The sequence below is a fragment of the Nocardia sp. FDAARGOS_372 genome (assembly GCF_002554515.1).
GTDB lineage: Bacteria > Actinomycetota > Actinomycetes > Mycobacteriales > Mycobacteriaceae > Nocardia > Nocardia farcinica.
Map to the genome: position 1 here is coordinate 4866335 of NZ_PDDW01000001.1, position 115343 is coordinate 4981677.

96 protein-coding genes, 5 tRNA genes and 1 other RNA gene (2 of these 102 running past the window's edge) are annotated in these 115343 nt (G+C 70.2%); 54 read left to right on the plus strand and 48 right to left on the minus strand.

Annotation, left to right across the window (positions count from 1 at the left end; all coding sequences use genetic code 11):
• The 11 genes from zomB to CRM89_RS22910 all read left to right on the plus strand — a co-directional run.
• Positions 1–483: the final stretch of a flagellar motor control protein ZomB gene (gene zomB, locus CRM89_RS22860; RefSeq protein WP_098086168.1), read on the plus strand. Its footprint begins 1461 nt before the window's first position; the window shows 483 of its 1944 coding nt (coding positions 1462–1944); its start codon lies beyond the left edge, outside the window; it ends in the stop codon at positions 481–483.
• Between the two features lie 231 nt (positions 484–714).
• Positions 715–1758 carry an alpha/beta hydrolase family protein gene (locus CRM89_RS22865; protein ID WP_011206710.1) on the plus strand — a complete coding sequence of 348 codons (1044 nt, stop codon included), beginning with the start codon at positions 715–717 and terminating at the stop codon, positions 1756–1758.
• A gap of 365 nt (positions 1759–2123) precedes the next feature.
• Positions 2124–3185 carry an alpha/beta hydrolase family protein gene (locus CRM89_RS22870; protein WP_011206711.1) on the plus strand — a complete coding sequence of 354 codons (1062 nt, stop codon included), beginning with the start codon at positions 2124–2126 and terminating at the stop codon, positions 3183–3185.
• Positions 3186–3586: 401 nt separating this feature from the next.
• Entirely contained in the window at positions 3587–4624 is a 1038-nt protein-coding gene (locus CRM89_RS22875) for an alpha/beta hydrolase family protein (RefSeq protein WP_011206712.1), read from the plus strand.
• A 231-nt stretch (positions 4625–4855) separates the two neighbouring features.
• Positions 4856–6640, plus strand: a complete 1785-nt coding sequence (locus CRM89_RS22880; protein ID WP_228821809.1) for an alpha/beta hydrolase-fold protein — start codon at positions 4856–4858, stop codon at positions 6638–6640.
• Between the two features lie 101 nt (positions 6641–6741).
• Positions 6742–7272, plus strand: a complete 531-nt coding sequence (locus CRM89_RS22885) for a DUF732 domain-containing protein (RefSeq protein ID WP_011206714.1) — start codon at positions 6742–6744, stop codon at positions 7270–7272.
• Positions 7269–8246, plus strand: coding sequence for a cutinase family protein (locus CRM89_RS22890; protein WP_086838558.1), 978 nt, complete (start codon positions 7269–7271; stop codon positions 8244–8246). The genes CRM89_RS22885 and CRM89_RS22890 overlap by 4 nt, the downstream gene beginning before the upstream one ends.
• 165 nt (positions 8247–8411) lie before the next feature.
• The gene (locus tag CRM89_RS22895; protein WP_011206716.1) at positions 8412–9431 is read left to right on the plus strand and encodes an LLM class F420-dependent oxidoreductase; all 1020 of its coding nucleotides are present in this window, start codon (positions 8412–8414) and stop codon (positions 9429–9431) included.
• Positions 9432–9622: 191 nt separating this feature from the next.
• On the plus strand, positions 9623–11539 hold the full coding sequence (fadD32, locus tag CRM89_RS22900; RefSeq protein ID WP_060593844.1) for a long-chain-fatty-acid--AMP ligase FadD32: 1917 nt from the start codon (positions 9623–9625) through the stop codon (positions 11537–11539).
• 112 nt (positions 11540–11651) lie between these two features.
• Entirely contained in the window at positions 11652–16886 is a 5235-nt protein-coding gene (gene pks13, locus CRM89_RS22905) for a polyketide synthase Pks13 (RefSeq protein WP_305778353.1), read from the plus strand.
• Positions 16883–18427 carry an acyl-CoA carboxylase subunit beta gene (locus CRM89_RS22910; protein WP_011206719.1) on the plus strand — a complete coding sequence of 515 codons (1545 nt, stop codon included), beginning with the start codon at positions 16883–16885 and terminating at the stop codon, positions 18425–18427. Before pks13 ends, CRM89_RS22910 begins: the two co-directional genes overlap by 4 nt.
• Positions 18428–18668: 241 nt before the next feature.
• On the opposite strand, the gene CRM89_RS22915 is transcribed toward CRM89_RS22910, so the two are convergent.
• Positions 18669–19166, minus strand: coding sequence for a peptidylprolyl isomerase (locus CRM89_RS22915; protein ID WP_011206720.1), 498 nt, complete (start codon positions 19164–19166; stop codon positions 18669–18671).
• Between the two features lie 78 nt (positions 19167–19244).
• Between CRM89_RS22915 and CRM89_RS22920 the strand changes: the two genes are divergently transcribed.
• The gene (locus tag CRM89_RS22920; protein WP_041559745.1) at positions 19245–22580 is read left to right on the plus strand and encodes an arabinosyltransferase domain-containing protein; all 3336 of its coding nucleotides are present in this window, start codon (positions 19245–19247) and stop codon (positions 22578–22580) included.
• Between the two features lie 74 nt (positions 22581–22654).
• Here CRM89_RS22920 and CRM89_RS31090 read toward each other — a convergent pair whose 3' ends face one another.
• The 6 genes from CRM89_RS31090 to CRM89_RS22945 all read right to left on the minus strand — a co-directional run bounded on the left by CRM89_RS31090 (position 22655) and on the right by CRM89_RS22945 (position 32871).
• Complete coding sequence (locus CRM89_RS31090) at positions 22655–22816, minus strand: hypothetical protein (protein ID WP_167547538.1); 162 nt, start codon at positions 22814–22816, stop codon at positions 22655–22657.
• 172 nt (positions 22817–22988) lie between these two features.
• Positions 22989–26234 carry an arabinosyltransferase domain-containing protein gene (locus CRM89_RS22925; RefSeq protein ID WP_098086173.1) on the minus strand — a complete coding sequence of 1082 codons (3246 nt, stop codon included), beginning with the start codon at positions 26232–26234 and terminating at the stop codon, positions 22989–22991.
• Between the two features lie 71 nt (positions 26235–26305).
• Entirely contained in the window at positions 26306–28138 is a 1833-nt protein-coding gene (locus CRM89_RS22930) for a glycosyl transferase (protein ID WP_098086176.1), read from the minus strand.
• Between the two features lie 193 nt (positions 28139–28331).
• On the minus strand, positions 28332–30389 hold the full coding sequence (locus CRM89_RS22935; protein WP_050767927.1) for an arabinofuranosyltransferase: 2058 nt from the start codon (positions 30387–30389) through the stop codon (positions 28332–28334).
• 204 nt (positions 30390–30593) lie between these two features.
• Positions 30594–31373, minus strand: a complete 780-nt coding sequence (locus CRM89_RS22940) for a decaprenylphospho-beta-D-erythro-pentofuranosid-2-ulose 2-reductase (RefSeq protein ID WP_011206725.1) — start codon at positions 31371–31373, stop codon at positions 30594–30596.
• A 16-nt stretch (positions 31374–31389) separates the two neighbouring features.
• Complete coding sequence (locus CRM89_RS22945) at positions 31390–32871, minus strand: FAD-binding oxidoreductase (RefSeq protein WP_011206726.1); 1482 nt, start codon at positions 32869–32871, stop codon at positions 31390–31392.
• 101 nt (positions 32872–32972) lie between these two features.
• On the opposite strand from CRM89_RS22945, the gene CRM89_RS22950 reads away from it, so the two are divergent.
• Positions 32973–33437 carry a GtrA family protein gene (locus tag CRM89_RS22950; RefSeq protein ID WP_011206727.1) on the plus strand — a complete coding sequence of 155 codons (465 nt, stop codon included), beginning with the start codon at positions 32973–32975 and terminating at the stop codon, positions 33435–33437.
• Positions 33438–33460: 23 nt separating this feature from the next.
• Here CRM89_RS22950 and CRM89_RS22955 read toward each other — a convergent pair whose 3' ends face one another.
• The 3 genes from CRM89_RS22955 to CRM89_RS22965 form a co-directional block, all read right to left on the minus strand.
• Positions 33461–34108, minus strand: a complete 648-nt coding sequence (locus tag CRM89_RS22955) for a pyridoxamine 5'-phosphate oxidase family protein (protein WP_098086179.1) — start codon at positions 34106–34108, stop codon at positions 33461–33463.
• A gap of 196 nt (positions 34109–34304) precedes the next feature.
• Positions 34305–36503, minus strand: a complete 2199-nt coding sequence (locus CRM89_RS22960; protein ID WP_098086182.1) for a molybdopterin oxidoreductase family protein — start codon at positions 36501–36503, stop codon at positions 34305–34307.
• A gap of 165 nt (positions 36504–36668) precedes the next feature.
• Positions 36669–37178, minus strand: a complete 510-nt coding sequence (locus CRM89_RS22965; RefSeq protein ID WP_170916141.1) for a hypothetical protein — start codon at positions 37176–37178, stop codon at positions 36669–36671.
• 284 nt (positions 37179–37462) lie between these two features.
• On the opposite strand from CRM89_RS22965, the gene CRM89_RS22970 reads away from it, so the two are divergent.
• Together CRM89_RS22970 and CRM89_RS22975 are read left to right on the plus strand one after the other, a co-directional pair.
• Complete coding sequence (locus CRM89_RS22970; protein ID WP_098086184.1) at positions 37463–38095, plus strand: DUF4282 domain-containing protein; 633 nt, start codon at positions 37463–37465, stop codon at positions 38093–38095.
• 137 nt (positions 38096–38232) lie between these two features.
• Complete coding sequence (locus tag CRM89_RS22975) at positions 38233–39117, plus strand: helix-turn-helix transcriptional regulator (RefSeq protein ID WP_011206732.1); 885 nt, start codon at positions 38233–38235, stop codon at positions 39115–39117.
• A 33-nt stretch (positions 39118–39150) separates the two neighbouring features.
• On the opposite strand, the gene CRM89_RS22980 is transcribed toward CRM89_RS22975, so the two are convergent.
• On the minus strand, positions 39151–39555 hold the full coding sequence (locus CRM89_RS22980; protein WP_011206733.1) for a MarR family winged helix-turn-helix transcriptional regulator: 405 nt from the start codon (positions 39553–39555) through the stop codon (positions 39151–39153).
• Between the two features lie 85 nt (positions 39556–39640).
• Between CRM89_RS22980 and CRM89_RS22985 the strand changes: the two genes are divergently transcribed.
• Positions 39641–41104 (plus strand): MFS transporter, encoded by a 1464-nt coding sequence (locus CRM89_RS22985; protein ID WP_011206734.1) that lies wholly within the window; start codon positions 39641–39643, stop codon positions 41102–41104.
• Between the two features lie 63 nt (positions 41105–41167).
• Here the strand turns inward: CRM89_RS22985 and CRM89_RS22990 are convergent, their stop codons facing one another.
• Both CRM89_RS22990 and rfbA read right to left on the minus strand, forming a co-directional pair.
• Positions 41168–41716, minus strand: coding sequence for a dTDP-4-dehydrorhamnose 3,5-epimerase family protein (locus CRM89_RS22990; protein ID WP_011206735.1), 549 nt, complete (start codon positions 41714–41716; stop codon positions 41168–41170).
• A 1-nt stretch (position 41717) separates the two neighbouring features.
• Positions 41718–42590 (minus strand): glucose-1-phosphate thymidylyltransferase RfbA, encoded by an 873-nt coding sequence (gene rfbA, locus CRM89_RS22995; RefSeq protein WP_011206736.1) that lies wholly within the window; start codon positions 42588–42590, stop codon positions 41718–41720.
• Between the two features lie 235 nt (positions 42591–42825).
• Here rfbA and CRM89_RS23000 point away from each other — a divergent pair, with 235 nt between their 5' ends.
• Positions 42826–43791 carry an alpha/beta hydrolase gene (locus tag CRM89_RS23000; protein WP_041560559.1) on the plus strand — a complete coding sequence of 322 codons (966 nt, stop codon included), beginning with the start codon at positions 42826–42828 and terminating at the stop codon, positions 43789–43791.
• Positions 43792–44035: 244 nt separating this feature from the next.
• On the opposite strand, the gene CRM89_RS23005 is transcribed toward CRM89_RS23000, so the two are convergent.
• Positions 44036–44749 (minus strand): hypothetical protein, encoded by a 714-nt coding sequence (locus CRM89_RS23005; RefSeq protein WP_011206738.1) that lies wholly within the window; start codon positions 44747–44749, stop codon positions 44036–44038.
• Positions 44750–45025: 276 nt separating this feature from the next.
• On the opposite strand from CRM89_RS23005, the gene rfbB reads away from it, so the two are divergent.
• Entirely contained in the window at positions 45026–46048 is a 1023-nt protein-coding gene (gene rfbB / locus CRM89_RS23010; protein ID WP_060593837.1) for a dTDP-glucose 4,6-dehydratase, read from the plus strand.
• A 13-nt stretch (positions 46049–46061) separates the two neighbouring features.
• Here the strand turns inward: rfbB and CRM89_RS23015 are convergent, their stop codons facing one another.
• Together CRM89_RS23015 and CRM89_RS23020 are read right to left on the minus strand one after the other, a co-directional pair.
• On the minus strand, positions 46062–47825 hold the full coding sequence (locus CRM89_RS23015; RefSeq protein ID WP_098086187.1) for a DUF2142 domain-containing protein: 1764 nt from the start codon (positions 47823–47825) through the stop codon (positions 46062–46064).
• Positions 47822–48817, minus strand: coding sequence for a glycosyltransferase (locus CRM89_RS23020; protein ID WP_041559747.1), 996 nt, complete (start codon positions 48815–48817; stop codon positions 47822–47824). The genes CRM89_RS23015 and CRM89_RS23020 overlap by 4 nt, the downstream gene beginning before the upstream one ends.
• A 71-nt stretch (positions 48818–48888) precedes the next feature.
• On the opposite strand from CRM89_RS23020, the gene CRM89_RS23025 reads away from it, so the two are divergent.
• Together CRM89_RS23025 and CRM89_RS23030 are read left to right on the plus strand one after the other, a co-directional pair.
• Positions 48889–49449, plus strand: coding sequence for a GtrA family protein (locus tag CRM89_RS23025; protein ID WP_167547537.1), 561 nt, complete (start codon positions 48889–48891; stop codon positions 49447–49449).
• A 101-nt stretch (positions 49450–49550) separates the two neighbouring features.
• On the plus strand, positions 49551–51461 hold the full coding sequence (locus CRM89_RS23030) for a glycosyltransferase (RefSeq protein WP_011206743.1): 1911 nt from the start codon (positions 49551–49553) through the stop codon (positions 51459–51461).
• 3 nt (positions 51462–51464) lie between these two features.
• Here the strand turns inward: CRM89_RS23030 and CRM89_RS23035 are convergent, their stop codons facing one another.
• From CRM89_RS23035 to CRM89_RS23060, 6 genes are all read right to left on the minus strand, one after another.
• Entirely contained in the window at positions 51465–52310 is an 846-nt protein-coding gene (locus tag CRM89_RS23035) for an NAD(P)-dependent oxidoreductase (RefSeq protein WP_060593835.1), read from the minus strand.
• Between the two features lie 167 nt (positions 52311–52477).
• The gene (rsgA, locus tag CRM89_RS23040; RefSeq protein WP_098087094.1) at positions 52478–53524 is read right to left on the minus strand and encodes a ribosome small subunit-dependent GTPase A; all 1047 of its coding nucleotides are present in this window, start codon (positions 53522–53524) and stop codon (positions 52478–52480) included.
• Between the two features lie 235 nt (positions 53525–53759).
• Positions 53760–54707: a glycosyltransferase gene (locus CRM89_RS23045; protein ID WP_228786801.1), complete on the minus strand. Its 948-nt coding sequence runs from the start codon at positions 54705–54707 to the stop codon at positions 53760–53762.
• Positions 54704–55555: an ABC transporter ATP-binding protein gene (locus CRM89_RS23050; RefSeq protein ID WP_011206747.1), complete on the minus strand. Its 852-nt coding sequence runs from the start codon at positions 55553–55555 to the stop codon at positions 54704–54706. The genes CRM89_RS23045 and CRM89_RS23050 overlap by 4 nt, the downstream gene beginning before the upstream one ends.
• A 9-nt stretch (positions 55556–55564) precedes the next feature.
• Positions 55565–56446 (minus strand): ABC transporter permease, encoded by an 882-nt coding sequence (locus CRM89_RS23055; protein ID WP_098087095.1) that lies wholly within the window; start codon positions 56444–56446, stop codon positions 55565–55567.
• A gap of 203 nt (positions 56447–56649) precedes the next feature.
• Positions 56650–57252 (minus strand): bacterial proteasome activator family protein, encoded by a 603-nt coding sequence (locus CRM89_RS23060; protein WP_041559749.1) that lies wholly within the window; start codon positions 57250–57252, stop codon positions 56650–56652.
• A gap of 295 nt (positions 57253–57547) precedes the next feature.
• Here CRM89_RS23060 and CRM89_RS23065 point away from each other — a divergent pair, with 295 nt between their 5' ends.
• On the plus strand, positions 57548–58750 hold the full coding sequence (locus tag CRM89_RS23065; protein ID WP_060593833.1) for a cysteine desulfurase-like protein: 1203 nt from the start codon (positions 57548–57550) through the stop codon (positions 58748–58750).
• Positions 58751–58759: 9 nt separating this feature from the next.
• Here CRM89_RS23065 and CRM89_RS23070 read toward each other — a convergent pair whose 3' ends face one another.
• Complete coding sequence (locus CRM89_RS23070; protein ID WP_098086190.1) at positions 58760–59764, minus strand: NAD(P)H-quinone oxidoreductase; 1005 nt, start codon at positions 59762–59764, stop codon at positions 58760–58762.
• Between the two features lie 117 nt (positions 59765–59881).
• Between CRM89_RS23070 and CRM89_RS23075 the strand changes: the two genes are divergently transcribed.
• From CRM89_RS23075 to CRM89_RS23095, 5 genes are all read left to right on the plus strand, one after another.
• The gene (locus tag CRM89_RS23075; protein WP_060593831.1) at positions 59882–61057 is read left to right on the plus strand and encodes a lactate 2-monooxygenase; all 1176 of its coding nucleotides are present in this window, start codon (positions 59882–59884) and stop codon (positions 61055–61057) included.
• Positions 61058–61105: 48 nt separating this feature from the next.
• Complete coding sequence (locus CRM89_RS23080; protein ID WP_011206753.1) at positions 61106–61600, plus strand: MarR family winged helix-turn-helix transcriptional regulator; 495 nt, start codon at positions 61106–61108, stop codon at positions 61598–61600.
• Positions 61601–61620: 20 nt separating this feature from the next.
• Positions 61621–61705 (plus strand) — tRNA-Ser (locus tag CRM89_RS23085).
• Positions 61706–61795: 90 nt separating this feature from the next.
• Positions 61796–62842, plus strand: a complete 1047-nt coding sequence (locus tag CRM89_RS23090; RefSeq protein WP_216641983.1) for a HoxN/HupN/NixA family nickel/cobalt transporter — start codon at positions 61796–61798, stop codon at positions 62840–62842.
• 17 nt (positions 62843–62859) lie between these two features.
• A complete protein-coding gene (locus tag CRM89_RS23095) occupies positions 62860–63651 on the plus strand; it encodes a protein phosphatase 2C domain-containing protein (RefSeq protein ID WP_127516283.1) in 792 nt (263 codons plus the stop codon).
• A gap of 94 nt (positions 63652–63745) precedes the next feature.
• Here the strand turns inward: CRM89_RS23095 and CRM89_RS23100 are convergent, their stop codons facing one another.
• The 4 genes from CRM89_RS23100 to CRM89_RS23115 all read right to left on the minus strand — a co-directional run bounded on the left by CRM89_RS23100 (position 63746) and on the right by CRM89_RS23115 (position 65721).
• Positions 63746–64534: a GNAT family N-acetyltransferase gene (locus CRM89_RS23100; protein ID WP_098086195.1), complete on the minus strand. Its 789-nt coding sequence runs from the start codon at positions 64532–64534 to the stop codon at positions 63746–63748.
• Between the two features lie 191 nt (positions 64535–64725).
• Positions 64726–64798, minus strand: a tRNA-Arg gene (locus CRM89_RS23105).
• 34 nt (positions 64799–64832) lie between these two features.
• Positions 64833–64922, minus strand: a tRNA-Ser gene (locus CRM89_RS23110).
• 91 nt (positions 64923–65013) lie between these two features.
• Positions 65014–65721 carry a dienelactone hydrolase family protein gene (locus CRM89_RS23115; protein ID WP_041559750.1) on the minus strand — a complete coding sequence of 236 codons (708 nt, stop codon included), beginning with the start codon at positions 65719–65721 and terminating at the stop codon, positions 65014–65016.
• Between the two features lie 128 nt (positions 65722–65849).
• Here CRM89_RS23115 and hisC point away from each other — a divergent pair, with 128 nt between their 5' ends.
• Positions 65850–66926 carry a histidinol-phosphate transaminase gene (hisC, locus tag CRM89_RS23120; protein WP_098087097.1) on the plus strand — a complete coding sequence of 359 codons (1077 nt, stop codon included), beginning with the start codon at positions 65850–65852 and terminating at the stop codon, positions 66924–66926.
• 104 nt (positions 66927–67030) lie between these two features.
• On the opposite strand, the gene CRM89_RS23125 is transcribed toward hisC, so the two are convergent.
• The 5 genes from CRM89_RS23125 to CRM89_RS23145 all read right to left on the minus strand — a co-directional run bounded on the left by CRM89_RS23125 (position 67031) and on the right by CRM89_RS23145 (position 70614).
• Positions 67031–67759, minus strand: a complete 729-nt coding sequence (locus tag CRM89_RS23125; RefSeq protein WP_098086196.1) for a maleylpyruvate isomerase family mycothiol-dependent enzyme — start codon at positions 67757–67759, stop codon at positions 67031–67033.
• Positions 67760–67786: 27 nt separating this feature from the next.
• On the minus strand, positions 67787–68179 hold the full coding sequence (locus tag CRM89_RS23130) for a RidA family protein (RefSeq protein ID WP_098086197.1): 393 nt from the start codon (positions 68177–68179) through the stop codon (positions 67787–67789).
• A gap of 41 nt (positions 68180–68220) precedes the next feature.
• Complete coding sequence (locus CRM89_RS23135) at positions 68221–68877, minus strand: DUF998 domain-containing protein (protein WP_098086198.1); 657 nt, start codon at positions 68875–68877, stop codon at positions 68221–68223.
• 136 nt (positions 68878–69013) lie between these two features.
• Entirely contained in the window at positions 69014–69484 is a 471-nt protein-coding gene (locus CRM89_RS23140; protein ID WP_098086199.1) for a very short patch repair endonuclease, read from the minus strand.
• Entirely contained in the window at positions 69481–70614 is a 1134-nt protein-coding gene (locus CRM89_RS23145) for a DNA (cytosine-5-)-methyltransferase (protein ID WP_172964636.1), read from the minus strand. Before CRM89_RS23145 ends, CRM89_RS23140 begins: the two co-directional genes overlap by 4 nt.
• Before the next feature lie 178 nt (positions 70615–70792).
• Between CRM89_RS23145 and CRM89_RS23150 the strand changes: the two genes are divergently transcribed.
• On the plus strand, positions 70793–71398 hold the full coding sequence (locus CRM89_RS23150; RefSeq protein ID WP_255266206.1) for a putative glycolipid-binding domain-containing protein: 606 nt from the start codon (positions 70793–70795) through the stop codon (positions 71396–71398).
• Between the two features lie 18 nt (positions 71399–71416).
• Here the strand turns inward: CRM89_RS23150 and CRM89_RS23155 are convergent, their stop codons facing one another.
• Positions 71417–72367 carry a prephenate dehydrogenase gene (locus CRM89_RS23155; protein ID WP_098086202.1) on the minus strand — a complete coding sequence of 317 codons (951 nt, stop codon included), beginning with the start codon at positions 72365–72367 and terminating at the stop codon, positions 71417–71419.
• Positions 72368–72425: 58 nt separating this feature from the next.
• Between CRM89_RS23155 and CRM89_RS23160 the strand changes: the two genes are divergently transcribed.
• The 3 genes from CRM89_RS23160 to CRM89_RS23170 all read left to right on the plus strand — a co-directional run bounded on the left by CRM89_RS23160 (position 72426) and on the right by CRM89_RS23170 (position 73589).
• A complete protein-coding gene (locus CRM89_RS23160) occupies positions 72426–72965 on the plus strand; it encodes a tRNA adenosine deaminase-associated protein (protein WP_011206766.1) in 540 nt (179 codons plus the stop codon).
• Positions 72966–72975: 10 nt separating this feature from the next.
• Positions 72976–73455: a nucleoside deaminase gene (locus CRM89_RS23165; protein ID WP_011206767.1), complete on the plus strand. Its 480-nt coding sequence runs from the start codon at positions 72976–72978 to the stop codon at positions 73453–73455.
• A gap of 46 nt (positions 73456–73501) precedes the next feature.
• A tRNA-Ser gene (locus CRM89_RS23170) sits at positions 73502–73589 on the plus strand.
• 162 nt (positions 73590–73751) lie between these two features.
• On the opposite strand, the gene CRM89_RS23175 is transcribed toward CRM89_RS23170, so the two are convergent.
• The gene (locus tag CRM89_RS23175; RefSeq protein ID WP_076573709.1) at positions 73752–74045 is read right to left on the minus strand and encodes a hypothetical protein; all 294 of its coding nucleotides are present in this window, start codon (positions 74043–74045) and stop codon (positions 73752–73754) included.
• 275 nt (positions 74046–74320) lie between these two features.
• On the opposite strand from CRM89_RS23175, the gene CRM89_RS23180 reads away from it, so the two are divergent.
• Positions 74321–75544, plus strand: coding sequence for a helix-turn-helix transcriptional regulator (locus tag CRM89_RS23180; protein WP_060593824.1), 1224 nt, complete (start codon positions 74321–74323; stop codon positions 75542–75544).
• 5 nt (positions 75545–75549) lie between these two features.
• Here the strand turns inward: CRM89_RS23180 and CRM89_RS31095 are convergent, their stop codons facing one another.
• Together CRM89_RS31095 and CRM89_RS23190 are read right to left on the minus strand one after the other, a co-directional pair.
• Complete coding sequence (locus CRM89_RS31095; RefSeq protein ID WP_159005378.1) at positions 75550–75723, minus strand: hypothetical protein; 174 nt, start codon at positions 75721–75723, stop codon at positions 75550–75552.
• Positions 75724–75858: 135 nt separating this feature from the next.
• On the minus strand, positions 75859–77034 hold the full coding sequence (locus tag CRM89_RS23190; protein ID WP_172964563.1) for a helix-turn-helix domain-containing protein: 1176 nt from the start codon (positions 77032–77034) through the stop codon (positions 75859–75861).
• 213 nt (positions 77035–77247) lie between these two features.
• Here CRM89_RS23190 and CRM89_RS23195 point away from each other — a divergent pair, with 213 nt between their 5' ends.
• Both CRM89_RS23195 and CRM89_RS23200 read left to right on the plus strand, forming a co-directional pair.
• Complete coding sequence (locus CRM89_RS23195; RefSeq protein WP_127516285.1) at positions 77248–77490, plus strand: hypothetical protein; 243 nt, start codon at positions 77248–77250, stop codon at positions 77488–77490.
• 219 nt (positions 77491–77709) lie between these two features.
• Positions 77710–77910, plus strand: a complete 201-nt coding sequence (locus tag CRM89_RS23200; protein WP_041559755.1) for a hypothetical protein — start codon at positions 77710–77712, stop codon at positions 77908–77910.
• An 83-nt stretch (positions 77911–77993) separates the two neighbouring features.
• Here the strand turns inward: CRM89_RS23200 and CRM89_RS23205 are convergent, their stop codons facing one another.
• Together CRM89_RS23205 and CRM89_RS23210 are read right to left on the minus strand one after the other, a co-directional pair.
• Positions 77994–80285: an MMPL family transporter gene (locus tag CRM89_RS23205; RefSeq protein ID WP_086844591.1), complete on the minus strand. Its 2292-nt coding sequence runs from the start codon at positions 80283–80285 to the stop codon at positions 77994–77996.
• Positions 80286–80497: 212 nt separating this feature from the next.
• Entirely contained in the window at positions 80498–82792 is a 2295-nt protein-coding gene (locus CRM89_RS23210; protein WP_060593820.1) for an MMPL family transporter, read from the minus strand.
• A gap of 255 nt (positions 82793–83047) precedes the next feature.
• Here CRM89_RS23210 and CRM89_RS23215 point away from each other — a divergent pair, with 255 nt between their 5' ends.
• From CRM89_RS23215 to tgt, 5 genes are all read left to right on the plus strand, one after another.
• Positions 83048–83590, plus strand: a complete 543-nt coding sequence (locus tag CRM89_RS23215) for a TetR/AcrR family transcriptional regulator (protein WP_228792258.1) — start codon at positions 83048–83050, stop codon at positions 83588–83590.
• 96 nt (positions 83591–83686) lie between these two features.
• Positions 83687–84214: an Rrf2 family transcriptional regulator gene (locus CRM89_RS23220; protein ID WP_172964564.1), complete on the plus strand. Its 528-nt coding sequence runs from the start codon at positions 83687–83689 to the stop codon at positions 84212–84214.
• Positions 84215–84289: 75 nt separating this feature from the next.
• Complete coding sequence (locus CRM89_RS23225) at positions 84290–86026, plus strand: ABC transporter ATP-binding protein (RefSeq protein ID WP_011206792.1); 1737 nt, start codon at positions 84290–84292, stop codon at positions 86024–86026.
• Positions 86023–87942, plus strand: coding sequence for an ABC transporter ATP-binding protein (locus tag CRM89_RS23230; RefSeq protein WP_098086216.1), 1920 nt, complete (start codon positions 86023–86025; stop codon positions 87940–87942). The genes CRM89_RS23225 and CRM89_RS23230 overlap by 4 nt, the downstream gene beginning before the upstream one ends.
• Before the next feature lie 51 nt (positions 87943–87993).
• Complete coding sequence (tgt, locus tag CRM89_RS23235) at positions 87994–89253, plus strand: tRNA guanosine(34) transglycosylase Tgt (protein WP_011206794.1); 1260 nt, start codon at positions 87994–87996, stop codon at positions 89251–89253.
• Between the two features lie 18 nt (positions 89254–89271).
• Here tgt and CRM89_RS23240 read toward each other — a convergent pair whose 3' ends face one another.
• Positions 89272–90054, minus strand: a complete 783-nt coding sequence (locus CRM89_RS23240; RefSeq protein ID WP_011206795.1) for a queuosine precursor transporter — start codon at positions 90052–90054, stop codon at positions 89272–89274.
• 29 nt (positions 90055–90083) lie between these two features.
• Between CRM89_RS23240 and CRM89_RS23245 the strand changes: the two genes are divergently transcribed.
• Positions 90084–90620 carry a DUF4190 domain-containing protein gene (locus tag CRM89_RS23245; protein WP_011206796.1) on the plus strand — a complete coding sequence of 179 codons (537 nt, stop codon included), beginning with the start codon at positions 90084–90086 and terminating at the stop codon, positions 90618–90620.
• Positions 90621–90683: 63 nt separating this feature from the next.
• On the opposite strand, the gene CRM89_RS23250 is transcribed toward CRM89_RS23245, so the two are convergent.
• The 3 genes from CRM89_RS23250 to CRM89_RS23260 are packed head-to-tail and all read right to left on the minus strand — an operon-like array spanning position 90684 to position 92893.
• Entirely contained in the window at positions 90684–91403 is a 720-nt protein-coding gene (locus tag CRM89_RS23250) for an RDD family protein (protein ID WP_011206797.1), read from the minus strand.
• A 52-nt stretch (positions 91404–91455) separates the two neighbouring features.
• Positions 91456–92391, minus strand: coding sequence for a tRNA glutamyl-Q(34) synthetase GluQRS (gene gluQRS, locus CRM89_RS23255; RefSeq protein ID WP_098086219.1), 936 nt, complete (start codon positions 92389–92391; stop codon positions 91456–91458).
• Positions 92384–92893, minus strand: coding sequence for a DUF309 domain-containing protein (locus CRM89_RS23260; RefSeq protein WP_098087098.1), 510 nt, complete (start codon positions 92891–92893; stop codon positions 92384–92386). Before CRM89_RS23260 ends, gluQRS begins: the two co-directional genes overlap by 8 nt.
• Positions 92894–93316: 423 nt before the next feature.
• On the opposite strand from CRM89_RS23260, the gene CRM89_RS31430 reads away from it, so the two are divergent.
• Entirely contained in the window at positions 93317–93526 is a 210-nt protein-coding gene (locus tag CRM89_RS31430; protein WP_041559757.1) for a DUF397 domain-containing protein, read from the plus strand.
• Positions 93527–93619: 93 nt separating this feature from the next.
• Entirely contained in the window at positions 93620–95062 is a 1443-nt protein-coding gene (locus CRM89_RS23270) for a wax ester/triacylglycerol synthase domain-containing protein (protein WP_098086222.1), read from the plus strand.
• 50 nt (positions 95063–95112) lie between these two features.
• Here the strand turns inward: CRM89_RS23270 and CRM89_RS23275 are convergent, their stop codons facing one another.
• Positions 95113–95760, minus strand: coding sequence for a hypothetical protein (locus CRM89_RS23275; protein WP_011206801.1), 648 nt, complete (start codon positions 95758–95760; stop codon positions 95113–95115).
• A 158-nt stretch (positions 95761–95918) separates the two neighbouring features.
• Between CRM89_RS23275 and CRM89_RS23280 the strand changes: the two genes are divergently transcribed.
• The gene (locus tag CRM89_RS23280; RefSeq protein ID WP_098086225.1) at positions 95919–96851 is read left to right on the plus strand and encodes a phosphatidylinositol mannoside acyltransferase; all 933 of its coding nucleotides are present in this window, start codon (positions 95919–95921) and stop codon (positions 96849–96851) included.
• A gap of 57 nt (positions 96852–96908) precedes the next feature.
• Here the strand turns inward: CRM89_RS23280 and CRM89_RS23285 are convergent.
• Positions 96909–96996: transfer RNA gene (locus CRM89_RS23285), tRNA-Ser, on the minus strand.
• A 106-nt stretch (positions 96997–97102) separates the two neighbouring features.
• Between CRM89_RS23285 and ffs the strand changes: the two genes are divergently transcribed.
• Both ffs and CRM89_RS23295 read left to right on the plus strand, forming a co-directional pair.
• Positions 97103–97197, plus strand: an RNA gene (gene ffs, locus CRM89_RS23290) — signal recognition particle sRNA small type.
• 220 nt (positions 97198–97417) lie between these two features.
• A complete protein-coding gene (locus CRM89_RS23295; RefSeq protein ID WP_060593809.1) occupies positions 97418–98707 on the plus strand; it encodes an aminotransferase class I/II-fold pyridoxal phosphate-dependent enzyme in 1290 nt (429 codons plus the stop codon).
• Positions 98708–98712: 5 nt separating this feature from the next.
• Here CRM89_RS23295 and CRM89_RS23300 read toward each other — a convergent pair whose 3' ends face one another.
• Both CRM89_RS23300 and CRM89_RS23305 read right to left on the minus strand, forming a co-directional pair.
• A complete protein-coding gene (locus CRM89_RS23300; RefSeq protein ID WP_060593808.1) occupies positions 98713–99150 on the minus strand; it encodes an SRPBCC family protein in 438 nt (145 codons plus the stop codon).
• 13 nt (positions 99151–99163) lie between these two features.
• Entirely contained in the window at positions 99164–100012 is an 849-nt protein-coding gene (locus CRM89_RS23305) for a class I SAM-dependent methyltransferase (RefSeq protein ID WP_011206805.1), read from the minus strand.
• Positions 100013–100171: 159 nt separating this feature from the next.
• Here CRM89_RS23305 and CRM89_RS23310 point away from each other — a divergent pair, with 159 nt between their 5' ends.
• A complete protein-coding gene (locus tag CRM89_RS23310; protein ID WP_229434834.1) occupies positions 100172–101089 on the plus strand; it encodes a tyrosine-protein phosphatase in 918 nt (305 codons plus the stop codon).
• Between the two features lie 129 nt (positions 101090–101218).
• On the opposite strand, the gene CRM89_RS23315 is transcribed toward CRM89_RS23310, so the two are convergent.
• Entirely contained in the window at positions 101219–101671 is a 453-nt protein-coding gene (locus CRM89_RS23315) for a VOC family protein (protein WP_011206807.1), read from the minus strand.
• Between the two features lie 80 nt (positions 101672–101751).
• Here CRM89_RS23315 and CRM89_RS23320 point away from each other — a divergent pair, with 80 nt between their 5' ends.
• The 3 genes from CRM89_RS23320 (at position 101752) to CRM89_RS23330 (ending at position 104803) form a co-directional block, all read left to right on the plus strand.
• Entirely contained in the window at positions 101752–102333 is a 582-nt protein-coding gene (locus tag CRM89_RS23320; protein ID WP_098086228.1) for an HhH-GPD-type base excision DNA repair protein, read from the plus strand.
• Between the two features lie 110 nt (positions 102334–102443).
• Positions 102444–103160, plus strand: coding sequence for a hypothetical protein (locus CRM89_RS23325; protein WP_060593806.1), 717 nt, complete (start codon positions 102444–102446; stop codon positions 103158–103160).
• A 377-nt stretch (positions 103161–103537) separates the two neighbouring features.
• Complete coding sequence (locus CRM89_RS23330; protein ID WP_060593805.1) at positions 103538–104803, plus strand: ROK family transcriptional regulator; 1266 nt, start codon at positions 103538–103540, stop codon at positions 104801–104803.
• A 22-nt stretch (positions 104804–104825) separates the two neighbouring features.
• Here CRM89_RS23330 and CRM89_RS23335 read toward each other — a convergent pair whose 3' ends face one another.
• Complete coding sequence (locus CRM89_RS23335) at positions 104826–106442, minus strand: DUF2207 domain-containing protein (RefSeq protein WP_060593804.1); 1617 nt, start codon at positions 106440–106442, stop codon at positions 104826–104828.
• Positions 106443–106843: 401 nt separating this feature from the next.
• On the opposite strand from CRM89_RS23335, the gene CRM89_RS23340 reads away from it, so the two are divergent.
• From CRM89_RS23340 to CRM89_RS23360, 5 genes are all read left to right on the plus strand, one after another.
• Positions 106844–107695, plus strand: a complete 852-nt coding sequence (locus tag CRM89_RS23340; RefSeq protein WP_253805099.1) for a neutral zinc metallopeptidase — start codon at positions 106844–106846, stop codon at positions 107693–107695.
• Between the two features lie 50 nt (positions 107696–107745).
• On the plus strand, positions 107746–110160 hold the full coding sequence (locus CRM89_RS23345; RefSeq protein ID WP_098086233.1) for a DNA polymerase III subunit gamma and tau: 2415 nt from the start codon (positions 107746–107748) through the stop codon (positions 110158–110160).
• A gap of 257 nt (positions 110161–110417) precedes the next feature.
• A complete protein-coding gene (locus CRM89_RS23350; RefSeq protein ID WP_011206814.1) occupies positions 110418–111632 on the plus strand; it encodes an acetyl-CoA C-acetyltransferase in 1215 nt (404 codons plus the stop codon).
• Positions 111633–111671: 39 nt separating this feature from the next.
• Positions 111672–113822 carry a 3-hydroxyacyl-CoA dehydrogenase NAD-binding domain-containing protein gene (locus tag CRM89_RS23355; protein WP_011206815.1) on the plus strand — a complete coding sequence of 717 codons (2151 nt, stop codon included), beginning with the start codon at positions 111672–111674 and terminating at the stop codon, positions 113820–113822.
• 193 nt (positions 113823–114015) lie between these two features.
• On the plus strand, positions 114016–115343 hold the 5' end (the start) of the coding sequence (locus CRM89_RS23360; protein WP_195013564.1) for a serine/threonine-protein kinase. 2293 nt of this gene lie beyond the right edge of the window; the window shows 1328 of its 3621 coding nt (coding positions 1–1328); the start codon lies at positions 114016–114018; its stop codon lies beyond the right edge, outside the window.

Here is a 115343-nt window from a genome sequence, read left to right on the forward strand (position 1 = left end):
TTCATGTTCTGGTACGTGGCGCCGCCGCCGCAGCCGATCCCGCCGGGCGGGGCCGGGCACACGGTGTTCTTCCTCAACCTGGGCATGACGAGCATGAACGTGCCGCTGGAGGTGCGCGTCATCGACCAGATGGGGCTGGCGTATCCGCTGGCCGCGCACACCGACCGCCTGGAGAACGGGCGCATCGGCCACGACAAGAACCTCTACCCGGACTGGGTGATCGTGGACGCGGGCATGGTGGACCGCAAACCGTGGATGCCGTGGTATCTCGACGAGAAGTGGGTGACCCAGGCCAGGGTCGCGATGTCGTGCCCGCAGACCCAGGCGCTGCTCATCTCCTCGCGTGACCCGCTCACCTTCGAGCGGTTCCGGCACAACCTGCGCAACGCCCTGGACTTCGCGAAGTACCGGATCGATCGGGTGCCGAAGTACGAGATCCAGCGATGCGGATTGGTCGATCCGTTCCCACCGCCGCCGCGATGAAACCTCTTCGAGTTGTCACACCGGCCACAGGCGTGCACGCTTGGCTCAGTGGTCGCATCGCGGTAGTGGCCTGCGCCGCTTTATCTCGATTCGGTAACGTCGGCGCGTCGGGGAGAGGTTAGGCTCATCCGGTACGCCCGCGGGCGTCTACTGGACTTTGTACATTCCGGCGGCCATCCGGCGTCGGACGCGGTCGAGTCCGGCCGCTCGAAGGAAAGGCCGAAAATAACGATGCGAGGTCGAAGAGCCCGCGGCTGGTTCCAGCGCGCGCTGCTGTTGTCGATGGCCGTGCTGATGCCGTTGGGCGTGACGGTGGCGGGCGGCGGTGCCACCGCCTCGGCGGCGTTCAACCCCGACGGTTTCGATTTCTGGGTCGATTCGGACATGGGTCCGATCAAGTCCAGGATCTTCCGCGCCGCCGACGGCAACACCAACCGTGTGGTCTACGCGCTCGACGGTATGCGCGCGCGCAACGATCTGAGCGGGTGGGAGATCGACACCGAGGTCGCGCGCGAGCTGACCAAGTGGAACATCAACGTCGTCATGCCGGTCGGCGGCATGTCGAGCTTCTACGCCGACTGGAACGCCCCGAGCACCATCCTGGGTATCGGCGGCGGGTCGAGCGGCTCGGCGTCGGGCTCGTCCTCGGGCTCGGGCGCGCTGCAGATGTTCGCGGGTGGTCCGGGCAAGAGCACCCGCTACACCTGGGAGACGTTCCTGACCAACAACCTGCGCTGGGCGTTGCGCGACCGGCTCGGGTTCAATCCGAATCGCAACGGCGTGTTCGGTCTGTCGATGGGCGGTTCGGCCGCGCTGACGCTGGCCGCCTACCACCCCGACCAGTTCAGCTACGCCGGTTCCTACTCCGGCTACCTGAACGTCTCGGCGCCGGGTATGCGTGAGGCGCTGCGCGTGGCGATGATCGACGCGGGCGGCTACAACATCGACGCGATGGCGCCGCCGTGGGGCCCGCAGTGGCTGCGGATGGACCCGTTCGTGTTCGCGCCGCGGCTCAAGGCCAACAACACCCGCCTGTGGATTTCCGCGGGCAGCGGCCTGCCCGGCCCGGCCGACGGCTTCAACTTCGGCACCGTGAACGCGATGGGCCTCGAGGTGCTCGCCCTGGCCAACACCCGCGCCTTCCAGGTGCGCATGGCCACGCTGGGCGCCAACAACGTCACCTACGACTTCCCCGCCGTGGGTGTGCACAACTGGCGCTACTGGGAGACCGAGGTCTACCGGATGATCCCGGACCTCTCGGCGAACATCGGCTGAGCCGGCTCGGGCGCATCGGGCGCGTCGGATACCGCCCGAGCCCCATCAGCGGCCGCCTGGCTAACACCAGGCACGAGTCGAGGAGAACCGCCCGCGGCACGTCGCCGCGGGCGGTTTTTTCCTGCCCGTGACCGGAGGGTGTCCCCGGTGCTTTCGGCAACGAATCAATAGCGGAGGCGGCGTCTTCTTGTGGGCTGGATCACTTTCCAGCAACATGTAGGCATTCGTTCCCGATTGATACACCGTGAGCATGCACTGAGGTCGAAACGTCCGATTCTCGCCGGACGGCAGGTCTTCGTGCCCCGATGAGGAGACCGGTCGGATAGCTCCGTAGTAGCCGGTCGTCCAGAGGAAAGGTCGATTGAATGCGAAGTCTCCGCTGGAAACGCAGGCCGACGAGAGCGTCCGGGGCCAAGTCCTGGACCCGCAGGGCGGCACTGGCCGTCGCGACCGCGGTACTCGTGCCCCTGGGCGTCACGGTCGCGGGCACCGGTGCGACGGCGTCGGCAGCGTTCGACCCCGCGGCCTTCGACTTCTGGGTCGATTCGGGAATGGGCCCCATCAAATCCCGTATTCTGCGCGCGGCCGACGGCAACACCAATCGTGTGGTCTATGTGCTCGACGGCATGCGCGCACCCGAGACGCTCAACGGCTGGGAAATCGAGACCGACGTTCCGGCCCTGCTGGCGAGCTGGAACATCAACGTGGTCATGCCGGTCGGCGGTATGTCGAGTTTCTACGCCGACTGGAACGCGCCCAGCGAATTCTTCGGCATCCCCGCCGGTTCGGGTTCGAGTTCGGGTTCCGGCGCGCTGAACGCCTTCACCGGTGGTCCCGGCAAGAGCTACCGCTACCAGTGGGAAACCTTCCTGACCAATGAGCTGCGCTGGGCGTTGCGCGATCGGCTCGGGTTCAATCCGAATCGCAACGGCGTGTTCGGTCTGTCGATGGGCGGTTCGGCCGCGCTGACGCTGGCCGCCTACCACCCGGACCAGTTCAGTTTCGCCGGATCGTTCTCCGGTTATCTGAACATCTCCGCTCCCGGTATGCGCGAGGCGATTCGCGTCGCCATGCTCGACGCCGGTGGTTACAACGTGGACGCGATGGCGCCGCCGTGGGGCCCGCAGTGGCTGCGGATGGACCCGTTCGTGTTCGCCCCCAACCTGATCCGCAACGGCACCCGGTTGTGGATCGCCGCCGCGAGCGGCCTGCCCACCTCGACCGATCCGCCGAGCTTCAACACCCTCAACGGCATGGGGCTCGAGGCGCTGGCGCTGGCCAACACCCGCGCGTTCCAGGTGCGTATGGCGACTTTGGGCGGCGGTAACGCGGTGTATTCCTTCCCGCCATTCGGGATCCACGCCTGGAACAACTGGCGTGACGAGGCGGTCCGGATGATGCCGGACTTGTCGGCGAATATCGGATAGCGCACGCTGCCGTCGACGAACCGCCGGGCGCCCTCGGGCACCCGGCGGTTCGTCGTGTTCGCGGAGTGCCGCGGGACGCCGATGCCGGTGTGCGCGTTGGGATATGCCCAGAACTCGGGCTCCGGGACGACATCGCCGCGTGGACAAGGTATGGTCACCGCACGATCACACTTCGCGCGCGTAGGGATTTCCCGATCACGGAAATGTCTCGGCCTTGCCCGGGAATCCGCGGTGGAATATTCTTCCGCGAGCACAAGTGTGACCAGATCGTTGTAGCGCCGTCATTGTGCGCCGGAGTGTCGGGATCCGGCGCATTGTGACGTGCGTCTCGTTGGCAGCACGGGTGGTGCCGCGCCGGCTCGGCGTGGTGTCACCACAACAGCAGAAAGAGAGCGACATTCATGCGATTCGGCAGGGCCGCCGCGCCGAAGAGAGTCAAGTCGGGTCGGCGAGGCGAACCTCGCGGTTGGCGTCATCGGATTCTGGCTGTCGGTGCCGCTGCGCTAGCGCTACCGATCGCCGCCGGGGTAGCGGCCCCGACCGCCGCTACGGCCGCTCCCGTGCACGCCCCGGTGCTGCGCGCGCCGGCAGGCGGGTACGAAGAACTGATGGTGCCCTCGGTCATGGGTCCGATCAAGGTCCAGGTGCAGTGGGCATCGCGCGGTGGTGACGCGGCGCTGTACCTGCTGGACGGCCTGCGGGCGCGTGACGACCGCAACGCCTGGTCCTTCGAGACCAACGCGATGGAGCAGTTCAAGAACGACAACATCACCCTGGTGATGCCGGTCGGCGGTCAGTCGAGCTTCTACACCGACTGGTACGCGCCCAGCAACACCAACGGTCAGAAGACCACCTACAAGTGGGAGACCTTCCTGACCCAGGAGCTGCCGAACTTCCTGGCGGGCTACGGCGTCTCGAAGACCAACAACGCCGTCGCCGGCCTGTCCATGGGTGGCAGCGCCGCGCTGGCCCTGGCCGCCTACCACCGCGACCAGTTCAAGTACGCCGCCTCCTACTCGGGCTACCTGAACATCTCGGCGCCGGGCATGCGCGAGGCCATCCGCATCGCGATGCTGGACGCCGGTCGCTTCAACGTCGACTCGATGGCGGCCCCGTGGAGCCCGCAGTGGCTGCGCATGGACCCGTTCGTTTTCGCGCCGCAGCTGCGTGGCCTGCCGATGTACATCTCGGCCGCGAGCGGCCTGCCCGGTCAGCACGACCGGCCGAACTCGCCGGTCGGCGTGTTCAACACCGGCAACGCGATGGCGCTGGAGGCCCTGTCGCTGGTGAACACCCGCGCCTTCCAGGTGCGGCTGAAGTCGCTGGGCATTCCGGCCCAGTTCGACTTCCCGGCCACCGGCACCCACTCCTGGAAGTACTGGGAGGGCCAGCTGTGGAACTCGCGCCAGGGCATCCTGGACGCGCTCGGCGCCTGGTGATCCCGACACCCGCCGCGTAACACCCTCGAGGCCGTCGCTTCCGCCCGGAAGCGACGGCCTCGCTCGTTTTCCCGGTCGTCGTTGTTTGCTGCGCGGCGCGCCTTACCCGGAATCCGCCCTGGAGCGGGGTAGAAACCTCTTGTGGCTGGAGTTGCTTGTGGTAAACCAGGTCTGCCTTCCAGACGGGGCGGCCGGGCGGCGGTCGGCCGATTCGCGCTGATAGCGGCGGCGATGTTGGTGCCGATCGGCGCCACAGTGACACCGGCCGTGCCGACCGCGGTGGCACAGCCCGCGACGACACCCGCCTCCGCAACCGTCCAGCAGGCGATCTGGCTGACCGACCGCCGTGTTGCGCTGTGGGTTAACTCGCCCTCGATGGGTGCGCCGGTCCAGGTGCAGCTGCTGCTCGCGCGGGACTGGAATGCCAAGCCGGAGGCCAGGTTTCCGCTGCTGATCATGCTCGACGGACTGCGCGCGACCGACGACGAGAGCGGCTGGACGAAGGACGCGGGCGCCGAGGAGTTCTTCGCCGACAAGAACGTCACCGTGGTCCTGCCGGTGGGCGGCCAGTCCAGCTTCTACGCCGACTGGATGCAGCCGAACAACGGCCGCAACTACAAGTGGGAGACCTTCCTCACCAAGGAACTGCCGCCGCTGCTGGAGAGCCAGTGGCGCGCCACCGACGTGCGCGGCATGCAGGGCCTGTCGATGGGCGGCACCGCCGCGATGTTCCTGGCCGGGCGCAACCCGGGTTTCGTCCGCTACGCCGCGTCCTACTCCGGCTTCCTCACCACGACCACCCTCGGCATGCCGCAGGCCATCCAGTTCGCCATGCGGGACGCAGGCGGATTCGACTCCGCGGCCATGTGGGGGCCGCCGACCAGCCCCGAGTGGGAGGCGCACGACCCGTATCTGCTCGCCGACAAGCTGCGCGGGGTCAGTCTCTACATCTCCAGCGGCAGCGGCACCACCGGGCCGTTCGACCAGGCCTCCGGCATCCCCGGGGTGAGCACCAACTACGCCGGTACCGGGCTCGAGATCCTGTCAAGGCTCACCTCGCAGAATTTCGTGACCAAGCTGGGCGAACTCCAGATCCCGGCGACGGTGAACTATCGCGCGTCCGGCACCCACTCCTGGCCCTATTGGGATTTCGAGATGCGTCAGTCGTGGCCGCAGGCCGCGGCCGCGCTCGGCGTCGAACCGGACAAGCCGGCCTGCGCGGCGGGCGGCGCGATCGGTGCGCTGGCCGCCGCGAACGGCTGGCTCGGTGACTGCCTGACCGGTGAGTACGCGGTGCCCGGCGGCCTGGCCCAGGACTTCCACGGCGGCCGGGTGTTCTACTCCGCCGAGACCGGCGCGCACGCCGTCGGCGGCATGATCAGCGGTGGTTACCAGGCCGCCGGTGGGCCGGGCGGCGCCCTCGGGCTGCCGACCGGCGGCGAGCGTGACCTCGGCGACGGCCGTGGGCGCATGCAGCCCTTCCAGCACGGCGCGCTGTACTGGACGCCGCAGACCGGCGCCCAGGTGGTGCGTGGCGCGATCTTCGACGAGTGGGGCAGGCAGGGCTTCGAGCGCGGACCGGCGGGCTATCCGACCGCGCCCGAGGTCAGGACGCCGAACAAGGACGGCGCGGTCCAGGCGTTCGAGGGCGGGCCGTTCTACTACAGTCCGGCCACCGGGGTGTTCCGGGTGCAGGGCCTGATCCTGGGCAAGTACGCGCAGCTCGGCTACGAGAACAGCTGGCTGGGGTTCCCGGCCGCGGAAGAGGCGCCGCTGAAGGACCTCGGCCGGTTCAGCCGGTTCGAGGGCGGCAACATCTACTGGAGTCCGCTCTCGGGCGCCTGGGCGGTGCGCAACGGCCCGATCATGGACGCCTGGCAGTCGGCCGGCTTCGAGAACGGCAGGCTGGGCTACCCGATCAGCGACGAGTTCCCCGTCGACGGCGGCGTGCAGCAGAACTTCCAGACCGGCTTCATCGTCGTGCGCGACGGCAAGGCGGAGATCCACGGCATCTAGCCGGGAGGCCGCGGGCCCGAGGTGTGACCGGCCGCAGCGCGGTTGCCGTTACCCTGGGGGCCGACCGATCCCCCTTGCGAACAGATCGAGGACAGACATTCATGCATCGGATCCGTGGAAAGGTGGCCGGCCTCGCCCTGGCCATCGCGGCCACCGGCCTGCTCGCCGCCTGTGGTGACGACGACTCGACCGCGTCGAGCACGCCGACGCTGACGACGGGTGCCACCGCGACCTCGGCGGCCGCCGCGTCGAGCAGCCCGGCCGAGGGCGCACCGCAGAGCCAGGCGCCCGCCCCCGAGGCGCCGCCGAGCGAGACCGTCGCGCCCGAGCGCCCCCAGCCGGTGCCCACCGAGGCGGTGCCGCCCGCCGACACCTCCGGTCTGAGCGAGAAGGACAAGGCCTTCATCGCGGCCCTCGAGGAGAAGGGCGTCACGCCGTCCTCGCCGGACATCGCGCTCAGCATCGGCAGCTACGTGTGCCAGAGCGTGCAGGCGGGCGCGTCCGAGCAGGACCTGACCACCTTCGTCAACGCCATGGCCGGCGCCGACGCCTCCTTCGACCCGGCCAAGATGCCGGTCGAGCAGGCCGGGCGGATCTACATCGACACGGCCAAGCAGACCTACTGCCAGTGAACGCGCGTCGCGGCTCGAGACCCCGCCGGTCACGACCGGTGGGGTGCCTGCTGTTCCTGGTGATCGCCGCGCTGCTGGTCGCGGTGATCATCCTGCTGTGGTTCCTGCTGGCCGGACGGCTGCGGTTGCCCGGCCCCGGCCCGGAACCGACCAGGCCGCCCGCCTCCCAGCCCGCCAGTTGCCCTGACGTGCAACTGATCTCGGTGCCCGGCACGTGGGAGTCGAACAGCAACGACGATCCGCGCAATCCGACGGCCAACCCGCTGTCGCTGATGCTCAACGTCACCGGCCCGCTGCGCGAGCAGTTCCCCGCCGAGCGCCTGGACGTCTACACGGTGCCCTACGTCGCCCAGTTCTCCAACCCGGTGGCGATTCCGCCGGACGGCCAGCAGTCCTACAACAACAGCCGCTCCGAGGGCACCCAGCGCACCATCGACGCGCTGGCCGACCGGCACCGTGAATGCCCCTTGACCACCTACGTGCTCGCGGGGTTCTCGCAGGGTGCGGTGATCGTGGGCGACGTGGCCGCCCAGATCGGGGAGGGCAAGGGCCCCGTCCCGGCGGACCTGGTCCTCGGCGTGACGCTCATCGCCGACGGCAGGCGCGAGGCCGGGCCAGGGCAGGCGATCGAGGTCGGCGCCACACCGCCGGGCGTGGGTGCCGAAGTCGCGCTGAACGGGCTGAAGGTGCCCGGTATCACGATGACCGGGCCGCGCCCCGGCTTCGGCGCGCTGGCCGATCGCACCTACACCATCTGCGCGCCGGGCGACATGATCTGCGATTCGCCGCGGCAGGCTCTCAGCCCGGTGAACTGGATCCCCAGCGTGCTGAGCCTGGTCCGGGCGGCCGGAAACCCGGTGCACGCCTTGTACAACACCTACGTGGTGGACGGCAACGGCACCACCGCGACCCAGTGGACCGCGGGCTGGGCAGCCGGTCTGATCGAGTCCGCGCCGCACCCGCCGCATTCGTGAGTGCGCACAACCGCGTCCCCGGGGTGCTGTGCCCGGCCATCCGGTGCGGTGACAACCGCACGGGAGTTCCGCGGGACGCTGTAAAGTGCGCTGGTGATTCGCGACCGGCCCGTCGCACGCCGGGGCCGTCGCGCCGCATTTCCGCACAGCCAGGAGCAGGATTCCATGACACAAGCCGCCGCACCGGCCGGTGAGCTGACCGACCTGGGTACGCCGCTGCGCCCGTTCCGCTTCGCGGCCGCGGGCGAGGGCAACAAGCAGGAGGGCGGTGCCCGCAAGTTCGTCCAGCTGGCGCAGCAGGCCGAGGAATACGGCTACGACACCTTCGTCGTGCCCGACCACCTCGGCGACCAGATCGGCCCGATCGCCGCGCTCGGCGCCCTGACCCAGGCCACCGAGAAGATCCGGCTCGGCACCTCCGTGCTGGCCAACGGTTTCCGTCATCCCGTGGTGCTGGCCAAGGATCTGGCCACCATCGACGTGCTGTCCAAGGGCCGTCTCGAGGTCGGCATCGGCGCGGGCTGGAAGCAGGACGAGTTCCTCGCCGCCGGGCTGCCCTACGATTCCCCGGGCGTGCGCCTGGCCAAGCTGGACGAGACGTTGACCATTCTCGACGTGCTGCTGCGCGGCCAGGAATGCACCTTCCACGGCAAGTACTACCAGGTGGAGGGCGTCAAGGGCACGCCGCGCCCGCGGCAGGGCCCACGTCCGCCGCTGTGCACCGGCGGCGGCGGCCCGAAGATGCTGCGGCTGGCCGCCAAGCACGCCGACATCGTCTCGGTGGTGCCGATGACCACCAAGAACGGCAAGGGTCTGCTCTCGGGCATCACCCTGGAGAAGACCATCGAGAAGGTGAACCTGGTCAAGGAAGCGGCCGGGGATCGATTCTCGGAGATCGAACTGAACTGGGCCATTTCCGCGATCGTCATCACCGACGACCGGGAGAAGACCGCCGAGATGGCGTTGTCGGCCCTCGACCGCGGGCTGCATCCCGACCTCGAGGTCGATACGCAGCTGACGGTGGAGGATCTGCTGAACTCGCCCTACGTGGCGATCGGCACGTTCGAGGAGATCGCCGAGCAGATCAAACGCGTGCGCAAACTCACGTCGATGTCCTATGTCGGCATCTATCCCACGCAGATGGACGCGTTCGCACCGGTTATCCCCCTGCTGAGGGACGAGTGAGCCGGTCTTCTCTGTAACATGACTCTGGTTTGAGGACATCTAGCCGATAAAGCGGTCACCGCGCAGACCGCAGGAAATCTGCAGGTTGACTCTGCGACATAGAGCACCCGCGGGCGAAAGCGAGTCGGGGCCCCACGGATACCACGGCGGTGTCGCCGTCATGCTGCGTGTGCCTCGGAGGAGAAGAAGGAATGGAAGAGACTTTCGACGACTACCTGGACGAAACCGGGAACATCCGTATTCCCGAGGATCACACCCTGGTTGATCACGTCGAGAAGCACACCCGCAATGACGCGAACACGCTCGCGTACCGATACATCGACTATTCGCGGGAACGCGATGGCGAGGTACACGAGCTGACGTGGCAACAGTTCGGCGTTCGGCTGCGCGCGGTGGCCGCCCGACTCCAGCAGGTGACCAAGCGGGGTGATCGGGTCGCCATCCTCGCCCCCCAGGGCCTGGACTACGTGGTTTCCTTCTTCGCCGCGATCTACGCGGGCACCATCTCGGTGCCGCTGTTCGACCCGGACGAGCCGGGGCACACCGACCGCCTGCACGCCGTGCTCGGCGACTGCGAGCCCTCCGCCATCCTGACCGCCAGCTCCTCCGCGGCCGGGGTGCGCCAGTTCTTCCGTTCGCTGCCCGCCGCCCAGCGCCCGCGCATCATCGCCGTGGACGCCATTCCCGACAGCGTCGGGGAGAGCTGGGTGCGCCCGGACATCAAGATCGACGACATCGCCTACCTGCAGTACACCTCGGGCTCCACCCGGGTGCCCGCGGGCGTGGAGATCACCCACCGGGCCGTCGGCACCAACCTGCTGCAGATGGTCGACGCGATCAAGCTGGACTGGAACTCGCGCGGGGTCACCTGGCTGCCGCTGTTCCACGACATGGGCCTGCTCACGGTGATCCTGCCCGCAGTCGGCGGCAAGTACATCACCATCATGTCGCCGAGCGCGTTCGTGCGCCGTCCCTACCGCTGGATCAAGGAGCTGGCCGCGGTCTCCGACGGCGCGGGCACCTTCGCCGCGGCGCCGAACTTCGCCTTCGAGCACGCCGCCGCGCGCGGCCTGCCCAAGAACGGCGAATCGCTGGACCTGTCCAACGTGATCGGCCTGATCAACGGCAGCGAGCCGGTCACCACGTCCTCGATGAAGAAGTTCAACGAGGCGTTCGCGCCCTACGGCCTGCCCAAGACGGCCATCAAGCCCTGCTACGGCATGGCCGAGGCCACCCTGTTCGTCTCGGCCACCAAGGCCGAGGACGAGGCCAAGGTCACCTACGTCGACCGCAACGAGCTCAACGCGGGCCGCATGGTGAAGGTCGACCCGAGCGCCGAGAACGCCATCGCGCAGGTCTCCTGCGGGTACGTCGCGCTCTCGCAGTGGGCGGTCATCGTCGACCCGGCCACCGTGGAGAGCGACGGGGGCGGCCGCGAGCTGCCCGACGGGCACGTCGGTGAGATCTGGCTGCACGGCAACAACATGGGCATCGGGTACTGGAACCGGCCCGACGAGACCCAGAAGACCTTCCGCAACAAGGTCACCCAGCGGCTGGCCGAGGGCAGCCACGCCGAGGGCACCGCCGAGGACGCGGACTGGATGCGCACCGGCGACTACGGCGTGTACTTCGAGGGTGAGCTCTACATCACCGGCCGGGTGAAGGACCTGGTCATCGTCGACGGCCGCAACCACTACCCGCAGGACCTCGAGTACTCCGCGCAGGAGGCCAGCAAGGCGCTGCGGCCCGGCTTCATCGCCGCGTTCTCGGTGCCGGCCAACCAGCTGCCCGCCGAGGTGTTCGAGCAGGGCAGCCACTCGGGCCTGAAGTTCGATCCCGACGACGCCTCCGAGCAGCTGGTCATCGTGGCCGAACGCGGTCCGGGCGCCGGCAAGGCCGATCCTGGCCCGATCGCCGACGCGGTGCGCGCGGCCATCTCGCAGCGGCACGGTGTGACCGTGCGCGACGTGCTGCTGGTGCCCGCGGGCTCGATCCCGCGCACCTCCAGCGGCAAGATCGCGCGCCGCGCCTGCAAGACTGCATATCTGGAGGGAACGCTGCGCGGTGGTTACACCCAGCAGGCTTTCCCCGATGCACCGGAAGAGTAAATCGCCAAGGGTGAGCTGAACGGCCGGTCGACGGCGCCCGGCGCGGATATCGTCCACGCCGGGTGTCGTTTCGCGGCGCGCCCGGTACGCAGACAGGTAGCTTGAGGAATTGATGGCTGACAACGAGGGCACGCCCGACCAGACGACCGAGGACGCCACCACCGACGCCGCCGCGACCCCGGCGCCCGACGGTGCCGTGGGCGAGGGCGCCGTGGGCGAGGGCGCCGTGGGCGACGGTCCGCGCACCGACATGTCGGTGGCCGAGGTGCGGGAGTGGTTGCGCCGCTGGGTCGCCGACGCGACCGGGCAGCCGCTGGAGAACATCACCGTCGACCGGCCGATGGAGGAATTCGGCCTGGCCTCGCGTGACGCACTGGCGCTCGGCGGCGACATCGAGGAGCTCACCGGCGTGGTGCTGACCGCGACCGTGGTCTACCAGCACCCGACCATCGCCTCGCTGGCCGAGGTCATCGTGCACGGCGAACCCGAGGTTCCCGAGACCGCGGGTGACGAGGCGTTCTACACCGCGGGCTACACGCCGGGCGAGGCGCACGACATCGCCATCGTCGGCCTGTCCACCCGGCTGCCGGGCGCGGGCGACACCCCGGAATCGACCTGGGAATTCCTCATCAACGGCGGCGACGCGATCCGCGAACTGCCGGAGGGCCGCTGGGCGGAGTTCATGTCCGACCCGAACGTGGCGAAGATGATCGAGGAGAGCAACACCCTCGGCGGCTACCTCGACCAGGACGTGGTGAAGGGCTTCGACGCGGAGTTCTTCGCGATGTCGCCGATCGAGGTCGAGCGGGTCGATCCGCAGCAGCGCCTGATGATGGAGCTCACCTGGGAGGCGCTCGAACACGCCCGCATCCCGGCCAGCGAACTGCGCGGCGAGTCGGTCGGCATGTTCGTCGGCTCCTCCACCCAGGATTTCCAGCTCATCGCCGCGCTCGGGCTCGGCGACCGCGACCCGAATCTGCCGATCTCGGCCGAGGCCTACGCGCTGCTGGGTGCCTCCACCGGCATCATCGCCAACCGGGTCTCCTACTTCTTCGACTTCCGCGGTCCGTCGGTGACCGTCGACACCGCGTGCTCGTCCACGCTGGTGGCCGTGCACCAGGCCGTGCGCGCGCTGCGGGACGGCGAGGCCGACCTCGCGTTGGCGGGCGGCGTGAACATGATCCTGGCCCCGGTGGCCACCCTCGGCTTCGAGAAGAACGGCGCGGTGGCCAAGAACGGCCGCATCAAGGCGTTCTCGTCCGACGCCGACGGCATGGTGCGCTCCGAGGGCGCCGGCCTGGTCGTGCTCAAGCGGCTCGCCGACGCCGAACGCGACGGCGACCGCATCCTCGCCGTCATCAAGGGCACCGCGGTCAACAACGACGGCCGCTCCAACGGCCTGTTCGCCCCGAACCCCGACGCGCAGGCCGACGTGCTGCGCCGCGCCTACCGCGACGCGGGCATCAACCCGGCGACGGTGGACTACATCGAGGCGCACGGCACCGGCACGCTGATCGGCGATCCCATCGAGGCCGACGCGCTCGGCAGGGTGGTCGGCCGCGGCCGCGACGCCGACAAGCCCGCCCTGCTCGGCTCGGCCAAGACCAACTTCGGTCACCTCGAGTCCGGCGCGGGCGTGCCCAGTCTGGCCAAGGTCGTGATGGCCTTCCAGCACAACGTGATTCCGCCGAACATCAACTTCGCGGGCCCGAACCCCTACATTCCGTTCGAGCAGGCCCGGCTGAAGGTGGTCGACGAACCCACCCAGTTCCCGCGCTACAGCGGCGTGGCCACCGTCGGCATCTCCGGCTTCGGCTTCGGTGGCGCCAACGCCCACGTCGTGCTGCAGGAATACACCCCGCCGACGAAGGCCGCGGTCGCCGCGCCCGGTACCGACACCGACACCGAGACCGAGACCACCGATGTGATCGCGGCGGCGACCGCGATCACCGCGGAAGCGGGCGACGTCGTCGCCGAGGCCACCGAGATCACCGCCGAGGCCGCCGCCGACGCCGCGGAATGGTCGGCCGAGCGCACCGAGCCGCTGCCGGTGATCCTGTGCGTGTCGGGCTACCTGCCCTCGCGCCGCCGCCGGGCCGCCACCGAACTGGCCGACTGGCTGGAGTCCGAGGCGGGCCGCGACGTGCCGCTGGCCGATGTGGCGCGGTCGCTGGCCAAGCGCAGCCACTGGCGCTCGCGCGGTGTGGTGCTGGCCAAGACGCACGAGGAGGCGGTGGCCGGGCTGCGCGCGATCGCCGCGGGCAAGCCGGGCACCGGCGTGTTCACCGCGGACGCTCCCGCCGCCCAGGGCCCGATCTGGGTGCTCTCCGGGTTCGGCGCCCAGCACCGCAAGATGGGCAAGCAGCTCTACCTGGAGAACGCGATCTTCCGCCGCACCGTCGACGAGGTCGACGAGCTCGTCCAGGACGAGGCCGGCTATTCGGTGCGCGAGATGATCCTCGACGACGCCCAGGACTACAACGTCGGCACCTCGCAGGTCGGCATCTTCACCATCCAGATCGGCCTGGCCGCGCTGCTGCGCGCGCACGGCGCGGAACCCGAAGCGGTGGTCGGCCATTCGATGGGCGAGGTCGCGGGCGCCTACATCGCCGGTGGTCTCACCCTCGAGGACGCGGTCCGGGTGATCTGCGCCCGGTCCCGCCTGATGGGCGAGGGCGAGCAGATGATCAGCGACGACGACGTGCGCAACATGGCGCTGGTCGAGCTGAGCGCCGCCGAGGTCGAGGCCATGCTCACCGACTACCCCGACGTCGAGGTCGCCGTCTACGCCGCGCCGACCAACACCGTCATCGGCGGACCGTACGAGCAGGTGCAGGCGATCGTCGCCAAGGTCGAGGAGGCGGGCAAGTTCGCCCGCGTGCTGCAGACCCGCGGCGCAGGCCACACCTCGCAGATGGACCCGCTGCTCGGCGAGCTGGCCGCCGAGCTGGCCGGCATCGAGCCGACCCGGCTGCGCGCGGGCCTGTACTCGACGGTGCACAAGGAGAAGTACTACCGTCCCGGCCACGACCCGGTGCACGACGAGGACTACTGGGTCACCAACATGCGCCACAGCGTGTACTTCACCAACGCGGTGAAGCTCGCGGTGGACAGCGGCCACACCACCTTCCTCGAGCTCGCGCCCAACTCGGTCGCGCTGATGCAGGTGCTCGGCACCACCTTCGCCGCCGGCCTGCACGACGCCCAGCTCATCCCCACGCTCAAGCGCAAGGAAGACGAGTCGGCCGGTGTGATCTCCGCCCTCGCCCAGCTCTACGTGCACGGTCACGCCGTCGACCTGCCCTCGCTGCTGCCCGCGGGCGACTACGCCGACATCCCGCGCACCACCTTCGTGCGCAAGGAGTTCTGGCCCGCCGCGCGGATGGCCACCGGCAGCGGCACCGGCCGCGTGCCCGGCGCGCACGTCGCGCTGCCCGACGGCAGGCACGTGTGGGAGGTCCAGGCGAGCGCGGTGACCGACCCGGCCGAGCTGGTCCGCGCCGCCGCCGCGCAGGTGCTCGCCGACGTGACCGTCGGCGCCTCCCTCGCGCACGGCGCCGTCCCGGCCGCGGGCACCCTGACCACCACGCTCACCCCGCATCCGGGCGGTGCCTCGGTGCAGGTGCACGCCAAGGAGGACGCGCAGTTCCGGCTGATCTTCGACGCCGTGGTCACCTCCGGCGCGCCGCTGCCCACCCCGGCGGTCGCCGCGCCGAGCACCGCCACCGCCGCGGCGCCCGCCGCCGAGCCCGAGGTGCTCGAGCAGGCCGGTGACCGGTGGGACCCCAACGGCAGCCAGACCATCGAGGAACGGCTGGCGCTGATCGTCGCCGAGTCGATGGGCTACGCGGTCGAGGACCTGCCGATGGAGATCCCGCTCATGGAGCTTGGTCTGGACTCGCTGATGGCGATGCGGATCAAGAACCGCGTCGAGTACGAGTTCGACATTCCGCAGCTGCAGATCCAGGCCGTGCGCGATGCCAACCTCACCGAGGTCGGCAAGGTGCTGCGCTACGCGATCGAGCACCGTGACCAGGTCGCCGCCATCGCCGAGAAGCAGGCCGCGGGCGAGGAGATCACCGTCGACGCCGACTTCGTCACCGCCGCGCGTGCCGCGATGGAGGCGGGCGAGGATCCGGTCGCGGCACTGGAAACCGCGGTGGGCAGCCAGGATTCGGGCACGGCCGACGCTCCGGCCGACCCCGCTCCGGTCGATCAGGAGGCCGCCGCCTTCGGTGAGGCGCTGGCCGCCGTCGACGAGGACGACGTGCCCCCGCGCGACGCGGCCGAACGGCTCACCTACGCGACCTGGGCGATCGTCACCGGCAAGTCGGCGGGCGGCATCTTCAACACCCTGCCGATCCTCGAAGAGGAGGTCGCCGAGAAGCTGGCGGCGCGCCTGTCCGAGCGGATCAAGGCCGAGGTGACCGTCGACGACGTACTCGACTGCGAGACCATCGAGCAGCTCGCCGACATCGTGCGCGAACGCCAGGACAGCGGCGCCGAGATCGACGGCTTCGTGCGCCCGCTGCGCCCGCGCCCCGAAGGCTCCGACGCTGTGCCGGTGTTCGTGTTCCATCCCTCCGGCGGCAACACCCTCGTCTACGAGCCGTTGCTCAAGCGGCTGCCCGCGCACACCCCGATGTACGGGTTCGAGCGGGTGGACGGCGACATCGAGCAGCGGGCCAAGCAGTACATCCCCGAGCTGCGCCGCATCCAGGGGGACGGGCCGTTCGTGCTGTACGGCTGGTCGCTGGGCGCGGTGTTCGCGTTGCAGGTCGCGCAGTTGCTGCGCGCCGAGGGCGCCGACGTGCGGGTGGTCGGACTGATCGACCTGGCCATCCCGACCCGGGACGAGGACAACAGCCCCGAGGAACGGGTGCGCCGGATCGAGCGCTACCAGGCCTTCGCGCGCAAGACCTACGGCATCGACGCCGAGCTCGACCGCGCCCAGCTCGAGGAGCTGGCGGCGGCCTCGGACGAAGAGCAGTTCAAGATGATCAGCGATCTGATCAAGATCAGCGGTGCCAAGATCCCCGGCGGCGTGCTCGAACATCAGCGCACCTCCTGGATCGAGAGCAGGCACCTGGCCCGCACCACGCCCTCGCGCTACGACGGCGACGTGGTGCTGTACCTGGCGGATCGCTACCACGACGGCATGATCGAGCTGGAGCCCAGGTTCGCCGAGCGCAAGCCCAACGGCGGCTGGGACGAGTACCTCCCGCATCTCCAGGTCGTCCACATTCCCGGCGATCATCTGCAGATCGTCGACGAACCGCGGATCGCGAAGATCGGTGCCGACCTGACCGCGAAGCTTGTTGCGATGGAGGCGAAAGGGGACAAGTGAGCACTACTGCCGAGAAACTCGCAGACCTGCGTAAGCGCCTCGAGCTTGCGCAGGAGCCCGCGGGTGAAGCGGGGGTCGCGAAGCGGGCGAAGAAGGGCATTCCCAGCGCCCGCGACCGGATCAACATGCTGCTCGATCCGGGAACCTTCGTGGAAATCGGTGCGCTGGTGCGCAAACCCGGCGACCCGGCGGCCCTCTACGGCGACGGCGTGGTCACCGGCCACGGCCTGGTGGACGGGCGGCCGGTGGCGGTGTTCTCGCACGACCAGACCGTCTACGGCGGCTCGGTCGGTGAGATGTTCGGCCGCAAGGTCGCCTACATCATGGAGTACGCGGCCAAGGTCGGCTGCCCGGTCGTCGGCATCAACGACTCCGGCGGCGCGCGCGTGCAGGAGGCGGTGACCTCGCTGGCCTGGTACGCCGAACTGGGCCGCAGGCAGGAACCGCTGTCCGGGCTGGTGCCGCAGGTGTCGATGATCCTCGGCAAGTGCGCGGGCGGCGCGGTGTACGCCCCGATCAACACCGACGTGGTGGTGGCGACCGAAGAGGCGTACATGTTCGTCACCGGGCCCAAGGTGATCCGCGAGGTCACCGGTGAGGACGTGAGCCTCGAGGAACTCGGCGGCGCGCAGAGCCAGGCCGAATACGGCAACATCCATCACGTCGCCAAGGACGAGAAGGCCGCGTTCCAGTGGGTGCGCGACTACCTCAGCTTCCTGCCGACCAGCTGCCAGGAGCTGCCGCCGGTGGTCAACCCCGGTCTGGAGCCGGAGATCACCGACAGCGACCGCGAACTCGACTCGATCGTGCCCGACTCCGACAACGCCGGCTACGACATGCACGAGATCCTGCTGCGGATCTTCGACGACGGCGACTTCCACGAGATCGGCGCGACCGCGGGCCGCAACATCATCACCGGTTTCGCCCGAGTCGACGGCCGCAGCGTCGGGGTGGTGGCCAACCAGCCGCTGGTGTACGCCGGTGCGCTGGACGCCCGCGCCTCCGACAAGGCCGCGCACTTCGTGCGACTGTGCGACGCCTTCGAGATCCCGCTGGTGTTCGTGGTGGACACCCCCGGCTTCCTGCCCGGCGTGGAGCAGGAGAAGATCGGCGTCATCAAACGCGGCGGCCGGTTCCTGTTCTCCTTCGTGGAGGCGACCGTGCCGAAGGTGACGGTGGTGATCCGCAAGTCCTACGGCGGCGGCTACGCGGTGATGGGGTCCAAGCAGCTCGGCGCGGACGTCAACCTGGCCTGGCCGACCGCCCGCATCGCGGTGATGGGCGCCGAGAGCGCCGTCAGCCTGATCGGCGGCAAGCAGCTGGCCGCGGCGCCGGAGGACCAGCGCGCCGCCATGCGCCAGCAGATGATCGACTTCTACAACGCGACCGTGGCCACGCCGTGGGTGGCGGCCGAGCGCGGCTACATCGACGCCGTCATCGAGCCCTCGGCCACCCGGCTGGAGCTGCGCCGCGCCCTGCATCTGCTACGGGACAAGAAGCTGGCCCGCAACCCGCGCAAACACCACCTGCTACCGCTCTGACGCTCGCGGACAGACGTCGGGCCGCCCACCCGTGCAGGTGGGCGGCCCGATCGGTCTGACCCCGCTCAGGCTGTGCTGTTCGTGCCTGAGCGGGGGCGGCCTGCGTGGTGACGCTGCGCTGCCGCCTACGGCCGCTGACCCCGCTCAGGCTGTGTTGGATCTGCCCGAGCGGGGGCGGCCTGCGTGGTGACGCTGCGCTGCCGCCTTCGGCCGCTGACCCCGCTCAGGCTGCTCAGGCTGCTCAGGCGAGGCTGGCGGAGGTGATGATCACGTCGTCGACCGGGACGTCCTGGTGCATGCCCGCCGAACCGGTGGACACACCGGCGATCTTGTCGACCACGTCGGTGCCGTCGACGACCTGGCCGAAGACCGCGTAGCCCCAGCCGGACGGGCTCGGGGCGGTGTGGTTGAGGAAGGCGTTGTCGGCGACGTTGATGAAGAACTGCGCGGTGGCCGAATGCGGGTCGTTGGTCCGCGCCATCGCGACGGTGTACTTGTCGTTCTTGAGGCCGTTGGCGGCCTCGTTCTGAATGGGGGCCTTGGTGCCCTTCTGCCGCATTCCCGGCTCGAATCCGCCGCCCTGGATCATGAAGCCGGGAATCACCCGGTGGAAGATCGTGCCGTTGTAGTGGCCCGAGTTCACGTAATCCACGAAGTTGCGCACCGTCTCCGGCGCCTTGGCGTCGTCCAGCTCCAGGACGATCGGTCCGAAATTCGTCTCCAGATTCACCTTGGTCATACCCCCACCTTTCCATCCCCGCCGCCGGGGGTCAGCAAGTCGGGTCGAGTTTTCGGCTTACGGCTAGCATTGCCATTCGTGCCCGACGCCGCTACTGCTGTCTTGACGAAGCCACCCGCCGCTCCCGAGGTTCGTCCGCGGGATTTCCGAACCGCGCGAATAATCGCCCTCGTGGTCGGCGCGCTGGGCGCTCTGCTGGCGTTGGCGACCCCGTTCCTGCCGGTCAAGCAGACCGTGGCGGTGTTGAACTGGCCGCAGGGCGGCACGCTGCAGAACGTGCAGGCGCCGCTGATGGCGCAGGTGCCGATCGATCTCGCCGCGAGCATCCCGTGTTCGGCCGTGGACGCGCTGCCCGCGCAGGGCGGCATGCTGCTGGCCACCGCGCCGCCGCAGGGCGACCGCGCGGCGCTGGAGGCGATGTTCGTCCGGGTCTCGGAGAACTCGGTGGACGTGGTGAACCGCAACGCCGTGGTCGCCTCGGCCGAGCGGGCGCGGATGGGCGAGTGCTCGGCCATCCGCATCGCCTCCGACAACGCCCGCACCACCGCGGTGTTCGAGGGCATGCAGCGCGAGATCGAGCGGCCGGTCCAGGGTGGCGCGCCGGGGCAGACCGAACTGGTGCGCGTGCCGGTCGAGGGCACCATGCCCGGTGACTTCCGGCCGCAGGTGGTGGGGGTGTTCTCCGATCTCGAGGGTGCGGTGCCCGCCGGGCTGAGCTTCGACATGACCGTCGACACCCGGTTCAGCTCCAGCCCCACCTGGATCAAGCTGACCGCGATGCTGGCCGCGGTGCTGTGCACGATCATCGCCCTGGCCGCGCTGGCCCGCCTGGACGGCAGCGACGGCCGCGGCCACCGCCGGTTCCTGCCCGCCAACTGGTTCAAGCCGACCTGGGCCGACGGCGCGGTGCTCGGCACGCTGGTGCTGTGGCACTTCATCGGCGCCAACACCTCCGACGACGGCTACATCCTCAACATGGTCCGGGTGGCGCCGGAGGCCGGTTACATGGCCAACTACTTCCGCTGGTACGGCGTGCCGGAGGCGCCGTTCGGCTGGTACTACTACGTCATCCAGGTCTTCGCCGAGGTGTCCACGGCCAGTCCGTGGGTGCGCCTGCCCGCGCTGTTCTGCGCGATCCTGTGCTGGATGGTGATCAGCCGCGAGGTGGTGCCGCGGCTCGGGCGCGGGGTGCGCACCAGCAAGGTGGCGCTGTGGACCGGCGGGCTGGTGTTCCTGGCGTTCTGGCTGCCGTTCGACAACGGCCTGCGCTCGGAGCCGATCGTGGCGCTCGGCGCGCTGCTGACCTGGGTCTCCATCGAACGCGCGATCGCGACCGGGCGCCTGCTGCCCGCCGCGGTGGCGGTGCTGATCGCGGCGTTCACCCTGGCCGCGGCCCCGACCGGGTTGATGTGCGTGGCCGCGCTGCTGGCCGGTACCCGGCCGCTGGTGCGGATCGTGGTGCGCCGCCACCGCGAGCACGGCACGCTGCCGTTGCTCGCGCCGATCGCGGCGGCGGGCCTACTGGTGTTGACGGTGGTCTACAGCGACCAGACGTTCGCGGGCATCCAGGAGGCCAACCGGGTGCGCCAGGCGACCGGCCCGAACCTGGCCTGGTACGAGGACTACCTGCGCTACTACTACCTGTTCGTCGAGACGGTGGACGGGTCGCTCTCGCGCCGGTTCGCCTTCCTGGTGATGCTGCTGTGCCTGTTCACCACCATGCTGGTGCTGCTGCGGCGCAGGCGCGTGCCCGGCATCGCCAGCGCACCGACCTGGCGGTTGATGGGCATCGTGTTCGGCACGATCTTCTTCATGATGTTCAACCCGACGAAGTGGACCCACCACTTCGGCGCGTACGCGGGCATCGCGGGCTCGCTGGCCGCGGTGACGGCGGTCGCGGTGTCGGCCAGTGCGCTGCGGGCACGCAAGAACCGGGCGATCTTCCTGGCCGGTCTGTTGTTCGTGCTGGCCATCGCGTTCTCGGGTATCAACGGCTACTGGTATGTCTCCAGCTTCGGCGTGCCGTGGTTCGACAAGCAGATCTCGCTGCGCGGCTACCAGTCGAACACGCTGATGCTGGTGTTGTTCGGTGTCGCGCTGGCGCTGGTGGCCTGGTTCACCCTGCGCGAGGACTACACCGCGCCGCAGCCCTCGGCCAAGACCGTGCGCGGCAGGCGCATCCGCAAGTTCGCGGCGATCCCGCTGACCGTGGTCGCCGCCCTGATGGTGGCGCTCGAGGTGCTGTCGCTGGCCAAGGGCGCGGTCTCGCAGTACCCGGCCTACTCGCTGGCGCGCTCGAACGTCGACGCCTTGCGCGGCAACATGTGCGGCCTGGCCAACGACGTGCTCGTCGAACCCGACCCCAACGACGGACAGCTCACCCCGATCATCGATCCGAATGAACCGCCGGCGAACGGCGACCCGCTGGCCGGCGCGAACCCGGTCGGCTTCGATCCCAACGGGGTGCCGGACGACCTGTCCGCCGACAGCGTCGAGGTGAAGCCGGGCACCGGCAACACCTCCACCCAGTCGGTCGGCGCGGCCTTCGCCGAGGGCGAGAACGCGGGCACCGGCGGCGGCCAGGGCGCCCGCGGCGTGAACGGCAGCACCGTGGCGCTGCCGTTCGGCCTGGATCCGGCGACCACTCCGGTGATGGGCAGCTACCAGGCCGGGGTGCAGCAGCCCGCGCACCTGGTGTCGAGCTGGTACGCGCTGCCGCAGCGGTCGGCGGATCGCCCGCTGATCGTGATCTCGGCGGCCGGCCGGGTGCTGTCCTTCGACGACACCGGTGCGATGAAGTACGGCCAGGAACTCAAGGTCGAGTACGGCAAGCGCGGGCCCGACGGCACCGTGACCAAGCAGGGCGAGTACCTGCCGCGTGACATCGGCCCGTTCCCGTCCTGGCGCAACCTGCGGGTGCCGCTGGACGAGCTCGCCCCCGACGCCGACGCGGTGCGGATCGTGGCCAACGACCCGATCCTGATCGGCGACCAGTGGCTGGCGTTCACGCCGCCGCGGATGCCGACCCTGCAGTCGCTCGACGACTACCTCGGCTCGCGACAGCCGATCCTGCTGGACTGGGCCGTCGGTCTGCAGTTCCCGTGCCAGCGGCCGTTCTTCCACGAGAACGGCGTGGCCGAGGTGCCGCGCTACCGGGTGCTGCCGGACCGGCCGCTCGCGGTGAGCTCCACCAACACCTGGCAGGCCCAGGAGTTCGGCGGCCCGCTCGGCTTCGCGCAGATGCTGGCCAGGTCGACCACCATCCCGACCTATCTGAAGGACGACTGGGCCAGGGACTGGGGCTCGCTCGAGCGCTACGACCAGTACGACCAGAGCGCGGTGCCCGCCGAGCTGAGCACCACGACCACCACCCGGCACGGGCTGTGGTCGCCGGGTGCGATGCGGGTGTCCTGACCCGCACATGAGGAAGGGCCGTGGTCGCGGAGTGTTCCGCGACCACGGCCCTTGTTCGTACGTCCGCTGACCTGTCACACCTCGAGCAACCGGCGGGATAAATCGCGGCGGAGCACCTCCTGGTCGGGAAGCCGGTGGAGGACCCGCAGCACCGCCGGGCGTAGTTCACGCTTCTCCTCGTCGGTGAGCAGATCGACGAGATCGCGCAGATCCATGTCATCGAAGGCTGCAGTCATACCCACCACCATACGTTCTGAAACATCTGCGTGCCCACATTTCGAAGCAACGGTTACGAAGGTGTCATTTCGACGAAACTCACCGTAGCGCAACGGGATTCGGTCACGTTTGCGTGACAACCGTACGGTTGGGGACGCGGCTCCCGGTGCCGGTCACCGGGAGCCGCACCGGTCAGCGGGCGCGGATCGGCGGGTCGTCGGCCGTGCCCGGCCTGGTCACCACATGCACCCCGATGGTGGCCGGCTCCGCGGCCGGATCGTAGGGCGTGAAGCGTTCCAGCGAGCCCCAGTCCCGGCCCCAGTCGTGGTCGAGATAGCTGGGCACGGTCTCGGCCTTCAGCAGCAGTTCGGTCCAGCCGAGCGGGCCGCCGCCGATGTCGTCCTGCCAGGCGTTGGAGGCGTCCGAGCCGACCCGATCGGGCAGGATGCGCCAGCGCGGGGCCTCGGCCACGCCGTCGTGGTGATCGAAGGGCCGCTGGCAGGGGAAGGCCAGGCCGACGTGCCAGTCCAGCAGCACCGGATCGGTGGAGCCGACCACCGAGTTCAGCGTCGCCAGCCGCGGCAGCCGCGGCGGGGTGACCGCCAGCCACTGGCGCTGGGTGATGTCGTTGTCGACGGCCACCAGGCGCACGGCGTTCACCTCGCCGGGCAGCCGGTCCAACGGGACGCGCAGCGTGCGCCAGGACGGTGCCGGGCCGATGTCCAGCGGCAGCACCGAACCGAGGACCCGGACGCTGCCGTCGGCCTCGCGCACGCCGTACTCCACCCGCAGCTCCTGGCCGTAGGTCTCCACGCCGTCGGCGTCGACCGACTTGATGCGGCCCGCCGCCGTGATCGCCAGCACCCGGTACGCCGGATCGGCGCGCAGGTCGTCGGCGTTCTGGTCCAGCCGGTACCAGTGCGTGGTGAGCGCGGCTTGCCGCTGCTCGTCCTCCTGGTAGGAGCCGAGCACCGGGGTCCGCGCCGGGTCGAGGCCGAACGGCAGCGCCACACTGCTGCCGTTGATGCCCGCCTCGGCGGTGGTGCCGCCGCCGGTGCCCGCGCCGGTGGTGTTGGTGGTCTTGTTCTCCCCACCGGTGTCGACGGTGTTGGCGCCGCCGCTGGCGGTCTCCTCCGCGTCGGCGGTGAGATCGCGCGCCACCCCGTCGGGGGTGAAGGCCGTCACCTCGCCGGCCAGCCCGTCGGCCGGGGCGGCGTCGTAGGGTTGCAGCAGCGAGTCGGCGGTGTTCGTCTCCACCAGCACCTCGTCGGCCAGCGCGCACGGATTCCCGCGCAGCGACTCGATGTTGGACTTGGCGATCGAGTAGGCCGGATACTGGCCGACCGCGCCCTTGGCCAGCGAGGCGATCTCGAAGAGCACCAGCAGGGCCGCGGCGATGGTCAGCGGCGCGGAGGCGACCCGGTCGAAGCCGTTGCCCGGGCGCGGGCGCCGGTAGGGCTCGCGGTAGTGGAACCACACCGCCACCAGCAGCGCCACCCCGGTGAGCCCGAGGAACAGCGTGGACAGCCCTTTGCCCGCGATCAGCGGCGCCTTGTCCCACCAGGGCACGCCGTAGCTCGAGACGTACCACCAGCCGTTGGAGCCGGTGAAGGTGATGGCCAGCAGGAACAGCACCGCCGCCGCGAACAGCGCGCGGTTGCGCGGCGAGCGGATCGCCGCGGTACCCACCGCCACCGCCGCCAGCGCGGCCAGCGAGCCGGCGAGCCCCGCGTAGACGCCGAAGTGGTGCGTCCACTTGGTCGGGGTGAACATCATCAGCAGCAGCGAGGCGAACACGATGCCGAGGATGCGCACCGAGGGCCCGCGCGAGGTGCCCGGGATGCGGCCCTTGCGCAGCACCTGCAACACCGAGACCAGCAGGCACAACAGCATGAGCAGCACGCCGAAGCGGCGGGCCAGCGAACCGTCCGGTGCCAGCATCAGCAGCGAGTCCCAGCGGGTCCGCTCGTCGAACCAGGCCACGTTGGGGCCGACCAGGGTGCGCACCCGGGTGGCCTCGAGCACCGTGGACAGGGTCTGGTCGGCGAACACCACGATCAGCACCAGCGTGCCCGCCGCGAGCCCCGGCGCGAGCAACGACAGATAGCGGAACACCCCCGCGCCGCGCCCGCCACCGCCGCGCGCCCGCTTGACGATGATCTGCAACACCGGCCGCGAGCCGGCGATGAGCGCGGCCACGCAGATCAGGCCGGTCGGGCCGGCGGCCAGCGAGAAGCCCGCGATCAGCACCGCGATCGCGGCGGGCAGCAGCCGCCCGGTGGCGATCGCGCGTTCGATCGAGCACCAGGTGAGCAGCGCGCCCGCGGCGATCAGCGGTTCCGGGCGCAGGCCGTTGTCGTAGGGCAGCCAGAACGCCAGGAACACCAGGCCCGCGGTCCACAGCGCGACCTTGTTGCGGCGCACCCGCGCCCCGAGCCGGGGCAGCACCTCGCGGCTGATCACCAGCCAGCACAGGATGCCCGCGAGCAGCGTGGGCAGCCGCATCCACGGGCTGGCCGCCGACACCTTCGCCATCCAGGCCAGCACCTCGTAGGACCAGCCGAACGGTGCCTCGGGCACGGCGAACCAGCGGTAGTAGTTGGCCATGTAGCCCGAGCGCTCCGAGGCGCGCGCCATGTTGAGGATGTAGCCGTCGTCGGAGGTGTTGGCGCCGATGATGTGCCACAGCACCAGCGTGCCGAGCACCGCGCCGTCGGCCGGGCCGAAGCGCCACCAGTGCGCGGGCAGGAAGCGGCGGGCGCGGCGGCCGTCGGAGGTGTCCAGCAGGTGCAGTGCCACCAGCGCGATCACCGTGAACACCGCGGCGGCGATCATCACCGCCAGTTTCAGCGGACTCGGCGTGGAGGAGAAGCGGGAGTCGATGTCGGCGTGCACGCGCGCACCGCCGAGCTGCCCGGCGTCGAGATCGGTGAACACGCCGACCATCTGGGGCCTGATGTCGCGAGTCACGCTGTTGCGGAACGGGGTTCCGTCCGCCCGCGACACCCCGACGAACTCCGCGGTGGTGGCCGCGTCGGTGGCCTCGACCCTGATCTCGGCGCACGAGGCGATCTCGGCGACCGGGGCCGAGAGCAGCGGCACGTCGCGTTGCAGGAGCGTGAGGGTGCCGTCGGCGACCGAGACGACCAGGCCCTTGCTGGTGGCCTGGCCGGACGCGACCGGGATGGTGGACAGCAGGGTCGGCGCGCCGGAGTCGAGCACCGAGCAGGGCAGCGAGGCATCCAGGCGCAGCGGCACATACGACACCAGGGGCGCGGTCACGCTCGCGGCATCGGGCTGCGGCCAGTCCAGCGTCGCCCGGTCCTGCCGTACCGGCAGCAGCGGTGACAGCAGCGCCAGCACGAATCCGAGAAGCCCGGAGACGAGGGCGATCAGGCGGTAGCGGGTGAACGCTCGAGTTGTTCGGTCCGGTCGCACGATCAGTCATGCTAGCCACCGCACGGGTGCGGCCCGCGCCACCGAACCGCCCGGCGCGGTCGCCGCCGGTATCAGCGCAGGCCGCGCACGTCCCACACCCGCACATCGGCCACCGGGACCGGCCCGGCGCCCAGCAGCCGGGTCACGGTTTCGGCGAGCACGTCGGCGTTCTTCGTCGCGGGCAGGACGAGCACGTCGGCGCGCCAGTAGCGCAGATCCGCGCGGGCCGCGGCCTGTTCGGCCGCTCCGATCGGCGGCACCGAGCCGGTGTCCTGCGCGCGCACCAGCAGGTCCGTGGTCGGGCGCCGGGGCGGGCCGTAGACCCCCTTCTTGTCGGCGCCGGTCGGGCCGACGAAATAGCCACCGGCCAGCGGGAATACGAAGTCCGCGTCGGACTGCCAGCGCAGCGCCCGCGCGTCGGCGGGCCGGGGCGGTGGCACCAGGACGACCGAGCCGTCGCCGGTGAACGCCCGCACGGTCTGCTCGGTGAAGAACCGCGGTGTCGGTTCCCGTTCGGTGACCGGCAGGACGGTGGGTGTCAACGGCACCAGCGCGGCCGCGACGGCGGCGAACCAGGCCAGCGGCTTCCAGTCGGTCAGCGAGGTCCGCCAGGAGGCCACCGCGCGCTCGGCCACCAACGCCAGCAGTATCGCGATGGCGGGCACCGCCGCCAGTGCCAGCCTGCTCTCCAGCACGGTGTTCAGCAGCGGCACGTGCTCGGCCCAGCGCCAGGGCAGCGCGATGCCGGTGTCGCGCTTGCCCAGCGTCGCGCTCGCGCCCAGCGAGAGCAGCCCGAACACGGCGATCACCGCGGCGGCGGCGCGCACCACCCGGTCCCGCCACAGCAGCGCGACGATCACGCCGACGAGCAGCAGTAGCGGCCAGCCGAAGTAGGCGTTCTGTTCGGTGGGGTTGATCGCCACCGGCTGCCCCGGCGCGAGCAGGCCGCCCAGCGACTCCGACGGGAACTGCACCATCGCCTTGAGATCGTTGCCCATCGGCCCGTGATCGATCGAGCGGTAACTCTGCGGTCCGAAGAACTGCCACCACAGCGGCACCGCCGTGAGCACCAGCGTGATGCCCGCGGCCACCGCGACGGTGGGTGCGATCGCCCGCGCGGCGCGCAGCCCCGCGCGGGGGGCACGCGCGTGGTAGACGACCGCGAACACCGCGAAGGCCAGCGCGAAGATCAACAGCGGTTCCTCGCCCAACGCGATCTGCCCGGCCACCAGCAGGCCGAGCGCGACCGCGGACCGCCAGCGCACGCCGCCGCCCTCGGCCACCGTGACCCGTGCCAGCCGGATCACCAGCCCGGCGATCACCGGCAGCAGCGCGAGCACCACGAAGTTCGGGTGCGCGTTGGCGTGCGAGATCATCCCGGGCGCGAATCCGCAGAACAGCCCGCCCAGCGCGGCCGCGGCCCGGGAACGCACGAGTTCGGCGGCGAAGAGCCGATACCAGGCGTAGGCGGTGGTGGCCAGGCCGAGCGTCAGCACGAGCACGAAGGTCACCGTGGGCCCGAACAGCAGGGTGATCGGCGCCAGCGGCACGCCGACGCCGAACATGGCCGTGTTGGCCATCATGTTCACCCCGGCGGGGAAGTTCTGCAAGGTCGTGCCGAGCGGGTTCTCCAGGTGCGCGAGCGAATGCGCGGTCACCGCGAAGAACCACTCCCACATGGTCTGGTCCTGACCGCTCTTGATCAGGTATCCGCCCGAGGTGTCGCGCCATTGCCCGGACAGCACCGCGGCCGCCAGTGCGAGGTAGATGAGGCCGACCAGCAGATCGCCGCGCTCGGGAACGAGCGCACGCGCGGCGGTCGCGGGTCGCCACGCGTTCCGGATGCGCGGTGGCCGTCCTCGGACGATGGTGGTCGGCTCGGCAGTCTCTCGGGTAGGCGCCACCCCTCGGTGCTCCTTCGTCGGATGTGCCCGGCGGCCGCGGGCGCGCGGTCGGCGCAACGCGGTGTACGGCCTCGCCCGGATCGCGAGGCGGCCTGCCGGGGTTCTCCGGGCAGGCGGAACCGCCGCTTCGGACCAGACTGCCCAGCACCGGCGCGCCGAAACCGGGAAACCGGTGTGATCTGGCTCTCGCTCGTCAGTCCCGGACGGTGACCAGCGTGAACGGGCCGATGTCGGTGCTGGTGAAGGCGGGGTCGTCGAACAGCGCCGCCGGGAAGCTCACCGTGTAGCGGCGGACGTTGGGGTCGTTGGGATAGACGTCCTCGGCCAGTCGCAGCGTGTAGGTCTCGCCGCTGCGCCGGAACAGGAACGCGTCGGGGGCGCGCCAGGGGCTTTCGGCCAGCGCGGCCCGCAGGGCGGCGGGGGAGTCCAGCTCGCTCCACTGCCGGATCAGGGCGGCGCGGCCCGCGAAGTCGGCGAGCGGGTTGGCGTAGTGCGAGGTCAGCGCCTGGAACCCGAAGTAGGGGTAGAAGGCAAGAAAGGTCGTGTCGGCGGTGAGCACGACCGTCTCGTCGCGCGGCCTGCCGGTCTGCTCGCGCAGCGCGGCGTCGATCTCGCGGTAGTAGGAGGCGGCGCCGGGTGGGCGTTTGTCGGCGCGTTCGCCGTCGCCGTCGGTGTCGGTGTAGGCGGTGGTGATCTCCGGTGCGAGCACGTGCGGAATGTCCTGGGCGAAGGCGAGCGCGCCGAGCACCGCGACCACCGCGACCGCGACCCGGAATCGCTCGGGCTCGTTGAACGCCTGGTAGGCCGCCCGCGCCCCCTCGACGAAACCGAACGCGCCCGCGGTCGCCAGCAGTGCCAGCAGCGGTGCTTCCAACCGGAACGACAGCAGCGTCGTCCCCGCCGCCGTCACCAGCATCGACAGCAGCGTCCAGAGGTAGATCGCCAGCACGCCGACGCCGAGCGCCTGGGCGCGCCGCGACGACGAGGCCCGCACCACCAGCCAGATCGTGCCGATCAGGCACAGCGCGCCCAGCAGCGAGAACTCCAGCATCGGCAGCGGCAACTCGGCGCCCGCCCGGGGCAGGTAGTGCAGAGCGGTGCCCGAGCGCGGCGTGGTCGAGCGCAGCATCTCCACGAGCACGGGTGTCCACACCACCGCCGCGATGAGCGCCGCGATCACCGCGATCACGAGCAGCCGAACCAGCGGCGGTAGCGCCGCGCGCCAGACCGGCCCGGTCGCCACGACTGCCGTGCCCCGCCGCGGCCGTCGTGTCTGCTTGGCCGCCCGGACGGCGAGGAAGGCCGCGAGCAGCCCCATCAGCGTCACCGCGAACGCCGCGACGCCCAGGTAGAGGGTGTAGAAGGTGGCCGCCAGACCGAGGAACAGCCCGGTGCCGACCACCGCGCCCCAGCCGCCCGCGCTCGCGGGAACGGCCGAACCGGCCTGCTCGGGCACCGCGGCTCGCTCCGCGGTGGTGGCGGGCGGCTCTGCGACGGCGCTGTCATCGGCGACCAGTCCGTCCGAGACCGGCCGGTGCAGCGCCCCCCAGGCCAGCACCAGCGCGGGCGGCAGCAGCAGCACGATGACGGCGCTGTAGGCCTCGGGCGAGGCGAAGGCGAGCGCGACGGCCGTGCTCGCCGCCGTGACCGCGATGGCCCAGTCGGTCCGGATCAGCCGCGTCCACAGCACCAGCGCCAGCACCGCAGCCACCGCCAGCGAGCCGATCGCGTAGGGCTTGAACGCCTCCCAGCCCGACATCCCCAGCACGTCGGCCACCCGGCCGCCGACCCAGAACCAGCCGGCCGGATAGAACGGCGGGATGTCGGCGTAGGTCATGTCGCGCAGCGCGGGGCTGTCGGTGAGTCGGGTCAGGTACTCGGTACGGAACTCCTGATCGACCGAGACACCGAACAGGTACAGCTTCGTGGCGGCCAGCGGCATGCCGAGCGTCACGGTCACGAAGGCGGCGATACCCGCCCACGACAGCAGTGCCGCGAGGCGCGGGGCGCGGCGCCTGCGCACCAGCACGATCGCCGCGACGAGCAGCGCCGCCGCGACCACCTGGCCGACCGTGGTGAGCGCGCGGGTCACGTGGGAGGAGTTGAACGCGGGCCACTCGACCAGCGAGAAGGCGACCAGGCCCACCGCGGCCACGACAACCGCCACCAGGGCCGCCGCGATCGCCTCGCCGACGCCGCCGCCCACCTGACGCACCAGCGGCCGCAGCCGCCCCCTGTCGCTCGTCGTCATCGGTGCGCCAACCTCCGGCTCCTGATCCGCGTTCCCCTCAGGCATTGCCTCTGCGCAGTGCCTCTGCCCGAGCGGGTTCCGTGGGCGGTCTCGCTCAGGCGAATCGAGCACAGCCTAGTGGAGTACACGGGGTGCCTCGCAGACCCGGGAACGCCGGAGGGCCGCGCACGCCCGTGCACGGCCCTCCGGCGAAAGTCCGGTCGGCTAGATCGGCAGCCTGCGGAAGATCGGCCGCGGGATGTGACGCAGAACCATCATCACGTACCGGAACACGCCCGGCGCCCAGATGAGCTCCTTGCCCTTGTCGGAAGCCGAAACCGCCAGCGCGGCAACCTCTTCCTTGTCCACGGTGAACGGCGCCTCCTTCGCGCCGGTCGCCTTCCAGTGCTCGATGGTGGTGCGGGTGCGCACCTGGCCCGGCCGCACCACCAGCACGCGCGGGCCGAACGGTCGCAGCGCCTCGCCCAGGCCGAGGTAGAACCCGTCCAGCCCGGCCTTGGTCGAGCCGTAGACGAAGTTGGAGCGCCGCACGCGCTCACCGGCCGCCGAGGACATCGCGATGATGCGCCCGTACCCCTGGGCCTGCATCTTCTCGCCGACCAGCACACCCACCGACACCGCGGCGGTGTAGTTGATCTCGGCGATCTGCACGGCCTTGCGCTGGTTCCGCCACAACTCCTCGGCCTCGCCGAGCAGGCCGAACGCCACGATCGCCACGTCGACATCACCGCGCGCCCAGGCCGCGTCGATCACCTTCGGATGGCTGTCGGTGTCGAGCGCGTCGAAATCGATCACCTCGACCTCGCTCGCCCCCGCGGCTTCCATCTGCGCCACCGCGTCCGCGCGCAGCGGGTCGCCGGGCAGCGTCGCCAGGATAACGCGCGCGGGAGCCTTCTTCAGGTACTCCGCGCAGATCGCGAGGCCGATCTCCGAGGTGCCGCCGAGCAGCAGGATGGCCTGCGGGTTGCCTACGGCATTGATCATCGTGCGAACCTCACCGTCACTGGAGTTCCAGCCTCCTCGCCATGTCGGACATGAAAACGCCTGTGGGATCGACCGATCGGCGGACCTTGATCCACTCGTCGATCCGCGGATACATCTTGTGGAAGGTCTCGGCGGTGGTGCGCGAGTCCTTGCCGGTGTAGAGCCTGCCCCCGAATTCCAGCACCCGGCTGTCCAATTCGGTGACGAACTCGTTGAGCCCCGGCTTGATCGGGAAGTCCAGGCAGACGTTCCAGCCCGGCATCGGGAAGCTCAGCGGTGCCTGGTTGCCCTGGCCGAAGTACTTGAACACGTTGAGGAACGAGTAGTGCCCGCTGCGCTGGACGTCGATGAGGATCTGCTTGAACTCCTCGACCGCCTCCGGCGGCACCACGAACTGGTACTGGAGGAAGCCGCGCGAGCCGTAGGCGCGATTCCACTCGCCGAGCATGTCCAGCGGGTGGTAGAACGCGGTCAGGTTCTGCGGCTTGCGCCGGTAGGTGGTGCCCTTGCGGTACCAGACCTCGGTGGCCAGCGCGAAGGTCTGCTTGTTGAGCAGCCCGTTCGGGAACAGGTCGGGGAAGGTCAGGAAGGTCTTGCCGGTGAAGTCGAGCGGGTTCTTGCGCAGCTTCTTGGGCAGCTCGTCGAGCTTGGCCAGCGAGCCGCGCGAGATCACCGCCCGGCCCAGCTTCGGCATCGGGCTCATCGCGTCGAACCAGGCCGAGCTGTAGGTGTAGTTGTCCTCGGAGCCGTCGCTGTGGAAGGCGATGGTCTCGTCCAGCCCGGCCGTCACGTCGCCGTCGGCGATGAAGTACGCCGTCTCGGTCGGCGTCATCTCGATGGTCGCGCGCAGGATGATGCCGGTGAGGCCGCACCCGCCGACCGTGGCCCAGAACAGCTTGGCGTTGCGCTTGGGCGTGATGTGGTGCACGGTGCCGTCGGCGGTGAGCAGCTCCATCGAGCGCACGTGGTTGCCGAAGCTGCCCGCGCTGTGATGGTTCTTGCCGTGGATGTCGGAGCCGATCGCGCCACCCACGGTCACCTGCCTGGTGCCGGGGAGCACGGGCACCCACAGCCCGAACGGCAGCGCCGCCTTCATCAGCTGGTCGAGCGTGACGCCGGCGTCCACGTCGACCAGCCGGGAGTCGGCGTCGATGCGGTGGATGCGGTTGAGCGCGGTCATGTCGACGACCAGGCCGCCCGCGTTCTGGGCGTTGTCGCCGTAGGAGCGGCCGAGGCCCCGCGCGATCACGCCGCGGCGCAGGTGGGCGGGCTTGCCGTCGTTGTCCTCGGCGACCATCGCGACGGCCTTCGCGATCACTTCCGGATCGCTGGTCGAGAGCACTTCGGCGGAGGTGGGTGCGGTGCGACCCCACCCGGTGAGCGACCGGGTCCGCGTGGGCAGCTGGTAGGCCTCGGTACGCCCGGTGGCGCCGTCGGTGCTGCCTGCGGTCTCGTCGACACCGGTCGTCGTGGTGGTGGTCGGAGCTTTCGTGGACATCGGGATAGAGGCTACATGCCCCCGCGCGCGAGGGTTCGCCGTCGGCGTACTCGCCGGTACGCGGTGGGGCACGGCGGCCGCCCGGCGTTAGGCTCGTGGCCGTGCACGCCGAACCCCCACTGCCGCCCACGGCCGAGTTGCCCCTGGTCGACGAACGACTCGCCGACGCGGACGGCGCCGTCGACCTGAAGACGCAGATCATCCGGTTCACCGTGACCGGCGGGTTCTCCGCGATCGTCGACTTCGGGCTGTACGTGTTCCTGCTGAAGGTGGTCGGGCTGCCGGTGCCGGTCGCCAAGTCGATCGGTTTCGTGGCGGGCACCACCACCGCGTACCTGATCAACCGCCGCTGGACCTTCCAGGCGCCGCCGAGCCGCGCCCGGTTCCTGGCGGTGGTGGCGCTCTACGCCACCACCTTCGCGGTCCAGGTGGGCATCAACCAGCTGATGGTGCATCTGCTCGGGGAGGACCCCGTGCCGGTCGCCGTCGCCTTCGTGGTTGCCCAGGGCACGGCGACGGTGATCAACTTCGTCGTGCAGCGGCTGGTCATCTTCAAGATCGACTAGCCACGCGGGGCGAGCTGGCCGATTCAGCGACTGAGCACGGCGGCTGGTTCGACGCCGGACGAGACGACACCGGACGCAGCCTTGACGCCGAAGTAGTCCCCGCCCTTGGCGCGGACGTTGTCGGTACCCCAGTCGCGCTGCTCGCGGTCGGCGGGCACCAGGTGCGGGATGTGCTTGCGGCAGTGGATGTAGGCCTCCTCGACCTCCACCACCACCCAGCGTTCGGCCTGCCTGCCGCGCACCCGCGCCGCGGGCAGGTCGGGCACCGAGCAGCGCAGCGCGTGGTCCTCCACGATGCGCGCCGAGCCGTTGATGTGCAGTCCGATCAGGTCGTGCACGAAATCGATGAGCAGAATCCCGATGTGCGGGTTCTCCGAGATGTTGCCCAGACTCGCCATCACCCCGTTGCCGCGATATTCCGGATAGGCGATCGTGCGGTCGTCGACGACGTGCAGGAAGCCGGGCGGCCCGGCGCGGAAGCTGTTGTCGCACTCCCCGTTCTTGTCGGCGGTGGCGATGAACGCCATGTCCATCCGCCGGACGAATTCGACCATCGCCGGATTGAGCCGGTCGAGCACCTGGTCGCCGTAGAATCGCTCGGCCCGGTCGACGGTGCCGTAGCGCTCCTGGAGTACGTGTTCACCGTCGCTGCCGATCTGGTTGCCGGTCATGTGCGCCCCCTACTGGTCGCCGATATCCGGGCCGCGTGGTGCCGCCTCGAACCACGCGCGAACCCGGCCACGAAGAAAAGCCGAACCGTGATGAAACCGAAATCCGCGTCGATTCTAGTGACGAACAGCGCACACCATCGGCGAATTCGGCCGGTCGATGTCGAATCCGGCCGTCGCGCAGCGACTTCTGATCTGGTCAGGCGGGCAGCAGGGTCACCGGCACGCCGTTGAACACCGCGTTGCCCGATGGGGTGTCGACGATCGAATCATCGGTCAGCACATTGGCGTTCACCCCGGCGTTCGCCCTGGCCACCGACTGGGTGCCCGCGCCGTGGCCCCAGCCGTGCGGCAGGCTGACCACGCCGGGCATGATCGTGTCGGTGGGTTCCAGCGGCACCGTCAGCGTGCCCGCGGCCGATTTCACCACCGCCTGATCGCCGAGCCCGAGCCGGTCCACGTCGGCGGGATTGATCTGCAGTGTGCAGCGGTTGGTGCCGCCGACCAGGGCGGGCACGTTGTGCAGCCAGCTGTTGTTGGAGCGCAGGTGCCTGCGGCCGATCAGCACGAACTCCGGCGCCTGGTCGGCCATCCTGGCGCGCAGCCGGGCGAGATCGTCCAGCAGCGGTTCCGGCGCCAGCTCCACCGCGCCGGACGCGGTGCGCAGCGCGCCGGGCAGCCGCGGGGTGAGCGGGCCGAGGTCGATGCCGTGCGGGTTGTCCAGCAGCACTTGCAGGTTCAGCGTGCCGCCGTTCCATTCGCCGTACGGGCCGAGCCGCAGCATCAGATCGATGCGCTGTTCGGTGCTGTTCGCGCCGATCAACTCGTCGCGGCGCTCGGGGATACCGGCCTTGTGCAACATGCCCGCGATCACCAGCTCGTCGACCGCGGCCACCGGGTCCTGGTCGCCGGTGCCGTGGTGCGGCCGCCCCGTGAGCGCGGCGCCGAGCCGGGCCAGCACGGCCGCTTCGGAGGGCCGGTCGCCCAGCGGAACCAGCGGCCGGGAGTACCGCGCGTAGTTGCGGACCGCGAACTGCAGCAGCGCGAAGTCGTAGTGCGGGGATTGTACGGTGCGCGGCGGCGGCAGGATGACATCGGCGTGCCGGGTGGTCTCGTTGAGGTAGCGGTCCACGCTCACCATGAAGTCCAGCCCGGCCAGGGCCGCGTCGAGGCGGGCGGCGCCGGGCGCGGAGAGCGCCGGATTGCCCGCCACCGTCACCATCGCCCGGATCTGCCCCTCGCCGGGGGTGAGGATCTCGTCGGCCAGGGTGGCCACCGGCAGTTCCCCCATCGCCTCCCCGAGCCCGCGCACCCGGCTGCGCCAGCGTCCGGTGCGGAACGGCTTGCTGCGCACGATGCCGGTCGCCGCGGCGGTGGCGAACATCGCGCCGCCGGGGGAGTCGAGGTTGCCGGTCAGGACGTTGAGCACGTCGACAAGCCACTGGGTGAGGGTCCCGAACTCCGCCGTGCAGGTGCCGATCCTGGCGTACACCGCCGCGGTCGGGGCGGCGGCCAGTTCGCGGGCCAGCCGCACCACGGTCTCGGCGGGCACGCCGGTGTGGGCCGCGACGACCTCGGGGGTGAATTCGGCGGCGGCCGCGCGCACCTCGTCGAGCCCGTTCACGGCCACGCGCACCTCGGTCAGGTTCTCGGCGAACAGCGTGTGCACGAGCCCGAACAGCAGGAAGACATCCGTGCCGGGACGGATGAACAGGTGCTCGTCGGCGCGTTCCGCGGTGCGGGTGGCGCGCGGATCGACCACAACGAACCGTCCGCCGCGCTTGCGCAGCGCGGCGAGCCTGCCCGGGAAATCCGGTGCGGTGCACAGCGATCCGTTCGATTCGAGCGGGTTCGCGCCGAGCATCAACAGGTAGTCGGTGCGGTCCAGATCCGGCACGGGCACGGTGAGGGGGTCGCCGAACATCAGGCCGGCGGCGACCTGCTTGGGCATCTGGTCGGCGGTGCTGGCCGAGAAGAGGTTCTTGGTGCCGAGCGCGCGGATCAGCACCGGCAGGTAGAGCGCACCCGCGACGGTGTGCGCGTTCGGGTTGCCGACGTACATGCCCACGGCCTGGTTGCCGTACTCGGCGGTGATGGCGGGGAAGCGTTCGGCGATGTAGTCGAAGGCCTCGTCCCAGCCCGCCGTACGCCAGGCGCCGGTGGCGCGATCGCGGATCATAGGCTCGGTGACGCGCTCGGGGTCCTCGTCGAGCTTGCCGAGGCTGGCCCCCTTCGGGCAGAGGAAGCCCTTGCTGAAGGGATCGAGCTTGTCACCGCGTACCGAGACCACGTGGTCGGCGGCGTCGAGGGTGATCTCGAGTCCGCACACGGCCTCACAGAGCGGGCAGGTGCGCAGCAGTTTCCGAGCCGAGTCGGTGATCTGGGCCATAGTCCCCATCTTGGCCGCCGGACCGTCCGGAGGGGAAGAGCGTTTGCGACATTTGCTGAAAAATGTCCCATAGCGGACCGGGTGGGGAAACGAGAAACGACCGGCATCCGTGCGGATGCCGGTCGTCGGCAGCGGAGGTAGTGCGGGCCGCCGCTGCCCGTGCAGGCTGGTGACTCAGCAGGCGACGCTGGTGAGCTGGGCGCCGGTGAGCTGCGCGCGCTTGCCGCTGGCGGCCGAGCGCACCGCCGCGGCGATGGCGACCACCGGCGGGACCCAGCGGGCCTCGCGGGGCGCGACGCCCCAGCTGGCCGAACCGGCGGACAGCTTGCTCGGCGGCAGCGGCACGCCCGCGCCGTCGGTGTAGACGATGGCGCCGGCCTCGCGCAGCGCGTCGAGCGCCATGGCGGCCTTGCGCACGCCGGTGACCAGGTGGATCTCACGGCGCTCGGCGCCGGGAACCTCGATCACCGGACCGGTCAGGTTGTTCGCGCGCAGGAAGCGCCGCACCTCACCCGCGAGCTCGCCGCCGATCTCGATGGCGGAGACGTTCTCGTCCGTGATCAGGCACAGCCCGTTGGCCGTTTCGGCGACCGTCCACCCGCGCTGGATGTAGTCCTGCGCCGCGGCGTCCATGTCGGCCGCGGAGACGGAAGTCGGAAACGTGGTGCGCACTGTTTTCTCCATTCCCGGATGCTCTGGGGGTCCTGCGTTCATGGTTCGTATCGAGGGGCGGGGCCCCGGGCGTTACGCGATCTCCGAAAAAATCCCGAACTGTGCAGTACGTCTCATTCGGCGGGGGAGCATACCGCCGCCGTCGGACGACCGCGCCACCCACTCTGGGCTCCGTCGCTGTGGCCGGGCCGTGTGCTTCCTGGGAGGTTCCTGGGGGGTGGTTCGGACGCGGAAATCGGGGCAGTATTCGGCCGAGGCGTGCCGCCGGGCGCGAACGATGCCGAGGAGCGTGAGCCATGGCCGAGGATGCGAACCGCGGGGATTCGACCAGCGCGGATCCGAACGCCGCCGGTAGCGACGCCGCCGAGCCGAACGCCGCCGGCACGGACGCCGCCGCGCGGCGCGGCCCGGCCGAGTACGTGCCCGAGTCGCGCTGGCTCGCCTGGAAAGCCGCGGCGCTGCGCAGGCTGGCGGGCGGCGTCCGGGACGAGGAGCCCGCCGAACCCTTCCGCAGCGGGCGCGATTTCCGGCGCTGGAGCGCCGATGCCGCCGCCGCGCTGCTCGATGTCCAATTCCACCGGCAGGCCACCAGGACGTTGCTGCCGCTCGCCTACATCCTCGGGCTGATCTTCGCCTGCGCCGTGCCGATCGCGCTGACGGTGCTGCTGTGGCAGGTCTCGATCGTGCTCGGCGTGCTGGCCGCGCTGGTCGCGATCCCGTTGGGGCTCACCATCGCCGCGGCCGTGCGGCTGATGCTGGAGTTCCTGGTCAACGCTTCGCGCCTGGCGACGCGGGTGGAGCACATCAGCGATCTGGCCGACGATCTGTTCCAGGCGCTCTCCGATGTCGCCGAGCCGGTCAACCAGCTCTCCGAAGATGTTCGCGCGGTGCAGTTCTGGCGCTTCCGTGGCCGGAATCCGCGGAAATAGCTCGACATTAGCTATCGCGGGGTGCGCGGGGGTGTGCCGTCCGTTCGTGTTGCGAACTGCCAGAACTGTTGTGAAACAATGCCGTTCGGGTGCGCCGGGACCGTGGGCGGAAACCCGAGGCAGCGCAAGGGGGAAGTATGGCTTTACCGCAGGTCACCACCGGATCGACCATGCCGCGCAGACGACTCGGCAGGCATCTGCGTGACCTGCGCACGCGCGCCAAGATGACCACCCGCGCCGCCGCCCGCCACCTGGAGTGGTCGGAGGCCAAGATCTGGCGGATCGAGACCGGCCAGACCTCGCTGCGCAGCCTCGACGTGGAGGCCATGTGCAAGATCTACGGCGCCCCCGACGAGGTGGTCGCGCCGCTGGCGGCCCTGGCCAAGGAGACCAAGGCCCGCGGGTGGTGGACCGCCTACAGCGACGTCATCGGCGAGGGCTTCGACATCTACATCGGTCTGGAGGAGGCCGCCCGCCAGCTCGCCGGCTACGAGAACGAGCTGGTCCCCGGGCTGTTGCAGACCGAGGCGTACGCGCGTGCCCTGCTCGGCGCCGCCCATCCGGACGCCACGGCCACCGAGATCGACCGCCGGGTCGCCCTGCGCACCCGCAGGCAGGCGCTGCTGACCCGGCCCGGTGCGCCGCTGCGGCTGGATGTGGTGGTCGCCGAGGCGGTGCTGCACAAGCGGATCGGTGGCCGCGCGGTCGCGGCCGAGCAACTGGCGCACCTGCGGCGCATGTGCGAACTGCCGACGGTGCGGCTGCGGGTGGTGCCCGCGGCGTCGGACTATCACGCGGGCATGGCGACGAGCCGATTCGCGATTCTCGAGTTCCCGCTCGGTGACGTGGCGCAGCCCGAGCCGCCGGTGGTCTACGTCGAGGCCTTCACCGGGCCGGTCTACCTGGACAAGGACGCCGAGATCGAGCGGTATCGCCGGGCGTTCGCGAGCATCGCCGCCGTCGCGGTGGACGCGCGCGCCCCGCTCGACGAGGCCGTGGCGGTATTGAACCGCCGGTCCTGACCCCGCGCCGGGCGGTCACCCCGCGCCGGGCGGTCAGTGCCAGGTGTCGGCCAGCACCGTGCGGTGGGTGGGCATGGCCGCCTCGTAGACCGCGCGGCCCTTGTCCGTCATCCGGACGAAGATCGCGCGCCGGTCTTCCTCGCACATGCTGCGTTCGACCAGGCCGTCGCGTTCGAGCCGGGCCACCGCCCGTGAGAGCGCGCTCTGGCTCAGGTGGATGTCGCCGGCCAGATCGCTCATCCGGTACTTGCCGCAGGCGGCGTCGACGAGCCGGTCGAGCGTCTCGAATTCGCTGAGCCCGATGCCGTGCTCGTTCTGCAGCGCCTTCTCCAGCGCGCAGCTCACCGCGGCGTGCCGATCCAGCAGGTCACGCCACTGGCCGACCAGTGCCGACGACGCGCTCGGGCGTCGTGCGGTGTCCACGGTCGACTTCGACATGCCGTCATCCTAGTCCCGGCCGTTACTCCATGCAACGGCATTTTATGTGTTGGCATTTAATGCACACGCATGTAATGTCCCCGGCATGACTTCTCCGGCAACACTCTCGGCCGCCGCCGCACCGGCGCTCGACCCCACGAAGTGGCCCGTCCGGCTGTGGGGGATGTTGATCACGCTGTGCGTCGTGCTGTTCCTCGACGGGCTCGACGTCTCGATGATCGGCGTCGCCCTGCCCTCGATCGGCGCCGAACTCGACATGTCGACCTCGACCCTGCAGTGGCTGGTCAGCGGCTACGTGCTCGGCTACGGCGGCCTGCTGCTGCTCGGCGGGCGCACCGCCGACCTGCTCGGGCGGCGCAAGGTCTTCCTCATCGCGCTGGCCGTCTTCGCCCTCGCCTCGCTGGCGGGCGGCCTGGTCAGCTCCGGACCGTTGCTGATCCTGACCCGCTTCGTGAAGGGCCTGGCCGCCGCGTTCACCGCGCCGACCGGTCTGTCGATCATCACCACCACCTTCGCCGAGGGTCCGGCCCGCAACAAGGCGCTGTCGATCTACACCGTGTTCGGCGCGGGCGGCTACTCCTCGGGCCTGCTCTTCGGCGGGCTGATGACCGGCATGGGCTGGCGCTGGACCTTCCTGCTGCCGGTGCCGATCGCCCTGGCCGCGCTGGCGGCGGCCTGGGTGCTGGTGCCCAAGGACGAGCCCGCCGAGGAAGGCGGACACGATCTGCTCGGCGCGGCGCTGTCCACCGCGGCCATGCTGCTGCTGGTCTACACCGTGGTCACCGCCCCCGAAGTGGGCTGGAACTCGGCCCGCACGGTCGGTTCGTTCGCCGCGGTCGCGGTGCTGTTCGCGGCCTTCCTCGCGGTGGAACGGCGGGTCGCGCATCCGCTGGTGCGGCTGGGCATCCTGCGCAAGACCACCCTGGTGCGCGCGTCGCTGGCGATCGTCGCGGTGGCCGGTTCCTACTTCAGCTGGCAGTTCATCGTCACGCTGTACCTGCAGGACACCCTGGGGTGGTCGCCGCTGCGGCTGGCGCTGGCGCTGCTGCCGGTCGGCCTGCTGGTCGCCCTTTCGGCGGTGTTCTCCGACAAGCTGGTCGACCGCTTCGGCACCGGACCCATCATCGGCGTCACCATGACCGTGATGGCCGTCGGTTACCTGCTGTTCCTGCGGCTGGACACGCACCCGTCCTACTTGACGATGATCCTGCCCGCCGTGTTGCTGATCGGCATCGGCTGGATCGGCTTCCCGGCCATCAACATCCAGGCCACCAGCGGTATCGATGACGACGAGCAGGGCCTGGCCGCGGGCGTGCTCCAGACCGCGATGCAGGTCGGCGGCGCGGTGATGCTGGCGGTGACCACCGCCGTCATCTCCTCCGGCGGCCACGGCTCCGGCGAGCCGCAGCAGATGCTCGATGCCTACCGGCCCGGCTTGACCTTCGCCGCGGGCATCGCGGTGGTCGGTGCACTGGTCGCGCTGTCGGCCTTCGCGCCCGCGCTGCGCAGGCGCCGGGCGGCCGAGCCCGAGGTCGAACTCGTCGGCTGACGACGACGGCCTCCCGCCAGAGCGTCCCGTCCGGCCACCACCCGGACGGGGCGTTCGCCCGTCTCAGGAGAAGGGCGGGGCGGCAGTGTCTTTCGGTGAACGCAGGTAGGTCAGCGGCCTGCCGTCGCGGCCGGTGCGCGGCCACTCGATGGCCAGGGTCGGATCGAAGGCGTCGATCTCGCCGTCCAGCTCCGGGGTGTACTCGAGCGAACACAGATAGGTGACGGTGGAGTCGTCCTCCAGCGACAGGATGGCGTGGCCGAGGCCCTCGGACACGAACACCGAGCGGCGGTCCACGTCGTCGAGCAGCACGCTGTCCCAGCGGCCGTAGGTGGGTGAGCCGCGGCGCAGGTCGACCACCACATCCAGGAAGGCGCCGCGCACGCAGGTCACATACTTGGCCTGACCGGGCGGGTTCTCGGTGTAGTGGATGCCGCGCAGCACCCCGGCCGCCGACACCGAGCAGTTCACCTGCCGCAGGTCCATCGGCCGGCCGGTGGCCTTCTCGAACTCCGAGGCCTTGAACGCCTCGGCGAAGCTGCCCCGCTCGTCGTGGAACACGCGCGGGGTGACCACCCACGCCCCCGGAATCGAGAGCTCCCGGATCTCCATCTCACCAATCCCGTCCGCGTTCGAGCAGGTCGAGCAGATAGCTGCCGTAACCGGACCGGACCAGCGGTTCGGCCACCGCCCGCAAACCCTCGTCGTCGATGAAACCCATCCGCCAGGCGACCTCCTCGGGCACGCCGATCTTCAGGCCTTGGCGCTCCTCGATGGTGCGCACGTAGTTGGCGGCGTCGAGCAGCGAATCGAAGGTGCCGGTGTCCAGCCAGGCGGTGCCGCGGGCCAGCACCTCGACCTGCAACCTGCCCTGCTCGAGATAGGCCCGGTTGATGTCGGTGATCTCGTACTCGCCGCGTGCCGACGGCCGCAGCCCACGCGCGATCTCCACCACGTCGTTGTCGTAGAAGTACAGGCCGGGGATCGCGTAGTTCGACCGCGGCACCTTCGGCTTCTCCTCGATGGAAATCGCTTTGCCCTCGGCGAATTCGACCACGCCGTAGGCGGTGGGATCGGAGACCCAGTAGGCGAACACCGCACCGCCGGAGATGCCGTCGAAGCGCTCCAGGCTGGTGCCGAGACCGGGGCCGTGGAAGATGTTGTCGCCCAGCACCAGAGCCGCGCAGTCGGAGCCGATGTGGTCGGCGCCGAGCACGAAGGCGCGGGCCAGGCCGTCCGGCTCCGGTTGCACCACGTAACTGATCGCGATACCGAACTGGCTGCCGTCGCCGAGCAGCCGCCGGAAGGCCTGCGCGTCCTCGGGGGTGGTGATCACCAGGACGTCCCTGATGCCGGCCAGCATCAGGGTGGACAGCGGGTAGTAGATCATCGGTTTGTCGTAGACCGGGACCAGCTGCTTGCTCACCCCGCGCGTGATCGGGTGCAGCCGCGAACCGGTGCCGCCCGCCAAGATGATTCCGCGCATGCCCTGGAGTCTGCCAGCTGGGGGCCGGGCCGGCGTCGGGGAGGTTCCGAGTAGCGCACGTTTTCGTCACGGAGGTTTCGCACGTCGGCGTGGCGGGCGATAAGTGTTGCGTAGATCACTTCTGCGTGGTCTTCTGAAATGTAAGTGTGTGAGATGTCGACGCCGACACTCGCTCGTGCGGCACCGCGCGGTGCGGCCGGGTCGCTGCGGCGGCGCGGCGGCGAGGCGGTGCGCGATGGTGGTACTCAATCCGGAAGGGCCGAGCGCGCAGGCGCGGCTGCTGACGGCGGCCTGCCGCGGGGTGGTGCGCCCCGTGTTGCGGGCCGCGCCGATCACGCGCGCGACCATCCCGGTCGGCGCGCTCGCCATCGACGGCCTGGCCCGGCTGCGCCCGCACCCGCGCGGCATCGAGCGCGAGCAGGTCACCATGCCCGGCTTCGCCATGGAGATCATCCGACCCGCCGGTGCGGCGCGCGCGATGCGGCACGGCGCGCTGCTCTACCTGCACGGCGGCGGCTTCGCGGTGTGCGGCCTGGAAACGCACCGGCCGGTGGCGGCCAGCCTGGCACGGCGCACCGGGCTGCCGGTGGTCAACGTGGCCTACCGGCAGCTGCCCGTGCGCAGCATCACCGAGTCGATCGACGACTGCCTGGCCGCCTACCGCTGGCTGCTGCGCCACGGTGCCGAGCCGGACCGGATCGTGTTCGCGGGGGACTCGGCGGGCGGCTACCTCACCTTCGCCACCGCGCTGCGGGCCCTGGAATGCGGGCTGCCCGCCCCGGCGGGCCTGGTCGGACTGAGTCCGCTGCTGGATCTCGACTACGCGGCCAAGCGCGACTACGTCAATGTCGCGCGCGATCCGTACATCCCACTGTCCGCCCTGGCGGCGGTGGTGCGGCTGGGCGCCGAGCGCGAGGGCAGGCTCGATCCCCTGCTCTCGCCGGTGAACGGCGCGCTGGCGCACCTACCGCCGGTGTTGCTGGTCGCGGCCGAGGACGAAGTGCTGCGCTTCGACGCCGAGCTGATGGCGGCGCGCCTCGACGCGGCCGGGGTGCCGAATTCGGTGGAGTTGTGGCGCGGCCAGGTGCACGCGTTCATGAGCATCGCCCCCGGCCTGCCGGAGAGCCGGGCCGCACTCGGCCGGGTCGCACGTTTCGTCCGCGGGCGGCTGGCGGATTCCCAGCGGGCTCGGACGGCCTGATCCGCTCGGTCGGACGAGTCGAGGAACCTCGTCCCGGGACGCCGGGACGAGGTTCGCTCTTTTTCCGGGGTGTGTGCCGGGAATGTCCCTTTCGGGGCGATTTCTGCCCGCCCTACCCGCCCGGCGTTTTCCAGGGCGAAATTCGCGATCATTTCCGCCGGGAAATTGTTCCGGCCGGAATGGTCCCGAAACGGACGAAAACCCCGCCCGGAGCGGGCGGGGTCGTCGGAAAATGTGCCGGAGATTACTTGGCCGGGGGCACGAACGGCTGGTTGATGGTGGTGAAGTACTGGATCGCGGCGCCGATCGCGACGGGCGCGGTCACCAGGATCTGGCCGGCCAGGGTGCCCAGCGCGCCGACGGCGAGGATGCCGCCGAGGCAGCCGATGGCCGCGGCCGGGATGAACGGACCGAACAGGCCGACGATGGTCGCCGAGGCCACGGTCGCACCCGCGATGCCGCCGAGCACGCAGCCCACGGCCGCGCCGCCCAGGCCGCCGACCAGGGTGCCGATGGTGGCGCCCATGCCGATGGTGTCCTTCAGGCGGTTGAAAGCGGCCAGCTCACGGTCGTATTCGCTCTTCCAGGGCGCCTTGTCCTCGAACGGCAGGGCGACCGGCTTGTAGACCGCCTTGTCGACGTCGAGCTGCGGGGTCAGGGTGGCGGTGCGGTCGCTGATCTCGGCGGCGATCGGGAACTCGAACTCGTCCACGCGGAAGGTCAGCGGCGCGCCCGCGACGGTGGTGCCGTCGGCGGCCTTGATCTTGAGCGCGTTGTCCTCGACCACCAGCGAGCCGGAGTCGATCGAGATGATGGATTGGGTGTCGGTCGACTGCGCGGTGAAATTGATGGCACCGCTCTCGGCCGGCGCGGCGGGCGCCGCGTTGACGGTGCCGGCGGTGACGCCGAGCGCGGCGATCAGCAGCGCCGACGTGGCGGCGAATTTCCTCATCAGCATTTCTGGGGTTCCTCGATGTGAAGCGTTCGGAGGGGACCCGTTGATCGAAATGGAGGTCAGCTAACGCGCGGTGAACCGACTGTGACCGTTGATTCAAATTCCGTTCACCAAGTCGACCGCCGGGTCTGTGCGTTTTCGGAAAAGGACACGCCGAGCTGGCTTTTCGCCGTAAAAACGGACCGCGGGGCTTATTTTCGTCAAACCATCTGAGACGAAGGTCACACCGTTCGGCGGCTGCCGTGGAGCTGGCCGGGTCTGCCGACGTAAGGTTCGGACGTGCGATTGCTCGTTACCGGCGGAGCCGGATTCATCGGTGCGAATTTCGTCCAGCAGACCGTCGCCGAGCGGCCCGACGCCACCGTCACCGTGCTCGACGCGCTGACCTACGCGGGCAACCGAGCCTCGCTCGCCCCGGTGGCCGACCGGATCGACTTCGTGCACGGCGATATCGCCGACCTCGACCTGGTCGACGAACTGGTGAGCGGTGTCGACGCCGTCGTGCACTTCGCCGCCGAATCGCACAACGACAACTCCCTCGCCGAGCCGTGGCCGTTCGTGCAGACCAACATCGTCGGCACCTACTCGCTGTTGCAGGCCGTGCGCAGGCACGACGTGCGCTACCACCACGTCTCCACCGACGAGGTCTACGGCGATCTGACCGCCGAGCAGCCGCCGTTCACCGAGACCACGGCCTACAACCCGTCCAGCCCGTACTCGGCGACCAAGGCCTCGAGCGATCTGCTGGTGCGCGCCTGGACCCGCTCGTTCGGGGTCCGCGCGACGATCTCCAACTGCAGCAACAACTACGGCCCGTACCAGCACGTGGAGAAGTTCATCCCGCGCCAGATCACCAACCTGATCGACGGTGTGCGGCCCCGCCTGTACGGCGCCGGGCACCAGATCCGGGACTGGATCCACGTGCACGATCACAATCGCGCGGTCTGGGACATCCTCGAGCGCGGCCGGATCGGGCAGACCTATCTGATCGGCGCGAACGGGGAATTGGACAACAAGTCCGTCGTGCGGATGCTGCTCGAGGCGTTCGGCCGCGATCCCGACGACTTCGATCACGTCACCGATCGGCCCGGCCACGACCAGCGCTACGCGATCGACGCCACGCTGCTGCGCACCGAACTCGGCTGGACTCCGCGCTACGCCGACTTCCGCGCCGGGCTGGCCGCCACCATCGACTGGTACCGCGCCAACGAATCCTGGTGGCGCCCGATGAAAGCCGCGACCGAGCGGGCTTACGCCGCCGCGGGGGAGCAGACCCTCACCCGGGTGCCGGGCACGGACTGAGCCTCGGCGGGGCTCAGCCCCAGACGATGCTGTGGTACTTCACCACGGTCGCCACCAGCGCGACCGTCGTCGCGGCCACCACCGTCAGGCCGGGCCCCCAGGTGGGGGTGCGGCCCCGCGCGTCGGTGAGCCGCCACGGCATCCAGCGCAGCAGCACCGCGCAGCCCGTCAGCGCCAGCGGCACGAAGTAGCGGCCCTGCACGCCGTCGATGATGTAGAAGCCCACCGGCGTGAACGACATGTAGAGCGTCACGTAGATCATCGCCACGCTGGCGGCCACGGTGAGCGCCACCAGCAGCGTGCGGCGGGTGGTCGCGGCGGCGGCGTCCATCCGGTCGCCGATGCCCAGGCTCACCGCCAGCGCCAGCAGACAGCCCAGCACCGCCAGCGCGGGCACATCGATGTAGGCGAAGCCCAGTTCGCCGAAGAACTGGGTGAACCAGCGCTGGTCGCGGTAGACGATGCTGTCGCGGAAGACGCCGAGGAAGCGGAACGGATCGCCGAGGATCTCGCCCAGCTGTTCGTCGGGTTTCACCGTGTACCACTGGTGGCGCGGGCGCATCAGGCTCATGCCGTCGCCGGTGGGCGCGGCGATCTTCATCCAGATCGCGAACGCCACCGCGCCGGTGCCCGCGAACACCCACGGGATCAGCCTGCGCCAGTCGAAGCCGGTGGCGGCGACCCCGCCGAAGAAGGCGAAGCGGCGCACCGGGATCAGTACCACCAGCATGGCCAGCAGCACGTAGGTCGGCTTGCTCAGCGGCAGCAGCAGGGTGGCCGCGAGCAGCGCAACGGTCTCGGCGCGGGTCAGATCGCGGCCCAGGAACAGGCCCTTGACCAGCAGCGCGGACACCAGCAGGGCGAGCGCGTTGGTCATCGTGTCGGCGGTGACGGTGCCCGCCTGGAAGATCGCGATGGGCAGCACGGCCACCGTGAACGCCAGCCACTGGATGCGGTGGGCGCGCAGCGCGTAGAGCGCGAACGCGGCCACCACCAGGTAACCGAGCAGCCCGGCCAGCCGGGTGAGCAACACGACGCCGCCGACGTCGAGACCGACCGCCTCGGCGACGCGGATGCCCACGGCGGCCGGCACGTAGGCCACCGGCGAGTAGGCGGCGGTGTTGGTGAACCAGATCGGGCGCAGCTCGGTGCCGATGTCGGCCGAGCGCAGCCGTTCGTAGGCGCCCGGGTCGGCCACCATCGCGCCCGGCTCCTCCGGGTTCTCCTGGTAGTCGTGGAAGGCGTAACCCATCAGGTCGTCGATGCCGGGCGGGATCACGCCGCCGTAGGCCACGCCGCGGTCGTCCTCGATCTCGGTGGGCAGGAAGCCGCCGTGGGCGACCTGGTAGGCGCGGCCGAACTGGGTGATCTCGTCGTGGCCCCAGAACGGCGGGGTGATGACGGCGAACACCGCGCCGAACAGCGTCGCCAGCAGGGCGAAGGCCAGGGTGGCGCCGCCGAACCGCCGATGTGCGCGGCGCGCGAACGCCCGGATCGGGGCGGTCCGTCCGGCCGGTTCCGTTGCCGCGCCGGTCGTTTCGACGGTGGTCGTCGCCGCGCGCGTGCTCGTCGTGTCGGCCGTGGCCGACTCGACCGTCGTCGGGTCGGTGGTCGTCGGGTCGGTGGTCGTCGCCGAGTCGGCACCGGACTCGGACCGGTCGCGGCCGGTCACGGTGGATGGGGTGCCGGACGTGGTGCCGGACGTCGTGTCGGACGTCGTGTCGGACTCGGAATCGCCGGAGTCGGTGGCGGTGTTGCGGTCGGCGGAGGTCGTCACCGCGCGGTCCCGTCACCGCGTAGCCCGCGCTCGCGCACCTGCCCGTCGGCCGGCTCGTCCGCGCCGACCGCCGAATACCGCAGGTACACAAGGCGAGACGCCTCGTGCCGGGAGCGGCGGATGCCGTCGAGGATGAGCCCGGCGGTCCAGGCCAGGCTGCCCAGCAGCAGCAGGGTGAAGCCCAGGAACAGCGTCGGGAACCGCGGCACCTCGTGCGTGCGGGTGAACTCGATGACGATCGGCACCGTGAGCACGACCGACAGCAGCCAGGCCAGCGAGCCGAACAGGCCGTAGAACGCCACCGGGCGTTCGTGCCTGGCCAGGCCGATGATCAACGCCAGGATCTTGAAACCGTCGTGGTAGGTGCGCAGCTTGCTCTCGCTGCCCGCGGGCCGGTCCCGGAAGCCGACCGGAACCGAGGTCTGCGGCACCCGCAGGTGCAGCGAATGCACGGTCAGCTCGGTCTCGATCTCGAATTCCCGCGAGACCGCGGGGAAGCTCTTGACGAAGCGGCGCGAGAACACCCGGAAGCCGGAGAGCATGTCCTCGACGTTCTCGCCGAAGACCTTGCCGACCACGCCGTTGAGCACCTTGTTGCCGGTCTCGTGGCCCGCCCGGTACGCCGAGGCGCCCTCGTCCTGCTTGCGCACGCCGAGCACGTGGTCGTAGGGGCCCTCCAGCAGCGTCTTGATCATCAGCGGCGCGGCCGAGGCCTCGTAGGTGTCGTCACCGTCGATCATCAGGTAGACGTCGGCCTCGATGTCGGCGAACGCGCGGCGCACCACGTTGCCCTTGCCCTTGGTGTGCTCGTGCCGCACGATCGCGCCCGCTTCCCTGGCGCGTTCGGCGGTGCGGTCGGTGCTCAGGTTGTCGTAGACGTAGACGACGATTCCCGGCACGGCGGCCTGCAGGTCGGTGACGACCTTGGCGACGGAGGCCTCCTCGTTGTGGCACGGGACCACGGCGGCGATGCGAAGGTCGGTGGAGTCCACCCGGGTCAATCCTCATCTCGGCGGTGAAGGGGACACCGGGGAGGGTACACCGCTGGGGTACCGTCGCCGAGGTGTCCTACCCCGAGCATCCCGCCGCACCGGCCGAGAAACTCGCCGCCGCATCCGTGCCCGCGCCGGGGGACGTGCGCGCGCCGCTGAGCGCGACCCTCCTGGGCCTGCTGCGCAAGGGTGGCGGGCCGTTCCTCGTGGTCGGCGTCATCGGCTTCCTGGTCGACGCGGGCACCTACAACCTGCTGGTGTTCTGGATCGACGGCGGTGTGATGCGTCACGCTCCGCTCCCCGCCAAGATCATCTCCATCGCGCTCGCCACCGTGGTCACCTACTTCGGCAACAAGTGGTGGACCTTCGGCCACAAGCAGTCCGGCAATCCCGTCCGCGAATACCTGCTCTACGCGCTGTTCAACGCGATCGCCATCGGCCTGCAGCTCGGCTGCCTGGGCTTCTCCCGCTACGTGCTCGACCTGGCCTCACCGCTGGCCGACAACATCTCCGGCACGCTGATCGGGCAGGCGGTCGCGATGATCTTCCGGTACTGGGCCTACGACACGTTCGTGTTCACCGGGGCGGCCGAGGCCGAAGCCGAACAACAGGCCGAGGCCACCGGTCGCTGACGGGCAGAGCCCATCATCGGTTGATATCCTCGCTGCGCCGCGCTCGGCATACCGGGGCGTGTGGTCCCGTCGGCACAAAAATGAGGAATTTCGAGGACTTCATGGACCAGTCGGCTACCCAGGCCGTTACCGAATCGAACGACCACCGCATCGCCGCCGCCGCACCGGCCGCGCTGCGGGTCGACCATCGGGCGCCGGACCGGCTGGTGCTGCAACGCGGCATCTTCACCGGCCCATCGGCCAAGGTCAGCGACGAGCTCTACGCGGTGGTCAAGGGCAAGGCGGCACGGGAGCGGCAGACGCTGCGACTGGAGAAGGGCGCCACCGCCCACACCAACACCTACTTCGGCCGGTTCGCCGCCAGCTACTGGCAGCGCTGGACCACCGTCACCGAGGTGACCGCGACGATGACCCTGGAGGTCGGCAAGCGCGCGCGGGTGCGGTTGGTCGCCTCCGACATCGCCGGCCACCGGCGCATCATCGACACCCTCACCACCGCCGAGAGCGGCACGGTGGTGCTGAGCGCACCGCTGGACCAGTACGTCGACGGCGGCGCGCTGTGGCTGGAGTTCGACGCCGACGGCGGCGAGCTCGGCATCGCCGAACTGGTGTGGACCGCGCCCGCCCCCGAACGGGTACGCCCGGTCGCCATCGCCATCTGCACGTTCAACCGGGCCGCCGACTGCGCCGAGACCGTGGCCGCGCTGGCCGCCGACCCCACCGTGCTGGCCGCCATCGACGCGGTCTACGTCGTGGACCAGGGCACCGACCTGGTCGCCGACCGGCCCCGCTTCCGCGAGGTCGAGCCCGCCTTCGGCGACAAGCTGCGCTACATCCGCCAGCCCAACCTGGGCGGCGCGGGCGGGTTCACCCGCGGCCTGTACGAGGTGTCGGCGGTCAACGAGCACGCCGACGTCATCCTGATGGACGACGACATCCTCTGTGAGCCGGAAACGGTGTTGCGGCTCAACGCCTTCGCCAACCTCACCGTGGAGCCGACACTGGTCGGCGCGCAGATGCTGTTCCTACTCAACCCCGACTACCTCAACGTCGGGGCCGAGGAGGTGCACCTGCACGAACTGCGCCACGGCCAGAAGGTGCCCAAGGCGCTGCGCAACACCAGCATGCTGAAGAAGAACCAGGAGCGCCGCGTCGACGCCGGCTACAACGCCTGGTGGACCTGCCTGATCCCGGCCGAGGTGGTCGCGAAGATCGGCCTGCCGATCCCCATCTTCTTCCAGTGGGACGACGTCGAGTACGGCCTGCGGGCCCGCGAGCACGGCTTCGTCACCGTGACCCTGCCCAACGCGGCGGTCTGGCACGCGGACTTCTACTGGAAGGACTACGACGACTGGGCGCGCTACTTCAGCACCCGCAACTCCCTGATCGTCGGCGCCATGCACACCGACCTGGACGGCAAGGCGATCACCAAACAGTTCTTCCGCACCATCGCCGAGCACCTGGTGGCCATGCAGTACGGCCTGGTGCACACCACCCTGCAGGGCATCGAGGACTTCCTGGAGGGTCCGAAGGTGTTGCGCGACGGCGGTGTCGCCGCGCTGGCGGCCGCCCGGGCCCAGCGCGCCGACTACCCGGAGACGATCAAGCATCCGGCCGCGAATCCGCCGGTGCCCTCGGCCGAGATCCAGGTGCGGCGAGCGGGCGGCGAGCCGAGCCGGGCGCTGCTGGTGCTGGTCAAGCGGGCGGTCAACCAGTGGTTCGGCCGCACCCAGCACGGCCTGATCGGGGTCACCCGGGAGGACGCGCACTGGTGGCACGTCTCGCTGTTCGACCACGTGGTGGTCACCGATGCCTCCCAGTCCGGCGTCCGGGTCCGGCGGCGCGACAAGGCCCGCGCCCGCGCCCTGCTGCTGCGCACCGTCCGCGTGCTGCGGCGGTTGCGCCGCGAACTGCCCGCCCTGCAGGAGCAGTACCGCGCCGCCATGCCCGAACTCACCAGCCGCGCCAACTGGGAACGCCTCTACGGCATCGGCGCGGGCGAGCGGTCCTGAGACCTACAGGAACAGGTCGGTGGTGAGCGGGCCGTCGCCCGGCACCACCCGGTACTTGTCCAGGTCGGTGATGCCGTGTGCGGCCAGCACCTCGTCGTCGATGAAGAAGTTGCCGGTGGTCTTCGCGGCGTCCGCGGTGAGCACCAGGTAGGCGGCATCGGCGTAGATGTCGGGGGTGCGGGAGGTGGCCACCATCTCCTCGCCGCCGAGCAGGTTGCGCACCGCGGCGGTGGCGATGGTGGTGCGCGGCCACAGCGAGTTGACGCCGATGCCGTCGTTCTTCAGTTCCTCGGCCAAGCCCAGGGTGGTGAGCGACATCCCGTACTTGGCGATGGTGTAGCCGAGTGAGGCGCCCGCCCACTTGGGGTCCAGGTTCAGCGGCGGCGAGAGGGTCAGGATGTGCGGGTTGCGGCCCGCCCGCGCCGATTCCCGCAGGTGCGGCAGGCACAGCTTGGACAGCAGGAAGCTGCCGCGGCAGTTGATGTCCTGCATCAGGTCGTACTTCTTCATCGGCAGCGCGTCGGTGGGGGACAGGTCGATCGCCGAGGCGTTGTTGACCACGAGATCGATGCCGCCGAAGCGCGCGACCGTCGCGTCCACCGCCTGCTGCACCGACTCGTCGCTGCGGATGTCGCCGACGAAGGGCAGCACCTGCCCGCCCGCGGCCTCGAGTTCGGCGGCGGCGGTGTGGATGGTGCCGGGCAGCTTGGGGTGCGGCTGATCGGTCTTGGCGATGAGGGTGATGGCGGCGCCGTCGGCGGCGGCGCGCTTGGCGATCTCGAGCCCGATGCCCCTGCTGCCGCCGGACATGATCATCGTCTTGCCGGCGAGCGGCTTGTTCTCCGTCATCGACCTGCTCCTTCGTCGTCGGCATCCGAGCCCGGACGCGCTGTCGTGTCGCGGCGCCTGGCCGCGGCGGTCACCGTCCTCACGGTAGAGCCAAGTCCGCCGCTATGCAACTAGTTGCATAGCGGTCGCTGAGAAAGGGCACCGGAGGGTCTCCGATGCCCCTGTTCTCAGCGCCGGTTGTCGCGTTCGCGGTACCTGCGCCGCTGTTCCTTCACGATGCCGCGCCAGGCCCGATCACGCTCGGCCTGCAGCCGCTTGTCGGTACGCGCCGCCATCCAGGCGTTCTCCTTGGCCAGCTTGCGGTAGCTGGCCAGCCGCCGGGCGGTGAGCACACCGGCCTCGATGGCCTCGCGCACCGCGCACCCCGGTTCGGCTTCGTGCGCGCAATCGGAGAACCGGCAGCTCGCCGCCAGCTCCTCGATGTCGCTGAAGGTACGGCCGATGCCCTCGGCCGCATCCCACAGGCCGACACCGCGCAGCCCGGGGGTGTCGATGAGCGTGCCACCGCCGGGCAGCGGGCGCAGCTCCCGGTGCACCGTGGTGTGCCTGCCCTTCTTGTCGGCGGCGCGAACCTCGTTGGTGGCGAACACCTCCCGGCCCAGCAGTGCGTTGGCCAGGGTGGATTTGCCCGCGCCGGAAGGGCCGAGCAGCGCGACCGTCCCGTCGAGCACCGCGGTGAGCACGTCCAGCCCCATCTCGGCACTGGCGCTCACCGCGAGCACCGTGGCGCCCGGCGCGATCGCCCGCACCTCGTCGAGCGGGACATGTTCGGCCGCATCGGCTTTGGTGAGCACGACGACCGGCTGGGCGCCGCTCTCCCAGACCAGCGCGAGCATCCGTTCGATCCGGCCCAGGTCCACGTCGCCGTCGGCGGCCGTGCAGATCAGCACGGTGTCGACATTGGCGGCCAGCACCTGGCCCTCCGAACGCCCGGACGCCGCCGAGCGCACGATGGCGGTGTGGCGCGGCAGCAGCGCGCGCACCTCGCCGCGGGCGTCCACACTCACCCAGTCACCGGTGCACAGTCCGCTGACCTCGGAGTCCGCGCGCGGGCAGCGGGCCCGCGCCGGACCGGTGGGGGTGACGACATCGCATTCGCTGCGATCCATCCGAACGACCCGGGCCGGCACGCAGTCCGGGTCGATGAGCGCCGCGTACCGCGCGGCAACGGGCTCGGTCCAGCCGTAGGGGACCAGCAGGTCGTGGTCGACCATGATGGGAAGAATCCATTCGTCGGGCGCCGAACCCGACAACGGGTTCAGCGAGGGGAGTTCGAGGGGGAGAACGGCATGGCAGCGGCCGACACGGCCCGCCGCCCGGCAATCCGGACGACCGTCACGCGCTCCACCTCCTCATCCACATCTCGCTGGTGACCCGAACACTCTCGCACGCGGCCGACCCGGCCCGCAACGTATTTTCCCGGCGACTTCTCCCCGGCGACCGATCGCCTCAGTCCGGCTTGCCGAACTGCTCGTGCCTGCCCAGCGAGCGCAGATGGAACCACTCGCGCAGGCCCGCCGGATCCCGCCGGGTCACCAGGAAGAACCAGGAGAAGCGAATCCATTCCTGCGGCAACAGCTTCCGCATGCCCGGCTGTGACATCAGGTAGCCGCGGTTGCGGTAGGTGAAGTAGCGCTTGACCGGGTCGTCCGGGTACTGGGTGTGCATCCGCCCGCCCAGGATCGGCTTGAACTCGGCGGCGCCGTTGGGATGCAGGTACGCCGTCTGCAGGCAGGTGCCGAACGGCAGGCCGGAACGCACCAGGCGCCGGTGTACCTCCACCTCGTCGCCGCGTACGAACAGGCGCAGGTCGGGCACGCCGATCACGTCCACCGCCGCCGCGGAGATCAGCGCGCCGTTGAACAGCGAGGCGATCCCGGGCAGGAAATCCTCCTCGCCGAGTTCGGAGCGCAACCGCCGCCACACCACACCGCGGCGCAGCGGGAAAGCCAGCCGGTCCGGCTCGTCGATGTCGCACACCACCGGCGAGACCTCGGCCAACCCGTGCCGGGCAGCGCAGTCGAGCAGGGTCGACAGCACGTCGGGGCCCTCCGGGCGGCCGTCGTCGTCGGCCAGCCACACCCAGTCCGCACCGATCGTCAACGCGTGCAGGATGCCGAGCGCGAAACCGCCCGCCCCACCGAGGTTGTGCGCCGAGCCCAGGTAGGTGGTCTCCACCGGCTGCTGGTCCACCAGTTCGGCGACCTCGGCCTCGTTGCCGTTGTCCACCACGATGAGGTGGTCGATCGGCCGGGACTGCGAGGTCAGCACCTTCAGCGATTCGGCGAGCAGCTCCCGCCGCTTGTGGGTGACCACCACCGCGACGATCCTGGCATCGGGACCGGTGCCCGCCGGCTCGGGACGCTCGCGCGTTTCTTCCGGCCCCTGACCGCTCATGTTGCGTTCTGCTCCAGTTCTCTCTCGTCCGCGGATCCCTCCGCGCGGCCCGCCCGCTCGGCAGCCATCTCCCGCAGCACCGTGGCCACGTGATTGCCCGCGTCGGGCCCTTCGTAGGCGCGCACCACTTCCTCGATGCCGCCGCGCAACCGGATCTGGCCGTGATCGATCCACAGCGCGGAATCGCAGAGCTGGGCCAGGAATTCGTTGGAATGGCTCGCGAACACCAGGATGCCAGACCGCGCCACCAATTCCTGCAGGCGCAGCCGGGCCTTCTTCATGAATTCCGCGTCGACCGCGCCGATGCCCTCGTCGAGCAACAGGATCTCCGGGTCGATGGAGGTGACCACGCCCATCGCCAGGCGCACCCGCATGCCGGTGGAGTAGGTGCGCAACGGCATGTGCAGGTATTCACCGAGCTCGGTGAAGTCGGCGATCTCGTCGATCTTCGACATCATCTGCTTGCGGGTCTGCCCGAGGAACAACCCGCGGATGATGATGTTCTCGTAGCCGGAGATCTCCGGGTCCATGCCGACGCCGAGGTCGAACACCGGCGCGACCCGGCCGCGGATGCGCGCGCTGCCGCGCGAGGGTTCGTAGATCCCCGACAGCAGGCGCAGCAGCGTCGACTTGCCCGCGCCGTTGTGGCCGACCAGCCCGATCCGATCGCCTTCCCGCAACGACAGATTGATGTCGCGCAGCGCCTCGACCACGACCACGTCGGACTGATTGCGCCCGATCGCCCCGCCCGCCTTGCCGAGGAACGCCTTCTTCAGCGAGCGCGACTTGGCGTCGAAGATCGGGAACTCCACCCACGCCTGGTGGGTATCGATACTCACACGGCTCATGTGCGGCTCCTATACCCAGTACGGCACGCGGGAACGGTATTGCTTCATGGCGAACACCGCGAGGATCCAGCCCACCACGGTGATCGCCCCGACGATCACCCAGTGCCGCAGCGCCTGCGGTTCGCCCAGCAGCGGTGCGCGCACGATCTCGAGGTAGTGGAAGGTGGGGATGATCTCCACCAGCCGGGCGCGTTCGCTGCCGGTGCCGATCTGGTCCTCGAGCGTCTTGGTGGTCCACATCACCGGCGTCAGCACGAACAGCATCAGCGTCATGCTGCCCAGGATCGGGGCGATGTCGCGGTAACGGGTGCTGAAGATGCCGAACACGATCGACACCCACATGGAGTTGAGGAAGATCAGCCCGATCGCGGGCAGCGCGAGCAGACTGGACCAGCCCAGGTTCTCCCACACCCCGAACGCGGCCAGCAGCACCAGATAGATCACCAGGTTGTGGGCGAAGAACAGCATCTGCCGCCAGACCAGCCGGTAGACGTGCACGCTCAGCGCCGAGGGCAGCTGTTTGATCAGGCCCTCGTTGGCGATGAACACGTCGGAGCCCTCGAGGATGCTGGCGGAGATGACGTTCCAGACGATGAGGCCGACGGTCACATAGGGCAGGTATTCGCGCAGCGGCTGGCCGAGCAGTGTCGCGTAGAGGATGCCCATGGCCGCGGCTTGCACGCCGGTGGCGATGGTGATCCAGAACGGGCCGAGCACCGAGCGGCGATAGCGCTGCTTGATGTCCTGCCAGCCGAGCGAGAGCCATAGTTCCCGCTGCCCGAACCCGTCGCGCATGTCGCGGAAGGCGCGTCGGAAGGTCTGTGAATCGGACACGATGGGCTCCGATGGCACGTGGGTGGTCTCGACCTCGTCGGCGGGCGCCGTCGACACGGCGGTGTTCACCGGAGTCTCCTCGGCAGAACGCACCGAGCTCTCCTCTGATTGCACTTGGCTCTCTTCAGGACGCACCGAGCTCACTTCGGAGTCGGGGCGAGCAGCAGCGGCGGGCACGGTGCACGACACTACCCCCGCGCCCTGCGCCGCGGCCCGATTGGTCCATCACCGACCGGGCCGATTTTCCCGGTTCCACCGGGTCACAGGTACTGGCCGGAGCCGCCCGTGTGGTGCTGGTCGCCGCGGGCCACCCGCGGATCGGCGATCTGCACACCAGCGGGCAGGGCGCCTTGACGCATCTGCTCGAGCTGGGCCCGCGCGGCCATCTGCTGGGCGAACAGCGCGGTCTGGATGCCGTGGAACAGCCCTTCCAGCCAGCCGACCAGCTGGGCCTGGGCCACCCGCAGCTCGGCGTCCGAGGGCACCGCCTCGTCGGTGAACGGCAAGGTCAGCCGCTCGAGCTCGGCGCGCAGTTCGGGGGCTAGGCCCTGTTCGAGCTCGCGCACCGAGGAGCGGTGGATCTCCTTGAGCCTGCTGCGGCTGGCGTCGTCGAGGGGAGCGGCGCGCACCTCCTCGAGCAGCTGCTTGATCATGGTCCCGATGCGCATCACCTTGGCGGGCTGCTCGACCATGTCGGCCAGCGATTCGCCCTGTTCCTCGCGCTCGTCGGCCTCGCCCTTCGCCGCGTCCTCGGCGTCCGCGGGTGCGGTGCGGTGGTTGCCCGCCTCGGCCGGGACGACCAGCGGCCGCCCGTCGGGGCCGACCACGACGATGGAATCGGGTGTCTCCTCCGAATGCGTCATGACCCCCATCATGTCGTGTTGTCGCCGGACGCGCTAAACCTCCCGCGTGCGCGGGTGCGCGCCGGAGGTTCGCCAGGCCGCTGCCGGGGCCGGCGGCGGCCGATTATCCTGTTCGGGTCCGTGTGGTTCGGATTTGCTGAAAGTCGGTTGCCATGCTGATTCCCGGGTCGCCCCGTTCCGGCCGGTCGGTGCACGACCGCGCCCGGACAGCGCGCGGTGCCGCCCGCCTGATCCGAGCCGTGCCGGTCGGGAACACGGTTACGCGGCCCCGGCCCCTGCCCTTAGAGTGGCCGATATGACTTACGACGTCGCGAGGGTTCGGGGCCTGATACCGTCCCTGGGCGACGGCTGGATCCATCTCGATCCACAAGCGGGGATGCTCGTCCCGGACGTGGTCTCGCGCGCCGTGTCGACCGGCTTCCGCACCGCGTCGTTCTCCCATCTCGGCCGCAACAACGCCGCGCGCCGCAGCGCCGCCATCCTCGATGCCGCCCGCGAGGCGGTCGCCGACCTGGTCGGCGGCGATCCGGCCGGTGTCGTCCTCGGCCCCGACCGGGCGGTGCTGCTTGCCTGGCTCGCCGAGTCGCTCAGCTCGCGGCTCGGCCTCGGCACCGGGATCGTGCTGTCGCGGCTGGACGACGAGGCCAACGTCGCACCGTGGCTGCGCATCGCCAACCGCTACGGCGCGCATGTGCGCTGGGCGGAGGTGGAGATCGAGACCTGCGAGATGCCGTCGTGGCAGTTCGAGGAACTGATCGGCCCCACCGCCCGGTTGGTCGCCCTGACCGCCGCCTCGCCGATCGTGGGCTCCGCGCCCGCGGTGCGGGTCGCCGCCGACCGCGTGCACGAGGTCGGCGGACTGCTGGTGGCCGACGCGTTCGGCGCCGCGCCGTACGCGCTCATCGACATCGACGAACTCAACGCCGACGTGGTCGCGCTGAGCGCCCCGGCCTGGGGCGGCCCGCAGATCGGCGCGCTGGTCTTCCGCGACCCGGCCTTCCTCGACCGGATCCCTTCGATGTCGCTGAACCCCTACGCCAAGGGCGCCGAACGCCTCGAGGTCGGCGGCCACCAGTACGCGCTGCTGGCCGGGCTCACCAGCTCCATCGACTTCCTCGCCGGACTCGACGACCGGGCCAGGGGCACCCGCCGCGAGCGCTTGGAGATCTCCATCACCTCGCTGCAGGACTATCACGACCAGCTGTTCGAGCACCTGATGGACACCCTCGACAAGATCCCGAATCTGACCGTGATCGGGCGGGCCTCCACCCGCATCCCGACGGTCAGCTTCACGATCGCGGGGATGCAGGCGGAGAAGGTCGCCGCCACCCTGGCCGACGCCCGCATCAGCACGCTCAGCGGCGTGCACGGCGGCAGCCGCCTGCTCGACGCGCTCGGCGTCAACGACGAGGGCGGTGCGGTGACCGTCGGCCTCGCGCCCTACACGACGCGGTTCGAGATCGATCAGCTCGGCCGCGCCCTGGCCGCGCTGGACTGAGCCGGCGGCTCACTCCTCGCGCACGCGCAGCACCACCTTGCCGAAGGCCCGCGAGGAATCCAGCACGCGATGCGCTTGCGCGGCGTCGGCGATGTCGAATTCGGCGTGGATCACCGGCACCACCGCGCCGTCGGCCACCAGCGGCCACAGGTGCCTGCGCACCTCGGCGATGATCTCCGCCTTGCTGCCGGTGCCGGTGGCGGGCCGGTTGCGCACGTTGGTGGCGTGCACGCTGCCCCATTTGCCCAGCAGCGCACCGACGTTCAGTTCGCCCCTGACCCCGCCCTGCATCCCGATGATCACCAGGTGTCCGTGCGGTGCGAGGGCGGCGACGTTGCGCGTGAGGTAGGCCGCGCCCATGTTGTCGAGGATGATGTCGGCGCCGGCCGCGCCCGCACCCGATTCCTGCGCGCGCACCACCTCGACGAAATCCTGTTCCCGGTAGTTGATCAGCACGTCCGCGCCCAGTTCGCGGCAGCGCTCCAGCTTCTCGGCCGATCCCGCCGTCACCGCCACCCGCGCGCCGCGCTGCTGCGCGACCTGGATGGCGTGGGTGCCGATGCCGCTGCCGCCGCCGTGGATCAGCACCAGTTGCCCGGCGTGCAGACCGGCCGTCATCACCAGGTTCGACCACACCGTCGCCGCGACCTCGGGCAGGCCGGCCGCCGCGGCCAGGTCCATCCCTTCGGGCACCGGCAGCACCTGGGTGGCGGGCACCACCACGCTTTCGGCGTAGCCGCCGCCGGAGAGCAGCGCGCACACCCGGTCACCCACCTGCCACTCGCGCACACCCTCGCCCACCTCGGCGACGACGCCGGAGCACTCCAGGCCGAGGATGTCGCTCGCACCCGCGGGCGGTGGGTAGTTGCCCTGCCGTTGCAGCAGGTCGGCGCGGTTCACCCCGGCCGCGACCACGTCGATCAGCACTTCGCCGTGGCCGGGCACGGGATCGGCCGCCTTGCCCCACACCAGCACCTCGGGTCCACCGAATCCGTTCAGTTCGATCGCACGCATGCCCCCATACTGCTCCGCCCCACCGCCGCGCACAGCCCGTACCCCGATGGCGGTGCGGCAGCCGCATTTCCGCGCGGGTTGCTGCGCGCGCCGGGGCGAGGGACTAGCGTTCCCGGCGTGAGCAGCTTCATCGACTTCCAGAACGAGATCTACCTGGCCGGTCTGGGTGGTCGGATCCCCGAATTGCCGATGACCCCCGAGGGTTTGGAGGAGCGCGCCCGCGAGGTGCTCGGCGCGTCCGAATTCGCCTACGTCGCGGGCAGCGCATCCTCCGGTCGCACCGCCGCCGCCAACCGGGCGGCCTTCGACCGTTACCGGATCGTCCCGCGGATGCTGCGCGGTGCCACCGGCCCCGGCAACCGTGACCTGTCGACGGAGGTGCTCGGCACCCGGCTCGCCGCGCCGGTGCTCACCGCGCCCATCGGCGTGCTCGAACTCATGCGGCCCGGCGGCGAGGTGACCGTCGCGGAGGTCACCAAGGAACTCGGCATCGGCTCGGTGCTCTCGACCGCCTCCTCCAGCACCATCGAGGAGGTCGGCGCCGCCGCGGGGGACTGGTGGTATCAGCTGTACTGGCCCGCCGACCACGACCTGGCCCGCTCCTTCGTCGAGCGCGCCGAGCGGGCAGGCGCGAAGGCGATCATGGTCACCGTCGACACCCCGAGCCTCGGCTGGCGTCCGCAGGACCTCGAGCTCGCGCACCTGCCGTTCCTGGTCGGCAAGGGCATCGCCAACTATCTCTCCGACCCGGTGTTCCGCGCCAAGCTGCCCTCGCCGCCGGAGGAGAGCGAGGACGCCATGCGGATCGCGATCCTCACCTGGGTGGGCCTGTTCGGCAACCACACCCTGCGCCCGGCCGACATCGCCCGGCTGCGCGAATGGACCGACCTGCCGATCGCGGTGAAGGGCATCCTGCATCCCGACGACGCCCGCGCGGTGATCGACGCGGGCGCCGACGGCGTGGTGGTCAGCAACCACGGCGGCCGTCAGGTGGACAACTCGATCGCCGCGCTGGACGCGCTGCCCGCGGTGGTCTCGGCGATCGGTGACCGCGCCGACGTACTCTTCGACTCCGGCATCCGCACCGGCTCGGATGTGCTCGTGGCGCTGGCGCTGGGCGCCAAGGCCGTGCTGTTCGGCCGCCCCTACGCCTACGGTCTCGGCATCGCGGGGCGCGCGGGCGTGCACCATGCGCTGCGGTTGCTGCTGGCCGACTTCGACTCGGCGATGGGTTTGTGCGGCTGCACGAGCGCGGCGGCGCTGGATCGCTCGCTCATCGCCACGCCGCACTGACCGGCGCGTACCAGAGGGTCTGGTTCGACCCCGTTTTAGAATCGCGGCGTGCCCATCCCGCCGAGCGACGCCGCGCCCGCCACCGAGCCGCGCTGGCTGAGTCCGGCCGAGCAGCGCGCCTGGCGCGCCTACATGGACGGCCACCAGCGCCTGATGGCCACCCTCAACCGGCAGCTGCTGCGCGACAGCGACCTCAGCTTCGCCGAATACCGGATCCTGGTGCTGCTGTCGGAGGCGCCCGAGCACGCCCTGCGCATGAGCGAGCTCGCCGACGGTGTGCTGTCCTCCCGCAGCAGGCTCACCCACCAGATCCGGCGCATGGAGGCCCAGGGCCTGGTCCGCCGCGCATCCTGCCCCGACGACGGCCGCGGCGTACTCGCCGAACTCACCGAGGCAGGCATGCGCAAGCTCGAATCGGCCGCCCCCGGCCACGTCGAAGCCGTCCGCCGCGACTTCATCGACCTGCTCACCCCCGAGGAACTCGCCGCCGTCCACCGGGTGTTCGCCCGCGTCGACGACACCATCGGCGCCCGCGAAGAGTGAGCGGTTAGGATCGGGGCACTGGAGACGTGGCAGAGCGGCCGATTGCACTCGCCTTGAAAGCGAGCGTCGCGAGAGCGACCGGGGGTTCAAATCCCTCCGTCTCCGCTCACTCTTCCCCTCGCCCGTCGCGCGCGGACCGGGCGTGCTGGGTACCGTTCGACAGATCGGTATCCGGTGACGAGCAGGGGTTGTGACATGCGCAGTGTGCTCGGCATGGTGGCCGCGGTCGTCGCGTTGCACGTGATCGGCTGGGGCACACTGCTGTTGTTCGTGGTCCCCGGCCATCACGTGGTGCAGGGCGCGGTGTTCGGCGTCGGCCTCGGCGTCACCGCCTACACCCTCGGCATGCGGCACGCCTTCGACGCCGACCACATCGCCGCCATCGACAACATCACCCGCAAACTCACCGCCGAACACCCCGGCCGCAGAGTGCACAGCGTCGGATTCTGGTTCGCGCTCGGCCATTCCAGCGTGGTCTTCGCCCTCGTCGCGCTGCTCGCGTTCGGCGTGCGTGCCCTGGCCCGCAACCTCGAAGACGAGGGCTCCGCCCTGCAACAGTGGACCGGCCTGTGGGGCACCAGCATCTCCGGCCTGTTCCTCATCACCATCGGCCTGCTGAATCTGGTCTCCCTGCTTGCCATCTGGCGGGTGTTCCGGCGCATGCGCCGCGGCGAGTACGACGAGGCCCGCCTCGAGCGCGCCCTCGACGACCGCGGCCTGCTCAACCGCATCCTCGCCCCCGTCGTCCGCCTGGTCCGCGCACCCTGGCACATGTACCCCGTCGGCCTGCTGTTCGGCCTCGGCTTCGACACCGTCACCGAAGTCGGCCTGCTCGTCATCGCCGGCGGCGCCGCCGCCACCGACCTCCCCTGGTATTCGATCCTGGTCCTGCCCGTCCTGTTCTCCGCGGGCATGACCCTGTTCGACTCCCTCGACGGCTCCTTCATGACCCACGCCTACGACTGGGCCTTCGCCCAACCGGTCCGCAAGATCTACTACAACCTCGTCGTCACCGGCCTGTCCGTCGCGGTGGCCCTCCTCATCGGCGGCCAGGAGATCATCTCCATCTTCGTCGAGCGACTGGACATCGAATCCGGCCTGATCGCCTGGATCGGCCACCTGGACATCGGCGAGCTGGGGTACATCATCGTGGGGTTGTTCGTCGCGACCTGGGCGGTCGCATATGCGGTGTGGAGGTTGGGCCGACTGGACCAACGGTGGTCGGACCGCTTGGTGCGGTGAGCCCCCACCGGTGCCCCGTGCGGATCGCGATAGCGCAACTGCCCGCTCGAACCAACGAGGACCGAGCACTGCCCATCGAGAACGCCCTGGTGATTATGGACGGGGCGACCTCGCATCATCCGGGCATCCCACCGGCCTCGGAATACGTCGACGCTCTCGGCGCCGCGCTCGCGCAGCATCTCATCCCCGATGCGGAGCTCCCACCCGCTCTGGCCGATGCCATCCGGGACACAGCGCGCGCACTCGGCCTCGCGCCGGGCCGGTCGCCGTCGAGCACCGTCGCGATCGTGCGTATCGCTGTGGAGACGGTGTCCGTGCTGCTCCTGGGCGACACCACGGTGATCGTCGGCAGGACCGACGGCAACCACGAGATCCACACCGACGACCGGCTGGGCGCTCTCGGCATCCCCCAGGCGGCCGAGTACCGGCGCCGGTTGGCGCACGGCTCCGGCTACGACGATGTGCATCGCCGGCTTCTCCGCGAACTGCAAGAGCGGCAGCGAGAACAGCGAAACCGCCCGGGCGGGTATTGGATCGCCGAAGCCGACCCGTCGGCGGCGGCCCACGCCATCCGGCTCGATATTCCGCGGAACTCGGTATCCTGGCTCGTCGCCGCCACCGACGGTGCCCGTGAACCGATTCAATCGCTCGGCATCCCGTGGACCGATATTGCCCAGCAGTCAGCCGACGAACTCGGCGCGCTACTCCGGACGTGCCATTCCTGGGAAGCGGAAACCGACCCCGACGGCCGCATACTCCCTCGGTCGAAACGACACGACGACAAAACTCTCGCGGTGGTTCGTCTGTAGCTGAGCGGGGCGGAATGCACTGCGTTCGAGAATTCCTGGCTACGGCCGAGCCATGACCGCTCGAGACCCGCTGCCTCCCCGAGAATGGGCCGGGTCAAGGCTGGTCCGCGCTGACCTGCCGGTGCTCGTACCAGATTCCCGGGACGACCGATCCGTTCGGCAACGCCTGCTCGCGCCGGCCGGTTTCCGTCGCCCCGATACGGTCGCAGATGCGCTGCACCGCGAGATTCGTCTCGGCCGTACCGATTTCGACGGTGGCGAAACCGGCGTCGTGGATCGCCGCCACCAGCGCGGCAACAGCTTCGCCCGCGTAACCGGCGCGTCGGTGTCGTGGCCCGATCCACCAGCCGAGAGTTTGCGACGATGGGTCGTCGACACGCGGGTGCACACCCCCGCCGCCTACCAGGGCCCCGTCCGACCGCGCCTGGAACACCAGAAGGCCGGGAGTCGGATGGCCCGCTCGCACGGCCTTCACCATGGCCCGGGCCTGCCGCTCCGTCCACCCATTCGCGGCCAGCATCTCCGCATCGATCGTGGCGGCGAGCGCGACCGCGTCCCGCGGTACCGGCGGACGCAGCAGCAACCGTGCGGATTCGACCTCTCGCAGCACGAGGTAACGCGCCCTGGTTTCCTTGTCGACGAGCCCGCTGACCTGCCACGCCCACAGTCCGCCCGCGACAAGCAGGACGCCTACGACGAGCACCACCCATAAGCCGATGACTTCCCCAGCGGAGGATCCCGATACAACCGTCAACGCGAGCCCGAGAACCACCGCCGGACCCCCGACCGTCGCGATCCAACTCGCCAGCCCGCGGGCGACGGTACGCCAGGGCCCCTGCTGGATGGCCGCCCTGACATACGCCATCCGCCACGTGGGAAACATGCGTGAACCATATTCGACGTGCGGACGCCAGGGGCCCGGGCGCTCGGGCCCGCAACATGCCGATCACGGCATGACGCCCGCGACCCGGTGCTCCGGGCAGGTGTCCGCTCGGCTACCGCCGGGTCCAGAACCACTCGGACGGATCAACGAAACATCCCCTCCGCCGATATTCGGTGGAGGGGATGTATATGTGCGCCCGAAGGGATTCGAACCCCTAACCTTCTGATCCGTAGTCAGATGCTCTATCCGTTGAGCTACGGGCGCATGGTATTCAGTTGTTCACCCGGCGAACCGGGCTTGGCGGAGGCGAGAGGATTTGAACCTCCGGTCCCCGTGAAGGGACAACTCATTAGCAGTGAGTCCCATTCGGCCGCTCTGGCACGCCTCCTGGAGCCTTCTCTTCGAGGGCACCGGTCCTTTCGAACCGCCGAGCATGAAGGTTACAGTACCGCGCGACCAGATAACAAAACGCCTGGTCATCAGCGTAAATTGCTGTCGAACCAGTCGAAGATGCGGGTCTGGGAGTCGATGAGGACGTTCTGGTCGTCGTCATCGGAGGGGTCGTCGGCGCGGTGCCGTAGGCCGGGGTAGGTCACCACCAGGCTGGCGACCGAGGCGCGGGCGGTGGCGTCGCGGAGTTTTTCCACGTCGTCGGGGGGCGTCTCGGGGTCGTCGGCGCCGTAGAGGCCGAGCCAGGGGGCCTGGAGTTCGGGCGCGGCCTGGACGAGGGCCTCGGCCTGGTCGGTGAGCGGCTCGGTGATGCCGGGAGCGGCGACGCTGACGGCCGCGCCGATCGGGCGGTTGGTGGCGACCAGGAAGGCGGCGGTGCCCGCGTGGTCGAAGCCGAGCACGCCGATGCAGTCGGGGAAGACGCCGCGGCGGGTCAGCCAGTCGAAGCAGGCGTCGAAGTCGTCGAACAGGTCCTGCCCGAACACCTCCTGGCCCGCTTCCTCGCCGCGGTGGAACAGATTCGGGGCGACGACGGTCCAGCCCTCGTTGGAGAGCGCGCGCATGAACTCCAGCAACGAGCCGGTGAACTCTCTGGACTCGTGCAGGACCACGATCCCGCCCCGGGCATGGCCCTCCGGTTCGATCACCGTGACCGGCACACTCGCACCTGCGCCGGAGCGCTCTTCATCCTCCGCGCCGCCGCGTAGCTGGGCGACATCGTCATAAATGCCCGACATGAAACCAGCGTAGGGCGCAGGCCCGATCTTCGCGAGATATTGCCCCTGAGCGTGAATTACCCGCAACTTTTCCGGTACCGAACCGGGGCGGGACCGGCCGCTTTCCCGGGCCAACTAGGGTGGAACCCGTGAGCGCTCGCATCCGTCCCGACCTCTCCTCGATCCCCGCCTACACCCCGGGCCGCAGCAACCCCGGCGCGGTGAAGCTGGCGAGCAACGAGACCACGCTGCCGCCGCTGCCCGCCGCGGCCAAGGCGATCGCCGAGGCGGCGGAGCTGGCGCACCGCTACCCGGACAACCAGTCGGGCGAGTTGCGCGCGGCGCTGGCCGAGTTCCTCGGGGTGAGGGTCGAGAACGTCGCGATCGGCTGCGGCAGCGTGGCGCTGTGCCAGGAGCTGGTGCAGATCACCTGCTCGTCGCCGCGGGACGAGGTGCTGTTCGCGTGGCGCTCGTTCGAGGCGTACCCGATCATCACGCAGGTGGGCAACGCCACCGCCGTGCAGGTGCCGCTGACCCCGGACTACGCGCACGACCTGGACGCGCTGGCCGCGGCGGTCACCGAGCACACCCGGCTGATCTTCGTCTGCAATCCCAACAACCCCACCGGCACCGCGCACGGCCGGGCGGCGCTCGAGCGCTTCCTCGACGCCGTACCCGCGCACGTGCTCGTGGTGCTGGACGAGGCCTACTACGAGTACATGCGGCTGTCGGCGCAGGATCGTCCGGACGGGGTGGAGATCGGCCGCAACCGACCGAATGTGGTTGTCCTGCGCACGTTCTCGAAGGCGTACGGCTTGGCCGGGCTGCGCGTCGGCTACGCGGTGGGCGACCCCGAGGTGATCACCGCGCTGATGAAGGTGCACATCCCGTTCAGCGTGAACCGGGTGGCGCAGGCCGCCGCGATCGCCTCGCTCGAGGCCCGGCACGAACTGCTCGAGCGCACCGAGGCCGTGATCGTGGAACGCGAGCGGCTGCGTGAGGCGCTGCTCGCGGCCGGCTACGACGTGCCGCCGAGCGAGACCAACTTCGTCTGGCTGCCGCTCGGTGCGCACAGCGCCGAGTTCGGCGAGGCCAGCGCGGCGGCGGGCGTGCTGGTGCGGCCCTACGGCACCGACGGTGTGCGGGTGACCGTCGGTGATCCGCACGAGAACGAGATGTTCCTGCGTTTCGCCGCCGACCCTGCCGTCGTCGCCCGCTTCCGCTGACTCTTCGCCGCTCCCCATCACCGCCCCTCGACAGGAGGCGCGCACAGCCGACGTACTCGCGATCCGCGAGAAGTGCTGAAGTGCGGGTGATTCCGCGGCGAGGATCACCGCCAGGCGGGCAGTTCGGGGAGGGGGCCGGACAGGCTCTCGCCGGTGGACCGCCCGAGCAGCCAGGCCAGCAGGTGCGCCGAGGTGCCTGCGACCGTGTGCACCGGGGCGCCCGTGCCGAGGGTGGCGGTGAACGGGGTGTCGGTGGCTTGCAGGTCGAAGGCCTCGGTGTCGGGGGAGACCGCCTTGGCGAGGTCGGTGGCCACGCCGGGGAGGGCGCGGGCGACGAAGGTGTTCGGCCAGTCGTCGGGGGTGTAGTCCACGCCGAGGTCGACGTGGTGGATCTCGACCTCGAGCAGGCGCATCCAGGCGATCTCCGCCGCGGCGATCGGACGGCCCTGCCGGGTGCGGACGACGGCGCCCCAGGCGTCCGGCGGGGCGCTGTCGGCGAGCGCGGTGAACCGGGTCACCGCTGCTTCCAGGTCGAGTACCTGCTGCTCGGCGGGGCGGGGCGCGCCCGCGTCGATGTCGAAATCGCGCAGGAACGTGCTCGGATACTGGGCGATCTCGACGCCGGTGCGCGCCCAGATCAGCAGGTTGACCAGGCTGTCGGCGTTGCGGGCGAGGTGGGTGACGACGTGGCCGCGGGTCCAGCTGGGCAGCGGTGAGGCGGCGGTGAGGTCGGCGTCGGTGAGGTCGCGCACGGTCTCGAGCAGCCGGGCGGTACTCGCCGCGACCTGGTCGAGGGTGGTGCGGGGCGTGAGGTCGTGCGCATCGCTGGTCACGTGGACGAGCCTATCCGGCAGCGGAATTCACCCGGTCACGACGGCGTCGGCCTCGATCTCCACCAGCAGGGCCGGGGTGATCAGCGCCCGCACCTCGTACATCGACGCGGCCGGGCGGATGTCGCCGAACACCTCGGCGTGCGCGGCGGCGACCTCGGGCCAGCGGGCGATGTCGGTGACGAAGATGCGGGTGCGCACCACGTCGGTCAGGCTCGCGCCCGCCTCGGCGAGCGCGATGCCGATGCGGCGCAGCGCCTCCCTGGCCTGCGCGCCGATGTCGTCGCCGCCGATCGCCGTGCCGCCGGGGCCCGCGGCGGTGGTGCCGCTGACGGCGATGTGGTCGCCGATCCGCACGGCCCGGGAGTATCCGACGACGTCCTCGAACTCCGAGGCCGAGGAGATGTTCACGCGCTGGCTCATGCCGACAGCATCCGATGCCGCACCGGCCACCGCCAACCGAATTACTCCCGCGCCTCCACCAGCACCGCCGCGGCCAGCGTGAGCAACCACACCGACATGGCCCCGACCTGGATGCGCTGGGCGATGCCGAGGGCGTACTCGCCCGGCAGGCGATCGGCGACGAGCATCCAGACCGTGGCCACCGCACCAACGAGGAACGCCGCGATCCCGAATTCCCGCAGCACCCGCCAGCGCCGGTAGCGGAACGCGGCCAGGCTGAACGCCGCCACGGCCACCGCGATCGCGGTCACGGCGAGCGTGCTGGTGAGCGCGTGCGGCTGGTGCAGTTGGGGGAACAGTTCCCGCGGACCGCCGCAGCCGGGTTCGCCGGGCGCGCAGTCGCGCAGCGGGATCAGGGCGTCGGCGATGGTCGCGGCGCCGAAGACGGTCAGCGCCGCCCAACCGAGAGTGGTGAGCGGGCGACGCGGGAACAGCAGCAGTCCGGCGAGCCCGGCGGGAATCAACAGCGCGCCGGTGAGCACGTCACCGGCGGCGAACACCGTTCGGTACGGCTTGCCCTCGGCGTCGAGTTCGCTGAGGAAGCTGTGCACGGGATCGGCGTGAACCGGCAGCACGAACTGCAGCACCCACGCCGAATAGGACAACCCGGCCACCGCGATCACGACCGCGAGCACCGCTGCCAGCCGTCGACTCGTCACCGGGCCATTCTCCTTCGCACCGCATTGCCACCTCGCACACAGGCTCCTGTCAGGTTCGCCCGCCAGGCTGGTCGGTGAGACGGCGACGAGGAGGTACTCATGATCGGGTTTCTGACAGCCCTGGCCGGTTGCACCGTCATCGCGGCGATGGCGGCGTCGAGTCATGTGGCCGCGCACGCCCCGCGGACGTTGGTCCGGGTGCGGGCTCGGCGCTGAGCGCGGCCTGCACGCGGTCGGCGGCGGCAATCGGGTCCTCGTGCTCCCAGACGCGGACCACCTGCCAGCCCGCGGCGCGCAGCGCCTCGTCGGTGGCGCGATCGCGGGCCACGTTGCCCGCCAGCTTGTCCGCCCACCACCGACCGTTGTTCTTCGGATCGGTGGCGTGCTGCGGGCAACGGTGCCAGAAGCACCCGTCGACATAGACGGCGAGCTTGCGCCGCGGGAACACCACGTCGGCGCGGCGGCGCTGCCCACGCAGCGGCGCGCGATCGACGAAGTAGCGCAGCCCGCGCCGGTGCAGTTCCCGGCGCAGCGCGAGCTCCGGCGCGCTGCCGGTGCGCCGCTGCCGCGACATCCTGGCGCTGGTGGCCGGGTCGGTCGCGATCACGCCGCCCAGCCGCCCATCCGATCGAGATGACTTGCCACGTCTTCCAGGAAACCATCCGGGAAGCGGAGGCTGCCGCGGCTCGCACGGCGCAGGAATCCGGCGGTGGCGCGCGCGGAGAGCAGACGGGAGTCGGTGAGGAAGTTCTTCAGGTCCTCGTACGGCGCCCGCACCGGCCAGGTCGACACCGGCACCCGGTAGGCGCTGCCTGCCCGGCCCCACGCGGCGCTGGGCCACGGGGTGCCCGGGGCGAGCGGCACGTCGTGGGGGATCGGTTCGAGGGGTGCGGCCAGCCGCGCGCCCACCCAGTCGGCCATCCGCACGCTGACCGCGTTGCCGATCAGTTTCCACCGGTGCCCCTGGCGGATGCCGGGCACGGTGACCGCGGGCGCGGTCCAGCCCGCGGCGAAGCCCTGCAACCGTTCGCCGTCCACGATGCCCGGCGTGACGATCTCCCCGGAGGGTAGCCGCACCGCGGGTGGGCTGGCGATGCCGAGGCCCGAGCCGCCCTTCAGCGTCGGCACGGCGTTCACCGCCCACCCCAGTCCGCGCACGCCCTCGGTCCAGTAGAAACCGCACGGGTCGCGGTCCGGGTCACCGACGACGGCCTCGCCCGCGTCCTCGCCGAACAGCACCGGCCGCGGATCCTCGGTGCGCGAGGCGAGCATGAGCACCCGCTGACGCCGCTGTGGCAGTCCGAAGGCGCGCGCGTCCACCACCCGGTAGGCCCAGGTGTAGCCGAGATCCTCGAGCTCGGTGGTGATGTGGCGCATGGCGGCACCGCGGCCGAGTTGCAGCATGAACGGGACGTTCTCGATCAACAGCCAGCGCGGTCCCCGCTTGCGCCGCACCAGCCGGAACACCTCGTCGACCAGGCCCGAGCGCAACCCGGTGATGCCCGCGGTGCGCCCGGCCTGCGACAGGTCCTGGCAGGGAAAACCCGCCGCGACCAGCTCGGTGCCCGCGGGCACGGCGCGCAGGGCGGTGATGTCGGCGTGCAGGTCGGTGTCGGGGAAACGGGCGCCGAGCACGGCCTGCGCGCCGGGATCGATCTCACAGAGCAGCTCGCAGGTCCAGCCGTGCGCGGCGAGGCCGAGTTCGAGCCCGCCGATCCCGGCGAACAACCCCACCATCCGCCCGCCCGTCACCGGTCACCCCTTCTGCGATCCCACGACGGGCGCCGACACGTTCGCGCTCCGTGCTCGCGGGACCACGTTACTCGAGCCGCGGCGCATCTCCTGGCAGCGGATGGGCGGTGCCGTGTCCTCGGTGTGACGTGGTCCGCAGCGTTTCGTCGCTTACGGTAGATAGGTGACCAATTCAGTCCCTGGCCCCGACAGCGAACCGGTGGCACCCCGGTGGCCTGCGATCCTCACGTGGCGCGCGCACAACGCGTCCCGGATGGAGTCGGTGCGTGTGACGCTGAACGGCAACCGTATCCGTGCCGCGGGCCGGATGATCGGCGGCGACTGCGACGAGCATCCCGCCTTCAGCGCCTCCTACGACCTGGTCACCGACGAGAACGGCGTGACCAAGCGGCTGTCGCTGCGCACCACCACCGCCGCCGGTGAGCGGCACGCCTCCATCGCCCGCGACGAGGAGGACTACTGGCTGGTCGACGCGGGCAACAGCCACGTGCGTTCCACCTTCGGCGGTGCGCTGGACGTCGACGTGGTGCTCAGCCCGTTCTTCAACACGCTGCCGATCCGCCGGTTCGGCCTGCAGCACGCGGTCGACGAAGTGGTGGTGCCGGTGGTGTATGTCCGGTTGCCCGACCTGCTCGTGCAGGAGGCGTCGCTCACCTACAGCAGCGGCGCCGACGGCATCAGCGTGCTGTCCCCGGTCTCCAGCGCGACGGTCACCGTCGACCCGGACGGTTTCCTGCTCGACTACCCGGGCCTGGCCGAGCGCATCTGAACAGTCCAGCGCATCTGCTCAGTCCAGTGCGGTGAGCACGCCGCCGCGCAACCCCGCCTCGCGCAGCCGGGTCAGCCAGTCGTGCTCGCCGGGACGCACGTCGGTGATCTCCCAGCGGCGCGCCGTGCGGTAGTCGGTGTGGCCGTCGTGGCCGGCGTCGACCAGTTCGCCCAGCGTGCCGTCGGCGCGCAGGCTGTCGCGGGCGGCGCCGAGCACGGTCAGCGTTTCCTCCAGCACGTCGAGCAGGGCGGCGGCGTTCGGTTCGCAGATGGCGCGCACCAGGTCGGGCGCGGTGCCCGCCACCCGGGTGCCGTCGCGGAACGAGCCCGCCGCCAACCCCAGCGCCAGCGGGCCACCCGCGGCCCCCGCCACCGCCAGCGCCTCGGCGAGCACGTGCGGCAGATGCGAGATCCGGGCGACGGCGCGGTCGTGCTCGGCCGCGGTCACCGGCACCACCGTCGACCCGCAGGCCAGCGCCAGCCGCACCACTCGGCGCCACGGCTCGGCGCGGGTGCCCTCGTCGACGCCCACCGCCCACACCGCGCCACGGAACAGCTCCGGATCGGTTGCCGCCCACCCCGACTCCGCCGTGCCCGCCATCGGGTGCCCGCCCACGTAGCGGGCCGAAAGCCCGTGCCGCGCCACGGCTTCCGCGACCGGGCCCTTGACGCTCACCACATCGGTGAGCACGCACTCGGGGGCGAAGGTGGCGATGTCGGCGAGCAGGTGATCGACCGCGGGCATCGGCACCGCGACGACGATCAGCGCATCCTCCCGCGCGGCCCGCCGCAACACCGCCGGTAGATCGTCGGCGACGTCGAATCCGTCACCGCGCGCGGCCAGTACCCCCGCCGATGAGCGGTTGTACCCGAAAGCCGGATAACCGGCCGCCCGGGCGGCGCGCAGCAGGGAACCGCCGATCAGGCCGGTACCGAGGACACACACGGGTGCATTCGCGTCGCCAGTCACCCGAACAGATTCGCATACGACTCCAACATTTGAGCTCGAGCCGACTACCGTTGCGGCCATGGCAGCACAGCGCTCGGGCACGAACAGGGCGACGTCGGAAGATTACGACGACGTGGAAGGGTTCGCAGTGGCCGTGGTCCGCGAAGAAGGCAAATGGCGGTGTAGTCCGCTCAGCCGGGCGGCGCTCACCGACCTGTCCGCCGCGGAGCACGAGCTGAAGGCTTTGCGCAGCTCCGGTGCGGTGTTCGGCTTGCTGGACGTCGATGACGAGTTCTTCATCGTGCTCCGGCCCGCGCCGAGCGGCACCAGGATGCTGGTGTCGGACGCGACGGCCGCGATCGATTACGACATCGCCGCCGACGTCCTCGACGCGTTGAATATCGAAATTCCCGATATCGACCCCGACGAACTCGACGACATCGAACCCTGGGAAGAGGGCGATCTCGGCGTGCTCGCCGACCTCGGCCTGCCCGAACCGGTACTCAGTGTCATCCTCGCCGAAACCGACCTCTATCCCGACGAGCAGCTCGGCATGATCGCCCAGCGGCTCGGCTTCGCCAACGAACTGTCCGCGGTGCTGGACAAGCTGCCGCGGTGACCGTGCTCCGATGACCGCGCCGCTCGGCCCGGGTCCGCTGGCCGCGGACGAGGCGATGATCCGCGTCGCCATCGAAGCCGCCGCGGCCGCCGACCCCCGGGACGTGCCCGTCGGCGCGGTCGTCTTCGACGCGCAGGGACGTGAGCTGGCCCGCGCCGCCAATGCCAGGGAAGCCAGCGGCGACCCCACCGCGCACGCCGAGATCCTGGCCCTGCGCCGCGCCGCGCAGGTGCACGGCGACGGCTGGCGCCTGGCCGGCGCCACCCTCGCCGTCACCCTCGAACCGTGCACGATGTGCGCCGGCGCGCTGGTGCTGGCCAGGGTCGACCGCCTGGTCTTCGGCGCCTGGGAACCCAAGACCGGCGCCGTCGGCTCACTGTGGGACGTCGTGCGCGACCGCCGCCTCAACCACCGCCCCGAAGTCCGCGGCGGCGTGCTCGAGACCGAATGCGCCGCCCTCCTCGACACCTTCTTCCGCACCCACCGCTGACCAGCGGATTTAGTGATCCGGCGGTGCTCGTTGTAATGTTGTCCGCGGTGGCGTGTCCGAGCGGCCTAAGGAGCACGCCTCGAAAGCGTGTGAGGGGTAACCCCCCTCCGAGGGTTCAAATCCCTCCGCCACCGCTCCGGCCCCTCACCTGAATTCCAGGTGGGGGCCTTTGCGTGCCGTGTCGATGCTGCGGTTCCCGGCTCGGCATCAGTCGTAGTCGGACGGCCAGAAGATCATGAACAGGACGACCGCGACCGGCAGGCCGACCACGACGACGAGTCCGCACTGGGCCCAGCTCACCGTCGAGCTCCGCTGAACGGCGACCATCGGCCGAACGATGCCCGCGGAGCCGCGCATTCCACATTGGCGCAGCCCATCAGCCGGTCCAACGTCACCGCATCCACGTGAGCCGCCGACGACAACACGACCACTTCGACCCCGGCCGCCTCGACCTGCTCGACCAGACCGAGCACAGAGCCGGGATCGGCCCACCGAAGCGGATATCCCAACCGGCGTGCCAGGCGGCGTACCTGCGCGACATCCCACTCCGGCGTCGGCGAACACGGGTCGATCCATCCGAGCGCGTCCATCCCCCACCTTCCCCTCGCTGTCGTTGGACGGCCCTCACGCCGAGGAGGTGCTCGACCCGGCGCGAGGGATGCTTGAATACTGTTCCGCCGCAACGTCACTGGCTGGTGGGTGCGCCCCGGCAACCGAGGTGGGGAGATTCCCCCCACCTGTTCGGCCGGTGTGATTCCGCCGTCGTCGCTACGCTGGAAAGACCCACTTCGCGAAGGTCGCGCCCCCGAGTCCAGGGGCCGGGATCACTGCGGGGGAGGGCTCATCCGCGAACAAGGACGGTCCCATGCCGAACCCTGACGATCTCGCCGGGCGGTCCATCGGCGAGCGCATCCAGATCATCCGCACCCGCACCGGCAAGAGCCGCGCCGTGGTGGCCGGTCTCGTCGGCCGGTCCGAGGAATGGCTACGAGATGTCGAGCGAGGTCGCCAAGGCGCCCCCGGTCTAGAGATGCTGCTACGGCTCGGCCAAGCCCTCGGGGTGCGCGACCTCACCGAGATCACCGGCGAGCACGAGTTGATGGTCGGGTTGTCCCGCCGCGCCGGTCACGCGGTCGTCCCCGCCATCCGCGAAGCGATCGAGTCCGTCGACCTCACCCCCGCACCGTCGCCTGTCTCGCCTGCCGAACTCCGGGCTCGCGTCGATCGCGCCTGGCGCCTGTGGCATACGTCGCCGACCCCGCGCGCTGACGCGGGGGCCATGCTGCCGGAGCTGATCCGCGACGGGCGCCGAGCGCTGCGCACCCTCGACGGCCAAGACCGTAGGACCGCCGCCGCGGCACTGTCGGCCGCCTACGCACTGTCCGAGCAGGTGCTCGCCTGGGTCGCCGACGCCCCGCTGTTGTGGCTGGCCGCAGATCGTTGCATGGCCGCCGCCGAAATCGCCGACGACCCGGTGTCGCTGGCCTCGGCCTCGTGGGTACTCGGCAACGTCTGGCGCTCGACGGGTCGCGAGGAAGACGCCTACCGCCTCGCACAGGACGCCGCGTCGCTGCTCGAGCCGCGCCTCGACGACGCCGAGGACGCGCGGGCGCTGTGGGGTGCGTGCCGGCTGCACGGTGCGATCACCGCAGCTCGGCTCGGCCGCGAGGGTGACGCGCTGCGCGGCATCGATCAGGCGATGGGGATGGCTCGCGCGCTGCCGAACGGAACCGCGCACCCGTGGACGCTGTTCGGTACCGCGAACGCCGAATTCACCGCGGTCTCGGTGCACGTCGATCTCCGCCGCGCGGGCTCGGCGCTCGACGCCGCATCATCGGTCGACCCCGACGCCGTGCCCAGCGTGGACCGCCGCGCCCGGCTGTGGCTCGAGCTCGCACGTGCCTACGAACAGCGCCGCGACTGGATCGGCACGCTGGGTGCCCTGCGCACCGCGACCGCGGTTTCGGAGGAATCGACCAGCTGCCACCCCATCGGCCGCAACCTCGCCGCCGCCCTCGTCACCCACGGCGGGCGGCTCGTCGAGCGTGAGGCGCGGGCTCTGGCGAACCAACTCGGCGTCACCGCGTAACCCGGTCAGCCGACGTAGCGCCACCCCTCCGGCCGCCAGTCGGCCGGCATGTTCTGCTCGGCGTAGGCGATCATGATCCGGATGAGCTCGGAGCGGTTCGGTTCGCCCGCCTTCGTCACCAGGCCCTCCGAGTTGGCGCGCCAGTCCAGTTGCTCGATCTGCTCGTCCGTGAGCCGCACGCCGATCATCGTCCGCCGCGGACCCTGCCTAGGCATGGCGGGCCTGCGTGCCGGCGCGGTGCATCCGCGCGGCGGCGCGGACGAGGATCGGCGGCGGTGCCGCCAGAAGCCCGGTGGTGCGTGTGGTGAAGCGCATCAGGTTGTCCTATCAAGGCGCGGGTCGGTCGTAAACCTCCGGGCCGATCCCGGATTTCCGACCCCGGCTATCTCGGACATGAGCATCCGCAGGGTGAGTGAGTGCTTTTCCGGGGGAAGCGCGTCGAGGGCGGCGCGGGCCAGCGCGACGCCCTGCTGCCGATCGCCCGCGCGGACCAGCATCAGCCCGCGGTGCATCGCCAGGTGGGTGGCGAAGCGCGGCAGCTGCGCGGGGAGTTCGGCACGGGCGTCCTCCTGGGCTTGGACGGCGATCTTCTCGTCACCGAGCCGGGCCGCCAACAGCGACAGGAAGACGTTCACCCGCCACCACGGGACCGCGTAGTCGGACGTCTGTTCCTCCGAGTACGACCGGTCGAACTCGCGGCGGCCCTCGTCGACCAGCTCGCGAGCCGTGCGCACATCGCCCTCCAGCACGGCGGCGTGGGCTTTCCCCCACAGCGAGTTCAGCCGCCCGAGGCTGCTCCGCTCGGAGATGGCGAGAGCTTGGTCGGCGAAGGTGTGGGCGACCGGTAACGCGGCGCCCTCGTAACCGAGCGCGATCGCGGCGCGGCCGCGCACCCACACCCGGATGTCGATGTCCTCCGAACGGTCGGCGGCCTCGGCCGCCATTCGGTACCACGCGATCGCCTTGTTTCCGTCGCTGCCGGGGTAGGTCTTGGCGAACAGGGTCATCAATCGCGCCGCGATCGCCCACATTCGTGGACTGTCCAGCTGCTGTTGCAACACAACCAGATCCGCGGCCAATCGCTGCTGGATGGTGGCGGCGCCCTGGCTCATGTAGTCGGTTCCGTAGCGGGCGAGGGTGGCTTCCCATTCCTCGACCGTCGGCCCGCCGGCGTGCAGGCGTGTCGAAAAGCCTTGGGACAGGAGATCGGAAGCCACAGCGGGAGCGATGGACGTGGCGGCCAGGTGGGAGAGAAATCGGCGGCGGTTCACGTCGGCCTCCAGCAGTTCCTGCGGGCAATCCAAGGCCGCCGCGATATGGCGTAGCCAGAATGCGGACGGCTCCGTCTTCCCGGACTCCCAATGGCGCGAGATGTACTCGCGAGTCATGGTGCAGCCGGACAACTTCGACAGTTCGCTCGCGAGTCGACCCTGGCTCCAGCCCTTGGCCACCCGCAGTTGGCGGATCAGCCTCCCCGTGTCCGCAGACATGTATTCAGCCTGCCACCCCGACCGGCCGGAGCGCTTGCCGGACCGCTGAATGCCACCACCGGTGCCACTAGCTTCGTGCAAACGCATGCCATGCCACCCTCATGCCACTTCTGCCTGGTCAGCACCGGCGTGAGGCTGTGACCCGAGCGCCCGCTACCCGGTTGTTGTGACCGTCCCGTTGGCGGCGCCTCGGCCATGGACACGAGGAGGGGCATGTTCGCATTCGCCTGGATCGACCCGCTGTCGCCGACACCGGAATGGGACCTGGCGCAGGTCCGTCGCTTGGCGCGCCGGCTGGGATACGAGCTGTATCGACCTGATCACCCGTCGGTATTGGGCCTGGCCGAGGGCCGACCACCGCGCGAACGACACGCGGGGCGCCGCGCACTCCACGTCGGCTACTGCCAGCACGCGATCGAGGGTTACGACGTCCACATGTGCCGACGAGGGCAGTAGCACCACCTCCGCGCCAGTGGCCGTGACCTGCTCGTCCAGGCCAGCAGGCGATCCACCGTGCTGTGTGGCGCGGGGGCCCGGTGCGATGGACCTCGCATTTGGAACTTCTCGGGTGAATCGGGAAGGAGGGGGTATTCCATCGGTGGTCGGAAGCGGGAAGGGATGTGGTGCCGAATGCGCCGCCGAGCCGTCCGCGTGGGAACGATGCGCGAGAGTCACATGAGAATTGGAAGTGCGATTGTTCTGATCTGGTTGTTGATCGGGGTGGTGGCGTGCGTGCAGCGCGACTACTTCGACAGTGGACCGGTCAATTGTGCCGGGTTCGGGACGATTGTGGTCACCACGATCGCGGGGCCGCTCAACTACATGGGCGTGAACCCGAAGGTCGAGGACTGCAACGTGCCGCAGCCCAGTCCGTAGTCTCCAGCGGGTGTGCCCGCGGAACGCACGGAAACGGCCCCGGTGGAGTGATCCGCCGGGGCCGTGTCGCGGTGCGGCGCGGGTCAGCTCACTGGCGCGCGTTCCTTGTCGGTGGCGGGGGCGCGCAGGGCGTGCAGTTTCGCCCCTTCGACGTCGATGTCGGGCACGATCCGGTCCAGCCACCTGGGCATCCACCAGGCCTTGTCGCCGAGGAGTGCGAGCAGCGAGGGGATCAGCAGCATGCGCACGAAGAAGGCGTCGAGCAGCACGCCCGCGGCGAGTGCGAAGCCCATCGACTTGGCGGTCGCGTCGGTTTCCAGCAGGAACGAGCCGAACACCGAGATCATGATGACCGCGGCGGCGGTGACGACGCGGGCGCCGTGGTGGTAGCCGTTGATCATGGCGGTGCGTGGTTCGGCACCGTGCACGTATTCTTCGCGGATGCGGGTCACCAGGAACACCTGGTAGTCCATCGCCAGGCCGAAGACCAGGCCGATCAGCATGATGGGCAGGAAGCTGACGATCGGGTGCGGGTCGTCGATGAGCCCGAACCGGCCTTCCTGGAAGATCAGCACGGTGGCGCCGAAGGTGGCCGCCATCGACAGCAGGAAGCCGAGCGCGCCGGTCAGTGGTACCAGGATCGAGCGGAACACGAGGATCAGCAGCACGAACGCGGCACCCGCGACGATGGCCATGTAGGGCACGATCTTGCCGAGCAGCACGTGGTCGATGTCGGCGTAGATCGCGGTGGTGCCGGTGACGCCGTACTCCATGCCGAACTCCTCGTTCAGCGCGGCCTCGTCGGCGCGGGCGTCGCGCACCAGGTCCTTGGTGCGCTGGTCGTTCGGGCCCGCGGTCGGCACGCCGTTGATGAGCGCGCCCTGGCCGTCGGCGCTGGGCGTGGGCCGGCTGACGTAGTCCATGTCCGGGTAGGAGGCGAGCTTGTCGCGCAGCGCGGTCAACGCCTCGGCGCGCCGGTCCTCGGGTACCCCGCTGAGGTCGACGGCCACCTGCAGCACGCCGTTGCTGCCTTCGCCGAATCCGGCGGTGCGCAGCTCGTAGGCCTTGCGCACGGTGGTGGTCTTGGCCATCGAGTCCTCGCCGGGCAGGCCGAGGTCGAGGTTCACCGCGGGCGCGGCGAGCAGGCCGAGCACGACCACGCTCAGCAGCAGGGTCAGTGCGGGCGCGCGGCCGATGAGCTTGGCCACCCGCATGCCGTTGGTGACGACGGTGTCGTCCTCGGGATCGTGCTGGGCGACCAACGGCAGCTTGGGCGTGAACAGGAACCGGCCGAGCGCGCCGAGCAGCGCGGGCATCAGGGTCAGGGCGACGAGCACCGCGAACGCCGCGGCCACCGCGCCACCGAGACCCATGAAGGTGAGGAACCGCACGCCGACGATGCTCAGGCCGGCCAGCGCGATGATGACGGTGAGACCGGCGAACACCACCGCCGAGCCCGCGGTGCCCAACGCGGTGCCCGCGGCTTCCTCGGGTGAATCCTGCACGGCGAGTTCGTGTTTGTAGCGGGAGACGATGAACAGCGCGTAGTCGATGGACAGCGCGATGCCGATCATCGAGGCCAGGAAGGTGGTGAAGGTCGGGATCGAGACCACCGAGGTGCCCAGGAAGATCAACGAGGTGGCCGCGCCGAGCCCGACGACGGCGGTGACGATCGGCACGAACGCGGCCACGATGGCGCCGAACGCCACGATCATCACCACGAAAGCCACGGCCATGCCGATCATTTCGGCCTTGCCGCTCGGCCCGCCCTCCTCGATCGCGATCGACCCGCTCATCTCCACGGTGAGGCCGGCCTGCCGGGCGGCATCGGCCACGCCGTAGGCGGCCGCGCGGTCCTGCGCGGTGATGTCGGCGAATTCGGCGATGGTGAACGGCACGCTGAAGTAGGCGACGGTCGCGGGCGCGGTCTGATTGAGCACGTTCAGCGGTGCGCTGCCGCACTCGGCCGGATCCGGATCGGGGATCAGGCAACCCATCTGCTCGGTGGCGGTGATCGGATCGACGATCGGCTCGGCGTGATCGACGATGTCGAGCTGCTCCAGCCTGCCGATCATGGCCGTGATCGCCTCGCGATTGGCCGGGTCGGTGAGCCGCTGGCCTTCGGGCGCGCCGATGACGTAGGTGCCGGTGACCGCGTCGAAGGCGAACGCCTCCGACATACCGGGGAAGTGCTTGTCGAGGATCTCCGTCGCCCGCTCGGAGGGCAGGTTCGGCAGGGAGAAGTCGTCGGTCATCGGCTCCCGCAGCTGCGCGCCGAGACCGCCCAGGATCAGGAAAAGCGCCAGCCAGACCGGCAACACGATCCACTTGCGGCGGAAGGCGAACTTCCCCCACCGGTACAGAAACACCGACACAGCGTTCTCCTCACGGTCATCGGGTGGAGCCGGCTCGGACGATGTCCGTGCGGGCGGTCACCGCATCCGCGTCGACGAACACCATTTCCGATCTGAAGAGTCGAACACCGTCGAGTCTGCGCGGTGGCGGGCGCAAAGATCAAGGATTTCCGGGCCGGGAACGACAGCGGCCCCGCATCCGGACCGGATGCGGGGCCGCGTGTGTCGAGCGGTCAGGCGACGCCGACCGGCTCCTTGGGCTGCTCGGCGGAACCGTTCTGGATGGCACGCAGCTTGGTGCCCTCCACGTCGATGTCCGGCAGCACGCGGTCGAGCCACTTCGGGATCCACCACGACCACTTGCCCATGATGACCAGCAGCGAGGGGATCACCACCATGCGCACCACGAAGGCGTCGAACAGCACGCCCGCGGCGAGCGCGAAGCCGAACGACTTCACGGTGACGTCGGATTCGAGGATGAAGGAGGCGAACACCGAGATCATGATGATCGCCGCGGCGGTCACCACGCGGGCGCCGTGGTGGTAGCCGGAGACCACCGCCTCCTTCGGTGACTTGCCGTGCACGAACTCCTCGCGCATGCGGGTCACCAGGAACACCTGGTAATCCATCGCCAGGCCGAACACCAGGCCGATCAGCATGATGGGCAGGAAGCTCACCAGCGGATGCGGATCCTCGATCAGGCCGAGCGCGCCCTCCTGGAAGATCAGCACGGTCGCGCCGAAGGTGGCCGCCATCGACAGCAGGAAGCCGAGTGCGGCGGTGAGCGGCACCAGGATCGAGCGGAACACCAGGATCAGCAGCAGGAAGGCCGCGCCCGCCACGATCGCCAGGTAGGGGGCGATCTTGCTGAGCAGCACGTGGTCGATGTCGGCGTAGATGGCGGTGGCGCCGGTGACGCCGTATTCCATGCCGTACCGGTCCTTCAGCTCGCTTTCGGCGTCGCGGGCCTCGCGCACCAGATCCTTGGTGGCCTGGTTGTTCGGGCCGGCCTTCGGCACACCGTCGAGCATCACACCCGCGCCGTCCTGACTGAACTGCGGTGCGGTGACGTAGTCCATCTCCGGGTAGGAGGCGAGGCGGTCGCGCAGTGCGTTCACCGCCTCCTGGCGCTGCTCGGCGGGCACCGCGCTCAGATCGGCGACGATGTTGAGCACGCCGTTGCTGCCCTCGCCGAAGCCTTCGGTGCGCAGCTCGTAGGCCTTACGGACGGTGGTCTCCGGCGGCATGCTGTCCTCGCCGGGCAGGCCGAGGTTCAGGTTGAGCGCGGGCGCGGCCAGTGCGCCGAGCGCGACCACGCTGAGCACCAGCGCCACCCAGGGTGCCTTGCCGATGAGCTTGCCGAAGCGCATGCCGTTGGTGACGACGCTGTCGTCCTCGGGATCGTGCTTGGCCACCAGCGGGAGCTTGGGTTTGAACAGGAACCGGCCGAACGCACCCAGCAGTGCAGGCATCAGGGTGACGGCGGTGATCACCGCGAACGCGGCGGCGATGGCGCCACCGAGGCCCATGAAGGTGAGGAACTGGACGCCGACGATGCTCAGGCCGGCCAGCGCGATGATGACGGTGAGACCGGCGAACACGACGGCCGAACCCGCGGTGCCGAGCGCGATGCCCGCGGCTTCCTCGGGTGAATCCTGCACGGCGAGTTCGTGTTTGTAGCGGGAGACGATGAACAGCGCGTAGTCGATGGACAGCGCGATGCCGATCATCAGGGTGAGGAAGCTGGTGAAGCTGGGAATCTCGATGACCGAGGTGCCGAGCATCACCACCGAGCTCGCCGCGCCGACACCGACCAGTGCGGTGATGATCGGCACGAAGGCGGCCACCACGGCGCCGAAGCCGATGATCATCACGAACAGCGCCACGATCATGCCGATCATCTCGGACTTGCCGCCGGGCTGCACGTTCTCCTGGGCGATCGAACCGCTCATCTCGACGGTCAGGCCGGCCGCACGGGCCGCGTCGGCCACGGCGGTCGCCTTCTGCCGGTCCTCGTCGGTGATGTCGGCGAAGCCGGGGATGGTGAAGGGGACGCTGATCACCGCGACGGAGTTCGGGTCGTCGGCGCTGAGCACGTTCAGTGGCGCGCCACTGCAGGTGGCCGGGTCGGGATTCGCCAGGCAGCCCATCGCTTCGGCGGCCGTGATCGGATCGGTGACCGGCTTGCTGTGGTCGACGATGTCGAGCTGATCGAGCTGTCCGACGAGGGCTTTGACGGCGTCCCGGTTGGCCGGGTCGGTCAGCTGCTGACCCTCGGGGGCGGCGATGACGTAGGTGCCGGTGACGGCGTCGAGCTGGAAGGCCTCGGAGGCGCCGGGGAAATGCTTGTCGAGAATCTCGTTGGCGCGTTCCGACGGCAGTGACGGCATGCTGAAGTCGTTGCTCATCGGCTTGCCCAGCTGCGCGCCGAGGCCGCTGACCACGACCAGCAGGACGAGCCAGGCGGGAAGCACTATCCATTTCCGGCGGAAAGCGAACTTTCCGAATCTGTACAGATAGACGGACACGAGGGGTTTCTCCTAGCGATGACTGGGACGTGCTGGATCGTGGCCCTGTAGACAGCACTTGCGGGGGTGCCTGCTCGTCCCCGCCTCCACTTCCGCTTTCTGCCTACCGTGCGGTAGGTAGACTAACCGGCGAATAAGCGGAGGAACAACCTCAGTTTTGGTGACGGTGACAACACCGCGCCGCCGGGGTGAGAGGATCGTCCTATGGCCCAACCACACGCACCTGAGAGCGTCATCGCAGGTAGCGGCACGAAAATGGCAATTCGCGACGCCGCGGTGCGCTTGTTCACCAGCAAGGGGTTCGAGCAGACCAGTCTGCGCGAGGTCGCGGATGCGGTAGGGATCACAAAGGCCTCGCTCTACTATCACTACCCGTCCAAGCTCGACCTGCTGCTGGCGATCGTCGACCCGATCGTCGATCACCTGCGCTCGGTGGTGGACGGTCTCGAATCCGTGCCGCACGATCCGGCCAACGTCCGCCGGGTGCTCGGCGACTACCTGCGCGGCATGATCCGGCATCGCGACGCGGGCACGCTGTGCGTGCGCGACACCGCCGCCATCTTCAACGCGATGGCCGACCGGTACCCGGATGTGATGAACGCCAACCGGTTGCTCGCGGAGTGGCTGGCCGGGCCGCGGCCCACCGACGAGAACCGGGTGCGCGCCAGCGCGGCGCTCGAGGTGCTGGGTGTGGCGCTGCTGTCGGAGGAGTTCGTGCCCGGCGTCTCCGACGAGCTGCTCGAGGCGACGCTGTTGGATGCGGCCACCGCGGTGCTCGCGGCGGGCGCGACCGGTTAGATTCGTCGGGTCGCCGCCGGTCCGCGACAGTTCGCCGATGGCCCGACACCGCCGATACGCAACACCCGCCGATACGCAACACCACAGGAGCCTGCCGTGCACATCACCGCGAAGGTCGACTACGCGGTGCGGACGTTGCTCGAGATCGCCCGGTTGACGCCCGCCGAGATCACCGCGGCGGCGGGGTGTGTCGCCGAGCCGGGAGTGCGGCCCGATGCCGGGGTGGCGGCACCGGCGAAGGTCAAGGCCGAGACCATCGCCGCCGCGCAGCAGATCCCGCCCAAGGTGCTCGAGACGGTGCTCTCCGACCTGCGCCGCGCCGAGCTGGTGACCAGCAGGCGCGGCCCCGACGGCGGCTACCGGCTGGCCCGTCCGGCCGCGCAGATCTCGGTCGCCGACGTCATCCGCGCCATCGAGGGCCCGCTGGCCTCGGTGCGCGGGCAGCGCCCCGAGGATGTGCGGTACGAGGGGATGGCCGAGCCGTTGCAGCGGGTGTGGATCGCGCTGCGGGTCAACATCCGCGCGGTGCTCGAGAACGTCTCGATCGAGCAGATCGCCGCCGACCGGCTGCCCGAATTCGTCGACGCGCTCACCGCCGACCCCGGTGCCTGGGCCCGGCGCTGATCCGGCGACGCCGATCTCGCCCAGCGCGAAACCTGCAGGCGAGCGCTTCACATTGCCGGTAGCCTGCCTCACATCATGTTGATCAGACTGCTCAGGACGTATCTGTCCCCGTACCGCGCGCAGCTGGCGGGGGTCGTTGCGCTCCAGCTGGTTTCGGTCATCGCCATGCTCTACCTGCCGAGCCTGAACGCCGATCTCATCGACAACGGCGTCACCAAGGGCGACATCGACTACATCTGGCACACCGGCCTGTGGATGCTGGCGGTGACCGCGGTGCAGATCGTGGCGTCGGCCTCGTCGGTGTTCCTCGGCGCCCAGGCGGCGATGAGCGCCGGCCGCGACCTGCGCGCCGCGCTGGTGCACCGGGTGGGCACCTTCTCCGCCCGCGAGGTCGGCCTGTTCGGCGCGCCCTCGCTGATCACCCGCAACACCAACGACGTGCAGCAGGTGCAGCTGCTGGTGGTGATGTCGGTGACGGTGCTGGTGATGGCGCCGATCATGTGCGTGGGCGGCATCATCATGGCGCTGCGCGAGGACTTGAAACTGTCCTGGCTGCTGCTCATCGCGGTGCCCGCGCTGGCGTTGGCGATGGGTCTGGTGGTGGCCAGGCTGGTGCCCGGCTTCCGGGAGATGCAGGCCCGCATCGACGTGGTGAACCGGGTGCTGCGTGAGCAGATCACCGGCATCAGGGTGGTCCGCGCCTTCGTGCGGGAACGGCAGGAGACCTGGCGGTTCGGCCTGGCGAACACCGATCTCACCGAGGCCTCGCTGCGGGTGGGCAGGCTGATGGCGCTGATGTTCCCGGTGGTCATGCTGATCAGCAACGTCACCACGGTGGCGGTGATCTGGTTCGGCGGGCACCTGATCGACGACGGCGAACTGCAGATCGGCTCGCTCACCGCGATGCTGTCCTACATCATGCAGATCCTGATGGCGGTCATGATGGCCTCGTTCCTGGCCATGATGGCCCCGCGCGCGGCGGTGTCGGCGGACCGGATCGGCGCCGTGCTCACCACCGAGTCCTCGGTGGTGCCGCCGGAATTCCCGAAGCCGTTCGCCGGTGACCCCGGCCGGGTGGAGTTCGCCGCGGCCGAGTTCGCCTTCCCCGGCGCCGAGAAGCCGGTGCTGCGCGGGATCCGCTTCACCGTCGAGCCGGGCACCACCACCGCGATCGTCGGCTCCACCGGCGCGGGCAAGACCACGCTGCTCAACCTGATCCCGCGACTGATCGACGTCACCGCCGGTGCGGTGTACGTGGGCGGCACCGACGTGCGCGAGCTGGACATGGAACTGCTGCGCGAGCAGATCGGCCTGGTGCCGCAGAAGGCGTACCTGTTCTCCGGGACGGTGGCGAGCAACCTGCGCTACGGCCGACCGGACGCCACCGACGAGGAACTGTGGCGCGCGCTCGAGATCGCCCAGGCCGCCGACTTCGTGCGGGACATGCCGCAGGGACTCGAGACGCCGGTGGCGCAGGGCGGCACCACGGTGTCCGGTGGGCAACGCCAGCGCCTGGCCATCGCCCGCGCCCTGGTGCGCAGGCCGCGGGTGTACCTGTTCGACGACTCGTTCTCCGCGCTCGACGTCGCCACCGACGCCAGGCTGCGCGAGGCGCTGCGCCCCGAGACCAGGGACGCCTCGGTGATCATCGTCGCCCAGCGGGTGTCGACCATCCGCGACGCCGACCAGATCATCGTGCTCGAGGACGGTGAGATGGCGGGCATCGGCACGCACGAGCAGCTGCTGCGCGACTGCGCCGAATACCAGGAGATCGTGGCGTCGCAGCTCAGCGCGCAGGAGGAGGTCCGATGAGGCCGGGTGGACCGGTGCCGGGCGCGCCCGACGCCAAGCCCAAGTCGTTCAAGCCGTCGCTGAAGCGGCTGCTGGCCCGGCTCGCACCCGAGCGGTTCTACGTCTGGTGCATCGTGGTGCTGGCGATCGTCTCGGTCGTGCTGAACACCCTCGGGCCGTATCTGCTCGGCAAGGCCACCAACATCGTCTTCGACGGTGTGGTCGGCAAGAACCTCGAGCAGATGCGCGGGCTGTCCAAGGAGGAGGCCGTCGAGCGGCTGCGCGACTCCGGCAACGACACCCTGGCCGACATGCTCAGCGCCATGAACGTGGTGCCCGGCGTCGGCGTCGATTTCACCGCGGTCGGCCGGGTGCTGTTGGTGGTGCTCGCGCTCTACCTGGCCGCGGCGCTGTTCAGCTGGTTGCAGGCCTACCTGCTCAACATCGTCATCAACCGCACGGTCAAGCGGCTGCGCAGCGACATCGAGGACAAGATCCACCGGCTGCCGTTGCGCTACTTCGACTCCCAGCCGCGCGGCGACGTGCTCAGCCGGGTGACCAACGACGTCGACAACGTCTCGCAGAGCCTGCAGCAGACCACGAGCCAGCTGCTGATGTCGGTGTTCTCGGTGCTGGGCATCCTGATCATGATGTTCTGGATCTCGCCGCTGCTCGCGGTGATCGCCCTGCTCACCGTGCCCGCCGCGGTCGTCGTCACCGCGCAGATCGCCAAGCGCTCCAAGCCGCACTTCGTCAACCAGTGGAAGTACACCGGCCTGGTGAACGCGCAGGTGGAGGAGGCCTACACCGGCCACGAGGTGATCACCGCGTTCGGCCGCAACCGCGAGGTGGGCGAGGAGTTCGACCAGCGCAACGACAAGCTCTACGAGTCCAGCTTCAAGGCGCAGTTCATCTCCGGCCTGATCATGCCCTCGATCATGTTCCTCGGGAACGTCAACTTCGTGCTCGTCGCGCTGGTCGGCGGCCTGCGGGTGGCGACGGGGCAGCTCTCGCTGGGTGAGGTGCAGGCCTTCATTCAGTACTCGCGCCAGTTCAGCCAGCCGCTGACCCAGATCGGCACGATGGTGAACCTGCTGCAATCCGGGGTGGCCTCGGCCGAGCGGATCTTCGAGATCCTCGACGCCGAGGAGCAGTCGCCGGACCCGCAGCTGCCCGATGTGCGGCCGCTGGACCGGGGCCGGGTGGAGTTCGAGGCGGTCTCGTTCCGGTACGAGCCGGACAAGCCGGTCATCGAGCGGCTGTCCCTGGTCGCCGAGCCGGGGCACGTGGTCGCGATCGTCGGGCCCACCGGTGCGGGCAAGACCACACTGGTCAACCTGCTGATGCGGTTCTACGAACTCGACGCGGGCACCATCACCATCGACGGTGTCGACATCACCCGGATGAGCCGCGACGCGCTGCGCTCCCGCATCGGCATGGTGTTGCAGGACACCTGGCTGTTCCGCGGCACCATCCGGGAGAACATCGCCTACGGCAATCCGAACGCGAGCGAGGAGGAGATCCTCGCCGCCGCCCGCGCGGCCTACGTCGACCGGTTCGTGCACGCGCTGCCCGACGGCTACGACACCATGATCGACGAGGAGGGCTCCGGCGTCAGCGCGGGCGAGAAGCAGCTCATCACCATCGCACGCGCGTTCCTGGCCAAGCCGTCGATCCTGATCCTGGACGAGGCGACCAGCTCGGTGGACACCCGCACCGAACTGCTGGTGCAGCAGGCCACGGCGGCGCTGCGGCGGGACCGGACCAGCTTCGTCATCGCCCATCGCCTGTCCACCATCCGCGACGCCGACCTGATCGTCGTCATGGAGGCGGGCCGGATCGTCGAGCACGGCACCCATCAGCGGCTGCTCGAGGAGCGCGGCGCCTACTACCGGCTCTACAACGCCCAGTTCGCCGCGGCCGCCGCGGAGGCGTGAGCGCCGGCCGGAGGTGATCCGGCTCGGGGCGTCCGCGACGGCTGCGAGAGGATGAGGACCGTGGTTGCTGCCGAAACGTCCTCAGGGTTCTCCTTCACCGTCGGTACCCGGCTCGACGGCGGCCGGCACGGCCGTACCGGGGTGATCCGCACCCCGCACGGGGAGATCGCCACCCCGGCGTTCGTGCCGGTGGGCACCAAGGCGACGGTGAAGGCGGTGCTGCCCGAGACCATGCGCGAACTCGGCGCGCAGGCGCTGCTCGCCAACGCCTACCACCTCTACCTGCAGCCCGGCGCCGACATCGTCGACGAGGCGGGCGGGCTCGGCGCGTTCATGAACTGGCCGGGGCCCACCTTCACCGACAGCGGCGGCTTCCAGGTGATGTCGCTGGGCGTCGGGTTCAAGAAGGTGCTGGCGATGGAGTCGGTCGGCGTCGCGAACGACGACGTGATCGCCGCGGGCAAGGAACGCCTGGCCACCGTCGACGACGACGGCGTGACCTTCCGCTCGCACCTGGACGGCTCCACGCACCGGTTCACACCGGAGGTGTCGATGGGCATCCAGCACCGGCTCGGCGCCGACGTCATGTTCGCCTTCGACGAGCTGACCACCCTGCTCAACACCCGCGGCTACCAGGAGAAGTCGTTGCAGCGCACGCACGAGTGGGCGCAGCGCTGCATCGACGAGCACGAACGGCTCACCGCGGCGCGCACGCACCGGCCCTACCAGGCGCTGTTCGCGGTGATCCAGGGCGCGCAGTACGAGGATCTGCGCCGCAAGGCCTGCCGTGACCTGGAGGCGATCCGCGGCGCGGCGGGCACCGCCTTCGACGGCTACGGCATCGGCGGCGCGCTGGAGAAACACAACCTCGGCACGATCGTCGGCTGGTGCAGCGACGAGCTGCCCGAGGAGAAGCCGCGGCACATGCTGGGCATCAGTGAACCGGAGGATCTGTTCGTCGCGGTGGAGAACGGCGCGGACACCTTCGACTGCGTGAATCCCTCCCGGGTGGCGCGCAACGCCGCGATCTACCGGGGTGACGGGCGGTTCAACATCAACACCAGCCGCTACCGCCGCGACTTCACCCCGATCGACGAGGACTGCGACTGCTACACCTGCGCCAACTACACCCGCGCCTACCTGCATCACCTGTTCAAGGCCAAGGAGATGCTGGCCGCCACCCTGTGCACGATCCACAACGAGCGATTCACCGTCCGGCTGGTCGACCGGATCAGGGCGAGCATCGACGGTGGGTACTTCGACGAGTTCAAGGCCGAGACGCTGGGCCGGTGGCAGGGCGGGCGCCGCTGACCCGCCCCGCCGCACGGCTCAGCTGCGCAGTGGATCGCCCGCGACCGGGGCGTAGGTCGGTTCGTGCTTCTTCAGCAGGCCGATGACGCGATAGGTGATCGGCATGACCAGCACCTCGCACAGCGTCTTCCACAGGAAGCCGACCACGACGTAGTTGACGAACTGCTCCCAGGTCTCGATGCCGATGGCACCGGCGGCGATCGAGCAGAAGATGAGGGTGTCGGCGAATTCCCCGACGACGGTGGAACCGATCAGCCGGGCCCACAGGTGCTTTTCCTTGGTCCGTTCCTTGATCAGTACCAGGGTCGCGGAATTGAGCATCTGGCCGACGAAATAGCCTGCCAGCCCGGCGATCACGAGCCGGGGCACCGGGCCGATGACGCTGCGCAGCGCCTCCTGGTTCTCGTAGAAACCGGCTGCGGGCAGCTCGAGGGCGACGGCGAAACAGAGCACCGTCAGCAGCAGCGCGCCGAAGCCGTAGTAGATCGCCCGGCGGGTGGCACGGAATCCGTACACCTCGCTGAGCACGTCGCCGAGGACGTAGGCCAGCGGGAAGAGGAAGAACGCGCCGTCGGTCACGATCGGCAGGATCTGCAACGGGCCGAGGGTGACCGAGCGGTCACCGAAGAACTCGACGCCCTTGGTCGCGCAGATGTTGGAGATGATCAGCGTCGCGGTGAACAGCGCGACGATCAGCGGGTAGTACCCCCGCGCCACCTGGGCGAACGCCACTTGGTCGGACGCGGGGCGCCCAGACCCCTCGTACTCTTCGGTTCTGTTGGAATGACTCACGGGCCCCATCCTCGCAGGTGTGGAATACGCTGTTGTCCATGACGAATCCCGGCGATTCCGACGAGTGGTGGAAGCAGTACGGCGGCGAGGGCGTATCGCCGGACTCCGGCGCCTCCAGCTCCGTCCCGCAGTACCCGACCTCCGGACCGTCGGGGTACCCCTCGGCTCCCCAGTACCCCCAGCAGCCCCCGCAATACCAGCAGCCGCAGTACCAGCCGCCGCAGCCGCAGTACCCGCAGTCGTCGGGGCCGTCGTACCCGCAGCAACCGGGATACGGTTACCCGCAGGCGGGCGGCTACCAGCCGTACGGCGCGCCGCCGTCGGGCGGGCTCAACGGCATGGCGCTGGCCTCGATGATCGTCTCCATCGCCGGGGTCGCCTCGTGCTGCTTCATCGTGCCGAGCATCGTCGGCCTGGTGCTGGGCGTCGTCGCCATGAACCAGATGAAGACCTCCGGTGACTACAACGGCAAGGGGATGGCGCAGGCGGGCATCTGGGTCGGCGCGGCGGGTGCGGTCCTCGGCATCGTGTACTGGGTGCTCAACATCGCGATCGGTTTCTCGGCCGGAATGTAGGTCCGCCGCAGACGCGGAAAGGGGCGCTCCCGAGCGGGAGCGCCCCTGTCGTCATCCTGGGATTCAGCCCTTGACGACCTGCGTGCCGCCGGCGAACTTGTCGTGCCAGCCCTGCTTGTTCGGGTCCTGCTCGATGGTGATCATGATGTAGATCGCCAGACCGATCGAGACCAGCCAGCCCACACACGGGATGAGGTTGGTGATCACGTACAGGTTGCGCTTGAACGAGGTGGCCGGGTCGATCTTGGGCGCGCCGCCCGGGGCGAGCACCCGCAGGCCCAGCAGCTTCTTGCCCAGCGTGAAGCCCTGCGTGGTCTCCATCAGCACGAAGTAGCCGATCGGCACGAACGCCAGCAGCGCCGAGACGACGAGCTGGGTGCCGATCCCGGTCGAGCTGTTGGCGAACACGAACGAGAAGATCAGCGCCGGGATCGAGACGATGATGTGGTCGATGACGCGGGCGCCGATGCGGCTACCGAGGTCACCGGGCTGGGCACCGCCGAGGCCGGGGTCGCCGTATCCGCCGTAGGCCTGCTGCCCGTACGGGTTCTGCGGGTACGGCTGCTGTTCGCCGTACTGCGGCTGCTGGCCGTACTGGGGCTGCTGGCCGTAGGGCGGCTGCTCGCCGTACTGGGGCTGCTGGCCGTACTGAGGCGGTTGCTGTCCGTAGGGGTCCTTGCCGAAGGGCTGTTGCCCGTACGGTTGCCCGCCCTGTGGGTACGGCTGGCCGTACGGCTGCCCGCCCTGCGGGTTCTGGTTGGGGTCGTACCCACCGCTCGTCATAGCTTCGTCCTCGTCGTCGATCGGATGATCAGTGATCGGTCGAACTCGTACGTTACGGACATTCGCTCGGTTGCAACAACCCGTTGTCGGTGAGTATCCAGGGCTCACGGGGTAAACGGGCCGGATCGAAATCGGCGAGCAGCTCCCGCGGCGGGCGCGGCGGCAGCCCGAGCGAATCGGTCAGCAGGGCCAGCACCTGCTCCGGCGATTTCCCCGCGCGTTGCTGATCGGCCAGGGTGACCGCGCCGTCGCGCTTGGCCAGCCGTTGCCCATCCTTGTTGAGCACCAACGGAACATGGGCGTAGGCGGGGACCGGAAGCCCGAGCAGGGTGGCCAGGTAGGCCTGGCGCGGCGTGGAGGGCAGCAGGTCGTCGCCGCGCACCACCTGGTCGACGCCCTGCGCGGCGTCGTCCACGACCACCGCCAGGTTGTAGGCCGGAAGGCCGTCGCCGCGGCGCAACACCACGTCGTCCACGGGGCCGCGGTAGCGGCCGTGCAGCTGGTCGACGATCTCGAAATCGGTGCGCTCGGCCCGCAATCGCAGCGCCGCGGGCCGCCCCTGGGCGCGGCGTTCGGCGCGTTCGGCGTCGCTCAGGTCGCGGCAGGTGCCGGGGTAGGCGCCCAGCGGGCCGTGCGGCGCGGTAGCGGCCTGCTGGATCTCCCGGCGGGTGCAGTAGCACTCGTAGGTCAGTCCGGCCTCGCGCAAACGCGTGATCGCCGCCTCGTACCGGGTGCGCCGCTGGGACTGGCAGACCACCGGGCCGTCCCAGTCCAGGCCGATGGCCCGCAGGTCGGCGAGCTGACGTTGCTGGGCGCCGGGCCGCACCCGGTCCAGATCCTCCACCCGCAGCAGGAAGCGCCTGCCGCTGGCGCGGGCGAACAGCCAGGCCAGCAACGCGGTGCGCAGATTGCCCAGGTGCAGGTCGCCGGACGGGCTCGGCGCGTAGCGGCCCGCGCCGCCGATCGTGGGTGCCTGCACGTCAGCCATGGTAGGTACACAGCCGGGGCGCCAGGTCGGCGGCGGTGATCTCGGTGCCCGCGTCCAGTGCGGCCAGCAGCGCGCGGCCGTGCTCGATCAGCCCGCGGCCGTCCACACCGTAGGGGTAGTCCGCGCGCGGTGGCTGCGAGCTATCTCCCCGCAGATACGCCTCCAGCCGCCCGATCGCGCGGGTGAGCAGCGTGCGCGCGCCCTTGGCATTGCCGCGCTGGATATGCGTGATACCCACCGCGTACTGCGCGAGACCCTGCCACAGCATCTTCTCGGCGAACGGCCCGTTCTTCCACGCGGCCTCCAGGACTTCGTGCGCGTTGAACGCCAATCCGTCATCGAGAAGTTGCTGCGCGTAGGACAGCGATTGCTCGGGTGGGAGTTCCAGATCGTCCGGAATTCGCGGCACACCTGGGCTGCCGAGCGGGAGGGGGCGTCCGAGGCGGTCGCGGGGGCGGGGATTCCGCGCGCGACCTGCCTCGTCGCGTGGACGTTCGACCATGACGTCCATGATCCACGTCGCGCGCCCCGGACGCGCGAGGCGGTGGCGGGGCCGACGGCCGTGCGCATCGATCACGGAACAATCACGACACCGCGCCGGGCGGGCGCTCGGCCGATTCCGCGCCCGCTTCTTTACCCGCCGCAATGATTCCGCAAACCGGCGGATTCGCAAGCTTGGCAAACTCGCGCGGTGAATTGGCAAGAGCCGGGCAACCTTCCGTTCGAGCTGCTAGTGTCTACCGCGCGGGGGCCACCCCGCCAGGTGTTCTCACCTCGAACCCGATGGCGTTGACAACGCACGGGAGAGATGCGCGCTACCACCAGGCGCACCACGAGATTCGGCGTTCGTTGCCGGATTCCGGTGCCAGTCAGCACGATCCGGGAAGCAATATCTCGTTCTCGACGCAGCAAAGGAGCTAGTGCCGTGGAGGTTGATGTGACGGGCGCTGTGTGGCGTAAGAGTTCATTCAGCGGCCCCGACGGGAACTGCGTGGAAGTGGCATTTCTCGACGACGGCAACGTAGCGGTCCGCGACACCAAGGACAACGGAAACGGTCCGGTGCTGGCATTCACACCGGGCGAATGGGACGCATTCGTGAGCGGGGTCTCCGCAGGCGAGTTCCGGCGCGGCTGAGCGCCGGCTCGCCCCCGACAGCAGCAACCGGCCCCGAGTCGTCGACACGGACTCGGGGTCGTCGCGTGTCCGGGGACCGATAGGGTCGCGGGCGTGAACCAGGCGGCCGTGAATCGAGTGGCACCGCAGGACGCGATCATGTTCTGGTTGTCGCGCCGCAGCCGCAACGATCTGTTTCTGCTCTACAGCTTCGCCGACCGGGGCCGTCCCACCGCCGAGCTGCGGGCTGCGCTGCTCACCCGGGCCCGGCGGATTCCCGATCTGGCCGTCCGGCTGCGCGAGGTGCCGGGCGATCTGAACTATCCCGCGTGGGTGCCCTGCGCCGTGCTCGACTCGCAGGTCGTCGAGCATCGCGGGGTCGCCGGCTGGCCGGGGCTGGAGTCGGCCGTGGGGGAACTGCTCGGCACCGGCGTCGACGCCGCCGAGCGACCGTGGCGGGTGCACCTGTTCCGCGGGGTCGGTGGGGCGCCGGGACCGGCCCCGGACGGCGAGACGGCGACCGTCGTGGTGCTCCAGATCTCGCACGCGCTGGCCGACGGGCGGCGCGCGGCCGCCATCGCACGGGAATTGTTCGGGGCCGGGGAGGACGCGGCGGCGGGAGCGCGGTGGCGCGAGGGTCATCCCGGTGCGGCGCAGGCCGACCGCCCTGGCGCTTCCGGGGGAGCGGCGTCGTCGCCCGCTGCTCCGGCACCGTGGGCCGGCGACGTCGTGCCTGCCGTTCTCGGCGCCCTCCTGCTGCCCGTGCACATCGTCCGCACCGTGTTTCGTGGCTACCGCGCCGTTCGGGCGCAGCGGGCACTCGCGGAGTCCACCGCCGCGGGTGCCGTCCCACCGCCCACGCCCGGTTTCGCGCCGAACCCGCTCAATCCCGCGGCCGTACCCACCGCCCACGCGGTGCGCATGCTGGTCTTCGCGGCGGCGGAGTTGCGGGTGCCGGGACGGACGGTGACCGTCGTGGTGCTGACGGCGGTCTCGGTGGCGCTGTCGGAATACCTGGCGGTGCAGGGCCACCCGGTCGAGCGGCTGGGGGCGCAGGTGCCCATGGGGTCGGCGCGGAACGGAAACCGGCTGCCGCGCAACAACTACCGCAACCTCTCGATCGACCTGGCCGTCGACGAACCGGAGCTGTCCGCCCGTGCCGACCGGATCGCCGCCGCACTGCGGGCGGGCCGCGAACGGGCCGGCCATCCGCTGACCTCGGCGCAGGACCTGGTCACGGCCGTCACACCCGCCGTCTTCCTCCACCGCGACGTGCGGCGCTGGCCGCTGGACCTGGTGCCGGACAGCATCGCCGGCCACACCGTCGTCTCCAGCGTCGACCGCGGCCCCGCCGACCTGCATTTCGGCGGTCCGGTCCGGTTCACCGCGGGCTTCCCCGCCATCGGCTCGGTGATGCACCTGACCCACGGCGTGCACGGGCTCGGCGAGACCGTCACGGTGTCGATCCATGCCGACCCCGCCGCCGTCGGCGACCTCGACGGATACGCCGCACACCTCCGTGCCGCGGTCACCGAGGTGGTCGCCGCGCTGCGGTGAGCGGCGGCCTGCGTGGTGACGCTTCGCTGCCGCCTCCGGCCGCTGACCGCTCAGGCGGTGTCGAGCACCGGCTGACGCGCCGGCTTGGCGACGTCCTCGAGTCGTTCGATGCCCAGCTCGGCGCGGGTGGCGTTGACGACGGCGCGCTCCTGCTCGATCGCCTTGCGAATCGCCTTCTCCCACAACGAGTTGATCTCGGTGAACTCCTCGCTGGTGGCCTCGTCGTCCAGTTGCAGTTTGAGATACTGCAGGGTGATGTTGCGGGCCGCACCGAGGGTGCTCAGCAGATCCTCGCACTGGTTCGGGATCTTCGGCGAGGCCAGCAGCCGCAACCGGTTGATGGTGCCGTTGCAACCCCACAGCGCCTCGTGGATGTCGGCGCCGACCCGCTCCAGCTCGAAGTTGTCGTCGACTTCCCAGCGATGGCACGACCACAGTTGCTGCCGAACCGAATTCGAGGTCTCCAGCACCGACGACACCGCGGCCACCACCGCCTCGTGCCGCCACTTGTCGTGCTCGCGCCGTTCACCGGCGGTGTGCGCCAACTCCATTCCGCGCCGTGCCTCCTCGAGCGTCTCCCGGTGCCGCTCGTCCGCCGCCTCGATCGCCCGCCGATTGGTCCGGTTGTTCACCGCGAAGCCGATCAGCGCCGCACCGGCCACGATCAGCGAACTGAGAACAGGAAGCCACTGAGTCACCCGGGCATCATCGCACCGACCTGTGGCCCGCGTCTCCCCGGCATGCGTGTTCGCGGTCGATTCGCCCGGCCGGACCCACGGCGCGGCAACACCTGTCGGGAGTAGGCTGCCAGTGGCCCGCCGATGGGCTGCCCGCGACCCCGGTCAGGAGCGTCGGCATGACGCGACAACACCAGCCCGAAAACGGACCCGCGCACACCGCCGCCGCCCGCGGGTGGGATCTCGCCTATGCCGCGGGCTGGCGACTGGTGCGCGCACTGCCCGAACGGTGGGCGATGTGGCTGTTCCTGGCGGCGGCCGACCGGGCGGCGCGCGACGGCGGCCCGGCGCAGTTGCGGCGCAACCTCGCGCGGGTGCTGGCCGTCACGCCGGACCGGGTACCCGACGACCTCGTGCGGGCGAGCCTGCGCTCCTACGCGCGGTACTGGTGCGAGGCGTTCCGGCTGCCGTCGATGGACCCGGTTCGCCTGGCCGAGCGGATCGAGAACTCCGCCACCGGTCTGGACCACATCCACGACGCGGTGGCGGGCGGGCGCGGAGTGATCCTGGCCCTGCCGCACAGCGGCAACTGGGACCTGGCCGGGGTGTGGCTGGTGCAACGGGTGGGCACGCCCACCGTGGTGGCCGAGCGGCTGGCGCCGGAATCGCTGTTCCGGCGCTTCGTCCGGTTCCGCGAGCGGCTGGGGTTCGAGATCATTCCGCTCACCGGCGGCGCGACCGCACCGTTCGAGCAGCTCGCCGCACGGCTGCGGCAGGGCAGGGTCGTCGGCCTGCTCGGTGAACGCGACCTGACCGCCACCGGCGTGCCGGTCTCCTTCTTCGGCGAACCCGCCCGGATGCCCGCAGGCCCGGCCCGGCTGGCAATCGATACCGGCGCTCCGCTGTTGCCGGTGCACTGCTGGTTCACCCCCGACGGCTGGGGATTCTCGGTCGGCGCACCCCTGGACACCGGCGGCGGCGTGCAGCCGACCACGCAGGCGCTGGCCGACCACTTCGCCGCCGGGATCGCCGCCCACCCGGCCGACTGGCACATGCTCCAGCCGCTGTGGACCGCCGACCGCCGCCGGCGTGAGCACCGGCCGGGCACCTGATCTCCGAGACGGAAAAGGCCCGGCCCAGCGCATACCGCACCGAACCGGGCCTCTTCGTGGCGGAGGATAGGGGATTTGAACCCCTGAGGGCGTTAACCCAACCCGCGTTCCAGGCGAGCGCCATAGGCCACTAGGCGAATCCTCCGTGGAGCAGCATAGCGGGTCGGGCGGGGTGGACACCAAACCGCCCCCGGCCGACGGGGTGGGGGAGGGGGTGGCGGCGGGCGGCGCCGCGACCCGCTACACTGGCCGACGGATCCCGCGCGGCGCGCATCCTGTGAACTCCCCCAGGGCCGGAAGGCAGCAAGGGTCAACGGGCTCTGCCGGGTGCGCGGGGTCCCCTTAATTCGAGGCCGCTCGGCCCCTCGGGGCGCCCCGTCGAACCGGCTCCGGCTCCCGTGCAGAATCCGGGGCTGTGGGCGGGCGTCACGGCCGAATCCCCGCGAAGAACACCCCCCACTTCGGCACCGGGTCCGGGTAACGTGAACACCGCTTCCGCGTGGGCCCGACCGGTCCGGACGGAATGTCGCCCCTGTCACCCCCGCTGCTTGGAAAGGCTGTCCAGGATGCCCCGGCAAACGCAGATCGGTTTGATGAGCCATGACGAGCTCGTGTCCGAACACGAGACCCAGTCCGCGAACTACGCGAAGCTCAAGACCGAGAAGCTCACCCTGGACCTGACCAGGGGCAAGCCCTCGCCGGAGCAGCTCGACCTCTCGGCCGCCCTGCTCTCGCTGCCCGGCGACGGCGACTACCGCGACGGCACCGGCACCGACTGCCGCAACTACGGCGGTCTGCACGGCCTGCCCGAACTGCGCGCGATCTTCGGAGAACTCCTGAACATTCCCGTCGACAACCTCCTGGCGGGCAACAACGCCAGCCTCGAGCTGATGCACGACGTCATCACCTACGCGATGCTCTACGGCACGAACGATTCCGAACGCCGCTGGGCCGACGAGCCGGTGCTGAAGTTCCTGTGTCCGGCGCCCGGCTACGACCGACACTTCGCGATCACCGAGGCGCTCGGCATCGAGATGATCCCGGTGCCGATGCTGCACGACGGCCCCGACACCCACAAGATCGCCGAACTGCTCGCCGCCGACCCGGCGATCAAGGGCCTGTGGGCGGTGCCGAACTACTCCAACCCCACGGGTGTCGTCTTCTCCGAAGAAGTTGTGCGCGAACTGGTTTCGATGCCCGCCGCGGCGCCGGACTTCCGCCTGTTCTGGGACAACGCCTACGCGGTGCACCCGCTCACCGACACCGCAGCCCCGGTCTACGACGTGCTCGGCATGGCGGCCGAGGCGGGGCATCCGAACCGGCCGATCGTGTTCGCCTCCACCTCCAAGATCACCTTCGCCGGTGCCGGGGTCAGCTTCCTCGGCGGCTCCACCGCCAACCTCGAGTGGTACCTCGGTCACGCGGCGAAGAAGAGCATCGGCCCCGACAAGATCAACCAGCTGCGCCACCTGCGGTTCTTCGGCGACGCCGACGGGGTGCGCGCGCACATGCAGAAGCACCGGGCGATCCTGGAGCCGAAGTTCGCGCTGGTGCGCCGCATCCTCGAGGACCGCCTCGGCGCATCCAAGGTGGCCTCGTGGACCGAGCCCAAGGGCGGCTACTTCATCAGCCTCGACGTGCTCGAGGGCACCGCGAGCCGGGTGATCGCGCTGGCCAAGGACGCGGGTATCGCGCTCACCGCCGCAGGCTCGGCTTTCCCGTACCGGAAGGACCCCGAGGACAAGAACATTCGCATCGCGCCGAGCTTCCCGAAGCTGCCCGAGCTGGAGAAGGCGATGGACGGCCTGGCCACCTGCGTGCTGCTGGCCGCCACCGAGAAACTCCTGGAGAAGTAGGCCGACTACTCGGCTTCCAGCTCGGCTTTCAACCGCGCGAGGTCGGCGCGGTTGGCCCGGCGCACCGCCGACTCCAGCACCGGGGCGAGCACGCGGCTGAATCCCGCGGGCTCGCCCCGGTTGCGCAACGTCATGCGGGTGCCCGCCGCGGTCGGCTCCCAGGTGTAGCTGGTCTCCATCGGGAACGGGCCGCGCGCGGTCCGCATCACCAGCAGGCTGCCGGGCACGTATTCGGTCACCTCGTAGGTGTAGACCAGTCGTCTGCCCAGAAACTGCGCGGCGAACTCCAGCTGCGAGCCGGTGCGCAGCGGCGGTTCGCTCACCCAGCGCACCTCGTGGATGTTGGCGTACCAGCGGGGCACGTTCGTGGGATCGGCGGCGAAGGCGGCCACGGTCGACGGCGGCCGATCGATGACGATCTCGGTGCGCACGTCGACCCGCATCGCCGCGCCCCGCTCAGCTCGGCTTGTGGGCGAGCACCGCGAACATCGTCACCGACAGGTGGATGTCGCCGGTGCGCGCGCCGCGCTCGAGACCGGCCAGCAGCTCGTCGCGCTCCTTCTCGCTGATCGCCCCGCGCGCGACCGCCATCGCCGAGATGCGGTCGACCAGCGAGCCGGGGCCCACCGCGCGGTCCTGGATCAGCGCATGCGAGCCGATCTCGTCGATGACCAGCCCCGCCTGGGTGAGCAGGCCGGGCAACCTGCGGCCGGACAGCGGATTGGTGGTCGCCGAGATCAGCGTCTCGACCACCTGGCGGACCACCCGGCGGTCACCCGGGTGGATGATCGCGGTGTCCCAGTCGACGTCCATCACCACGGTGCGACCGCCCGGGCGCAGCACCCGCGCGATCTCGCTCGCGGCACGCGCCGGGGCGGTGAGATGCTGGAAGACGCGCTCGGACAGCACCGCGTCGAAATAGTCGGCGCCGAACGGGATTCCGTAGGCGTCGCCGGAGTGGAACTTCGCGGACACGCCCTGCTCGCCGGCCCGGCGCTCGGCCGCGGCGAGCAGATTCGGATCGGGCTCGACGCCGACGGCCTCACCGGTGGGCCCGACCGCCCGGGCGAAGGCGAAGACCTCCGAGCCCGTGCCCGAGCCGATGTCCACGGCGCGTTCGCCGGGTCGCACGGCCAGCGCCTGGTGGGCCCAGGTGCGTAGCCGCTGGATGCCGGGCAGGGCCGCCTGCAGATCGCGAACGTCGACCAACTGATCCTGGCCCGCGCTGTCGAAGCGATCCGGGCGCAATCCGTAACTGTCCATGCGCACGTGTCCGTCCATGGGTGTCGCCGTCGTCGAAGACATGGCCAGAGCCTACGCGGCACACCGGTACGTCGCGACGCCGACCTGTGAGCCCGGTCACCTCCCGGTGACCGGGAAGGACGGGCAGCGCGGCCCGGCCCGATGTCTCTACCGTCCCGGAGCACGCGAGCCGAAGCGGCTCACGATCGAAAGGAAGCTCCCGTGAAATTCCCGCATGTGGCGCGGGGTGTGGTCGCGGTGTCCGCGGTCGCCCTCGTCGGAGTTCTGCCCACCCTCACCGCACCCGCCCAGGCCGGCCCGCTCGCGCCGATGCTGGAGGCGCCGGGCCGCGACCAGCGTCCGCTCGGCCTGGCGCACGCGCCCAACGCCCGCGACATCGGCGGCTATCCGGTGCGCGGGGGCGGCAAGGTGCGCTTCGGCGTCGTCTACCGCGCCGACGCACTGGCCAAGCTCGACGGCGCCGAGCAGCAGCGGCTGGTCGACCTCGGCGTGCAGCAGGTGATCGATTTCCGCAGCCCGACCGAGGTGGCGCAGGCGCCCGACAAGCTGCCCGCCGCCATCCGCCGCACCGAGTACCCGGTCTACGACGCGAACAACGACCTCTACGTGCTGATGTCGCGGCTGATCGCGGGCGGACCGCAGGCCCAGCGCGAGGCACTCGGCGACGGCAAGGGCGTGCGGTACATGAGCGACTACTACCGCTGGCTGGTCACCGACGCGTCCGCCCGCGGGCAATTCGCCGCGGCGCTGCGCGACGTCGCGGGCGCCCCGGGGGCCGTGCTCTACCACTGCACCGCCGGCAAGGACCGCACCGGCTGGATGACCGCGATCCTGTTCTCCGTGCTCGGCGTGCCCGACGGCCAGATCTACCAGGACTTCCTGGCCTCCAACGCCAACCTGGCCGCGGGCAACAAGGCACTGCTGGACAACCTCGTGGCCCAGGGCCTCGTCGAGGACCCCGAACTGTGGGAGCCGATCCTCGGGGTGCAGCGGGAGTTCCTCGACGCGGCCTTCGACCAGGTGCGCCGGTCCTACGGCTCGATGGACGAATTCCTCACCGCCGGACTCGGACTCGACACCGCGACACTGGACGCACTGCGGAGCGCACTGGTCGGATAGGGGGCGCCCTGCGTGGTGACGCTGCGCTACCGCCTCCGGGCGCTGACCCGCTCAGGCTGTGTTTGTTTGTGCCTGAGCGGGGCGCCCTGCGTGGTGACGCTGCGCTGCCGCCTCCGGGCGCTGACCCGCTCAGGCGACGCAGAACTCGTTGCCCTCCGGGTCTTGCATGACCCACCAGTGGCCGGCGGGGCCCATGTCGACCTCGCGCACGCGTTCGGCGCCGAGCCCTTCCAGGCGCTCGACCATCGCGTCCCGGCCCTCCGGTCCGGCGTCGAGGTCCGGGTGCATGCGGTTCTTGACCGACTTGTGCTCGGGCACGTCCTGGAAGAGCAGGCGGCGGCCCCGCCCGATACCGCTGACCGGGTCGAACGGGTCGTCGGGGTGCCGGATCGCGGCGTACCCGCGGAAGATCTTGCCGCCGCGGTGCTCGGCCACCTGGTCCGGCGGGAGATGCCCGGCCGCGAGCAACTGCTCGATGAGCGGGCTCGGGTCCTCCACCTGGTAGCCGAGGGCCGCCGCCCAGAAATCGGCGAGCACCGGCGCATCGCGACTGTCCACAGTCAGGGTCCAGTTCACAGCCATGGTGGCGAACCTACCGCGCCCTCCTGACACGGTGGGATGATCGAGGCAGGAAACCACCGGCTACCGGGAAAGGACCGCATGTGACCGTGACGTTGTGTCTCGCCCAGGAACCCGAGGCGGACAAATTGCTGTCGGAGGATCCGTTCGCGCTCCTCACCGGGATGCTGCTGGATCAGCAATATCCGCTCGAACACGCCTTCCGCGGGCCGCGCAAGATCGCCGAGCGAATGGACGGCTTCGACATCCGCCGCATCGCCGAGGCCGATCCGCAGGAATTCGAGGAGTTGTGCGCCACGCCGCCCGCCATTCACCGGTACGGCCGGTCGATGGCTCGGCGCACCCAGGATCTGGCGCGTTACGTGCTCGAACACTACGACGGCGACACCACCCGGATCTGGAGCGAGGGCGACCCGGACGGCGCCACCGTACTGCGCAGGCTCGAGGACCTGCCCGGCTACGGGAAACAGAAGGCGCGCATCTTCCTCGCGCTGCTCGGCAAGCAACTCGGCGTGCGGCCGAAGGGCTGGGAAAAGGCCGCGGGCGATTATGCCGAGCCGAATTCGCGGCGGTCCGCCGCCGACATCACCGACGGCCAGTCGTTGCTCGAGGTGCGCGCGTTCAAGAAGCAGATGAAGGCGCAGGCGAAGGCCGCCGCGGGCTGAAGCCCGGCGGTGCGTTGAAATCTCGCTGCGTTTTTCCCTCGTCGGTGGTGGGGCAATTGCTCGATGCTTGCGGCTCGAACAGCTCCACCGGATGAGGGATTGCAGCACTGATGAGTAAAAGCAAGCTCGCCGTGATCGCGGCGTTGGTGTCCATCGCGACCGGGGTGGCCGCGGGCACCGCGGGCGCCGCGCCCGAGGCCCCCGCGCCGGAGGCGGTGAACTTCACGGCGCAGTCGACCGACACCCAGTCGATCATCACCACCGACGCGGGGTCGCTGGTCGTCGAGGACGAGGTCTTCAAGATCAAGGCGTCCGACGGCACCGTGCTCGCGGGCACCCCGCTGCGGTTCCGGATCGATGACTTCGAATTCCCGATCGCCGCCGACATCAGCGGTCGCACCGCCACCCTGACCCCGCAGTTCGACCGCGAGCACGCCGTCTACAAGCCGGTCGCCCTGCCGTTCGAGGACAAGGCGCCGTGGAAGAGCGAGTACGACCGCGAGGTCGCGGCCTGGACCCGGCTCACCAACACGATCAGCATGGGCGCCACGATCGGCACCCTGGTCGGTGGCCTGGGCGGCGCGGCGGTGGGTTGCGTGCTCGGCGGCATCGCGGGTGCGACCGTGGCCTCGGCGACCATCGTCGGCCTGTTCGGTCCGTTCATCCCGGCCGCGGCCATCGGCTGCCTCGGCGGCATCATCGCCGTCGGCGCGCTCGGTACCGTCGCGGGCCAGTTGCTGGTGACCGCCCCGGTGGCGATCGCCGCAGCGATCCAGTACTTCACCACCATCAACCAGCCGTTCAACGCCCCCGCGCCGGCCAAGTAGCCAGCGGTAAACCGGCCCCGCTCAACGCGTTTCGCGTCGGGCGGGGCCGGTTCGTGTGTCCAGGGCTGTTGACGGTGATCTGTGGCCTGGCGCACCCCGGGTGGCGGAAAGCTTGGTACGCCGCCGTCGCCGGTGTTACCTTTCCTTTATGTCTTCCAGCCGTTCGAGTGCCACGCGGGTTACCTACGTGACCGCCGCGCTGGGCCTGCGGCTGCCGCTGACGCGGGAACTGTGTTGTTCCCGTCGTCGGCGCTGAGTCTCGATCTTCGCTCACCGGTCTCGATCCACACTCCGGTCTCGATCCTCGCTCACGCGCCACCGTCGCCGAACGTGTAGGCACGGCCCGTCTCCGACGGGTCCTCAGCAAGGAACTCGTGATGTCCATTCCCACCCTGGAACGTTCCGTCGCGCGGGTCGCCCCGGCGCGCGTCCGCACTCCCCGCCCCGTCCTCCCGCCCGAACTGCGCATCAGCGACAACCCGGCGGCGGCCGTGCTGCGCGCCGCGACCGGCGGACCGGTCTCCCGCGACAACGCCGCGCGCACAACGGGACTCAGCATCGCGACGGTGAACCGCCAGGTCTCGGCGCTGCTCGCGGCCGGGCTGCTGCGCGAGCGCCCCGACCTCACCACCCCCGGCGCCGTCGGCCGGCCGCGGGTGCCCTTCGAGGTCGACCACGACAGCTACCTCACCCTCGGCATCCACATCGGCGCGGCCGCCACCAAGATCGTGGCCGCCGACCTGCGTGGCCGCATCATCGGCGGTCTGGCCATCGCCACCCCGCAGACCGGCCAGGACTTCGCCACCACCACCATCGCGCGCAGCGCCAAAGCCTTTCTGCGCCGCTGGCATCGCCGTCGCGCGCTGTGGGCGGGCGTGGCCATCGGCGGGCGCGTCGACCCGGTGAGCGGCAGCGTCGACCATCCGGCGCTTGGCTGGCAGGGCGCGCAGCTCGGCGCGGTGCTGGCCGAGGTGCTGGAACTGCCGATCTCGGTCGCCCCGCACGTCGAAGCGATGGCGGCCTCCGAACTGCTGCTGCCCACGCCGCAGCCGGACCGGGCGCACGAGCGCGGCGCGGGCCTGTTCTTCTACGTCCGCGAAACCGCCGGTGTGGCGGTCACTCTCGACGGCCGCGTGCACACCCCGAGCAACGGCCCCGGCTCGATCGCGCATCTGCCCACCGGTTCGGACGTGGTGTGCGCGTGCGGCCGGACGGGCTGCCTGGAGGCCACCGTCGGCGACCGGGCGCTGGTGGCCCGCGCCGTCGGACGCGGCATCATCCCGGCCCACAACGGCACCGGCGGCTCCACCATCGCCGACCTGCACCGTGCCGCCGCGGAGGGTTCGGCGGCCGCGCACGAACTGCTGGTCGAGCGGGCCACGATCCTCGGTAACGCCGTCGCGCTGGTCAGCGACATGCTCAACCCCGACCGGGTGATCCTGGGCGGGCAGGCGTTCACCGGCTACCGGCCCGGCGTCGCGCACGTCGCCAAGGCGTTCCGCAGTGCCTCGGCGCTGCCGCCGACCGACATCAGGATCAGCGGATTCGGCGGAAAGGTGCAGGAATTCGCGGCCGTCGTCGCCTCGCTGAGCACCCTCTACGCCGACCCGCTCGCGGCGATGCGGCGGCTCGCGGTCGACTGAGCCGGGCGGGCCCGCCGCGTGCTCAGTGACTCGTCTCGCTGAAGAGCCCCTCCAGGGCGGTGATGAAGTACGGGAAGTGCGCGGCGAAGCGGTGCAGGTCGCGATCGCGTTCGTAACCGCCGAACCAGTAGAGGCCGGGCTGGGCGTCGGCGGCGGGGTTCAGCTGGCGGAAGGCGCGCACCCAGTTGTCGGCCCGGCCGCCGACCACGGTGTAGGGCAGGGCGCGGGAGAACACCGTCTCCTGGTCGGTGGGCGGGATCTGCTCGGGGCGGGTCGCGTCCAGCCCGCGCTGGAGGGCGCGCACGCGGCCGGCGATCCTGCTGCCCGCCGCGGTCCGCGACGGCAGGTACTTCGGCAGCAGCACCAGCGCCACGCCCGCGAGCAGGATCGCGACGCCGACCAGCGCGTATCCGGCGGTGACCGCGAGCCCCACGGTGGCGGCCAGGCCGGCCACCACGAGCGCGCCGCCGAGCCAGACCGCCGGGCCGGGGCGGGAGCGATCCACGAAGGCACCGCGCGCGACGGCGTCGGCGATCATCGCGGCGCGCACCGGCCCGGCCTGGACGCGCCCGCGCAGTTCGCCCATGGTCACCGCGTCCACCCCGTCCGGCAGCAGCGCGGTGTACACCGCCTTCTCGAAGTCGCGCAGCTGGTCGTCGGGGGCGTTGACGCGGGTGATGCGCCAGTCGTTCTCGGCGATCTGCGTCACCCACAGATAGCGCCGCACCGCCAGATCCACCACGGTGGCGGCGATGTCGACGGGGTCGACATGCTCGTCGAGCAGCAACCCGGCCTCGCCGGGCAGCACGCCGTCGGGCGCGGTGAACCGCACCTGGCCGTCCTCCCGCGCCAGCGGATCGAACACCTCGGAACCGGTTGTGGCCGCGGCGTTGTCGCGCCGGGCCCGCCACACCAGCGCGGCCAGGCCCGCCAGCAGTGCCAGCAGTGCGCCGAACGCGGCGAGCACCGGACCGCTGAGCGAGAACGGGCCGGGGCCGCTGTGGTCGATCACGTCGGCGTTGGCGGGGACGGTACCCGGCGGCAGTTGCACGGTGAGGTCGATCGCGTCACCCTTGCGCAGATCGGTCTGTTCGAGATGCAGCACCCCGATCGCCTCGGTGCGGACGTCGGCGCACGGGCGGGTGTTGCCGGGCGGGCCGAGCGTGCAATCGACGATCGCCAGTTCGTAACTGGGGGCCACCAGCGCGGCGCTGATCGCGGCGATGTCGGTGTCCACCACGCCGAGCCAGTGGAACACCTGGCTGCTCGGGGCGTCGCCGACGGTGTTGTGCACGGCGTAGCGGAAGGTGGATTCACCCGGCGGCGCGACCAGGGTGAACCGGTCGTCGGCGGTGGTCGCGCTGCCGACACCGCCGGTCTCCACATCGGTGACCCGGAACCGGCGTTCCACGTCGGGCTCGACCTGCAACCGCAACGGCAGCGACATCCGGAACTCGGCGCCCTCGGGCACCGACACCGTCTCCTCCACCCGCAGCACGCCCTCGCGATCGAGGACCAGATCGGCGGTGATCACCACGCCCGCGGGGGCGGGCTGGGCCTGGGCGACCGGAGCTGCGGCCACGCTCGCCGCGGCGGCGAGAAGCAGCGCGCTCGCGGCGGCCCCCCGAAAAGTAAGCACGGCTGCCTACTCTAGACAGGTTGCTATCCTTCGTCAGCGGCTGTCGGCGACATGAGACGAGGGGGTACGGGGGAGTGACCCAACCACCGTACGGCTACGGACCGGTGCCACCCGGCGGGCACCCCGTACCACCGCCCCCGAACCAGGGTGGCCGCCCGGGATACGGGCCGCGTCCCACGCCGCCGCCCCGCCACGGCCAGCGCCCCGGGTACGGACCGCCCCCGGGATACGCTGCGCCGCAAGGATATCCGTCCCCCCGCGGCTATGCGGGGCCGCACGCCTACTCCGCCGCACCGGGTTACGGCCCGCCGCAGGCGTATCGGCCGCCGATGCCGCCGCCCATGCCCTACGGCCCGCCCGGGCGCGCGCCGATGCCTCCGCGCAAACGTGGCGGCGGGCGCGTGTTGGCGCTACTGCTGGTGGTGGCGGTGGTGATCGTCGGCGGACTGGTGCGCGCCGCGATCCGCTTCGACGGCCCCGAGCATCGCGCCACCGGCCCCGACCCGAGTTTCACCTACACCCCCGACGGCTCGCCGGGCGTCTCCGAGACGGCCACCAACCCGCTGCTCACCGACCCCGACGCCACCCTGCTGCCCGCCGACTGCGACTACGCGCCGTGGGGCACCCAGGTCGACACCGCGCGCCGGTTCTTCGAAAGCGCCGCGGCCTGCCTCGAGGACGCGTGGCAGCCGGTGCTGGCACAGGTGAACCTGCCGTTCACCCCGCCCGCGCTCAACGTCAGCGCCACCACGGCGGGCATCTCCACGCCGTGCACCGGCAGCACGACCAATTTCGCCGCCTTCTACTGCCCGGCGAACAAGACCATCTACATGCCGATCAGCCAGCTGCAGACCGACCTGTTCAAGGACAACTGGGTCATCTACCTGTCGGTGTTCGCGCACGAATACGGCCACCACGTGCAGGCGATGTCGGGAATCCTGCGCAAGGCCAACAGCGAGCGGGTCGACGCGGGCACGCGCAGCGAACGCGGGCTCGAACTCTCCCGCCGGATCGAATTGCAGGCGCAGTGCTTCGACGGGATGTACCTCGGCTCGGCGCAGGACGGCGGCGCGCTCACCACCGCCCAGATCGGTCTGGCCGTCCGCGACGCCCGCGGTCGCGGTGACGGGCCGACCGACTCACCCGACCACGGCAGCCCCGACAACAGCGGCGCGTGGTTCGAGCTCGGCGTCGAGCACAATCGCACGGCGCAGTGCAACACCTTCAGCGCGCCGGCCGCGGCGGTCGGCTGAACCACCGGCTCCCCCCGGGGCACGTCGGTGCCCGGCAGTAGTCTCGGGCTGTGGCTCTGTACCGGAAGTACCGACCGGCAACCTTCGCTGAGGTGGTGGGGCAGGAACACGTCACCGAACCGCTCAGCACCGCACTCGACACCGGCCGCATCAACCACGCGTACCTGTTCTCGGGTCCGCGCGGCTGCGGCAAGACGTCCTCGGCGCGGATCCTCGCGCGCTCGCTGAACTGCGAGCAGGGCCCCACCTCGACGCCGTGCGGGGTGTGCGCGTCCTGTGTGGCACTGGCGCCGGGCGGGCCGGGCAACCTGGACGTCATCGAACTCGACGCCGCGAGCCACGGCGGCGTCGACGACACCCGCGAGCTGCGCGACCGGGCCTTCTACGCGCCCGCCGAATCCCGCTACCGGGTGTTCATCGTCGACGAGGCGCACATGGTCACCACCGCGGGCTTCAACGCGCTGCTGAAGATCGTGGAGGAGCCGCCCGCGCACCTGATCTTCATCTTCGCCACCACCGAGCCCGACAAGGTGCTGCCGACGATCCGCTCGCGGACGCATCACTATCCGTTCCGGTTGCTGCCGCCCGCCACCATGCGCGGACTGCTCGGGCGCATCTGCGAGCAGGAGCACGTCACCGTCGAGGAGGCGGTGTATCCGCTGGTCATCCGCGCCGGTGGCGGTTCGCCGCGCGACAGCCTCAGCGTGCTCGACCAGCTGCTGGCGGGCGCGGGACCGGAGGGCGTCACCTATCACCGCGCGGTGGCGTTGCTCGGCGTCACCGACGTCGCGCTGATCGACGACGCGGTGCAGGCGCTGGCCGACGACGACGGCGCCGCCCTGTTCGGCACGGTGGATCGGGTGATGGAGGCCGGGCACGATCCGCGCCGCTTCGCCGTCGACCTGCTCGAGCGCTTCCGTGATCTCATCCTGCTGCGCGCGGTGCCCGACGCGGTGGAACGCGGCCTGGTCGCCGGCCCCGAGGACGTGCTCGACCGGATGCGCGAGCAGGCCGAGCGGATCGGCCCGGCCACCCTGACCCGCTATGCCGAACTGCTGCACGAGGGGCTGGGCGAGATGCGCGGCGCCACCGCGCCCCGCCTGCTGCTCGAGGTCGTGTGCGCGCGGATGTTGCTGCCCGCCGTCTCCGACGCCGAATCCGCGACCTTGCAGCGACTGGAACGTCTCGAGCGCGGCATGGCGGGCGGTGTGTTCACCCCGCCCACGGCCCCCGATCCGAGCGGGGAGTCCGGCCCCGCGGTCCCGCGCCCCGGCAACGAGCCGCCGCGCCGGCGCGGTGCCGAGGCGCTCGCGGCATTGAAGCAGAGCAAGGCCAAAGACGACGAGCGGCGGCCGGGCGATGCCGAGCCGAATCCACCGGCGAGTGCCGGAACCGGGGAGTCCGGGCAACCGGAGGCCGCGGTCGACGGCGGTGGTCCTGGCACCACGGCAGGCCCGGCGGACGAGCAGCGGCGAGCCGTCGACGAGCCGTCGCCGGACATCACCGGCGATGTGCGCGCGGTTCGCCCGGAGGCGGCCCGCGCACCCGCGACCGCCGATGCGCCGCCGGCCAACGGTCCGGCCGCCGACCCGCCGCCGGATGTCACCGGCCCCCGTGCGACCGGTGACGGCGACAGCCGGGCAGCCGGCCCCGAGGCGGGCCGGACAACACCCGCCCAGCCGCGCGGGGCGGCCGATCCGGCTCCGGAAATCCATGAGGCACAAGATGTTCCGCCGGCCGATCGGCCCTCCGAACCGGCCGCGACACCGCGGGACGACGACCTGCTGCGTGCCGTCGAAGGGGCGTGGGCCGACATCCGCGCGAAGGTGCGCGAGTACAGCGCGACGATGCAGGCGATGCTCTCCGGCGCTTCGGTGGCGCGCATCGAGGGGTCGGCGATCGTGTTCGCTCATCCGTCGCCGGTGCTGGCCGGACGGTTGTCCGAGCCGCGCAACGTCGACGCGGTCCGCGCGGCGGTGCGGGCGGTGCTCGGACACGATCACGAGATTCGCTGGGAGAGCGGTGCGGCGGTGAAGCCCGCACCCGCGGCGAACCGGGGCAAGGCGGGCGGTGCACCCGCGAACCGCGGGGGACAGGGGCGTGGTCAGGGTGCCGCGCGGTTCTCCCGACCCAGCCAGGCCGGCGGCGCGGCAGCGGCGGAGGCCGCGGGCCGGGCGAAGCGCTCCGCGCCCAGCGGTGACGACGATATTCCCCCGCCCGACTACCCCGACCTACCCGACGATCCGGGGCCCGGGGACTATCCGCCGCCCGATCCGGCGCAGACCGAGGGCGCCGACGGCGGCTATCCGCCCGCGGCGGTGCCCGGTCCGCTCACCGCCGAGGAGGAGCAGGAGATGCTGGCCGAGGCGGCCCGGCCGGTCGCCCCGGAGGACCGGCGCGACCCCGACGAGGTCGCCCTGGAATTGCTCCGCGCTGAGCTCGGTGCCACACGGCTGGACGGTTGACAACCACCGCCTCGACGTCGTTAAGTTAACCGGAGTTCGCACACCGGCGCTAGTATGAACGGGTGGCCGCGAGCTCCGATACGACGAGGTTCTATGGTATGCCCAGACGCGCGGGCGGCCAGAGCGAGCGTCTATCGTGGCGTGCCGAGATTTGTACAGCGTCAGGACGGTCGGTCGCACGGCCGGTCGGCGAGGTGATCCGCGTCGGTGCCGCACACCGCGGCGCGGGCGCACCTTAAGGAAGGAAACACTCCGATATGACCACAGAGGCCTACATTTACGAGGCCATCCGCACTCCGCGCGGCCGCGGCAAGAAGAACGGTTCGCTGCACTCGGTCAAGCCGATCGATCTGACTGTTGGTCTGATCCAGGAGCTGCGCAGCCGCTTCCCCAACCTCGACGAGGACCGGATCTCGGACGTGATCCTCGGTGTGGTCGCGCCGGTGGGTGACCAGGGCGCCGACATCGCGCGCACCGCCGTCACCGTCGCCGGCCTGCCCGACACCGTGGGCGGTTTCCAGCTGAACCGCTTCTGCGCCTCGGGTCTGGAAGCGGTCAACCTCGCCGCCCAGAAGGTGCGCTCCGGCTTCGACGACCTCGTCATCGCCGGTGGTGTCGAGTCCATGTCCCGCGTGCCGATGGGCTCCGACGGTGGCGCCTGGGCGCTGGACCCGGCCACCAACTACGACACCTACTTCGTGCCGCAGGGTGTCTCCGCCGACCTGATCGCCACCATCGAGGGCTTCAGCCGCGAGGACGTCGACGCCTACGCGGTGCGCTCGCAGGAGCTGGCCGCCAAGGCCACCACCGGCGGCTACTTCGCCAAGTCGATCGTTCCGGTCAAGGACCAGAACGGCCTGGTCGTGCTGGACCGCGACGAGCACATGCGGCCCGGCACCACCCTCGAGGACCTGGCCAAGCTGCAGCCCTCCTTCGCCATGATCGGTGAGATGGGCGGCTTCGACGCGGTGGCGCTGCAGAAGTACCACTTCGTGGAGAAGATCAACCACGTCCACCACGGTGGCAACAGCTCGGGCATCGTCGACGGCGCCGCGCTGGTGCTGGTCGGCTCGGAAGAGGCGGGCAAGGCCTCGGGCCTGACCCCGCGCGCCCGCGTCGTCGCGACCGCCACCAGTGGCGCCGACTCCACCATCATGCTGACCGGCCCCACGCCGGCCGCCAAGAAGGTGCTCGCCAAGGCCGGCCTGACGCTGGACGACATCGACCTGGTCGAGATCAACGAGGCGTTCGCCTCCGTGGTGCTCAAGTTCCAGAAGGACCTGAACATCCCGGACGAGAAGCTGAACGTCAACGGTGGCGCCATCGCGATGGGCCACCCGCTGGGCGCCACCGGCGCCATGATCACCGGCACCATGGTCGACGAGCTGGAGCGCCGCAACGGCCGCTACGCGCTGATCACCCTGTGCATCGGCGGCGGCATGGGCGTGGCCACCATCATCGAGCGGGTCTGATCCCCACCGGTCACTGATTCAACAAGGAGACACACAGCTGTGAGCGAAACCAACATGATCGGTTGGGAGAAGGATTCGGACGGCATCGTCGTACTGACGATGGACGACCCGAACCAGGGCGCCAACACGATGAACGAGCTGTACAAGAAGTCGATGACGGCGACCGTCGACCGGCTGGAGGCCGAGAAGGACGACATCACCGGTGTCGTGCTGACCTCGGCGAAGAAGACCTTCTTCGCCGGTGGCGACCTGAAGAACATGATGAAGGTCGGCCCGGACGACGCGCAGGCGCTGATGGCGGAGCTGACCGAGATCAAGTCGGCGCTGCGCCGGCTCGAGCAGCTCGGCAAGCCGGTCGTGGCCGCCATCAACGGCGCCGCGCTGGGCGGCGGCCTGGAGATCGCGCTGGCGACCCACCACCGCATCGCCGCGGACGTGCCGGGCTCGCAGATCGGCCTGCCCGAGGTGACCCTCGGCCTGCTGCCCGCCGGTGGCGGCATCATCCGCACCGTGCGCATGCTCGGCCTGCAGAACGCCCTCATGCAGGTGCTGCTGCAGGGCCAGCGCAACAAGCCGGCCAAGGCCAAGGAGATCGGCCTGGTCGACGAGCTGGTCGGCTCGATCGAGGAGCTGGTGCCCGCCGCCAAGGCGTGGATCAAGGCCAACCCCGACGCCGGTGTGCAGCCGTGGGACAAGAAGGGCTTCAAGATCCCCGGCGGCACCCCCGCCAGCCCCGGCTTCGCGGCCAACCTGCCCGCCTTCCCGGCCAACCTGCGCAAGCAGCTCAAGGGCGCCAACATGCCCGCCCCGCGCGCCATCATGGCGGCCGCGGTGGAGGGTTCGCAGGTCGACATCGACAACGCGTCGCTGATCGAGTCGCGCTACTTCGTGCACCTGCTCACCGGCCCGGTCGCGAAGAACATGATCCAGGCGTTCTTCTTCGACCTACAGGCGATCAACAACGGCGGTTCGCGTCCCAAGGACGTGCCCAAGCGGGAGATCAAGAAGGTCGGCGTGCTCGGCGCGGGCATGATGGGCGCGGGCATCGCCTACGTCTCGGCCAAGGCCGGCTACGAGGTCGTGCTCAAGGACGTCTCGCTGGAGGCGGCCGAGCGCGGCAAGGGCTACTCGGAGAAGATCGAGGCCAAGGCCCTCTCCCGCGGCAAGACCACCGAGGAGAAGTCCAAGGCGCTGCTGGACCGGATCAAGCCGACCGCGGACGCGGCCGACTTCGCCGGTGTCGACTTCGTCATCGAGGCCGTCTTCGAGAACACCGAGCTCAAGCACAAGGTGTTCCAGGAGATCGAGGACATCGTCACCCCCGACGCCCTGCTGGGCTCCAACACCTCCACCCTGCCGATCACCGGTCTGGCGACCGGCGTGAAGCGCCAGGAGGACTTCATCGGCATCCACTTCTTCTCGCCGGTCGACAAGATGCCGCTGGTGGAGATCATCAAGGGTGAGAAGACCTCCGACGAGGCGCTGGCCCGGGTGTACGACTACACCCTCGCCATCAAGAAGACCCCGATCGTCGTCAACGACAGCCGTGGCTTCTTCACCTCGCGCGTGATCGGCACCTTCGTCAACGAGGCGATCGCCATGCTGGGCGAGGGCATCGAGCCCGCGACCATCGAGCAGGCCGGTTCGCAGGCGGGCTACCCGGCGCCGCCGCTGCAGCTGTCCGACGAGCTCAACATGAAGCTCATGCTCAAGATCGCCAAGGAGACCGAGGAAGCGATCAAGGCGGGCGACACCAAGCTGGGCACCGAGCGGCACCCGGCCATCGACGTCATCGAGTGGATGGTCGGCGAGGGTCGTCCGGGCCGCCTGGAGAAGGCCGGCTTCTACGAGTACGACGAGAACGGCAAGCGCCTCGGCCTGTGGCAGGGCCTGCGCGAGCACTTCAAGACCACCGCCGGTTTCGACGTGCCGTTGCAGGATCTGATCGACCGCATGCTGTTCGCGGAGGCGATCGAGACCCAGAAGTGCTTCGACGAGGGTGTGCTGGAGACCACCGCCGACGCCAACATCGGCTCGATCTTCGGCATCGGCTTCCCGGCCTGGACCGGTGGTGTGCACCAGTTCATCGTCGGCTACCCGGGCGGCCAGGAGGCCTTCGTGGCCCGCGCGGACGAGCTGGCCGAGAAGTACGGCCAGCGCTTCCAGGTGCCCGCGTCGCTGCGTAAGTAGGTCGTCGCGCCGGTAGGCACAGAGCCCGCCACCGTGTTCCGGTGGCGGGCTCTTCGCTGTCTCCGGCGGCGCGCGACCCGCGTGTGGAACTCCACCAAACCGCGACCCTGCCGCGCTACGTTGGAGATGCGCAGGCAATTCGGGCTCGCGGCGGCTGCCCCGGGTCCGACGTCGTCGGCACGAGGTGGTCAAGGTGAAGCGTCAGTCGCGTTCGGCAGGTTCCGAACCCGAAGCCGCCCAGGACGATTCGAGCGACCGGGAGGCCGATGCCGGTCGCGCCGACGCCGCGCCCGCGGGCAGGCACAACGAACCGACCCAGCGCAACGAACCGATCGGTATCGCCGACGAACTGGAGGCCGCCGGACTGTCCGGTGCGGTGGAGATCGGCCGCGGTGGTTTCGGCGTGGTGTATCGGTGCCTGCAGACCGCACTGGAGCGCGTCGTCGCGGTCAAGGTGCTCCCACCGGACATGGACGCCGAGAGCCGCGAGCGGTTCCTGCGCGAGGAGCAGGCGATGGGCAGGCTCTCCGGCCACCCGAACATCGTCGACATTCTGCAGGTCGATGTCACCGCCAGCGGGTTGCCGTTCATCGTGATGCCCTACTGCACGCACGGTTCGCTCGAACAACTCATCCACGAGCAGGGGCCGCTGGGTTGGGCCGACACGCTGCGCGTCGGGGTGAAGCTGGCGGGAGCCATCGAGAGCGCGCACCGCGCGCAGATCCTGCACCGCGACGTCAAACCGGGCAACGTGCTGCTCAGCAGTTACGGCGAACCGCAGCTCACCGATTTCGGGATCGCGCGTATACCGGGCGGTTTCCGCACCTCGAGCAGCATGATCACCGGCTCGCCCGCCTTCACCGCGCCCGAGGTGCTCAAGGGCGAGGAACCGACCGTGCGCTCGGACGTCTACGGACTGGGCGCGACGCTGTTCGCGCTGCTCACCGGGCACGCCGCGTTCGAGCGGCAGGCCGGGGAGAAGGTGGTGGCGCAGTTCCTGCGGATCACCACCCAGCCGGTGCCCGACCTGCGTGAGCAGGACATTCCGGCGCCGGTGGCCGAGGCGATCGAGCGGGCCATGTCGCCGGATCCGCAGCAGCGGCCGGAGTCGGCGTTCGAGTTCGGGGAGATGCTGCGCGCGGCCCAGCGCGCGCTCGGGCAGCTGCCCGACGAGATGGCGTTGCTGGATACCGCGGTGCTGCTCGACGACCTGGGTGAGGTACGGGCGACCGAACCCCATCCCTCGATCCGGACCCAGTTCTCCACCCGGGCCAGGCCGTCGGTGACGGCGCGGCGCAGCTGGCCGTTGACGCTGCGGCCGAACGTCTCCCAACATCCGCCGGGCGCCACCAGCACCACCCCGCCGCCGACCGCGGCCACCAAGTTCCGGCCGCCCACGCCGGCCAGGGCGCCGGTGCCGCGCCCGCGCCTGCTGGACGTGCTGCGGGCGGGCGGGCGGCGCAGGTTGGCGTTGATCCACGCGCCCGCGGGGTTCGGCAAGAGCACCGTCGCCGCGCAGTG

Coding starts and splice junctions, on each gene's coding strand:
- CRM89_RS23180 (WP_060593824.1), top strand. CDS start 74,321: ATGCCGAACCCTGACGATCTCGCCGGGCGGTCCATCGGCGAGCGCATC.
- CRM89_RS23160 (WP_011206766.1), top strand. CDS start 72,426: ATGGCAGCACAGCGCTCGGGCACGAACAGGGCGACGTCGGAAGATTAC.
- CRM89_RS23100 (WP_098086195.1), bottom strand. CDS start 64,534: ATGTTTCCCACGTGGCGGATGGCGTATGTCAGGGCGGCCATCCAGCAG.
- fadD32 (WP_060593844.1), top strand. CDS start 9,623: ATGGAAGAGACTTTCGACGACTACCTGGACGAAACCGGGAACATCCGT.
- CRM89_RS23350 (WP_011206814.1), top strand. CDS start 110,418: ATGACCACAGAGGCCTACATTTACGAGGCCATCCGCACTCCGCGCGGC.
- CRM89_RS23230 (WP_098086216.1), top strand. CDS start 86,023: ATGAGGCCGGGTGGACCGGTGCCGGGCGCGCCCGACGCCAAGCCCAAG.
- CRM89_RS22970 (WP_098086184.1), top strand. CDS start 37,463: ATGGCCGAGGATGCGAACCGCGGGGATTCGACCAGCGCGGATCCGAAC.
- CRM89_RS23145 (WP_172964636.1), bottom strand. CDS start 70,614: ATGGTGGGGTTGTTCGCCGGGATCGGCGGGCTCGAACTCGGCCTCGCC.
- CRM89_RS23325 (WP_060593806.1), top strand. CDS start 102,444: ATGAGTAAAAGCAAGCTCGCCGTGATCGCGGCGTTGGTGTCCATCGCG.
- CRM89_RS22960 (WP_098086182.1), bottom strand. CDS start 36,503: ATGGGGACTATGGCCCAGATCACCGACTCGGCTCGGAAACTGCTGCGC.
- CRM89_RS23115 (WP_041559750.1), bottom strand. CDS start 65,721: ATGTCGGGCATTTATGACGATGTCGCCCAGCTACGCGGCGGCGCGGAG.
- CRM89_RS22885 (WP_011206714.1), top strand. CDS start 6,742: ATGCATCGGATCCGTGGAAAGGTGGCCGGCCTCGCCCTGGCCATCGCG.
- CRM89_RS23225 (WP_011206792.1), top strand. CDS start 84,290: ATGTTGATCAGACTGCTCAGGACGTATCTGTCCCCGTACCGCGCGCAG.
- CRM89_RS23240 (WP_011206795.1), bottom strand. CDS start 90,054: ATGGGGCCCGTGAGTCATTCCAACAGAACCGAAGAGTACGAGGGGTCT.
- CRM89_RS23245 (WP_011206796.1), top strand. CDS start 90,084: ATGACGAATCCCGGCGATTCCGACGAGTGGTGGAAGCAGTACGGCGGC.
- CRM89_RS23315 (WP_011206807.1), bottom strand. CDS start 101,671: ATGGCTGTGAACTGGACCCTGACTGTGGACAGTCGCGATGCGCCGGTG.
- CRM89_RS23000 (WP_041560559.1), top strand. CDS start 42,826: ATGGTGGTACTCAATCCGGAAGGGCCGAGCGCGCAGGCGCGGCTGCTG.
- gluQRS (WP_098086219.1), bottom strand. CDS start 92,391: ATGGCTGACGTGCAGGCACCCACGATCGGCGGCGCGGGCCGCTACGCG.
- pks13 (WP_305778353.1), top strand. CDS start 11,652: ATGGCTGACAACGAGGGCACGCCCGACCAGACGACCGAGGACGCCACC.
- CRM89_RS31090 (WP_167547538.1), bottom strand. CDS start 22,816: ATGACTGCAGCCTTCGATGACATGGATCTGCGCGATCTCGTCGATCTG.
- rsgA (WP_098087094.1), bottom strand. CDS start 53,524: ATGGTCGACCACGACCTGCTGGTCCCCTACGGCTGGACCGAGCCCGTT.
- CRM89_RS23175 (WP_076573709.1), bottom strand. CDS start 74,045: ATGGACGCGCTCGGATGGATCGACCCGTGTTCGCCGACGCCGGAGTGG.
- CRM89_RS23330 (WP_060593805.1), top strand. CDS start 103,538: ATGTCCATTCCCACCCTGGAACGTTCCGTCGCGCGGGTCGCCCCGGCG.
- CRM89_RS22955 (WP_098086179.1), bottom strand. CDS start 34,108: ATGACCGGCAACCAGATCGGCAGCGACGGTGAACACGTACTCCAGGAG.
- CRM89_RS22880 (WP_228821809.1), top strand. CDS start 4,856: ATGTTGGTGCCGATCGGCGCCACAGTGACACCGGCCGTGCCGACCGCG.
- CRM89_RS22940 (WP_011206725.1), bottom strand. CDS start 31,373: ATGATCAATGCCGTAGGCAACCCGCAGGCCATCCTGCTGCTCGGCGGC.
- CRM89_RS22945 (WP_011206726.1), bottom strand. CDS start 32,871: ATGTCCACGAAAGCTCCGACCACCACCACGACGACCGGTGTCGACGAG.
- rfbA (WP_011206736.1), bottom strand. CDS start 42,590: ATGCGCGGAATCATCTTGGCGGGCGGCACCGGTTCGCGGCTGCACCCG.
- CRM89_RS23280 (WP_098086225.1), top strand. CDS start 95,919: ATGACGCGACAACACCAGCCCGAAAACGGACCCGCGCACACCGCCGCC.
- CRM89_RS23200 (WP_041559755.1), top strand. CDS start 77,710: ATGAGAATTGGAAGTGCGATTGTTCTGATCTGGTTGTTGATCGGGGTG.
- CRM89_RS23130 (WP_098086197.1), bottom strand. CDS start 68,179: ATGAGCCAGCGCGTGAACATCTCCTCGGCCTCGGAGTTCGAGGACGTC.
- CRM89_RS22875 (WP_011206712.1), top strand. CDS start 3,587: ATGCGATTCGGCAGGGCCGCCGCGCCGAAGAGAGTCAAGTCGGGTCGG.
- CRM89_RS23090 (WP_216641983.1), top strand. CDS start 61,796: ATGCGCAGTGTGCTCGGCATGGTGGCCGCGGTCGTCGCGTTGCACGTG.
- tgt (WP_011206794.1), top strand. CDS start 87,994: ATGAGGACCGTGGTTGCTGCCGAAACGTCCTCAGGGTTCTCCTTCACC.
- CRM89_RS22915 (WP_011206720.1), bottom strand. CDS start 19,166: ATGACCAAGGTGAATCTGGAGACGAATTTCGGACCGATCGTCCTGGAG.
- CRM89_RS23035 (WP_060593835.1), bottom strand. CDS start 52,310: ATGACGGAGAACAAGCCGCTCGCCGGCAAGACGATGATCATGTCCGGC.
- CRM89_RS22935 (WP_050767927.1), bottom strand. CDS start 30,389: ATGACGACGAGCGACAGGGGGCGGCTGCGGCCGCTGGTGCGTCAGGTG.
- CRM89_RS23250 (WP_011206797.1), bottom strand. CDS start 91,403: ATGACGAGCGGTGGGTACGACCCCAACCAGAACCCGCAGGGCGGGCAG.
- CRM89_RS22980 (WP_011206733.1), bottom strand. CDS start 39,555: ATGTCGAAGTCGACCGTGGACACCGCACGACGCCCGAGCGCGTCGTCG.
- CRM89_RS23060 (WP_041559749.1), bottom strand. CDS start 57,252: ATGACGCATTCGGAGGAGACACCCGATTCCATCGTCGTGGTCGGCCCC.
- CRM89_RS23065 (WP_060593833.1), top strand. CDS start 57,548: ATGACTTACGACGTCGCGAGGGTTCGGGGCCTGATACCGTCCCTGGGC.
- CRM89_RS22990 (WP_011206735.1), bottom strand. CDS start 41,716: ATGGAGATCCGGGAGCTCTCGATTCCGGGGGCGTGGGTGGTCACCCCG.
- CRM89_RS23295 (WP_060593809.1), top strand. CDS start 97,418: ATGCCCCGGCAAACGCAGATCGGTTTGATGAGCCATGACGAGCTCGTG.
- CRM89_RS23195 (WP_127516285.1), top strand. CDS start 77,248: ATGTTCGCATTCGCCTGGATCGACCCGCTGTCGCCGACACCGGAATGG.
- CRM89_RS23005 (WP_011206738.1), bottom strand. CDS start 44,749: ATGCTGATGAGGAAATTCGCCGCCACGTCGGCGCTGCTGATCGCCGCG.
- CRM89_RS22895 (WP_011206716.1), top strand. CDS start 8,412: ATGACACAAGCCGCCGCACCGGCCGGTGAGCTGACCGACCTGGGTACG.
- CRM89_RS23050 (WP_011206747.1), bottom strand. CDS start 55,555: ATGAGCCGTGTGAGTATCGATACCCACCAGGCGTGGGTGGAGTTCCCG.
- CRM89_RS23165 (WP_011206767.1), top strand. CDS start 72,976: ATGACCGCGCCGCTCGGCCCGGGTCCGCTGGCCGCGGACGAGGCGATG.
- CRM89_RS23300 (WP_060593808.1), bottom strand. CDS start 99,150: ATGCGGGTCGACGTGCGCACCGAGATCGTCATCGATCGGCCGCCGTCG.
- CRM89_RS22975 (WP_011206732.1), top strand. CDS start 38,233: ATGGCTTTACCGCAGGTCACCACCGGATCGACCATGCCGCGCAGACGA.
- CRM89_RS23305 (WP_011206805.1), bottom strand. CDS start 100,012: ATGTCTTCGACGACGGCGACACCCATGGACGGACACGTGCGCATGGAC.
- CRM89_RS23215 (WP_228792258.1), top strand. CDS start 83,048: ATGGCAATTCGCGACGCCGCGGTGCGCTTGTTCACCAGCAAGGGGTTC.
- CRM89_RS23070 (WP_098086190.1), bottom strand. CDS start 59,764: ATGCGTGCGATCGAACTGAACGGATTCGGTGGACCCGAGGTGCTGGTG.
- CRM89_RS22965 (WP_170916141.1), bottom strand. CDS start 37,178: ATGGAGAAAACAGTGCGCACCACGTTTCCGACTTCCGTCTCCGCGGCC.
- CRM89_RS23045 (WP_228786801.1), bottom strand. CDS start 54,707: ATGAGCGGTCAGGGGCCGGAAGAAACGCGCGAGCGTCCCGAGCCGGCG.
- CRM89_RS23030 (WP_011206743.1), top strand. CDS start 49,551: ATGGACCAGTCGGCTACCCAGGCCGTTACCGAATCGAACGACCACCGC.
- CRM89_RS22985 (WP_011206734.1), top strand. CDS start 39,641: ATGACTTCTCCGGCAACACTCTCGGCCGCCGCCGCACCGGCGCTCGAC.
- CRM89_RS23260 (WP_098087098.1), bottom strand. CDS start 92,893: ATGGTCGAACGTCCACGCGACGAGGCAGGTCGCGCGCGGAATCCCCGC.
- CRM89_RS22865 (WP_011206710.1), top strand. CDS start 715: ATGCGAGGTCGAAGAGCCCGCGGCTGGTTCCAGCGCGCGCTGCTGTTG.
- CRM89_RS22870 (WP_011206711.1), top strand. CDS start 2,124: ATGCGAAGTCTCCGCTGGAAACGCAGGCCGACGAGAGCGTCCGGGGCC.
- CRM89_RS23190 (WP_172964563.1), bottom strand. CDS start 77,034: ATGTCTGCGGACACGGGGAGGCTGATCCGCCAACTGCGGGTGGCCAAG.